Source organism: Streptomyces sp. NPDC051576 (assembly GCF_040681835.1).
GTDB lineage: Bacteria > Actinomycetota > Actinomycetes > Streptomycetales > Streptomycetaceae > Streptomyces.
Map to the genome: position 1 here is coordinate 323,915 of NZ_JBFAZO010000003.1, position 115,343 is coordinate 439,257.

At 67.7% G+C, this 115,343-nt stretch carries 100 protein-coding genes and 3 tRNA genes (1 of these 103 cut by a window edge); 56 read left to right on the forward strand and 47 right to left on the reverse strand.

The genetic code is table 11. The features are described 5' to 3' along the window. Positions 1–78: 78 nt before the first annotated feature. Positions 79–1,464: a serine hydrolase domain-containing protein gene (locus tag AB0M63_RS11290; protein WP_366019191.1), complete on the reverse strand. Its 1,386-nt coding sequence runs from the start codon at positions 1,462–1,464 to the stop codon at positions 79–81. Between the two features lie 213 nt (positions 1,465–1,677). Here AB0M63_RS11290 and AB0M63_RS11295 point away from each other — a divergent pair, with 213 nt between their 5' ends. Beyond that, the gene (locus AB0M63_RS11295; RefSeq protein ID WP_366019192.1) at positions 1,678–2,256 is read left to right on the forward strand and encodes a dihydrofolate reductase family protein; all 579 of its coding nucleotides are present in this window, start codon (positions 1,678–1,680) and stop codon (positions 2,254–2,256) included. A gap of 57 nt (positions 2,257–2,313) precedes the next feature. Here the strand turns inward: AB0M63_RS11295 and dnaB are convergent, their stop codons facing one another. After that, on the reverse strand, positions 2,314–3,792 hold the full coding sequence (gene dnaB, locus AB0M63_RS11300; protein WP_355919993.1) for a replicative DNA helicase: 1,479 nt from the start codon (positions 3,790–3,792) through the stop codon (positions 2,314–2,316). Positions 3,793–4,252: 460 nt separating this feature from the next. Here dnaB and AB0M63_RS11305 point away from each other — a divergent pair, with 460 nt between their 5' ends. Continuing rightward, complete coding sequence (locus AB0M63_RS11305; RefSeq protein ID WP_355919991.1) at positions 4,253–5,590, forward strand: MATE family efflux transporter; 1,338 nt, start codon at positions 4,253–4,255, stop codon at positions 5,588–5,590. 167 nt (positions 5,591–5,757) lie between these two features. On the opposite strand, the gene rplI is transcribed toward AB0M63_RS11305, so the two are convergent. From rplI to rpsF, 4 genes are all read right to left on the reverse strand, one after another. Then, positions 5,758–6,204 (reverse strand): 50S ribosomal protein L9, encoded by a 447-nt coding sequence (rplI, locus tag AB0M63_RS11310; protein WP_355919988.1) that lies wholly within the window; start codon positions 6,202–6,204, stop codon positions 5,758–5,760. 18 nt (positions 6,205–6,222) lie between these two features. After that, positions 6,223–6,459 carry a 30S ribosomal protein S18 gene (gene rpsR / locus AB0M63_RS11315; RefSeq protein ID WP_006381652.1) on the reverse strand — a complete coding sequence of 79 codons (237 nt, stop codon included), beginning with the start codon at positions 6,457–6,459 and terminating at the stop codon, positions 6,223–6,225. Positions 6,460–6,516: 57 nt separating this feature from the next. After that, positions 6,517–7,119 (reverse strand): single-stranded DNA-binding protein, encoded by a 603-nt coding sequence (locus AB0M63_RS11320; RefSeq protein ID WP_366019193.1) that lies wholly within the window; start codon positions 7,117–7,119, stop codon positions 6,517–6,519. A gap of 72 nt (positions 7,120–7,191) precedes the next feature. Next, positions 7,192–7,482 (reverse strand): 30S ribosomal protein S6, encoded by a 291-nt coding sequence (rpsF, locus tag AB0M63_RS11325; RefSeq protein WP_006604399.1) that lies wholly within the window; start codon positions 7,480–7,482, stop codon positions 7,192–7,194. 276 nt (positions 7,483–7,758) lie between these two features. Between rpsF and AB0M63_RS11330 the strand changes: the two genes are divergently transcribed. The 3 genes from AB0M63_RS11330 (at position 7,759) to AB0M63_RS11340 (ending at position 10,489) form a co-directional block, all read left to right on the forward strand. Continuing rightward, positions 7,759–8,073, forward strand: coding sequence for a hypothetical protein (locus AB0M63_RS11330; protein ID WP_355919981.1), 315 nt, complete (start codon positions 7,759–7,761; stop codon positions 8,071–8,073). A gap of 179 nt (positions 8,074–8,252) precedes the next feature. Next, positions 8,253–9,374 (forward strand): peptidoglycan bridge formation glycyltransferase FemX, encoded by a 1,122-nt coding sequence (gene femX, locus AB0M63_RS11335; protein ID WP_355919978.1) that lies wholly within the window; start codon positions 8,253–8,255, stop codon positions 9,372–9,374. A gap of 83 nt (positions 9,375–9,457) precedes the next feature. Continuing rightward, complete coding sequence (locus AB0M63_RS11340) at positions 9,458–10,489, forward strand: alanine racemase (protein ID WP_355919975.1); 1,032 nt, start codon at positions 9,458–9,460, stop codon at positions 10,487–10,489. A gap of 82 nt (positions 10,490–10,571) precedes the next feature. Here AB0M63_RS11340 and AB0M63_RS11345 read toward each other — a convergent pair whose 3' ends face one another. Together AB0M63_RS11345 and AB0M63_RS11350 are read right to left on the reverse strand one after the other, a co-directional pair. Then, the gene (locus AB0M63_RS11345) at positions 10,572–12,071 is read right to left on the reverse strand and encodes a glycosyltransferase 87 family protein (RefSeq protein WP_355919972.1); all 1,500 of its coding nucleotides are present in this window, start codon (positions 12,069–12,071) and stop codon (positions 10,572–10,574) included. A gap of 107 nt (positions 12,072–12,178) precedes the next feature. Further along, positions 12,179–14,422: a transglycosylase domain-containing protein gene (locus AB0M63_RS11350; RefSeq protein WP_366019194.1), complete on the reverse strand. Its 2,244-nt coding sequence runs from the start codon at positions 14,420–14,422 to the stop codon at positions 12,179–12,181. A 741-nt stretch (positions 14,423–15,163) separates the two neighbouring features. Between AB0M63_RS11350 and AB0M63_RS11355 the strand changes: the two genes are divergently transcribed. The 4 genes from AB0M63_RS11355 (at position 15,164) to AB0M63_RS11370 (ending at position 19,015) form a co-directional block, all read left to right on the forward strand. Further along, positions 15,164–15,850 (forward strand): helix-turn-helix transcriptional regulator, encoded by a 687-nt coding sequence (locus AB0M63_RS11355; protein WP_355919967.1) that lies wholly within the window; start codon positions 15,164–15,166, stop codon positions 15,848–15,850. A 44-nt stretch (positions 15,851–15,894) separates the two neighbouring features. Then, entirely contained in the window at positions 15,895–16,977 is a 1,083-nt protein-coding gene (locus AB0M63_RS11360; RefSeq protein WP_366019195.1) for an inositol-3-phosphate synthase, read from the forward strand. Positions 16,978–17,050: 73 nt separating this feature from the next. Then, entirely contained in the window at positions 17,051–18,328 is a 1,278-nt protein-coding gene (locus AB0M63_RS11365) for an MFS transporter (protein WP_355919961.1), read from the forward strand. A gap of 120 nt (positions 18,329–18,448) precedes the next feature. Continuing rightward, positions 18,449–19,015, forward strand: a complete 567-nt coding sequence (locus tag AB0M63_RS11370; protein ID WP_366019196.1) for a hypothetical protein — start codon at positions 18,449–18,451, stop codon at positions 19,013–19,015. A gap of 102 nt (positions 19,016–19,117) precedes the next feature. Here AB0M63_RS11370 and AB0M63_RS11375 read toward each other — a convergent pair whose 3' ends face one another. After that, on the reverse strand, positions 19,118–20,560 hold the full coding sequence (locus tag AB0M63_RS11375; RefSeq protein ID WP_366019197.1) for a CCA tRNA nucleotidyltransferase: 1,443 nt from the start codon (positions 20,558–20,560) through the stop codon (positions 19,118–19,120). Positions 20,561–20,818: 258 nt separating this feature from the next. Here AB0M63_RS11375 and AB0M63_RS11380 point away from each other — a divergent pair, with 258 nt between their 5' ends. From AB0M63_RS11380 to trxA, 7 genes are all read left to right on the forward strand, one after another. Then, complete coding sequence (locus AB0M63_RS11380) at positions 20,819–23,212, forward strand: DUF6049 family protein (protein ID WP_366019198.1); 2,394 nt, start codon at positions 20,819–20,821, stop codon at positions 23,210–23,212. Positions 23,213–23,258: 46 nt separating this feature from the next. Then, on the forward strand, positions 23,259–25,511 hold the full coding sequence (murJ, locus tag AB0M63_RS11385) for a murein biosynthesis integral membrane protein MurJ (protein WP_355919949.1): 2,253 nt from the start codon (positions 23,259–23,261) through the stop codon (positions 25,509–25,511). Between the two features lie 118 nt (positions 25,512–25,629). Further along, positions 25,630–27,345 (forward strand): protein kinase family protein, encoded by a 1,716-nt coding sequence (locus AB0M63_RS11390; RefSeq protein WP_355919946.1) that lies wholly within the window; start codon positions 25,630–25,632, stop codon positions 27,343–27,345. Between the two features lie 27 nt (positions 27,346–27,372). Further along, on the forward strand, positions 27,373–28,098 hold the full coding sequence (sigM, locus tag AB0M63_RS11395) for an RNA polymerase sigma factor SigM (RefSeq protein WP_355919943.1): 726 nt from the start codon (positions 27,373–27,375) through the stop codon (positions 28,096–28,098). Next, entirely contained in the window at positions 28,095–29,057 is a 963-nt protein-coding gene (locus tag AB0M63_RS11400; RefSeq protein WP_366019199.1) for a hypothetical protein, read from the forward strand. Before sigM ends, AB0M63_RS11400 begins: the two co-directional genes overlap by 4 nt. A gap of 171 nt (positions 29,058–29,228) precedes the next feature. Next, positions 29,229–30,197: a thioredoxin-disulfide reductase gene (trxB, locus tag AB0M63_RS11405; protein ID WP_355919937.1), complete on the forward strand. Its 969-nt coding sequence runs from the start codon at positions 29,229–29,231 to the stop codon at positions 30,195–30,197. 42 nt (positions 30,198–30,239) lie between these two features. After that, the gene (gene trxA, locus AB0M63_RS11410; RefSeq protein ID WP_355919935.1) at positions 30,240–30,572 is read left to right on the forward strand and encodes a thioredoxin; all 333 of its coding nucleotides are present in this window, start codon (positions 30,240–30,242) and stop codon (positions 30,570–30,572) included. 53 nt (positions 30,573–30,625) lie between these two features. Here trxA and AB0M63_RS11415 read toward each other — a convergent pair whose 3' ends face one another. From AB0M63_RS11415 to rpmH, 9 genes are all read right to left on the reverse strand, one after another. After that, entirely contained in the window at positions 30,626–31,243 is a 618-nt protein-coding gene (locus AB0M63_RS11415; RefSeq protein ID WP_355919932.1) for a GNAT family N-acetyltransferase, read from the reverse strand. A gap of 328 nt (positions 31,244–31,571) precedes the next feature. Continuing rightward, entirely contained in the window at positions 31,572–32,675 is a 1,104-nt protein-coding gene (locus AB0M63_RS11420) for a ParB/RepB/Spo0J family partition protein (protein WP_355919929.1), read from the reverse strand. Then, on the reverse strand, positions 32,672–33,745 hold the full coding sequence (locus AB0M63_RS11425) for a ParA family protein (protein WP_355920014.1): 1,074 nt from the start codon (positions 33,743–33,745) through the stop codon (positions 32,672–32,674). The genes AB0M63_RS11420 and AB0M63_RS11425 overlap by 4 nt, the downstream gene beginning before the upstream one ends. Positions 33,746–34,041: 296 nt before the next feature. Next, the gene (gene rsmG / locus AB0M63_RS11430; protein WP_355919926.1) at positions 34,042–34,758 is read right to left on the reverse strand and encodes a 16S rRNA (guanine(527)-N(7))-methyltransferase RsmG; all 717 of its coding nucleotides are present in this window, start codon (positions 34,756–34,758) and stop codon (positions 34,042–34,044) included. A gap of 137 nt (positions 34,759–34,895) precedes the next feature. Beyond that, on the reverse strand, positions 34,896–35,408 hold the full coding sequence (locus AB0M63_RS11435; protein ID WP_019055151.1) for a R3H domain-containing nucleic acid-binding protein: 513 nt from the start codon (positions 35,406–35,408) through the stop codon (positions 34,896–34,898). 15 nt (positions 35,409–35,423) lie between these two features. Further along, complete coding sequence (gene yidC, locus AB0M63_RS11440; protein ID WP_355919922.1) at positions 35,424–36,722, reverse strand: membrane protein insertase YidC; 1,299 nt, start codon at positions 36,720–36,722, stop codon at positions 35,424–35,426. Positions 36,723–36,725: 3 nt separating this feature from the next. Beyond that, entirely contained in the window at positions 36,726–37,079 is a 354-nt protein-coding gene (gene yidD / locus AB0M63_RS11445; RefSeq protein ID WP_355919919.1) for a membrane protein insertion efficiency factor YidD, read from the reverse strand. Next, positions 37,076–37,447, reverse strand: a complete 372-nt coding sequence (gene rnpA, locus AB0M63_RS11450; RefSeq protein ID WP_366019200.1) for a ribonuclease P protein component — start codon at positions 37,445–37,447, stop codon at positions 37,076–37,078. The genes yidD and rnpA overlap by 4 nt, the downstream gene beginning before the upstream one ends. 21 nt (positions 37,448–37,468) lie before the next feature. Beyond that, positions 37,469–37,606, reverse strand: coding sequence for a 50S ribosomal protein L34 (gene rpmH / locus AB0M63_RS11455; RefSeq protein ID WP_006381191.1), 138 nt, complete (start codon positions 37,604–37,606; stop codon positions 37,469–37,471). A 399-nt stretch (positions 37,607–38,005) separates the two neighbouring features. Between rpmH and dnaA the strand changes: the two genes are divergently transcribed. The 9 genes from dnaA to AB0M63_RS11500 all read left to right on the forward strand — a co-directional run bounded on the left by dnaA (position 38,006) and on the right by AB0M63_RS11500 (position 50,808). Further along, entirely contained in the window at positions 38,006–39,967 is a 1,962-nt protein-coding gene (gene dnaA, locus AB0M63_RS11460) for a chromosomal replication initiator protein DnaA (protein ID WP_366019201.1), read from the forward strand. Positions 39,968–40,890: 923 nt separating this feature from the next. Next, entirely contained in the window at positions 40,891–42,021 is a 1,131-nt protein-coding gene (gene dnaN, locus AB0M63_RS11465) for a DNA polymerase III subunit beta (RefSeq protein ID WP_366019202.1), read from the forward strand. Between the two features lie 148 nt (positions 42,022–42,169). Further along, positions 42,170–43,045, forward strand: a complete 876-nt coding sequence (gene gnd / locus AB0M63_RS11470; protein WP_366019203.1) for a phosphogluconate dehydrogenase (NAD(+)-dependent, decarboxylating) — start codon at positions 42,170–42,172, stop codon at positions 43,043–43,045. Positions 43,046–43,107: 62 nt separating this feature from the next. After that, the gene (gene recF / locus AB0M63_RS11475) at positions 43,108–44,229 is read left to right on the forward strand and encodes a DNA replication/repair protein RecF (RefSeq protein ID WP_366019204.1); all 1,122 of its coding nucleotides are present in this window, start codon (positions 43,108–43,110) and stop codon (positions 44,227–44,229) included. Next, entirely contained in the window at positions 44,226–44,762 is a 537-nt protein-coding gene (locus AB0M63_RS11480; protein WP_355919901.1) for a DciA family protein, read from the forward strand. The genes recF and AB0M63_RS11480 overlap by 4 nt, the downstream gene beginning before the upstream one ends. 343 nt (positions 44,763–45,105) lie before the next feature. Then, the gene (gene gyrB / locus AB0M63_RS11485; protein ID WP_366019205.1) at positions 45,106–47,175 is read left to right on the forward strand and encodes a DNA topoisomerase (ATP-hydrolyzing) subunit B; all 2,070 of its coding nucleotides are present in this window, start codon (positions 45,106–45,108) and stop codon (positions 47,173–47,175) included. A 42-nt stretch (positions 47,176–47,217) separates the two neighbouring features. Continuing rightward, complete coding sequence (gene gyrA / locus AB0M63_RS11490) at positions 47,218–49,812, forward strand: DNA gyrase subunit A (protein ID WP_366019206.1); 2,595 nt, start codon at positions 47,218–47,220, stop codon at positions 49,810–49,812. 18 nt (positions 49,813–49,830) lie between these two features. Further along, positions 49,831–50,607 carry a DUF3566 domain-containing protein gene (locus tag AB0M63_RS11495; RefSeq protein ID WP_355919892.1) on the forward strand — a complete coding sequence of 259 codons (777 nt, stop codon included), beginning with the start codon at positions 49,831–49,833 and terminating at the stop codon, positions 50,605–50,607. A gap of 124 nt (positions 50,608–50,731) precedes the next feature. Further along, a tRNA-Ile gene (locus AB0M63_RS11500) sits at positions 50,732–50,808 on the forward strand. 350 nt (positions 50,809–51,158) lie between these two features. Here AB0M63_RS11500 and AB0M63_RS11505 read toward each other — a convergent pair. Further along, on the reverse strand, positions 51,159–51,512 hold the full coding sequence (locus AB0M63_RS11505; RefSeq protein WP_366019207.1) for a DUF6344 domain-containing protein: 354 nt from the start codon (positions 51,510–51,512) through the stop codon (positions 51,159–51,161). Between the two features lie 337 nt (positions 51,513–51,849). Here AB0M63_RS11505 and AB0M63_RS11510 point away from each other — a divergent pair, with 337 nt between their 5' ends. Together AB0M63_RS11510 and AB0M63_RS11515 are read left to right on the forward strand one after the other, a co-directional pair. Then, positions 51,850–51,978, forward strand: coding sequence for a DLW-39 family protein (locus tag AB0M63_RS11510; protein ID WP_003999697.1), 129 nt, complete (start codon positions 51,850–51,852; stop codon positions 51,976–51,978). Between the two features lie 152 nt (positions 51,979–52,130). Further along, a complete protein-coding gene (locus AB0M63_RS11515; RefSeq protein ID WP_366019208.1) occupies positions 52,131–53,498 on the forward strand; it encodes a hypothetical protein in 1,368 nt (455 codons plus the stop codon). Positions 53,499–53,511: 13 nt separating this feature from the next. On the opposite strand, the gene AB0M63_RS11520 is transcribed toward AB0M63_RS11515, so the two are convergent. Beyond that, the gene (locus AB0M63_RS11520) at positions 53,512–54,891 is read right to left on the reverse strand and encodes a serine/threonine-protein kinase (RefSeq protein WP_366019209.1); all 1,380 of its coding nucleotides are present in this window, start codon (positions 54,889–54,891) and stop codon (positions 53,512–53,514) included. Positions 54,892–55,082: 191 nt separating this feature from the next. Further along, entirely contained in the window at positions 55,083–55,631 is a 549-nt protein-coding gene (locus tag AB0M63_RS11525) for a DNA-binding protein (protein ID WP_019055167.1), read from the reverse strand. A gap of 180 nt (positions 55,632–55,811) precedes the next feature. On the opposite strand from AB0M63_RS11525, the gene AB0M63_RS11530 reads away from it, so the two are divergent. Further along, positions 55,812–55,884, forward strand: a tRNA-Ala gene (locus AB0M63_RS11530). A gap of 420 nt (positions 55,885–56,304) precedes the next feature. Here the strand turns inward: AB0M63_RS11530 and AB0M63_RS11535 are convergent. Then, positions 56,305–57,024, reverse strand: a complete 720-nt coding sequence (locus AB0M63_RS11535) for a DUF5324 family protein (RefSeq protein WP_366019210.1) — start codon at positions 57,022–57,024, stop codon at positions 56,305–56,307. A 316-nt stretch (positions 57,025–57,340) separates the two neighbouring features. Here AB0M63_RS11535 and AB0M63_RS11540 point away from each other — a divergent pair, with 316 nt between their 5' ends. After that, positions 57,341–57,868, forward strand: coding sequence for a peptidylprolyl isomerase (locus tag AB0M63_RS11540; RefSeq protein ID WP_355919877.1), 528 nt, complete (start codon positions 57,341–57,343; stop codon positions 57,866–57,868). A gap of 104 nt (positions 57,869–57,972) precedes the next feature. Then, a complete protein-coding gene (locus tag AB0M63_RS11545; RefSeq protein WP_366019211.1) occupies positions 57,973–58,884 on the forward strand; it encodes a rhomboid family intramembrane serine protease in 912 nt (303 codons plus the stop codon). Positions 58,885–59,167: 283 nt separating this feature from the next. Here AB0M63_RS11545 and crgA read toward each other — a convergent pair whose 3' ends face one another. Continuing rightward, positions 59,168–59,422, reverse strand: a complete 255-nt coding sequence (gene crgA / locus AB0M63_RS11550) for a cell division protein CrgA (protein WP_033285718.1) — start codon at positions 59,420–59,422, stop codon at positions 59,168–59,170. A gap of 142 nt (positions 59,423–59,564) precedes the next feature. On the opposite strand from crgA, the gene AB0M63_RS11555 reads away from it, so the two are divergent. The 6 genes from AB0M63_RS11555 to AB0M63_RS11580 are packed head-to-tail and all read left to right on the forward strand — an operon-like array spanning position 59,565 to position 63,733. Next, positions 59,565–60,344, forward strand: a complete 780-nt coding sequence (locus AB0M63_RS11555; RefSeq protein ID WP_366019212.1) for a DUF881 domain-containing protein — start codon at positions 59,565–59,567, stop codon at positions 60,342–60,344. A 21-nt stretch (positions 60,345–60,365) separates the two neighbouring features. Beyond that, a complete protein-coding gene (locus tag AB0M63_RS11560) occupies positions 60,366–61,049 on the forward strand; it encodes a class E sortase (RefSeq protein ID WP_366019213.1) in 684 nt (227 codons plus the stop codon). A gap of 16 nt (positions 61,050–61,065) precedes the next feature. After that, the gene (locus AB0M63_RS11565; protein ID WP_199827405.1) at positions 61,066–61,263 is read left to right on the forward strand and encodes a hypothetical protein; all 198 of its coding nucleotides are present in this window, start codon (positions 61,066–61,068) and stop codon (positions 61,261–61,263) included. Beyond that, complete coding sequence (locus AB0M63_RS11570; RefSeq protein WP_366019214.1) at positions 61,260–61,898, forward strand: aminodeoxychorismate/anthranilate synthase component II; 639 nt, start codon at positions 61,260–61,262, stop codon at positions 61,896–61,898. Before AB0M63_RS11565 ends, AB0M63_RS11570 begins: the two co-directional genes overlap by 4 nt. Continuing rightward, a complete protein-coding gene (locus tag AB0M63_RS11575; RefSeq protein WP_366019215.1) occupies positions 61,895–62,968 on the forward strand; it encodes a class E sortase in 1,074 nt (357 codons plus the stop codon). The genes AB0M63_RS11570 and AB0M63_RS11575 overlap by 4 nt, the downstream gene beginning before the upstream one ends. 12 nt (positions 62,969–62,980) lie before the next feature. Further along, positions 62,981–63,733: a class E sortase gene (locus AB0M63_RS11580; RefSeq protein ID WP_355919857.1), complete on the forward strand. Its 753-nt coding sequence runs from the start codon at positions 62,981–62,983 to the stop codon at positions 63,731–63,733. Between the two features lie 63 nt (positions 63,734–63,796). On the opposite strand, the gene AB0M63_RS11585 is transcribed toward AB0M63_RS11580, so the two are convergent. The 7 genes from AB0M63_RS11585 to AB0M63_RS11615 form a co-directional block, all read right to left on the reverse strand. Continuing rightward, entirely contained in the window at positions 63,797–64,231 is a 435-nt protein-coding gene (locus AB0M63_RS11585; protein ID WP_366019216.1) for a hypothetical protein, read from the reverse strand. A gap of 149 nt (positions 64,232–64,380) precedes the next feature. Then, positions 64,381–66,357, reverse strand: a complete 1,977-nt coding sequence (gene pknB / locus AB0M63_RS11590) for a Stk1 family PASTA domain-containing Ser/Thr kinase (RefSeq protein WP_366019217.1) — start codon at positions 66,355–66,357, stop codon at positions 64,381–64,383. A 170-nt stretch (positions 66,358–66,527) separates the two neighbouring features. Then, positions 66,528–68,015: a penicillin-binding protein 2 gene (locus tag AB0M63_RS11595; RefSeq protein ID WP_355919852.1), complete on the reverse strand. Its 1,488-nt coding sequence runs from the start codon at positions 68,013–68,015 to the stop codon at positions 66,528–66,530. Next, positions 68,012–69,448, reverse strand: coding sequence for an FtsW/RodA/SpoVE family cell cycle protein (locus AB0M63_RS11600; RefSeq protein ID WP_355919849.1), 1,437 nt, complete (start codon positions 69,446–69,448; stop codon positions 68,012–68,014). Before AB0M63_RS11600 ends, AB0M63_RS11595 begins: the two co-directional genes overlap by 4 nt. 30 nt (positions 69,449–69,478) lie before the next feature. Continuing rightward, the gene (locus AB0M63_RS11605) at positions 69,479–71,011 is read right to left on the reverse strand and encodes a Stp1/IreP family PP2C-type Ser/Thr phosphatase (protein WP_355920011.1); all 1,533 of its coding nucleotides are present in this window, start codon (positions 71,009–71,011) and stop codon (positions 69,479–69,481) included. Between the two features lie 98 nt (positions 71,012–71,109). Beyond that, positions 71,110–71,631, reverse strand: a complete 522-nt coding sequence (locus AB0M63_RS11610; RefSeq protein WP_043675935.1) for an FHA domain-containing protein — start codon at positions 71,629–71,631, stop codon at positions 71,110–71,112. A 10-nt stretch (positions 71,632–71,641) separates the two neighbouring features. Next, a complete protein-coding gene (locus tag AB0M63_RS11615; RefSeq protein WP_366019218.1) occupies positions 71,642–72,493 on the reverse strand; it encodes a DUF3662 and FHA domain-containing protein in 852 nt (283 codons plus the stop codon). A gap of 420 nt (positions 72,494–72,913) precedes the next feature. Between AB0M63_RS11615 and AB0M63_RS11620 the strand changes: the two genes are divergently transcribed. Then, positions 72,914–72,997, forward strand: a tRNA-Leu gene (locus AB0M63_RS11620). 194 nt (positions 72,998–73,191) lie between these two features. On the opposite strand, the gene AB0M63_RS11625 is transcribed toward AB0M63_RS11620, so the two are convergent. Both AB0M63_RS11625 and AB0M63_RS11630 read right to left on the reverse strand, forming a co-directional pair. After that, positions 73,192–74,514 carry a hypothetical protein gene (locus AB0M63_RS11625; RefSeq protein ID WP_366019219.1) on the reverse strand — a complete coding sequence of 441 codons (1,323 nt, stop codon included), beginning with the start codon at positions 74,512–74,514 and terminating at the stop codon, positions 73,192–73,194. A gap of 472 nt (positions 74,515–74,986) precedes the next feature. Then, entirely contained in the window at positions 74,987–75,910 is a 924-nt protein-coding gene (locus tag AB0M63_RS11630; protein ID WP_366019220.1) for a hypothetical protein, read from the reverse strand. A 183-nt stretch (positions 75,911–76,093) separates the two neighbouring features. On the opposite strand from AB0M63_RS11630, the gene AB0M63_RS11635 reads away from it, so the two are divergent. Further along, positions 76,094–76,318 (forward strand): helix-turn-helix transcriptional regulator, encoded by a 225-nt coding sequence (locus AB0M63_RS11635; protein ID WP_366019221.1) that lies wholly within the window; start codon positions 76,094–76,096, stop codon positions 76,316–76,318. A 258-nt stretch (positions 76,319–76,576) separates the two neighbouring features. On the opposite strand, the gene AB0M63_RS11640 is transcribed toward AB0M63_RS11635, so the two are convergent. Continuing rightward, entirely contained in the window at positions 76,577–76,933 is a 357-nt protein-coding gene (locus AB0M63_RS11640; protein WP_366019222.1) for a hypothetical protein, read from the reverse strand. A 1,236-nt stretch (positions 76,934–78,169) separates the two neighbouring features. On the opposite strand from AB0M63_RS11640, the gene AB0M63_RS11645 reads away from it, so the two are divergent. Next, positions 78,170–78,394: a hypothetical protein gene (locus AB0M63_RS11645; RefSeq protein ID WP_366019223.1), complete on the forward strand. Its 225-nt coding sequence runs from the start codon at positions 78,170–78,172 to the stop codon at positions 78,392–78,394. A 483-nt stretch (positions 78,395–78,877) separates the two neighbouring features. Here the strand turns inward: AB0M63_RS11645 and AB0M63_RS11650 are convergent, their stop codons facing one another. The 3 genes from AB0M63_RS11650 to AB0M63_RS11660 are packed head-to-tail and all read right to left on the reverse strand — an operon-like array spanning position 78,878 to position 82,240. Next, positions 78,878–80,236 carry an MFS transporter gene (locus AB0M63_RS11650; RefSeq protein WP_366019224.1) on the reverse strand — a complete coding sequence of 453 codons (1,359 nt, stop codon included), beginning with the start codon at positions 80,234–80,236 and terminating at the stop codon, positions 78,878–78,880. A 52-nt stretch (positions 80,237–80,288) separates the two neighbouring features. Continuing rightward, positions 80,289–81,209: an amidohydrolase family protein gene (locus AB0M63_RS11655; protein ID WP_366019225.1), complete on the reverse strand. Its 921-nt coding sequence runs from the start codon at positions 81,207–81,209 to the stop codon at positions 80,289–80,291. A gap of 5 nt (positions 81,210–81,214) precedes the next feature. Next, positions 81,215–82,240 carry an amidohydrolase family protein gene (locus AB0M63_RS11660; protein WP_366019226.1) on the reverse strand — a complete coding sequence of 342 codons (1,026 nt, stop codon included), beginning with the start codon at positions 82,238–82,240 and terminating at the stop codon, positions 81,215–81,217. Positions 82,241–82,416: 176 nt separating this feature from the next. Here AB0M63_RS11660 and AB0M63_RS11665 point away from each other — a divergent pair, with 176 nt between their 5' ends. From AB0M63_RS11665 to AB0M63_RS11695, 7 genes are all read left to right on the forward strand, one after another. Next, positions 82,417–83,085, forward strand: a complete 669-nt coding sequence (locus tag AB0M63_RS11665; protein WP_366019227.1) for a response regulator transcription factor — start codon at positions 82,417–82,419, stop codon at positions 83,083–83,085. A gap of 11 nt (positions 83,086–83,096) precedes the next feature. After that, positions 83,097–84,527: a HAMP domain-containing sensor histidine kinase gene (locus AB0M63_RS11670; RefSeq protein WP_366019228.1), complete on the forward strand. Its 1,431-nt coding sequence runs from the start codon at positions 83,097–83,099 to the stop codon at positions 84,525–84,527. Positions 84,528–84,600: 73 nt separating this feature from the next. Then, positions 84,601–85,593 carry a TAXI family TRAP transporter solute-binding subunit gene (locus tag AB0M63_RS11675; RefSeq protein WP_366019229.1) on the forward strand — a complete coding sequence of 331 codons (993 nt, stop codon included), beginning with the start codon at positions 84,601–84,603 and terminating at the stop codon, positions 85,591–85,593. 148 nt (positions 85,594–85,741) lie between these two features. After that, entirely contained in the window at positions 85,742–86,662 is a 921-nt protein-coding gene (locus AB0M63_RS11680) for an ABC transporter ATP-binding protein (RefSeq protein ID WP_366019230.1), read from the forward strand. Continuing rightward, positions 86,662–87,483 (forward strand): ABC transporter permease, encoded by an 822-nt coding sequence (locus tag AB0M63_RS11685; protein WP_366019231.1) that lies wholly within the window; start codon positions 86,662–86,664, stop codon positions 87,481–87,483. The genes AB0M63_RS11680 and AB0M63_RS11685 overlap by 1 nt, the downstream gene beginning before the upstream one ends. A 181-nt stretch (positions 87,484–87,664) precedes the next feature. Continuing rightward, positions 87,665–88,921 (forward strand): histidine kinase, encoded by a 1,257-nt coding sequence (locus AB0M63_RS11690; protein ID WP_366019232.1) that lies wholly within the window; start codon positions 87,665–87,667, stop codon positions 88,919–88,921. Then, the gene (locus AB0M63_RS11695) at positions 88,918–89,583 is read left to right on the forward strand and encodes a response regulator transcription factor (RefSeq protein WP_366019233.1); all 666 of its coding nucleotides are present in this window, start codon (positions 88,918–88,920) and stop codon (positions 89,581–89,583) included. The genes AB0M63_RS11690 and AB0M63_RS11695 overlap by 4 nt, the downstream gene beginning before the upstream one ends. Before the next feature lie 85 nt (positions 89,584–89,668). Here AB0M63_RS11695 and AB0M63_RS11700 read toward each other — a convergent pair whose 3' ends face one another. The 7 genes from AB0M63_RS11700 to AB0M63_RS11730 form a co-directional block, all read right to left on the reverse strand. Continuing rightward, positions 89,669–90,943, reverse strand: coding sequence for a sialidase family protein (locus AB0M63_RS11700; protein ID WP_366019234.1), 1,275 nt, complete (start codon positions 90,941–90,943; stop codon positions 89,669–89,671). A gap of 547 nt (positions 90,944–91,490) precedes the next feature. Next, the gene (locus tag AB0M63_RS11705) at positions 91,491–91,619 is read right to left on the reverse strand and encodes a hypothetical protein (protein ID WP_366019235.1); all 129 of its coding nucleotides are present in this window, start codon (positions 91,617–91,619) and stop codon (positions 91,491–91,493) included. 217 nt (positions 91,620–91,836) lie between these two features. Next, positions 91,837–93,045: a sialidase family protein gene (locus AB0M63_RS11710; RefSeq protein ID WP_355916954.1), complete on the reverse strand. Its 1,209-nt coding sequence runs from the start codon at positions 93,043–93,045 to the stop codon at positions 91,837–91,839. Positions 93,046–93,825: 780 nt separating this feature from the next. Then, positions 93,826–94,713: an MBL fold metallo-hydrolase gene (locus AB0M63_RS11715; RefSeq protein WP_366019236.1), complete on the reverse strand. Its 888-nt coding sequence runs from the start codon at positions 94,711–94,713 to the stop codon at positions 93,826–93,828. Positions 94,714–94,841: 128 nt separating this feature from the next. Beyond that, positions 94,842–95,600, reverse strand: a complete 759-nt coding sequence (locus tag AB0M63_RS11720) for an SDR family oxidoreductase (protein WP_366019237.1) — start codon at positions 95,598–95,600, stop codon at positions 94,842–94,844. A 177-nt stretch (positions 95,601–95,777) separates the two neighbouring features. After that, complete coding sequence (locus AB0M63_RS11725; protein WP_366019238.1) at positions 95,778–96,239, reverse strand: OB-fold domain-containing protein; 462 nt, start codon at positions 96,237–96,239, stop codon at positions 95,778–95,780. Next, positions 96,236–97,306, reverse strand: coding sequence for a lipid-transfer protein (locus AB0M63_RS11730; protein ID WP_366019239.1), 1,071 nt, complete (start codon positions 97,304–97,306; stop codon positions 96,236–96,238). The genes AB0M63_RS11725 and AB0M63_RS11730 overlap by 4 nt, the downstream gene beginning before the upstream one ends. A 265-nt stretch (positions 97,307–97,571) precedes the next feature. On the opposite strand from AB0M63_RS11730, the gene AB0M63_RS11735 reads away from it, so the two are divergent. Further along, entirely contained in the window at positions 97,572–97,991 is a 420-nt protein-coding gene (locus tag AB0M63_RS11735; protein WP_366019240.1) for a hypothetical protein, read from the forward strand. A 157-nt stretch (positions 97,992–98,148) separates the two neighbouring features. On the opposite strand, the gene AB0M63_RS11740 is transcribed toward AB0M63_RS11735, so the two are convergent. Beyond that, a complete protein-coding gene (locus tag AB0M63_RS11740; RefSeq protein ID WP_366019241.1) occupies positions 98,149–100,419 on the reverse strand; it encodes a LuxR C-terminal-related transcriptional regulator in 2,271 nt (756 codons plus the stop codon). Between the two features lie 433 nt (positions 100,420–100,852). Between AB0M63_RS11740 and AB0M63_RS11745 the strand changes: the two genes are divergently transcribed. The 6 genes from AB0M63_RS11745 to AB0M63_RS11770 all read left to right on the forward strand — a co-directional run bounded on the left by AB0M63_RS11745 (position 100,853) and on the right by AB0M63_RS11770 (position 108,909). Next, positions 100,853–103,582, forward strand: a complete 2,730-nt coding sequence (locus AB0M63_RS11745) for an AAA family ATPase (protein ID WP_366019476.1) — start codon at positions 100,853–100,855, stop codon at positions 103,580–103,582. A 432-nt stretch (positions 103,583–104,014) separates the two neighbouring features. Then, positions 104,015–104,896 (forward strand): nuclear transport factor 2 family protein, encoded by an 882-nt coding sequence (locus AB0M63_RS11750; RefSeq protein ID WP_355923744.1) that lies wholly within the window; start codon positions 104,015–104,017, stop codon positions 104,894–104,896. Positions 104,897–105,151: 255 nt separating this feature from the next. Continuing rightward, positions 105,152–105,913, forward strand: coding sequence for an SDR family oxidoreductase (locus tag AB0M63_RS11755; protein ID WP_366019242.1), 762 nt, complete (start codon positions 105,152–105,154; stop codon positions 105,911–105,913). Positions 105,914–105,966: 53 nt separating this feature from the next. Then, positions 105,967–107,010, forward strand: a complete 1,044-nt coding sequence (locus AB0M63_RS11760) for a zinc-binding dehydrogenase (protein WP_366019243.1) — start codon at positions 105,967–105,969, stop codon at positions 107,008–107,010. 86 nt (positions 107,011–107,096) lie between these two features. Continuing rightward, positions 107,097–108,581, forward strand: a complete 1,485-nt coding sequence (locus AB0M63_RS11765; RefSeq protein WP_366019244.1) for an MFS transporter — start codon at positions 107,097–107,099, stop codon at positions 108,579–108,581. 145 nt (positions 108,582–108,726) lie between these two features. Continuing rightward, positions 108,727–108,909: a hypothetical protein gene (locus AB0M63_RS11770; protein WP_355916972.1), complete on the forward strand. Its 183-nt coding sequence runs from the start codon at positions 108,727–108,729 to the stop codon at positions 108,907–108,909. Positions 108,910–109,226: 317 nt separating this feature from the next. On the opposite strand, the gene AB0M63_RS11775 is transcribed toward AB0M63_RS11770, so the two are convergent. Continuing rightward, on the reverse strand, positions 109,227–110,234 hold the full coding sequence (locus tag AB0M63_RS11775) for a TniQ family protein (protein WP_366019477.1): 1,008 nt from the start codon (positions 110,232–110,234) through the stop codon (positions 109,227–109,229). 320 nt (positions 110,235–110,554) lie between these two features. On the opposite strand from AB0M63_RS11775, the gene AB0M63_RS11780 reads away from it, so the two are divergent. The 3 genes from AB0M63_RS11780 (at position 110,555) to AB0M63_RS11790 (ending at position 112,766) form a co-directional block, all read left to right on the forward strand. After that, positions 110,555–110,932: a hypothetical protein gene (locus AB0M63_RS11780; RefSeq protein WP_366019245.1), complete on the forward strand. Its 378-nt coding sequence runs from the start codon at positions 110,555–110,557 to the stop codon at positions 110,930–110,932. A gap of 91 nt (positions 110,933–111,023) precedes the next feature. After that, positions 111,024–111,479, forward strand: a complete 456-nt coding sequence (locus AB0M63_RS11785) for a hypothetical protein (protein ID WP_366019246.1) — start codon at positions 111,024–111,026, stop codon at positions 111,477–111,479. Positions 111,480–111,656: 177 nt separating this feature from the next. Further along, positions 111,657–112,766, forward strand: coding sequence for a hypothetical protein (locus AB0M63_RS11790; RefSeq protein WP_366019247.1), 1,110 nt, complete (start codon positions 111,657–111,659; stop codon positions 112,764–112,766). 270 nt (positions 112,767–113,036) lie between these two features. Here AB0M63_RS11790 and AB0M63_RS11795 read toward each other — a convergent pair whose 3' ends face one another. Both AB0M63_RS11795 and AB0M63_RS11800 read right to left on the reverse strand, forming a co-directional pair. Further along, positions 113,037–114,146 carry a hypothetical protein gene (locus AB0M63_RS11795; RefSeq protein WP_366019248.1) on the reverse strand — a complete coding sequence of 370 codons (1,110 nt, stop codon included), beginning with the start codon at positions 114,144–114,146 and terminating at the stop codon, positions 113,037–113,039. Between the two features lie 214 nt (positions 114,147–114,360). Then, a protein-coding gene (locus AB0M63_RS11800; protein ID WP_366019249.1) for an ImmA/IrrE family metallo-endopeptidase crosses the window boundary here: on the reverse strand, positions 114,361–115,343 show its 3' portion. The gene runs 154 nt beyond the window's last position; 983 of the gene's 1,137 nt are visible here — the last part of the coding sequence; its start codon lies beyond the right edge, outside the window — the gene reads right to left on this strand; its stop codon occupies positions 114,361–114,363.

A 115,343-nucleotide genomic window follows, 5' to 3' on the forward strand; every position in this document is an offset into this window, starting at 1 on the left:
CCCTCTCACCCCCCCCCGCATCGGGGGCCGGGTGGCCTATTGTATCACGTGAAACATGACGCCTCCCGGCCACGACGGCTAACTGATCCCTCGCCACCCCTCCGAGTCCACCCCACCCGGCACAGAAGCGCCCTCCTCGTACGGCTGACGCGTGAAGACAAACGATCCGAGGTCGAGGTGACTCACGGACCCGTCCGACCGCCGTACGGGCCTCAGAAGCTCTCCGGCGTAGTACCCCTCCAGACCGGTCCAGGTGCCGTCACCGTTGGCACGGAACCGCGAACGACGGCCGCTGTCGGCCAGTGGCTCCAGCGAGGCCCCTCCATCGGCCGTCAGCCGCAGGGCGAAGCCGTGCGTCCCCCAGTACCACTGCCCCACCAACTCCAGTACAGCGGCGTCGACTTCGGGCATCGGGCGCCACGGATCGGGAATCCTCGGCTCGGCCTCGGCGACGATACGGACGAGATCGGCACCCACCGATGCCAGCAGCGGTCCGGAGGTGCAGTTGGCCAGCACCACGACCGAGACGTCGTCCGCCAGGCTGATGGTCAGGTTCGCCAGGAAGCCGGGCAGGGATCCGGAATGACCGATGAGCAGTCGGCCGTCGCGGTGCTGGATCTGCAGACCGAGGCCGTAGGCAGCACCGTCCACGACATCGTCAGCCTCGGCCGGCGCCGCGGGCGTCCGCATCTCCCGCACGGACTCCGCGCTCAGCACCCGGTCGTCCCCGTGGGTCAGGAACGCGGCGAACCGCGCCAAGTCGCCCGTGGTGGACCAGAGTTGACCGGCTGGTGCCATCCGGCCGAGGTCCTCGGCAGGTTCCGGCAGCAGCGCGTCGGCCCATGGATGCACCGCCCAGCCACCCGCATGCGGAGCCTGCGGCTGAGCACTCGTCCGGTCGAGACCCAGGGGTTCGAGCACTTCCCGCCGGAGTACGTCCATCCACGGGGCACCGCGCAGCTCCTCTACGAGGGCGCCCAACACGGTGTAGCCGGGGTTCGAATAGTGGAACCGACGGCCGACCGGATGCAGCAGGGGCTGCTCACCCAGCACATCGCGGAGCTCCGGACGCAGGGAGCCCGGTGTCCGTTCCCACCAGGGCGCCGGCGATTCGGCCGCCAACCCGCCGGTGTGAGCGAGGAGTTGGGCGATGGTGGCCTCCCCCGCACCGGTGCCGGGCAGGTGCTTCTCCAGTGGGTCACCGAGGTCGAGGACGCCCTCGTCCCGCAGCCGCAGCACCAGGACGGCGGTGAACGTCTTGGTGATCGAGCCGATCCGGTACTGCACGTTCTCGTCCGGCCCGTGCCCGTCAACCGAGGTCCGCGCTCCGTGCCACACTGCCCGCCCGTCCCGCACGACCGCCGCGACCAACGACGGCGCCCTCCCCTCGGCCTGGGCCACGGCGATCCGGTGCAGCAGCGCCCTGCGCGTACCGGGAAGCAAGTCGTCCTCAGATGTCGTCATGCCCCCAGTCCATCCGGCGCAACGGCCGTACGTCGAGCACATTTCCCAGGACACGGCACCAGGTGGGCCACCTACAGTTGTAGCGTCTCGCCGCTCGCGGCATGTCGATCTTGCGTGAACTGGGCGTTCTCGGCTGTCTCACGGAGCGCACCGATGAGTTTCCCGCGCCGCGCTGGTCCATACACCGGATACCCACGGACGGAAGGCTGGGCCATGCGGAAACTGATCTACGGCATGAACCTGACCCTGGACGGCTACATCGCCGCGGCCGGCGACGACATCGGCTGGGGTGGGCAGCCGAGCGACGAGCTGTTCCAGTGGTGGCTCGACCACGAGCAGAAGAGTGGCCTGTCGCTGTACGGGCGCAAGCTGTGGGAGACGATGAGTTCCTACTGGCCGACCGGCGACCAGCAGCCGGGCGCCACCCCGGCGCAGATCGAGTTCGCGCGGAACTGGCGGGACACGCCGAAGGTGGTGTTCTCCTCGACGATCGACAAGGTCGACTGGAACACCCGCCTGGTCACCGGCGACGCGATCGCCGAGATCACCCGGCTCAAGGCCGAGGACGGCGGCCCGATGAACATCGGCGGCGCAACGCTCGCCGGGGCGGCCATGCGCGCCGGGCTGATCGACGAGTACGCGATCGCCACCCATCCGGTCCTGGTGGGCGGCGGCACACCGTTCTTCACCGCGCTGGACAGCTGGGTGAACCTGAACCTGGTGGAGACGCGGGCGCTTCCCGGCGGCGTGGTCCTGACCAGGTACGAGACGAGGCGTCGACCGTCGCAGTGACGCCGCCCATCGCGCACCCCCTTCCGCGGGCAACGCCCCGTACCCCGCAGCGCCCGATCACGTCTGCGCCATGTCCACGAAGCGGGAGTAGTGCCCCTGGAAGGCGACGGTGATCGTCGCCGTCGGGCCGTTACGGTGCTTGCCCACGATGATGTCCGCCTCGCCCGCGCGCGGCGACTCCTTCTCGTAGGCGTCCTCACGGTGCAGCAGGATGACCATGTCGGCGTCCTGCTCGATGGAACCGGACTCACGCAGGTCGGACACCATCGGCTTCTTGTCCGTGCGCTGCTCGGGACCACGGTTGAGCTGCGAGAGCGCGATCACCGGCACCTCCAGCTCCTTCGCCAGAAGCTTGAGGTTACGGGACATGTCCGAGACCTCCTGCTGACGGCTCTCGGAGCGCTTGGAGCCACCGGCCTGCATCAGTTGCAGATAGTCGATGATCACGAGCTTGATGTCGTTGCGCTGTTTGAGCCGGCGGCACTTCGCCCGGATCTCCATCATCGACAGGTTCGGGGAGTCGTCGATGAAGAGCGGCGCGGACGACACCTCGGGCATCCGACGCGCCAGCCGGGTCCAGTCCTCGTCGGTCATGGTGCCGGACCGCATGTGGTGCAGAGCGACGCGGGCCTCGGCCGACAGCAGACGCATCGCGATCTCGTTGCGCCCCATTTCGAGGGAGAAGATGACGCTCGGCAGATTGTGCTTGATCGACGCCGCACGTGCGAAGTCCAGTGCCAGCGTGGACTTTCCCATGGCGGGACGGGCCGCGATGACGATCATCTGGCCCGGGTGCAGACCGTTGGTGAGCGAGTCGAGGTCCGTGAACCCGGTGGGCACACCCGTCATCTCGCCGCTGCGAGAGCCGATCGCCTCGATCTCGTCGAGCGCGCCCTCCATGATGTCGCCGAGCGGAAGGTAGTCCTCGCTGGTCCGCTGCTCGGTGACCGCGTAGATCTCGGCCTGGGCCCGGTTGACGATCTCGTCGACGTCGTCGTCGGCCGCGTACCCCATCTGGGTGATACGCGTACCGGCTTCGACCAGACGCCGCAGGACGGCCCGCTCATGGACGATCTCCGCGTAGTACTCCGCGTTCGCCGCCGTCGGCACGGTCTGGACGAGCGTGTGCAGATACGATGCGCCGCCGACCTTGTTGATCTCGCCGCGCTTGGTGAGTTCGGCGGCGATGGTGATCGGGTCGGCCGGCTCGCCCTTGGCGTAGACGTCGAGGATCGCCTGGTAGATCGTCTCGTGCGCGGGCTTGTAGAAGTCGTGGCCCTTGAGGACTTCGACGACATCGGCGATGGCGTCCTTGGACAGCAGCATGCCGCCGAGTACGGACTGCTCCGCATCAAGGTCCTGCGGCGGCACACGTTCGAAGGCCGAGCCGGCGCCCTCCCACTCGCTGCCCTCTCTGCCGCGGTCGTGCTGTTCGTCGCGGCCCCGACCTCCGTCACCTCGTCGTCGGGAAGCAGGCAGACGATCACTTGGACCGCTCTCGGCCCACGGGTCGTCCAAGGGCTCGGAAATACTCAACCGAGCCACCTCCTCCCGTCCGCCGAGCGGACCTCGCCGTGCCCCTCATTTCTACGGCACGGCACTGACAAATGAGACGCCCAACTCCGGTACGGGCGCGTCGGTTTTGTGATGGTTCTCAGGCCGACGGACGGAGCGGGCGCCGGTCCACCGTAGGCCTGTGGGCACCGTCAGCCAATCTGGTTATCCACAGGCCATGTGGACGACGGCTCGGATGCTGTGGAGAACCCGCCAAAACCTGTGCACGACCCGGTGGACAGTCCTGTGAACAAGACCCCGCCACTTTGATTACGGCCTATCTGACCTGCACTTTCCCCATCCACCGGCTGTGCAGAAGAAAAACTTCCCCAGCGGGATCAAGATCACTTCGAACAGTGCGCGAGAGGACACGATGTGAGACCAGAGGTAAGGGTCATAGAGTAGTTGCATCTCTTACCTGTGGACGATTAGATTAGTGCTCATGACACAGGCTCCTGCGGCCACCAAGGCCACTCGACGACAGCACGACCGAGAGATCGTCATGCTGGCCGTCCCGGCCTTCGGCGCACTCGTCGCCGAGCCCCTTTTCGTCATGGCCGACAGCGCGATCGTCGGCCATCTCGGCACGGCACAACTCGCCGGACTCGGCGTGGCCTCCGCCCTCCTGACGACAGCCGTGAGTGTCTTCGTCTTCCTTGCCTACGCCACCACGGCAGCCGTCGCCCGACGGGTGGGCGCGGGTGATCTCCAAGCAGCCATACGCCAGGGCATGGACGGCATCTGGCTCGCCCTGCTGATCGGTGCCATCGTCATAGCCGTCGTCCTCCCCTCGGCGCCGGTTCTGGTCGACCTCTTCGGCTCCTCGGCCACCGCGGCCCCCTACGCGACGACCTATCTGCGGATCTCCGCCATCGGTATCCCGGCCATGCTGATCGTCCTCGCCGCCACCGGAGTTCTACGTGGGCTGCAGAACACCAGGACACCGCTGTACGTCGCCATCTCAGGCTTCATCGCCAACGCAGCCCTCAATGTGGGGCTGGTCTACGGTGCCGACCTCGGCATCGCCGGCTCCGCCTGGGGCACCGTCATCGCCCAATGGGGCATGGCTGCCGTCTATCTCTTCGTGGTCGTCCGCGGAGCCCGCCGACACGGAGCTTCTCTCAGACCCGACGCCTCAGGGATCAGAGCCTCTGCACAGGCCGGCGCCCCTCTTCTCGTGCGCACCCTCTCCTTGAGAGCGATTCTTCTGATCGCCACGGCCGTCGCCGCCCGCCTCGGAGACGCCGACATAGCCGCGCACCAGATCATCCTGTCCCTGTGGTCCCTGCTGGCCTTCGCACTCGACGCCATCGCGATCGCAGGCCAGGCCATCATCGGCCGCTACCTCGGTGCGAACGACCCCCAGGGCGCTCGAGCCGCATGCCGTCGCATGGTGCAGTGGGGTATCGCCGTCGGAGTGGTACTCGGCCTCCTGGTGATCCTGACCCGCCCGCTCTTCCTCCCGCTGTTCACCAGCGACCCCACCGTCAAGGACACTGCCCTGCCCGCCTTGATCATGGTGGCGCTCTCGCAACCGATCTGCGGTGTCGTCTTCGTCCTGGACGGAGTACTGATGGGCGCGGGGGACGGCCCCTATCTTGCGGGGGCGATGCTGGTGACCCTGGCGGTCTTCGCCCCCGCGGCCCTGCTCGTACCGACCTTCGGCGCCGGACTGACCGCACTCTGGGGAGCGATGACCCTGATGATGGCGGTGCGCATGCTGACCCTCTTGCTGCGAGCCCGCTCGGGCCGCTGGATCGTCACTGGCGCGACCCGCTGACCGTTTCACGTGAAACACCGCGCGCCGCCACGTTTCACGTGAAACATGCGAGTTGTAGCGCCGACTCCAACCCACCCCGCGGGCCGACATCCTGCGGTCCCAGACACAGCAGAGGGGCCGCACCCCAACGGGTGCGGCCCCTCTCTCAGCTATGCCGAGCGCAGCGGTCAGGCCGCGATGACCTCGATGTTGACCTTGGCGGCAACCTCGGGGTGCAGACGCACGGACGTCTCGTGGGCGCCCAGGGTCTTGATCGGGGTAGACAGCTCGATACGACGCTTGTCGACCTCGGGGCCACCGGAAGCCTTGATCGCGGAAGCGATGTCGGCCGGGGTGACGGAACCGAAGAGACGACCGGCGTCGCCGGAGCGGACTGCCAGACGAACCTTGACGCCTTCGAGCTGGGCCTTCACGGAGTTGGCCTGCTCGATGGTCTGGATCTCGTGGATCTTGCGAGCACGACGGATCTGCTCGACGTCCTTCTCGCCACCCTTGGTCCAGCGGATAGCGAACTTCCGCGGGATCAGGTAGTTGCGAGCGTAACCGTCCTTGACGTCGACGACGTCGCCCGCGGCACCGAGGCCGGAGACCTCGTGGGTGAGGATGATCTTCATTAGTCGGTCACCCTTCCCTTATCGCGCGGTGGAGGTGTAGGGCAGCAGCGCCATCTCACGGCTGTTCTTCACAGCCGTGGCGACGTCACGCTGGTGCTGCGTGCAGTTGCCGGTCACCCGGCGGGCACGGATCTTGCCGCGGTCGGAAATGAACTTCCGCAGCATGTTCGTGTCCTTGTAGTCCACGTACTGGACCTTGTCCTTGCAGAATGCGCAGACCTTCTTCTTCGGCTTGCGCACAGGCGGCTTCGCCATGGTGTATCTCCTGTGTGATCAAGAAGTGTGGGTACGACCCACCCTCGGCCCGAAGGCCTAGAAGGGGGGCTCGTCCGAGTAGCCGCCGCCACCGCCGGAGCCGCCGGAGTTTCCACCCCAGCCGCCACCGCCGCCGCCCTGGTTGCCACCGGCGGGAGCGCCGCTGGCCCACGGGTCATCGGCGGGAGCACCGCCGGCCGGCTGACCGCCACCGGAGTTTCCACCCCAGCCACCGCCACCCTGCTGGCCGCCACCGCCGTAGCCACCGCCACCACCCTGGCCACCGCCACGACCACCGGGGGTCTTGGTGACCTTGGCAGTCGCGTAGCGCAGCGAGGGGCCGATCTCGTCGACCTCGAGCTCCACGACCGTTCGCTTCTCGCCCTGCTGGGTCTCGTACGAACGCTGCCGCAGTCGTCCCTGAGCGACGACGCGCATACCGCGCGTCAGCGATTCGGCGACGTTCTCTGCGGCCTGACGCCAGATCGACGCACGGAGGAACAGCGCGTCGCCGTCCTTCCACTCGTTGGCCTGGCGATCGAACGTCCGGGGCGTCGACGCGATCGTGAAGTTCGCGACGGCGGCGCCGGACGGGGTGAAGCGCAGCTCGGGATCGTCGGTCAGGTTTCCGACGACGGTGATGACGGTCTCGCCTGCCATGGGGGAACCTCTCGGCGGTTTTGCTGCGGGGTTGCTGCTACTCGAATCCCAAGTACCGCTGAACTAGGAAGTTCAGTGGGTCTCGGGGCGGAGGACCTTGGTCCGGAGGACCGACTCGTTCAGGTTCATCTGGCGGTCGAGCTCCTTGACGACCGCAGGCTCGGCCTGCAGGTCGATGACCGAGTAGATGCCCTCGGGCTTCTTCTTGATCTCGTACGAGAGACGACGACGGCCCCAGGTGTCGACCTTCTCGACCTTTCCGTTGCCCTCACGGACGACGGAGAGGAAGTTCTCGATCAGGGGGGAGACAGCGCGCTCCTCCAGATCGGGGTCGAGGATGACCATCACCTCGTAGTGACGCATGTGGAACCCACCTCCTTTGGACTCAGCGGCCACGGTCGATCCGTGGCAGGAGGGTTGTGATGCGTAAGCAACAGTGTGTGCCAGTAAAACAGCCGCCACTGACATCGGGTGCCCCTTGCGGGGATTCCGAGCCGTGGCATGGGCAGACACCGGTGCAGAGGGTACAGAGTACCCGCACACAGCCTTCCGGTTGAAATCCGGTGGCGGAGAGCGTCAATCTGTACACATCGGGTGTGTCCGGCGCAACGAAGCGCCGCCTTCCGCAGGAGGTGCCACATGGCACAGGCATTGCGACCCAATACCGCCGGTTCTCTTTTCGCCACAGACGGCAAGCCCCATCCGCTCCAGGACACGCTGCTCGCGGTGACCCTGGTGCTCGGGCTGACCGCGTTCATCACGGGCTTCTTCCACCACCTGCATCTGCTCAGCTCGTGGACCGGCCTGCTGGGGATCCTCACCGGCGCCTACGGGCAGTGGATCTCCGAGACGACGAGGGAGCGCTTCGGCCTGATCCTGGGTCTCGGTGCCGCAGGTGTCGGATTCTTCCTCGGCATGGCCCACGGCGGTCTGTTCGGCGGCGTCATCAGCTGACGGCCCGGAAGCCGCACTCCGAACACCGCGTAAAACACCACGGAACGCCTCGGCGGCCCACAGGCCGAGGCGAAGGTTGCATACGCCCAGTCGGGGCGCTCGCAAGGCGCAGTAGGCTTCGGCGCGAGAGCCGGAGCCCCTGTACCCATGGGGACACACCAGCCCGAGGAGCGCCCCGAATGAGCCTGACCCTGAGGACCATCAGCCGTGAGCAGCATCTGGCATTCATCCAGAGTCTGCCCTCGGCGAGCCACATGCAGGTCCCGGCATGGGCTGATGTGAAGGCGGAGTGGCGCTCCGAGAGCCTCGGCTGGATCGACGAGAAGACCGGCGAGCTGGTCGGCGCAGGCCTCGTCCTGTACCGGCAACTCCCCAAGATCAAGCGCTACTTGGCCTATCTGCCCGAGGGCCCGGTCATCAACTGGTTCGCGCCGAACCTGGACGACTGGCTCCAGCCGATGCTCGCCCACCTCAAGCAGCAGGGCGCCTTCTCGGTGAAGATGGGCCCGCCGGTCATCATCCGGCGCTGGGAGGCCACTTCCATCAAGGCCGGCATCCAGAACCCGGATGTGAAGCGGCTGCGGGACATCGAGGCCGACTTCATCGAACCGCGCGCCTTCGAGGTGGCGGACAAGCTGCGCCGTATGGGTTGGCAGCAGGGTGAGGACGGCGGCGCCGGCTTCGGCGACGTCCAGCCCCGCTACGTCTACCAGGTGCCGCTCGCGAACCGCTCTCTCGAAGAAGTCCACAAGAACTTCAACCAGTTGTGGCGTCGCAACATCAAGAAGGCCGAGAAGGCCGGTGTCGAGGTCGTCCAGGGGGGCTACCACGACCTTGAGGAATGGCAGCGGCTGTACGAGATCACTGCCGTCCGCGACCACTTCCGGCCCCGCCCGTTGTCGTACTTCCAGCGCATGTGGACGGCCCTCAACACCGAGGACCCCAACCGGATGCGGCTGTACTTCGCCCGGCACAACGGGGTGAACCTGTCGGCGGCGACGATGCTCGTGGTCGGCGGTCACGTCTGGTACTCCTACGGCGCCTCCGACAACATCGGGCGTGAGGTCCGGCCCTCGAACGCGATGCAGTGGCGGATGCTGCGTGACGCCTACGCGCTCGGCGCCACCGTCTACGACTTGCGCGGCATCTCCGACTCGCTGGACGAGACCGACCACCTCTTCGGTCTGATCCAGTTCAAGGTGGGCACCGGCGGGCAGGCCGCCGAGTACCTCGGCGAGTGGGACTTCCCGCTGAACAAGCTGCTCCACAAGGCGCTCGACATCTACATGTCGCGCCGCTGACCTCACGGTCCTCGCTTCGATACCGTCGATAGCTCTCATACCTCTGATACACCGCAGCCACCAGAAAGGTTCCAGGTCCGGCCATGGCGCTCACGCTCTACGTCGACACCGCGCGCTGGCGGGCGCATCACAAGCATGTTGCCGGGCAGTTCCCCGGGCTCGTCCCGGTCTGCAAGGGCAACGGCTACGGCTTCGGGCACGAACGGCTGGCGGAGGAGGCGACGCGCCTGGGCGCGGACGTCCTCGCCGTCGGCACGACGTACGAGGCCGCCCGGATCAAGGACTGGTTCGGTGGTGACCTGCTGGTGCTGACGCCGTACCGCCGCGGCGAGGAGCCCGTACCCCTGCCGGACCGGGTGATCCGCTCGGTGTCGTCCATCGACGGGGTGTACGGCCTCGTGGGTGCCCGTGTGGTGATCGAGGTGATGTCCTCGATGAAGCGTCACGGAGTGAGCGAGCGGGAACTGCCGCAACTGCACACGGCCATAGAGAACGTCCGCCTGGAAGGCTTCGCCATCCACCTCCCGCTGGACCGCACCGACGGCTCGGACGCCGTCGAGGAGGTCATCGGCTGGATGGACCGGCTGCGTGCGGCCCGGCTGCCCTTGCACACGATGTTCGTCAGCCACCTCAAGGCCGAGGAACTCGCCCGGCTGCAGCAGCAGTTCCCGCAGACCCGCTTCCGGGCCCGTATCGGCACCCGACTGTGGCTGGGGGACCACGAGGCCACCGAGTACCGCGGCGCGGTCCTGGACGTCACCCGCGTCTCGAAGGGCGACCGCTTCGGCTACCGGCAGCAGAAGGCGGCCTCGGACGGCTATCTGGTGGTCGTGGCGGGCGGTACCTCGCACGGGGTGGGCCTGGAGGCCCCCAAGGCGCTCCACGGCGTCATGCCGCGCGCCAAGGGCGTCGCCCGCGCCGGCCTGGCCACGGTCAACCGGAACCTTTCTCCGTTCGTCTGGGACGGCAAGCAGCGCTGGTTCGCCGAGCCCCCGCACATGCAGGTCTCGATCCTGTTCGTGCCGGCGGAGGCGGCCGAGCCGAAGGTCGGCGAGGAACTGGTGGCCCATCTGCGGCACACCACCACGCAGTTCGACCGCATCGTGGATCGCTGAGCGGCCCCCGAACAAGCCGAAAGGCCGTACACGGAAGGTTCCGTGTACGGCCTTTCGCGTGGTCTCTCCAGACTTTGTTCGCTCAGAGCGAACGACCGGCCGGCCCTTCGTTGCCCCACTCCACCTGCGGTCCGTCGAAGGGGGCGGCGTGCCGCCCGGGACGGGCCGCGGCCCCGAACACGAACACGTCCTCCGCCCGGTCGAGCACACCACCCGAGGGGTCGTCGTCACCGGCCAGGCGCACCACGTCCCGCTCCGGCATGAGGATGTCGCGCACGATCACGGCGCACAGGTAGAGCGTGCCCAGGAGGTGCAGGCCGATGGCCCAGTGGTAGCCGTCGGTCGGCAGGCCCTTGTGGGCGTCTCCGCTGGTCGTGTAGGCGAGGTACATCCAGATCCCCAGGAAGTACGCCACCTCGCACGCCTGCCAGATCAGGAAGTCCCGCCACTTCGGCCGGGCCAGCACGGCCAGGGGGACCAGCCACAGGACGTACTGCGGCGAGTAGACCTTGTTGGTCAGGATGAACGCCGCGACGATCAGGAAGGCCAGTTGGGCGAAGCGCGGCCGGCGCGGAGCGGTCAGCGTGAGCGCAGCGATGGCTCCGCAGCACAGCAGCATCAGCAAGGTGGCGAGTGTGTTGACGGTGTCGGTGCTGAGCGGGTCGGTGGAGTTCTGAGCCAGGATCAGCCAGAAGGAACCGAAGTCGACGCCCCGTTCCTGGCTGAACGTATAGAACTTCGACCAGCCGTCGAAGGCGAAGAGCATGACCGGCAGGTTCACCGCCAGCCAGGCGACGGCGGTTCCACCGAACGCCTTCCCGAAGTCCCGCCACTTGCCCGCGCGCCAGCACAGCAGGAACAACGGGCCGAGCAGGAAGACGGGATAGAGCTTGGCGGCCGTTGCAAGGCCCAACAGGACGCCGAAAGCGAGCGAACGGCCCCGCGACCACATCAGCATCGCCGCGGCCGTCAGAGCGACCGCCAGCAGGTCCCAGTTGATGGTTGCGGTCAGCGCGAAGGCGGGCGCCAGGGCGACCAGCAGTCCGTCCCAGGGCCGGCGGGCATGCGTGCGGCTGACGCATACGACGATCACGGCCGCGCACACCATCAGCATCCCGGCGTTGACCATCCAGTACCACTGTTCCTGGTGCTGGATGCTGCCGCTGCCCGGCGTGAGCCAGGCGGCCACCTCCATGAACACACCCGTCAGCACCGGGTATTCGAGGTACTGCATGTCGCCGGGCAGCTTGTCGAAGTACGGCACGAGCCCGTCGGCGAAACCGCGCCCCTGATAGAGGTGCGGAATGTCCGAGTAGCACGCGTGCGTGTACTGCGAGCTGGCGCCGAAGAACCACCCGCTGTCGTAGCAGGGCGCCTTCTGGACCAGGCCGAGGGCGAAGATGCCGATCGCCACCAGCGCGACGACCCGCACGGGCGTCCACCAGGACGTCCCGAGGAGGGCGCGTCGGCCGATGGGGCCACCGATCAGTTCACTACCGGCGGCGGCGACCTCGTCATCCTTGGTCGGCCGGACCGGATCCGGCTCGTGCACGCTCGTGGGCGTCAGTTCTGCACTGGGCATGGGCACATCCTGCCGTACGTGCCTAGGAGTACGCCGAGGGCCGTCGCACCCGGTGGATGCGACGGCCCATGTTTCACGTGAAACACCCTTGACGGGCGATATGACGGCTAACCGTTTGAGCCTCCGAAGATGCCCCCATTGCCGTTGCCTCTACTGGTGCCGCTGCTTTCCGTGGCAGTGGCTGTATCCGTCGGCGTGGACGTCGTACCTCCGTCGGTGCCACCGGTGTCGCTGCACTGCCAGCTGAACTGGCAGGACTCGGTCGCCGAAGGTGTCGCGCTCGGCGTCTCACTGGGTGTCGCGCTCGGCGTCGCACTGGGCGTCTCGCTCGGCGTCACCACGATCGTCGGAGTGGGAGACGGGGCACCGGCCTCGTCCTCCACGTTGTCGATCTTGGTCGCGTCCGGGAAGCCGGGGTCGGACTTGCCCTTCAGCGCGGACTCCATGTACTCGGTCCAGATCGACGTCGGAATGTCACCACCGTGGATGGACGCCACTCCCGCCGTGCCGTTCATGGAGAGCAGTTTGGCGTTCTTGGGGTCTTCCCTGAACATCGCGATCGACGTCGAGAGTTGCTGGGTGTATCCGACGAACCACGCTGACTTGTTGCTGTCGGTGGTACCGGTCTTGCCGGCCGCCGTACGGCCCAGAGCCTTCGCGCCCTCCGCCGTACCGTTCTGGATGACGTTCTCCAGGGTGTCCGTGACGTTGTTCGCCACGTTGTCCGGCACCGCCTGCTTCACCGCAGGCTTGGTGAAGCCGGACACCGGCTGGCCGTCGTGCTTGACCGCGGTCACCGAATACGGGTCCGCCTGCTTGCCCGAGGCGGCGAACGTCGCATAGGCGTCGGCCATCCGGATCGCGCTCGGGGTCGACGTACCGATGGCGAACGACGCGTTCAGCGTGGCGAAGCTGTCGTCGAGGATGCCGGAGGCCTTGGCCACGTCCCGCACCTTCGAGTTCCCCACATCCATGCCCAACTGCACGAACGGTGTGTTGATGGACTGCTCCATCGCCTTCCGCAGCGTGATGTAGCCCCAGGCGTGGTCGCTCTCGTTGTTCTGGTAGAAGAGCGAGTTGTCCTTGTTCAGGACATACGAGCCATCCTGGTTTCTGACCTTGAGATGATCGTTGCCGTTGTACTTGCTGAGCGGCGAGATTCCGACGCCGTCGGTCTTGTACGTGCCGTATTCCATGGCCGCGGCGAGCACGAACGGCTTCCAGGTCGAACCCACCGGGACACCCGAGGTGTCGGCGTTGTTGGTGAAGTGGCCGTTCTCGTAGCCGTCGCCGCCGTAGAGGGCGACGATCGCTCCGTCGTTGGGCACCACCGACGCCGCGCCGAACTGGACGTACTTGTCCAGGTTCCGTTTCTTCGGGTCGATGCGTTCCTTCTGGACCTTCTTCACGGCCGCGCTCAGTTCGTTGACCTTGTCCTTCTGGAAGGTCGTGTAGATCTGGAAGCCACCCTGGTCGAACTCGGTCTGCGAGATGTCCGAGTGGTTCAGGACGTACTTCTTGGCCGTGTCGACCAGATAACTGATCTGGCCGGTCATGCCCTTGGTCGCCTTCAGGCCCTGGGGCATGGGGTACTTCTTGATGGCCGTCTGGTACTCGGCGTCCGTGATGCGCTTGTCGTTGTGCATCTGTTCGAGGATCCAGCCCCAGCGGGCCTTGGAACGCGTGAGGTTGGCAGCGGCGGTCGCCGCGGGGTCGATGCTCGTGGCGCCGATCGGGTCGTAGTACGTCGGGCCCTTCAGCAGTGCCGCGAGGAAGGCGCACTGGCTCGGCGTGAGCTTGACCGCGTCCACGCCGTAGTAGGTCTGCGCGGCTGCCTGTATGCCGTAGGCGCCACGGCCGTAGTACGAGGTGTTCAGATAGCCCTGCAAGACCTGCTGCTTGCTGAGCTGCGTGCCCACCTTGATGGAGATGAACATCTCCTTGAACTTACGGGTGATCGTCTGTTCCTGGCTCAGGTAGGTGTTCTTCACGAACTGCTGGGTGATCGTCGAACCACCCTGCGTCTCACCGCCCCGGGCCATGTTGGCCAGGGCTCGGGCGATACCCATGGGGTCGACGCCCGAGTCCGTGTAGAAGCTCTTGTTCTCGGCCGAGATCACCGACCACTGCATGGCCTTGGGGATCTGGTCGATGGTGATGTTCTGGCGGTTCGCCCCGGTGCCCGTGGCGACCATCTGGTCGCCGTTGGACCAGTAGTAGACGTTGTTCTGCGACTTGGCCGCGGTGTTCTCGCTGGGGATGCCGACCATCGCGTAGCCGATACCGACCGCGGCCACGAGGCTGCCGAAGAAGAAGAGGCACAGGCCGGAGACAAGCTTCCAGGACGGCATCCAGCGGCGCCATCCGTACTTGTCGAAGCGCGGATAGTCGATGAACCGCTTCTTGCCGGGCGCGGGAGCGCGTCCTCTGCCGCGACCGGGCCCGTTCGGGCCACCAGGGCCGCGACCGGCGGGCTCGGCCCCTCTGCGACGGCCGCCGCCTCTCTGCGCGGCCCGACGGGCTTCGGCCCGACTGCCGTACTGGCGCTGTTCACCCCGCGACTCGGCGGGGTTCGACCCATAGGAATCGGATGGAGACCCGGTGGTGGCGCCTCGCGGTGCCGCGCGGCGGCCGGAGGTCGGTCCGGACTGACCGCGTCGGTCCGCGGCACGTCCGCCTCCCTGCGGCTGCGGCGGTTTGCGACGGTGCTCGCTCATCGAACGATTACTCCTCGGGCAGGCGCACCCGTGCGCGCCTGGAAACGGCGGCTGGTTTCCGGTCCCCCCGAAGTACGGATGTGGTCGGTGCTGCATTCACCCGTACCGCACCGGGGACGTTGACGCCCCCACGCGTCACTTGGTTCCCGGTGGTGTGCATGCCGCACAGACTACGCACCGTCAAAACCTGCTTAGCCCCGAAGTTCACCCCAAATCAGGCAACTTGATTCCAACGAATCGGTGATGTGATGCCGCTCACCCCCTCCCCACTTGTCGCATCCGGAAGGCCGTTCTATCGTCTGGATGTATCGAGTCGATACATCAGCTCGGCATAAAGGCCGTCACGGTCGGACCACGGACAGGGAGGAGGCGACGATGAGCCGGCGCTCCGGCATCCTTGAGTTCGCCATCCTCGGCCTGCTCCGTGAATCCCCGATGCACGGCTATGAGCTGCGCAAACGACTCAATACGTCACTGGGTGTGTTCCGTGCGTTCAGCTACGGGACGCTCTACCCCTGCCTCAAGACGCTGGTCGCCAACGGCTGGTTGATCGAGGAACCGGGGAACACTCCTGAGGACGCCCTCACCGCCTCACTCGCGGGGCGTCGCGCCAAGATCGTCTACCGGTTGACGGCGGAAGGTAAGGAGCACTTCGAGGAGCTGCTCTCGCAGACGGGTCCCGACGCGTACGAGGACGAACATTTCGCCGCTCGTTTCGCCTTCTTCGGGCAGACGTCACGCGACGTGCGCATGCGCGTCCTGGAAGGCCGCCGCAGCCGGCTGGAGGAGCGTCTGGAGAAGATGCGCGCCTCCCTGGCCCGGACCCGGGAGCGCCTCGACGACTACACCCTTGAGCTCCAGCGCCACGGAATGGAGTCCGTGGAGCGCGAAGTGCGCTGGCTGAACGAGCTCATCGAGAGCGAGCGGGCCGGACGGGACCTCAAGGGTCCCGCTCCGGACGGCACCGCTCAGCAGGACAGCACATCTGGGGAGTCGGGCGGCCTGCCCCGGCTCGGGGGTGCCACCCCCGGGCCGGATCCGTCCGATGACACCACCACATGAGGTCCAGTCAGGGCCTCACCTCGCACACACAGGGAGCAACCGGAATGGGTTCGGTTCGCGTAGCCATCGTCGGCGTGGGCAACTGCGCCGCCTCACTGGTACAGGGCGTCGAGTACTACAAGGACGCCGACCCGACCTCCAAGGTCCCGGGTCTGATGCACGTCCAGTTCGGCGACTACCACGTCGGTGACGTCGAGTTCGTCGCCGCATTCGACGTCGACGCGAAGAAGGTCGGTCTCGACCTCTCCGACGCCATCGGTGCCAGTGAGAACAACACCATCAAGATCTGCGACGTCCCGAACAGGGGCGTCACGGTCCAGCGCGGTCACACCCTTGACGGCCTGGGCAAGTACTACCGCATGACGATCGAGGAGTCCGCCGAGACCCCGGTCGACGTGGTCCAGGTCCTCAAGGACAAGCAGGTCGACGTCCTGATCTGCTACCTGCCCGTCGGTTCCGAGGACGCGGCGAAGTTCTACGCCCAGTGCGCCATCGACGCCAAGGTCGCCTTCGTCAACGCCCTCCCGGTCTTCATCGCCGGCACCAAGGAGTGGGCGGACAAGTTCACCGAGGCCGGTGTCCCGATCGTCGGCGACGACATCAAGTCGCAGGTCGGCGCCACCATCACGCACCGCGTGATGGCGAAGCTGTTCGAGGACCGCGGTGTCCGCCTTGAGCGCACGATGCAGCTCAACGTCGGCGGCAACATGGACTTCAAGAACATGCTGGAGCGCGACCGCCTGGAGTCCAAGAAGATCTCCAAGACGCAGGCCGTCACCTCGCAGATCCCGGACCGCGACCTGGGCGAGAAGAACGTCCACATCGGTCCCTCGGACTACGTCCAGTGGCTCGACGACCGCAAGTGGGCCTACGTGCGCCTCGAAGGCCGCGCCTTCGGCGACGTCCCGCTGAACCTGGAGTACAAGCTGGAGGTCTGGGACTCCCCGAACTCCGCGGGTGTCATCATCGACGCCCTGCGCGCCGCGAAGATCGCCAAGGACCGCGGCATCGGCGGCCCGATCCTCTCCGCGTCGAGCTACTTCATGAAGTCCCCGCCGGTCCAGTACTTCGACGACGAGGCCTTCGCCAATGTCGAGAAGTTCATCAAGGGCGAGGTCGAGCGATAGGACCCGCCGTTCGGCTGTCGAGGGTCCCCGGGGCATCCGCCCGGGGACCCTCGACGTATGTGAGGCTGTGCCCATGGCCGTCGTCCGTGACCTGCGCATCCTCCTGCGCTTCCAGGGTTTCCGGCGCCTGCTCGCCGTACGGCTGCTCTCCCAGGGCGCGGACGGCGTCTACCAGGTCGCACTCGCCGCCTACGTCGTCTTCTCCCCGGAGAAACAGACCTCGGCCGGCGCGATCGCCTCCGCGATGGCGGTACTGCTCCTCCCGTACTCCTTGATCGGCCCTTTCGCCGGCGTCCTCCTGGACCGTTGGCGCCGCCGGCAGGTCTTCCTCTACGGCAACCTGCTGCGCGCCCTGCTGGCCACGGTGACGGCTGTCCTGATCGTGAGCCACGTCCCCGACTGGCTCTTCTACGTGTCCGCCCTGTGCGTGACCGCCGTCAACCGCTTCGTCCTCGCGGGCCTCTCCGCCGCCCTCCCTCGCGTGGTCGACGACGAGCGACTCGTCGTCGCCAACTCCCTTTCCCCCACGGCCGGAACGCTGGCGGCGACTGTGGGCGGCGGTCTCGCCTTTCTCGTACGCCTGCTGGTCGCGGACACCGACGCCGCCGTGGTGCTGCTGGGGGCCGTCCTCTACCTGTGCGCGGCCCTCACCTCGCTGCGCATGGCCCCCGAACTCCTCGGCCCCGACCAGGCGTTGACCCGGCCCCGGCTGGCGACGGCACTCGTCGGCACCGCCCGGGGCCTGACGGCGGCGGTGCGGCACCTCGCCGCGCCGAAGCGCCGGAAGGCGGTCCGAGCCCTCGTCGCGATGACCCTGATGCGGTTCTGCTACGGCGCCCTGACCGTCCTGCTGTTGATGCTCTGCCGGTATGCCCTGTCCTCGACCCCGGACGACGGACTGCGCCTGCTGGGGCTGGCGTTGGGGGTGTCCGGCGCCGGTTTCTTCGTGGCGGCAGTGGTGACGCCCTGGGCCGCGGGACGGCTCGGCCCCAGCCGCTGGATCGCCGTGTGCGCCGCGGGCGCCGCGATCCTGGAACCGGCCCTCGGCCTCCCGTTCGCCACCGCCCCGATACTGGCGGCGGCCTTCGTCCTGGGCCTGACCACACAGGGCGCGAAGATCGCCACGGACACGATCGTGCAGTTCTCGGTCGACGACGGCTTCCGCGGCCGCATCTTCTCCGTCTACGACGTGCTGTTCAACGTCGCTTTCGTGGGCGCGGCAGCGATAGCCGCCCTCATGCTTCCCCCTGACGGCCGCTCAGCGGTGCTGGTGATCACGGTCGCCGTCGTCTACGGAGCAGTTGCTGCGGCTATGGCCCGCTTTGAGCGCCGGAAAGTGTCACATCACTGACACGGAGTCCATCCGGGTCACAGCGGTGTCAGTGGGGCCCGGTAACTTACGTCCGTCTTACTTCGCACCATGCCGCGTGCCATGCCGCGTCATGCGCCCACGTTCCAGGGGGGACCCCGAATGACAACTCCGCCGCCTCAGAGCCCGAACCCATACGCCCAGGGCCAGCAGCCCTACGGCCAGCCCCAGGCGCAGGCTCCGTACCCGCCGCAGGCACAGGCTCCCTACCCGCCGCAGCCCCAGGCCCCGTACCCGCCCCAGGGCGGCTACCCGCAGCAGCCCGGCCAGCCCGGCTTCCCGCCGCAGGGCGGAGTGCCCTTCGCTCCGGTCCCGCAACAGCCGAGGCGCAGGTTCAGCTTCAAGATGATCCGCCTCGTCGTCATCATCGTGATCGCTGCCGGCGCGGCCATCTTCAGCTACATATCGAGCCAGGACGACGCCGACACCGCCAAGGTCGGCGACTGCATGCACCGCGGCAGCATCAGTGACACAAACCCGGACCTTGAGGTCGTGAAGTGCAGCGACTCGAAGGCCCAGTACACGGTGCTGGCCAAGATCAGCGGCAACTACGCCGAGGCCGAGGCCAACACCAAGTGCACGGCGGCGGCCAAGGACTTCCAGTACACGTACACGGAGAGCGGCGACGGCAGTGACTTCCTGCTCTGCCTCAAGGACTACTCGAAGTAGGACAGTCTCGGCGAGGGGCGGCGTTTCATGTTTCACGTGAAACACCGCCCCTGCTGCTGTCCGGGTCATGTTTCACGTGAAACATGACCCCGTTCCACAACCTCAGCTCTCCGAGGCCCACCACTCCTTGAGCGCGGCCACGGCCGCGTCATGCTCCATCGGCCCGTTCTCCAGCCGCAGTTCCAACAAGAACTTGTAGGCACGACCGATGACCGGCCCGGGCGGGACGCCCAGGATCTCCATGATCTGGTTTCCATCGAGGTCGGGGCGGATCGAGTCCAGCTCCTCCCGCTCCTGCAACTGCGCGATGCGCTCTTCCAGACCGTCGTACGCACGGGACAGCGTGGCGGCCCTGCGCTTGTTCCGTGTGGTGCAGTCCGAGCGGGTCAGCTTGTGGAGGCGGTCCAGGAGTGGGCCGGCGTCACGGACGTAGCGGCGGACGGCCGAGTCGGTCCACTCGCCGGTGCCGTAGCCGTGAAAACGCAGGTGGAGTTCGACGAGACGCGAGACGTCCTTCACCAGGTCGTTGGAGTACTTGAGCGCCAGCATGCGCTTCTTGGTCATCTTCGCGCCGACCACTTCGTGGTGGTGGAACGAGACCCGGCCGTCGTTCTCGAAACGGCGGGTCCGCGGCTTGCCGATGTCGTGCAGCAGCGCGGCCAGGCGGAGGGTGAGGTCGGGACCGTTCTCCTCCAGTTCCATCGCCTGCTCCAGAACGATCAGCGTGTGTTCGTAGACATCCTTGTGCCGGTGGTGCTCGTCGCTCTCCAGACGGAGGGCGGGAAGCTCGGGCAGGACGTGGTCCGCGAGCCCGGTGTCGACCAGCAGGGTCAGTCCCTTGCGAGGGTTCGCGGAGAGGATCAGCTTGTTCAGCTCGTCCCGCACCCGCTCGGCCGAGACGATCTCGATCCGCCCCGACATCTCCTTCATCGCGGCGACCACCTCGGGAGCGACCTCGAAGTCGAGCTGAGCGGCGAACCGCGCCGCCCGCATCATCCGCAGAGGATCGTCCGAGAAGGACGCCTCGGGAGTGCCCGGGGTCCGCAGCACCCGGGCCGCGAGGTCGTCAAGGCCGCCGTGCGGGTCGACGAACTCCTTCTCCGGAAGCGCGACAGCCATCGCGTTCACCGTGAAGTCGCGCCGGATGAGGTCCTCCTCGATGGAGTCGCCGTACGACACCTCGGGTTTGCGTGAGGTCCGGTCGTAGGCCTCCGACCTGTACGTGGTCACCTCGATCAGGTAGCCGTCCTTCTGCACCCCCACCGTGCCGAAGGCGATCCCGACCTCCCACACGGCGTCCGCCCACGGCCGGACGATCTTCAGTACGTTCTCGGGCCGTGCGTCCGTCGTGAAGTCCAGATCGTTGTCGAGCCGGCCGAGCAACCTGTCCCGTACCGAGCCGCCGACCAGGGCGAGGGAGAACCCGGCCTCCTGAAAACGGCGGGCGAGTTCGTCGGTGACGGGAGCCATTCGCAGCAGTTCGCTGTCCGCTCGGTACTGCGCCTGGCTCAGGGCACTGGGTTTGTCTTCGTTGGCGTTCGGCACAACAGAAAAGGGTACGTGGCCCAGGCCACCGCGAGCGCCTCCATTAAACGTGCACGGGCACGTCCGCAGATACCCGCACAACCGACGCCCTTACGACGTACACCAGTGCTCCCCTTGATAAGCGCACATACGGGACGGTCCGGCACCGTTCTCCGATCTTGTGGAGCAGACCGCGGCACTTCCCCTCAGCGCGCATCGTTACCATGCGTGGACGCACATTGCGACGACCACTGACGATGACGAGGGACGGGCGAGCGCGTGGCCGAGGCGGCAGACTTCCAGGGGATGAGTCCCTCACCTGCCCGCCGGTGGCTGCGGCGCACCGGCGCACTGCTCGCCGGCGCGCCTCTGCTGGCCGGCCTCCTCCAGTTGTCCGCCGTCGCCACCGCCGGTGCGGCCGAGCAGACGTCCGCGAAGGCCGCCTCCGGCTCGCAGACCGTGTCCGTCTCCGTGGATACGTTCAGCCCCAGCAGCCCCACGGACGGGGACACGCTGACCATCTCCGGGACGGTGACGAACAACGGCAAGCAGGCGGTCACCGGCGCCCATGTGGGCCTGCGCCTGGGACAGGCACTGACCACCCGCTCCGCGATCGACACCGTCGCCAAGCGCACCGACTACGTCCAGGGCGTCGACGGCTCGGAGGTCGGCGACAAGTACACCGAGAAGTTCGCCAAGCTCACTCCGGGCGTCGCCGAGCCCTTCACGCTCTCCGTACCGGTCGACAAGCTGGACCTCGGCGACGACGGCGTCTACCCGCTCGCTGTCTCGCTCTCCGGCCAGACCTCGGCGCAGCCGTGGGAGCAGGTGCTGGGCATCCAGCGGACGTTCCTGCCATGGCAGCCCGACGAGGCGGACACGAGGACGAAGACGACGTATCTGTGGCCGCTCGTCTCCAACGTCCACATGACGGCGCAGACCGGTTCCAACGAGCAGCAGACACCGGTCTTCCTCAATGACGACCTCGCGAAGGAGATCTCCCCGGGCGGTCGGCTCGACCAGATGCTGTCGCTGGGCAAGGATCTCGACGTCACCTGGGTGATCGACCCTGACCTGCTGGCCTCCGTGGACGCGATGACCCGCAGCTACAAGATCCAGGGAGACGGCGACACCACGACGACCGGCACCCACCAGGCGGTCGCCAAGGCATGGCTCGCCGAGTTGCAGTCGGTGGTGGCGGACAAGGAGGTCGTCGCCCTCCCCTTCGCCGACCCGGACCTGGCGTCCCTCGCCCACAACGGCACCAGCGTCACCGGCTCGCTGAGCCACCTCAAGGACGCCACCGACGTCGCCGCCAGCACCGTGGAGACGGTGCTTCACGTGACGCCGAGCACTGACTTCGCCTGGCCGGTGAACGGCGCCGTGGACCCGTCGATCATCAAGGTCGCCACCTCGGCAGGCGCCGACAAGGTGATCGCCCGCAGCGACAGCCTCCAGGAGACCGGCGGGCTGCCGTACACGCCCTCCGCGGCCCGCCCCATCGGCGGCGGCACGACGGCCGTGGTCGCGGACGCACGGCTCTCGACGGCGTTCGAGGGGGATCTGACGAAGGCCGGGTCCGCCACGCTCGCGGAGCAGCAGTTCCTCGCCCAGAGCCTGGCGCTCGACCTGCAGACGGACAAGCAGCGCAGCATCGTCGTCGCCCCGCAGCGCATGCCGACCGCGAGCCAGGCCCAGGCGATGGCCGAGGCGCTGACGACCCTCCAGGGCAGCGAGTGGAGCGAGTCGCAGGATCTCGCCGCGGCGGCCAAGGCCAAGCCGGACCCGAGCGCCACCACCAAGGTCCCGTCGTCCTCCGCGTACCCGTCCTCGCTGCGCAAGCAGGAGCTGCCGAAGTCGGCCTTCGAGGAGATCGCGACCACCCAGGACAAGCTCGACAACTTCCGCGTGATCCTCACCGACGAGTCCCGGGTGGTGACCCCCTTCGGGCGGGCCTTGAACCGTGAGATGTCCACATCGTGGCGCGGGGAGGCCGGCGAGGCCACGAACTTCCGCCAGGGCGTGCTGGACTATCTCGAAGACCTCACCAACCAGGTCAAGCTGATCGACAAGTCCGAGACCAAACTCTCGGGCCGCAGTGCCACGATCCCTGTGACCGTGCAGAACAACCTGGTGCAGGGCGTCGGCCACCTGTTCCTGCGCCTCACCTCGACGAGCCCCACGCGACTGAAGATCGGCGGCAAGGCCTACCAGGAGCAGCGGGTCACGGTGAACGGCGGCCACAGCCAGTCGGTGAAGTTCACCACCTCGGCGAACGCCAACGGCAAGGTGGCCGTGATCGCCCAGCTCTACACAGAGGACGGCCAGGAGTACGGCCAGGCCGTCAGCTTCGACGTCAAGGTCACCGAGGTCACGGCCACCGTCATGTTGGTCATCGGCGGCGGTGTCCTGCTCCTCGTCCTCGCCGGCTTCCGGATGTACACCCACCGCAAGCGGGCCGTCGCCCGCCAAGCGGAGGAGGAGGGCCCCGACGACGGGGCGGCCGAGGATCCCGACGGTCCCGAGAACCCCGAAGGCCCTCAGGACCGTCTCAAGGAGGAGTCCGGCACTCCGTCCCGGGCAGACGACCCGGAGCAGCCGAGTGACCCGACACCGGACACCGCACCGGAAAGCGCCGACCCGTCCGGCACGGGTGAGAGAGTGGACCGTTGAGCGATGTCGTGGCCGGTGGGCCCGGGGACGATGAGGTGGGGTAACCATGAACGCGCCGTACGACGGTGACCGCGGTCAGGGCGCGGGCGGCTCGGGCTACTCCGAGAGCCCGCCGCCCGAACACGGCCAGGTGCCGCCGCAGCCCCCCGCGGACATGTACCTCCAGGACGCCTACGACCAGGACCCCTACCGGGCGCAGGACCTCTCCGCCCAGGACCCGGTCGCCGAGGCGCTCTACGACCGCGCCGCGCACCCTCCGCCGCCTCCGGGCACATACCAGCCGCAGCCCCCGCTCTACGCCCAGCCCCCGCAGTCCCCGTACGCCCCCGACCCCCGTGTGTGGGCGCAGACCCCAGCGCCGGAGCCGGAGGGTCCCACCCAGTACCTGCCGTACGGCGACAACGCCCGGACGACGCAGTTCGTGGGCGTGGACGACCTGGTGACCGGGGCGAGCGAGGAGTACCACGAGCCGGACGCCTTCGCTCATCTCTTCCGGGACCAGGGCCAGGGCGGCGGACGCCCGCCGATGGAACCCCCGGCGGTGCCCGGCCCGTCCCCTGCGCCGTCCTCGGGCCAGGTGCCCCCCGCACCGTCTCCGGAGCCGATGTCCGATGCGACGATGCAGCTCACCCCGACGGCGCCGGCGCCCGCGGCCGCTCCTGCGAAGGGCGGCCGGGCCACGGGTCTCCTGAAGTCGAGCGCCGTGATGGCGGCGGGCACGATGGTCTCCCGCCTGACCGGCTTCGTACGCTCCGCGCTGATCGTCTCGGCACTGGGCGTCGGCCTGCTCGGTGACACCTTCCAGGTCGCCTACCAGTTGCCGACGATGATCTACATCCTGACGGTCGGCGGCGGCCTCAACTCCGTCTTCGTGCCTCAGCTCGTCCGGGCCATGAAAGAGGACGAGGACGGCGGCGAGGCGTTCGCCAACAGGCTGCTGACCCTCGTCATGGTGGCGCTGGGTGCGCTCACCGCGCTCGCGATCCTGGCCGCGCCATATCTGATCCGCCTGCTGTCGGACTCCGTCGCCAGCGACCCGGCGGCCAACGAGGTCGGCGTCACCTTCGTCCGCTACTTCCTGCCCTCGATCTTCTTCATGGGCATCCACGTCGTGATGGGCCAGGTCCTCAACGCTCGCGGCAAGTTCGGCGCGATGATGTGGACGCCGGTCCTGAACAACATCGTCATCATCGTGACGCTCGGCATGTTCATCTGGGTGTACGGCACCTCCGCAGACTCCGGCATGAAGGTCACGAACATCCCTCCGGAGGCCCAGCGGCTCCTCGGCGTCGGTGTGCTGCTCGGCCTCGTCGTCCAGGCGCTCGCGATGATCCCGTACCTGCGGGAGACCGGCTTCCGGATGCGGCTGCGGTTCGACTGGAAGGGCCACGGCCTCGGCAAGGCAGCGACGCTCGCCAAGTGGACCGTCCTCTTCGTCCTCGCCAACCAGGCCGGCGCGCTCGTCGTCACCCAGCTGTCCACCTCGGCCGGCAAGTCCTCGCCCGTCGACGGCACCGGCTTCGCGGCCTACGCCAACGCACAGCTCATCTGGGGCCTGCCCCAGGCGATCATCACCGTCTCCCTGATGGCCGCCCTGCTGCCGCGCATCTCACGCTCGGCGGCGGAGGGCGACCGAGGCGCCGTCCGCGACGATATCTCCCAGGGGCTGCGCACGACCGCCGTGGCGATCGTGCCGATCGCCTTCGGCCTCCTCGCGCTCGGCATCCCGATGTGCACCCTGATCTTCGGCTCCTCGGGGACCAGCGAGGCCACCAACATGGGCTTCATGCTGATGGCCTTCGCCCTCGGCCTGATCCCGTACTCGGTGCAGTACGTCGTCCTGCGCGCGTTCTACGCCTACGAGGACACCCGGACGCCCTTCTACAACACCGTCATCGTGGCCGCGGTCAACGCGGGCGCCTCTGTGGCCTGTTACTACATGCTCCCGGCCCGCTGGGCCGTGGTCGGCATGGCCGCCTCTTACGGTCTCGCCTACGCGATCGGTGTCGGGGTCGCCTGGAACCGGCTGCGCAAGCGGCTGGACGGCGACCTGGACGGCGCTCGTGTGCTGCGGACGTACGCTCGGCTCTGCATCGCCTCCGTGCCGGCCGCACTGCTCAGTGGTGCGGCCGTCTACGGGATCGGTCATACGCTCGGCCAGGGGGTCGTCGGCTCGTTCGCCGCGCTTCTGGTGGGCGGTGCGGTACTGCTCGGAATCTTCTACGTCGCTGCCCGACGCATGCGCATCGAGGAGCTCAACTCCCTCGTCGGCATGGTGCGCGGGCGCTTGGGGCGCTGAGGCGGGGGCACACGCACAACCATCGTCCGCCGCTGTGTGTCGTGCATAGCGGCAGACTGTGGGCACAATTGGTTTCGGCGTCGGACAGCGTGCAACGGATGGGGAGGCAGGAGCGACGGTGGCGGAACGGAGCACGGCTGCCGTCGACGTGGCAGACAACAGCGGCGACGAGCCGCTGACCGCCAAGGCGGACCAGTCCACGGCCGACGGGGTGGCCCAGAACCCGGAGCGGGACACGGAAAGCGACAAGGCACAGGGGAGCGGCGGGATCGAGGGAACCGAGAAGGCCTCACCTCCCGAACTGCACAGCGGTCACAAACTCGCCAGACGCTATCGCCTCGAAGAGTGCGTCACCCGTCTGGACGGCTTCAGCAGTTGGCGCGCGGTGGACGAGAAGCTCCGCCGTGCCGTCGGCGTCCACATCCTGCCGGCGGACCATTCGAGGGCCCGCTCCGTGTTGGCCGCGGCCCGTTCCTCGGCGCTGCTGGGTGATCCCCGCTTCGTCCAGGTCCTGGACGCCGTGGAGGAGAACGACCTCGTCTACGTGGTGCACGAATGGCTGCCCGACGCCACGGAACTGACGGCGCTGCTGGCACCGGGCCCGCTGGAGGTGCACGACGCCTACCAGATGGTCAGTCAGATCGCCTCGGCCATGGCCGCCGCGCACCGCGAGGGCCTCGCCCATCTGCGCCTGAACCCGAACGCCGTGCTGCGCACCTCGTCCGGCCAGTGGCGCATCCGTGGTCTGGCCGTCAACGCGGCGCTGCGCGGCATCAGTTCGGACACCCCGCAGCGCACCGACACGGAGGCGATCGGTGCGCTCCTGTACGCCGCGCTCACCCAGCGCTGGCCGTACGAGGACGACGCCTACGGTCTGTCCGGGCTGCCCAAGGGCGTCGGTCTCATCGCACCGGACCAGGTGCGCGCAGGTGTTCACCGCGGTCTGTCGGAGCTCGCCATGCGCGCGCTCGCCAACGACGGTGCCACGGCCTCCCGGCACGAAGCGGCATGCACCACACCGGAGGAGCTGGTGAAGGCGATCGGCGAGATGCCCCGCATCCGCCCACCGGAGCCGGTGTTCACCGCACCTCCCGAGTACCAGCGCACGACGTACCAACAGGGCACGTACGGCCGCTCCCCATCGCATCCCGGTGGCCCGCAGACCGTGGCGACCCCGCCGCCCCCGCTGCAGAGCCGCACCGGCAAGGCCCTCAAGTGGGCCGTGTCCGCGTTGCTCATCGCCGCGCTGGGCCTGGGCAGTTGGCAGCTCGCGGACGCTCTTATGGACCAGGGCAACAAGTCCGAGGACACGAAGCAGACGCAGACGACGGACGGGAACGACAAGAGCGGCGACAAGACGAAGCCGGTCAAGACGCTCGCGATCCAGGGCGCCGAGGAGTTCGTGGCGAAGGGCGACGCCCAGCATCCGGGCGACGTCGACAAGACGTACGACGGCAACTCGTCGACGTACTGGCGGACCTCCAGCTTCATAGGGGGCCCGGTGCTCGCGCCGTACAAGCCGGGCGTGGGCATCGTCTACGACCTCGGTTCGGCCCAGAACGTCTCCACGGCGACCATAGGGCTCTACTACAGCGGCGATCACACGACGGTGAAGCTCTACGCGGCGGACTCGCTGTCGCCCTCCTCACTGGACTCCATGACGCAGATCGGCAGCGTCACGACGACTGGGACCAGTGCGACGGTGAAGGTCACCAAGCAGGTGAAGAGCCGGTACGTTCTTGTCTGGCTCACCGCTCTGCCCCACGCGGAAAGCGATCAGTACAGCAACGCGGGCTACAAGCAGGCCATCACTGACGTGAAGTTCACGGGCTGACGTCTCACCGGAGGGGGAGGGGGTCCGATGGCGGAAGGCGCCGGATACGACGGAGCGAGCGATCAGGATCTGCTCGCCCGCCATGTTGAAGGCGACCCCGATGCCTTCGGTGAGCTCGTACGGCGGCACCGGGACCGGCTCTGGGCCGTTGCCCTGCGGACGCTGGGAGACCGCGAGGAGGCCGCTGACGCCGTCCAGGACGCCCTCGTCTCCGCCTACCGGGCCGCCCACACCTTCCGCGGCCAGTCGGCCGTCACGACCTGGCTGCACCGGATCACGGTGAACGCCTGCTTGGACCGCGCCCGCAAGGCCGCCTCCAGAAAGACGTCTCCGGTCGACGACACGGAACGCCTGGAACAGCTCCTGGAGCCGCACGAGTCCGCCTCGGCTCCCGCGGAACGCAACGACCTGCATCGCCAACTGCTGGAAGCCCTGGGCACTCTCCCGCCCGATCAGCGCGCCGCCCTCGTTCTCGTGGACATGCAGGGTTACCCCGTCGCGGAGGCCGCCCGCATGCTCGATGTGCCGACCGGCACGGTGAAGAGCCGCTGCGCTCGCGGAAGAGCCAGACTGCTTCCGCTGCTCACCCATCTGCGACCGGAAAGAGCCGGTGACGACAAGGAACCGGGCGCAGGACGGAACCGGGCGCAGGGGACATCCGTCCCACCGGCAGCGGGACCTCGTGACTCGGGTCCCGAGGATGCGGGGCCGAGCGATTCAGCTGCTGTGAAGGGCGGAGGTGGGCGAGCGTGACATCCACGACAGACACGGCCGGGCACCCGGACGTCGCGGAGATCTCCGACCTCACCGAGGGCCTACTCCCTCCGTCCAGGACAGCCGAGGTAGAACGGCATCTGGACGAGTGCGAACTCTGCGCGGATGTCCGCGACTCGCTGGAGGAGATCCGGGGCCTGTTGGGCACGCTGCCGGGTGCACAGCGTATGCCTGCTGAGGTCGCGAGCCGTATCGACGCAGCCCTCGCCGCGGAGGCCCTCCTGGGTGCGACCGCGCCCGAGGCCCTGACCGCTCCGACGTTGGTAAGCGCGTCCCGCTCCATGTCGGGTGAGGGCCCCGAGAACGCCGAGACTCATGTTTCACGTGAAACATCGCTTGCGGCCGACCGACCGTCAGGACGCGCGCACGCGGCGACCGGTCCCGGACGCAAGGGCCGGAGTCGCAGCGGACGTCGCGGGAGGATCGTCCTGGGAGCCGTGTTCACGGCAGCCGTTCTGGGAGCCGGCTCTCTGTTCATCCAGTCGCTGGGCGACCACAAGTCGTCCGACACGGCTCAGGGGAACCCGACAAGCTCCGCTGACACCTTCTCCAAAGGGAAGCTGGAGAGCCAGGTCTCGGATCTCCTCTCCACCAAGACGGCCACGAGCCGAGGCACCACCGGCGGGGAGAAGCCCTGGAAGGCCGAATCCGACCCCGGCAGCGGGGCGTCTTCCACCAAGACTCCCCAGAGTCAGACCTTCATCCAGCCTTCCGACTCCATCCCGGACTGCATTCGGCAGGGCATCGACCGCGGCAACGAGGATGTCCTCGGTGCCAAGGAGGGCACCTACAACGGAAGCGCCGCTTATCTCGTGGTGCTGCCCGACGCTTCCGACAACAGCCTCGTCACGGCATACGTCGTCGACGCGGCCTGCACGACAAGCCAGATGTCCACCCCTGGCAAGGTCCTCCTGACGCGGTCGTACCCGCGTCCCTGACTGCGGACGTCTCATCTCCGGTCGGCGTGGTACCTCCCTACCGTGTGCTGTCTCCGTGTGCCCGGACACACCGGGAATGCGGGCCCCGTAGGATCCGTTGGGTGGGGTGGAAGCTCTGAAAGGGGCGACCACCGGTCGTACTGACGCAGTCCAGAGACGAGGAACCAAGCCGTGAGCGACGTCCGAAACGTGATCATCATCGGCTCCGGGCCCGCCGGCTACACGGCGGCGCTCTACACCGCGCGCGCGTCGCTGAAGCCGCTGGTGTTCGAGGGCGCCGTCACCGCTGGTGGCGCGCTGATGAACACCACCGAGGTGGAGAACTTCCCGGGCTTCCAGGACGGCATCATGGGCCCCGAGCTCATGGACAACATGCGCGCCCAGGCCGAGCGCTTCGGTGCCGAGCTGATTCCGGACGACGTGGTCTCCGTCGACCTGACCGGTGAGATCAAGACGGTCACGGACACCTCGGGCACGGTGCACAAGGCGAAGGCCGTCATCGTCACCACCGGCTCACAGCACCGCAAGCTGGGTCTGCCGAACGAGGACGCGCTCTCCGGCCGGGGTGTCTCCTGGTGTGCCACCTGTGACGGCTTCTTCTTCAAGGACCAGGACATCGCCGTCATCGGCGGTGGCGACACGGCGATGGAGGAGGCGACCTTCCTCTCCCGCTTCGCCAAGTCCGTCACGATCGTGCACCGCCGGGACAGCCTGCGTGCCTCCAAGGCGATGCAGGAACGCGCCTTCGCCGACCCGAAGATCAAGTTCGTCTGGGACAGCGAAGTCGCCGAGATCGAGGGCGACCCGAAGCTCGCCGGCCTCAAGCTGCGCAACCTGAAGACCGGGGAGCTCTCAGACCTCGCGGTGACAGGTCTGTTCATCGCGATCGGCCACGACCCCCGCACGGAGCTCTTCAAGGGCCAACTAGACCTGGACGGAGAGGGCTACCTGAAGGTCGAGGCTCCCTCGACCCGGACCAACCTGACCGGTGTCTTCGGCGCCGGTGACGTAGTCGACCACACCTACCGCCAGGCGATCACCGCCGCCGGCACCGGCTGCTCCGCCGCTCTGGACGCCGAGCGCTTCCTCGCCGCCCTCGCGGACGAGGAGAACGCGGAGCCCGCGAAGACCACCGTCTGACCCCCATCCGCCCCACCGCACGATCAAGTTAAGGAGCCCGCCGTGGCCGGCACTCTGAAGAATGTGACCGACGATTCCTTCGATGAGGACGTCCTCAAGAGCGACAAGCCCGTCCTCGTGGACTTCTGGGCCTCCTGGTGCGGTCCGTGCCGCCAGATCGCTCCGTCCCTTGAAGCCATCGCCGCCGAGTACGGCGACAAGATCGAGGTCGTGAAGCTCAACATCGACGAGAACCCGGGCACGGCCGCCAAGTACGGCGTGATGTCGATCCCGACCCTGAACGTCTACCAGGGCGGCGAGGTCGCCAAGACCATCGTCGGTGCGAAGCCGAAGGCCGCGATCGTTCGCGACCTTGAGGACTTCATCGCCGAGTGATGTTTCACGTGAAACCACGAATGGGCCGACTCCCCGGAGTCGGCCCATTTGCTTCAGAGCGGTCGGAGCGCTGGTTCCTTCTGTACCGCCCCGAGGAGTCGGTCGAGCGCCAGCTCCACGTCCTCCTTCCAGGAGAGCGTCGTGCGCAGCTCCAGCCGCAGTCGCGGATAGGTGGGATGCGGGCGGACCGTCTTGAAGCCCACGGCGAGCAGATGATCGGCAGGCAGGACGCAGGCGGCCTCTTTCGCTCGGGCATCACCGAAGGCCTCGATCGCCTTGAAGCCGCGCCGCAGCAGATCCTTGGCGACTGTCTGGACCATGACCCGGCCCAGGCCCTGCCCCTGGTAGCCCGGCATGATGAACGCCGTCATCAGCTGCACGGCGTCCGGTGAGACAGGGCTCGTGGGAAACGCTGTGGACCGGGGGACGTAGGCAGGCGGCGCGTAGAGGACAAAGCCCACCGGTACGTCATCGACATAGACGACCCGGCCGCAGGAGCCCCAGTCCAGCAGGACCGCGGAGATCCAGGCTTCCTTCTCTCCGGCCGAGGTGCCTGCCTTTACCGCGGCTTGGCCGCTGACGGGGTCCAACTCCCAGAAGACGCAGGATCGACACCGTTGGGGAAGGTCCGGGAGATTGTCCAACGTGAGCGGTACGAGCCGACGCCCCATGAAGGCTGATCCTCGCTTCCTTCGCCCGCGGCATCGCGGGCGGCTGTCAGAGCGCTGCGTTCCCTGAGCAGACTGCCGACGAACCCGCCGACCGCCCCCAGGCCCAGACCCGCGCTCACCAGTCCGGTGCGGCTCACCGTTCGCATGGCCCCTGCCTCCCCTAAGAGGTGCTGCCAGGTGGATGCGCCATACCCGATCGCATCGTATCCATGATGCGATTCCATCGATACCGACAGAAAGCAAAGAGCGGGCCGTGTTCCGGTACACACCGGACACGGCCCGCTCTGCTGGTCGGACGAGCAGGAATCCACTGCCGCAGATGAACGGCTCAGGCTTCGTCCTCCGAGTCGTCGTCCAGAAGACTCCTCTGCAGGACCGGCCCCTCGCCCGGAGCCAGCGAGCCGAGGATCCGCTCAAGGTCCTCCATCGAGGCGAACTCGACGGTGATCTTGCCCTTCTTTTGGCCCAGGTCGACCTTCACCCGGGTCTCGAAGCGGTCCGAGAGGCGCGTAGCGAGGTCGGTCAGCGCCGGGGAGACCAGCGCGCCGGCCCGCGGACCCTTGGAGCGCTGAGCCGTCTGGGGCCGCGAACCCATCAGGGTCACGATCTCCTCGACGGCCCGCACCGAGAGCCCTTCGGCCACGATCCGGTGGGCCAGCCGGTCCTGCTCCTCCGAGTCGTCGACGGAGAGCAGCGCCCGAGCATGACCGGCGGAAAGCACTCCGGCGGCGACCCGACGCTGGACCGACGGCGAGAGCTTCAGCAGACGCAGGGTGTTGGAGACCTGCGGGCGGGAACGGCCGATGCGGTCCGCCAACTGGTCATGCGTGCAGTTGAAGTCCTTGAGCAACTGGTCGTAGGCAGCCGCCTCTTCGAGCGGGTTCAGCTGAGCGCGGTGCAGGTTCTCCAGGAGGGCGTCCAGGAGAAGCTTCTCGTCGTCCGTGGCCCGCACGATCGCCGGGATCGCTTCGAGCCCCGCTTCACGACAGGCCCGCCAGCGCCGCTCGCCCATGATGAGCTCGTAGCGCGTCGGGGCAATCTGCCGTACGACGACGGGCTGGAGGAGACCGACCTCCTTGATGGAGGTGACGAGTTCCTGCAGCGCGTCCTCGTCGAACACCTCGCGCGGCTGGCGCGGGTTCGGTGTGATGTCACCGAGGGGCAGCTCGGCAAAGTAGGCACCTACGGGAGGCGCCGGCGTCTCGACAGTGCCGTACGCCGACGAGTCCTCTGTCTCGTAGGAGACCGGCGGGAGCATGGTGACCTTCGCGGCGGCCACCCCCCGGTCGCCGTTGATGACCGGAACAGCCGTGGGGGACGTGGAAGCAGCGCCACCCCCCGTCGCGGCCGGAGCCATCGTCTTCTCCCCTGTCGGGGCTGCGGGGATCAGTGCGCCGAGCCCACGGCCCAAACCCCTCCGTCGCTCGCTCACTGGATGCCCTCCACCATGCTCTGGTCGCTCTGAGCGCCGATGTGCGCATGCGGTGCGTCGTAGCTGACGCCCACACCCTTCAGTGCGATTTCCCTTGCCGCCTCAAAATAGGAGAGGGCACCGCTCGATCCTGGATCGTAGGTCAGTACCGTCTGCCCATAACTCGGCGCCTCGGAGATACGGACCGAGCGGGGAATGCTCGTCCGCAGCACCTCGTCGCCGAAGTGACTGCGCACCTCGTCCGCGACCTGGGACGCAAGACGTGTCCGGCCGTCGTACATGGTCAGCAGGATGGTCGACACATGCAGGTTGGGGTTGAGGTGCCCCCGTACCAGGTCGACGTTGCGGAGCAACTGCCCGAGGCCTTCCAGTGCGTAGTACTCGCACTGGATCGGGATGAGGACCTCCGCGCCGGCGACCAACGCATTGACCGTCAGCAGGCCGAGCGAGGGCGGACAGTCGATGAGGATGTAGTCCAGCGGCTGCTCATAGGCCTGAATCGCCCGCTGCAGTCTGCTCTCTCGCGCCACCAGGGACACGAGCTCGATCTCCGCACCGGCCAGATCGATGGTGGCAGGGGCACAGAAGAGGCCTTCGACATCGGGGACCGGCTGCACGACCTCGGCGAGAGGTCTGCTGTCGACCAACACGTCGTAGATGGAAGGAACTTCCGCGTGGTGGTCAATCCCCAGTGCTGTGGACGCGTTGCCCTGTGGGTCGAGGTCGACCACCAGAACACGGGCACCGTGCAGGGCCAGCGAGGCGGCAAGATTGACGGTCGTCGTCGTCTTGCCCACCCCACCCTTCTGGTTGGCGACGACCATGATTCGGGTCTGCTCGGGTCGTGGCAGGCCCTCGCCGGCACGGCCCAGAGCTTCCACCGCCAGTTGGGCAGCACGACCGATGGGAGTGTCGTCCATAGGGGGCGGTGTTTCACGTGAAACATCCTCCCCCATCGACTCGGTACGGGGACCGGGGACCGGATCGGTCATCGGTCCCGCGATGTTGGCGTCGGACCGCAAGGATTCACTCTCCTCGACTTCAGGCTCGCAATGAACAGAGCCTCCCATGTCTTCAGGGTCGTGAACCAGTGAGGCCTGTTGTTCTGTGGAGAATTCCACCTCTGTGGACAACTCCGTGCCCTCTCCGAGTGATCCGAGAGGCTTCCGATCGCGGGGTTCGGCCGCGGCGCGGCCACGACTGATGATGCCGTGTAGCAGTGAACGACGTTTCACGTGAAACACGATGCACAGCGGCCGAGGCCGAACTGTCGCGACACTCCGGCATGCATAGGTTTGGCAGCTTGTGTGGAGTAAGTCTCGTCGTCAGGACGGATCAGCGACGCGGTTCAGGCGTCGACGCATCCTCAACGGCGCCGCCGTGTACGTCCCGTACGGGCCGCCTTGGCCCGCTTGGCGGCGAAGCGCACTCCGCCAGGGCTCTCACCGACCTCGACACGGACGACCGTGGACAGCGGATCGACGATCCCTTCGCCAACCTGGAGGATGGACGTCTCCACGGCTCCGAGCTTGCTGAGCCCGGTCGCCGCGCTCTTGAGCTCCTCCTCAGCCGTGTCTCCCTTGAGGGCGAGCATTTCGCCGTACGGACGCAACAACGGGATGCCCCAAGTGGCCAGCCGCTCCAGCGGAGCCACGGCCCGGGCCGTCACCACGTGGACCGGCTGCAGCTTGCCCATGACCTCCTCGGCGCGTCCCCGCACCACGGTGACGTGATCGAGGCCCAGGAGCTCGACGACCTCGTTGAGGAAGTTCGTGCGGCGGAGCAACGGCTCCAGCAGAGTGATCTTGATGTCCTCACGGACCAGTGCCAGGGGAATGCCGGGGAGGCCGGCGCCGGAGCCGACGTCGCACACCGTCACTCCGTCGGGCACGACCTCCGAGAGGACCGCACAGTTCAGCAGGTGCCGCTCCCACAGGCGGGGCACCTCACGTGGGCCGATGAGCCCACGCTGCACTCCCGCGTCGGCGAGCAGCTCGGCGTAGCGGACCGCATCGTCGAAGCGATCGCCGAACACCTCGCGTGCCTGCTCGGGCGCAGGGGGAAGCTCCGCTGCCTCCGTCACGGGGGACCGTCCTTCCGTACCGCACAAGCGCATTGGGCGCTGATCACCAGGACCACCAGAACTACAGGACTATCAGGCTGACAAAGTTCGGCCCCGTCTGCTCAACAGACGGGGCCGGGAGGAACCGTAGGGACCGATCAGGCGGGAAGCACGACGACGAAGCGCTGCGGCTCCTCGCCCTCCGACTCGCTGCGCAGTCCCGCGGCCTTGACCGCGTCGTGCACGACCTTGCGCTCGAACGGGGTCATCGGGTTCAGCTTCACCGGCTCACCGGTGTTCTTCACGTCGGCCGCGGCCTTGGCGCCCAGCTCGGAGAGCTCGGTGCGCTTCTTGGCGCGGTAACCCGCGATGTCCAGCATCAGCCGACTGCGATCCCCGGTCTCCCGGTGCACAGCCAGGCGGGTGAGCTCCTGGAGTGCCTCCAGCACCTCACCGTCACGGCCGACGAGCTTCTGGAGGTCGCGGCCGCTGCTGTCGCTGATGATCGAGACAGCGGCGCGGTCGGCCTCGACATCCATGTCGATATCGCCGTCGAGATCGGCGATGTCGAGCAGACCCTCAAGGTAGTCCGCCGCGATCTCGCCCTCCTGCTCCAGGCGGGACAGGGTGTCTGCACCCTCGGCAGCGGCGGAGGTGGTGCCTTCCGTCACGGGATGGACTCCTTCTTACTTCTTGGACGGGGACTTGGGCCGCTGCGGGCCCTTGCGCTGTCCGGACTGGGCCTTGCTGCGGGTACCGCCGGCGGGCTTCGGGGCGGCCTTCTTCGCAGCGGTGGCGGGCTTGGCGTCCTCGGGTTCGTCCGACTTGCTCAGCGAGGTCTTCGGCTCGACGTCGTCGGCCGTGTCGTCAGCGCTGTCGTCGGTCGCCTTCGCGGCGGCGGAGGACTGGCGCTGGGACTTGGTCTGCCGCTTGGGCTGCTGGCGCTTGGGGGCGGCCGCGGTCGGCGTACCGTCCTCGGACTCCACCGCCGTGCTCTCACCCTTCACCACGGTGCCGTCCGGCTGGGCCACGAGGCCCACCTTGGTAAGGCTGTTGATGAACTTGCGCTCGAACTCGTTGCGCTCACGGCCCTTGGAGACGATCGCCTTGACGATGGCCTTCTCGCCCCGGCTGCGGGTCTTCTCGTGGTGCGTGACGTGCTTGGTGAGGCGCTCCAGGTAAGCGGCCTGGGCCTTGGAACCCGGGGTCGGGTTGTTGCGGATGACGTACATCTGCTGGCCCATGGTCCACACGTTGGTGGTCAGCCAGTAGACGAGGACACCCACGGGGAAGTTGATGCCGAAGATGGCGAACATGACGGGGAAGACGTACATCAGCATCTTCTGCTGCTGCATGAACGGTGTCTTCACCGTGGTGTCGACGTTCTTCGTCATGAGCTGGCGCTGCGTGTAGAACTGCGACGCCGACATCATCACGATCATGATCGCGGTGACGACCCGGACGTCGGTCAGCGTGGCGCCGAGCGCCTCGACCTTGCTGCTGCTGTCCGTGAACTTCGCGGCGAGCGGGGCACCGAAGATGTGCGCCTTACGTGCGCTGGCGAGCAGCGAGTCGTTGATGACGCCGATCGTCGAGCCCGTCGCGATGCCGTTGAGCACGTGGTACAGGGCGAAGAAGAACGGGGACTGCGCCAGGATGGGAAGGCACGAGGAGAGCGGGTTGGTACCCGACTCCTTGTACAGCTTCATCATCTCTTCGGACTGACGCTGCTTGTCGTTCTTGTAGCGTTCCTGGATCTTCTTCATCTCGGGCTGCAGGGTCTGCATGGCCCGGGTCGCCTTGATCTGCTTCACGAAGAGCGGGATCAGGCAGATGCGGATCAGGATCACCAGGGACACGATGGACAGGCCCCAGGCCCAGCCCGTGTCGGGACCGAAAACCTTCCCGTACACCGAGTGGAACTGGACGATGACCCAGGAAACGGGTGTCGTGATGAAGCTGAAAAGACTGGCAATCGTGTCCACTAATCATGCTCCTTGGGCATGGGACGGTGTCTCTGCGGCCGGGCTCGAAGGACTCAGCCCTTCAGTGGCCGTTTCGGCGGCGGAGGTCCCGCCCTTGTGTACGCGCCCCGCGCCCCGCAGCATCTCGTGCCACCGCGGACGCTTGCGCGGCGGGACATGGTCCACACCGCCGAGCGACCACGGATTGCACCGCAGGATGCGCCAGGCCGTGAGCGCGGTGCCCTTGATCGCGCCGTGCCGGTCTATGGCCGTGTAGCCGTAGTGGGAGCACGACGGGTAGTACTTGCACACCGGCCCGAGCAAGGGACTGATCGTCCACTGGTACAGCTTGATCAGCGCCAGTAGCGGGTACTTCATCGCGCGCCCCCTCCCAGCAGCCGCTGAATGGCGGCATCCAGGTCTTGGGCCAGCTGTGCATGGTCGGCGTCGCCCGCTCCGGGCAGCGCTCGTACGACTACCAGGCTACCGGGGGGAAACAGGGTGACTCGCTCGCGCATCAGATGACGGAGTCTGCGCTTCACCTTGTTGCGCACCACGGCGCCGCCCACTGCCTTGCTGACGACGAAACCCGCACGCGTCGGGGGAGCGCTCTCCCCTGGCGCGTGCGGGTCCGTGGCACCGCTACGAAAGTGGACGACGAGAAGCGGGCGGCCGGCCCGGCGACCCCGTCGTACCGCGGTCGCGAAGTCTTCGCGCCGCCTCAGCCGATGCTCGGTAGGCAGCACGACGTCATGACCTGATCGGGATCAGGCGGACAGGCTGGCGCGACCCTTGCCACGACGGTTCGCGAGAATCGCGCGACCGGCACGGGTACGCATCCGCAGGCGGAAGCCGTGGGTCTTGGCCCGACGACGGTTGTTCGGCTGGAAGGTGCGCTTGCTCACGAGGGGGCTCCAGAAATAAATCGGTGGTTGCGGGTGCCGTCCTGGCTGTCACCGTGCGCCCACGAGTAGCTCGCAGTTACGCCCGAGTGCACCGCTGACCGATCACCCACATGCGATCTGTGCCCATCGGAGGCAGGCGGCAGCAGCCATCGACAACTCGACCTGGTCACGGTACGCGGGGCTGCGCCATCCGGTCAAACCAGCGATCGGGAGGAGACACTATCCACAGGCTGGGGACAACAACTTGAACCGCACCCGTCGCCCTGACTACCGTGGCTGGACTCCGATTCGTTCCTTTGTCCCCAGTCCCGACACGCTTTTACCCAGCGCCCCACCCGAAGTACATCCCGTCCCGTCCGCGAACCACACGTTCGTGGGACCCGTGAGAGAGCGTGCCCTGTGGCTGACGTACCTGCCGATCTTGCCGCAGTGTGGCCACGAGTGCTGGAGCAACTTCTCGGTGAGGGGCGCGGGCAGGGTGTCGAGACCAAGGACGAGCACTGGATCCGGCGCTGCCAGCCCCTGGCACTCGTCGCCGACACCGCCCTGCTCGCCGTACCGAACGAGTTTGCGAAGGGCGTGCTCGAAGGGCGCCTCGCCCCGATCGTCAGCGAGACGCTGAGCCGCGAGTGCGGCCGGCCGATCCGGATCGCGATCACCGTGGACGACTCCGCCAACGAGCCCTCCGGCCCGCCGGCGCCCCCCGCCCAGCCCCAGCGTCGCTACGAAGAGCCCGAGCAGAACCGTGACCCGTACGAGGGGGGCTACGGCCGCCATCGCGCCGATCCGCTCCCGGGCGGCCCCGGCGACCAACTGCCCACCGCCCGTCCCGCCTATCCGTCGGAGTACCAGCGCCCCGAGCCCGGCGCCTGGCCGCGGCCGTCGCAGGACGACTACGGCTGGCAGCAGCAGCGGCTCGGTTTCCCGGAGCGGGACCCGTACGCGTCGCCGTCGCAGGACCAGTACGGATCGTCCTCGCAGGACCAGTACGGACCGCCGTCCCAGGACCAGTACGGGTCACCGGCGAAGGACCAGTACGGCCAGCCCCAGGACTCGTACCAGCCGCAGCAGGACAAGTACGCACCGCCGACGCAGGACTACCGCCCGCAGTCGATGGAGCGTCCGTCCTACGAGCAGCAGCGCGCGGAGTACGAACAGTCGCGGGCCGAGTACGAGCAGTCCCGCGCGGACTACAACCAGCGCGACGCGCGCCGCGATCTGTCCGACTCGCGTTCGTCCTCGAACTCCGGTCATGTGCACCGTGGCGGTCCGGGGGCGACCGGGCCGCTGGGCTCGAAGCCCGCACCGGCGGCCGGCCCGGGTGAGCCGACCGCGCGTCTCAACCCGAAGTACCTCTTCGACACGTTCGTCATCGGCGCCTCCAACCGCTTCGCGCACGCGGCCGCGGTCGCCGTCGCCGAGGCGCCCGCGAAGGCGTACAACCCCCTTTTCATCTATGGGGAGTCGGGGCTCGGCAAGACGCACCTGCTGCACGCGATCGGGCACTACGCGCGGAGCCTGTACCCCGGCACGCGCGTGCGGTACGTGAGCTCCGAGGAGTTCACCAACGAGTTCATCAACTCGATCCGCGACGGCAAGGGCGACAGCTTCCGCAAGCGGTACCGCGAGATGGACATCCTTCTTGTCGACGACATCCAGTTCCTCGCGGACAAGGAGTCGACGCAGGAGGAGTTCTTCCACACCTTCAACACGCTCCACAACGCGAACAAGCAGATCGTGCTCTCCAGCGATCGGCCGCCGAAGCAACTGGTCACACTGGAGGACCGGCTGCGGAACCGTTTCGAGTGGGGGCTGATCACCGACGTCCAGCCGCCCGAGCTGGAGACCCGTATCGCCATCCTTCGTAAGAAGGCGGTGCAGGAGCAGCTCAACGCCCCTCCGGAGGTGCTGGAGTTCATCGCCTCCCGCATCTCGCGCAACATCCGCGAGCTGGAGGGGGCGCTGATCCGGGTGACGGCGTTCGCGTCGCTCAACCGGCAGCCGGTGGACCTGGGTCTCACCGAGATCGTCCTCAAGGACCTGATCCCGGGCGGCGAGGACTCGACTCCGGAGATCACCGCCACGGCGATCATGGGAGCGACCGCCGACTACTTCGGCATCACGGTCGAGGACCTGTGCGGCAGTTCGCGCGGCCGCCAACTGGTCACGGCCCGGCAGATCGCCATGTACGTGTGCCGGGAGCTGACCGACCTCTCCCTGCCGAAGATCGGCGCGCAGTTCGGCGGCCGCGACCACACGACCGTCATGCACGCCGACCGGAAGATCCGCGCCCTCATGGCCGAGCGCCGCTCGATCTACAACCAGGTCACCGAGCTGACCAACCGCATCAAGAACGGCTGACAGCCGCGGAGTTACGACACCGAGGGCGCCCAGGGAGAGATGCCTGGGCGCTTTTCGTCATGCCGTACGGCGATTCCAGCGGCTTCCGGAGCCGTTCCGGGACCCGCCCGCCGCCGATCCACACCTGTGCGTCGGCTCGCCGCTGTTCGAATACCCCTCGGGTTACGGCCGTCCTCCACAGATTCGGCGACTTTCTTCCGTCCACATCCTGGGGACTACGAAGTTGTCCAGATCGTGTCCACAGGCGCCGCGGGTGAGAGACCATCAGACCAGGTCAAGTGCTTGTGGATTCGTGGACAAAAGATCTCCACAGGCTGTGGACAAATCCGTGATCCACAGGCTGGGGACGAAGTTGTCCACCGACAACCCACAGGCGGGGGCCTGTTGTCCCCAGCGATCACCAGCTTCTCCACACCGCTGTCCACTGTTCGGCAACGCAACGCGCCACCTCACCGTGTCGAGTGAAAGGCGTCACAGGAAGGTGCCGGGTTGGCCTGTGGGAAAGGTGGGTAAAGCTGGGGACGGCGCTGGGGAGAAGTGGCCCTCGGCTGTGCATGGGGTGTGCAGAACTTTCCGTTCTCCACAGAAACCCGAGGTTGTCCACTGCCGTCGCCCACAGGGTCGGTGGACAAAATTCCCGCCCTGAGCTGCGAAAACGCGGTTATCCACGGTATCCACAGCCCCTACTACTACTAGCAACTAGAGAGAGCTGGGAATCCGTTTCGAAGCGGGGCCTGTGCACAACTCGTGCTTCGCTGCCCGCCCGCCGCTCGTCACGACTTGACCCCGAGAGGCACCTACTGTCAGTGCCGTGCGTCAGACTGTTCCCCGATGTCCTTCCCTTCACAGGGACCGACGACACCGAGACAGACGACGAAGCCAGGCAGGCCGAGAAGCGCCGGCAACAGCAGGAGGCGGCAACAGTGAAGATCCGGGTGGAACGCGACGTACTCGCGGAGGCAGTGGCCTGGGCGGCACGCAGCCTCCCGGCCCGTCCGCCGGCGCCGGTCCTCGCCGGCCTCCTGCTGAAGTCGGAGGAGGGACAGCTCAGCCTGTCCAGCTTCGACTACGAGGTCTCCGCGCGCGTGTCGGTCGACGCGGAGGTCGAGGAGGAGGGCACGGTCCTCGTCTCCGGCCGGCTGCTCGCCGACATCTGCCGCGCCCTGCCCAACCGGCCGGTGGAGATTTCCACAGACGGTGTACGGGCGACGGTGGTCTGCGGTTCCTCCCGCTTCACCCTCCACACACTGCCTGTGGAGGAGTACCCGGCACTGCCGCAGATGCCGACCGCGACCGGCACCGTCCCCGGTGAGGTGTTCGCCTCGGCGGCCGCCCAGGTGGCCATCGCCGCCGGCCGTGACGACACGCTGCCCGTCCTCACCGGTGTGCGCATCGAGATCGAGGGCGACACGGTGACGCTGGCGTCCACCGACCGCTACCGCTTCGCGGTCCGTGAGTTCCTGTGGAAGCCGGAGAACCCCGAGACCTCCGCGGTGGCCCTGGTTCCCGCCAAGACGCTCCTGGACACCGCCAAGGCCCTCACGAGCGGCGACAGCGTCATCCTGGCGCTGTCCGGCTCGGGCGCGGGCGAAGGCCTCATCGGCTTCGAGGGCGCCGGTCGCCGTACGACGACCCGCCTCCTGGAGGGCGACCTCCCGAAGTACCGGTCGCTGTTCCCGACCGAGTTCAACAGCGTCGCCGTGATCGAGACCGCCCCCTTCGTGGAGGCCGTCAAGCGCGTGGCCCTGGTCGCCGAGCGGAACACGCCGGTGCGGCTGAGCTTCGAGCAGGGCGTGCTGATCCTGGAGGCCGGTTCAAGCGACGACGCACAGGCTGTGGAGCGGGTCGACGCGCAGTTGGAGGGTGACGACGTGTCGATCGCCTTCAACCCGACGTTCCTGCTGGACGGCCTGAGCGCGATCGACTCCCCGGTTGCACAGCTGGCGTTCACGACGTCCACCAAGCCCGCGCTCCTCAGCGGCAAGCCGGCCCCGGACGCCGAGGCGGACGACGCCTACAAGTACCTGATCATGCCGGTCCGCCTCAGCGGCTGATCCATACCGACGAGAACACCGCAGGTCGGGGCATACGACTGGGTACTTCTGAGCGCGTATGCCCACAGGTGTGCATGAGCGTCCGGGTTTAGGCTCGGACACAGGTACGCAAGTGCCCTCCTGCCACGTCGCACTTAAGGAACAACTGATGGAGCTCGGTCTCGTCGGCCTCGGCAAGATGGGCGGCAACATGCGCGAGCGCATCCGCCGCGCAGGCCACACCGTCATCGGATACGACCGCAACCCGGACGTCGCCGATGTCCACAGCCTGGGAGAGCTTGTGGACAGGCTCAAGGGTCCCCGCGTCGTGTGGGTGATGGTCCCGGCCGGTGCCGCCACCCAGTCGACCGTCGACGAGCTGGCCGAGCTCCTGGAGCCCGGCGACGTCGTCGTGGACGGTGGCAACTCCCGCTGGACGGACGACGAGAAGCACGCCGCGGAGCTGGCGGCCAAGGGCATCGGTTTCGTCGACTGCGGAGTCTCCGGCGGCGTCTGGGGCCTGCAGAACGGCTATGCGCTGATGTACGGCGGCGACGCCGAGCACATCGCCAAGGTGCTGCCGGTCTTCGACGCGCTCAAGCCCGAGGGCGACTTCGGCGCGGTGCACGCCGGCAAGGTCGGCGCCGGGCACTTCTCGAAGATGGTCCACAACGGCATCGAATACGCCATGATGCAGGCCTACGCCGAGGGCTGGGAGCTGCTGGAGAAGGTCGACTCCGTCACGGACGTGCGCGAAGTCTTCCGGTCCTGGCAGGAGGGCACCGTCATCCGCTCCTGGCTCCTCGACCTGGCCGTCAACGCCTTGGACGACGACGAGCACCTCGACAAGCTCAAGGGCTTCGCGGAGGACTCCGGCGAGGGCCGCTGGACCGTCGAGGCCGCCATCGACAACGCCGTGCCGCTGCCCGCGATCACGGCCTCCCTCTTCGCGCGCTTCGCATCGCGCCAGGAGGACTCGCCGCAGATGAAGATGGTCGCGGCGCTGCGCAACCAGTTCGGCGGCCACGCGGTCGAGACGAAGTAATCCACAGATCCACAGGCCGCGGGCCCGTGGATCCACAACCTGGGGGAGGTCGGCGAACGACCATGCACGTCACGCATCTGTCGCTGGCCGACTTCCGCTCGTACGCCGGGGTCGACGTCCCGCTCGACCCCGGCGTCACCGCGTTCGTGGGCCCCAACGGGCAGGGCAAGACCAACCTCGTCGAGGCGATCGGCTACCTCGCCACCCTGGGCAGCCACCGCGTCTCCTCCGACGCCCCGCTGGTCCGGGTGGGCGCCGAGCGCGCGATCATCCGGGCGCAGGTCAGACAGGGCGAACGGCAGCAACTGGTCGAGCTGGAGCTGAACCCCGGTCGCGCCAACCGGGCCCGCATCAACCGGTCCTCGCAGGTCAGACCCCGTGACGTGCTGGGCATCGTACGGACCGTGCTGTTCGCCCCGGAGGACCTCGCCCTGGTGAAGGGCGACCCCGGGGAGCGGCGCCGTTTTCTCGACGAGCTGATCACCGCGCGCTCCCCGCGCATGGCCGGTGTCCGTTCCGACTACGAGCGGGTCCTCAAGCAGCGCAACACCCTGCTGAAGTCGGCCGCGTTGGCGCGGCGGCACGGCGGACGCTCGATGGACCTGTCCACGCTCGACGTGTGGGACCAGCATCTCGCGCGCGTGGGCGCCGAGTTGCTCGCCCAGCGGCTCGACCTGATCGCCGCCGTCCAGCCCCTCGCGGACAAGGCGTACGAGCAACTGGCCCCCGGGGGCGGCCCGGTCGCCCTGGAGTACAAGCCGTCGGCGCCCGGTGAGGCGCACACCCGCGAGGACCTCTACGAGCAGCTCATGGCGGCGATCGCGGAAGCGCGCAAGCAGGAGATCGAGCGGGGCGTCACCCTGGTAGGGCCTCATCGGGACGATCTGATCCTCAAACTCGGTCAGTTGCCGGCCAAGGGATACGCCTCGCACGGGGAGTCCTGGTCGTACGCGCTGGCATTGCGGCTCGCGTCGTACGACCTGCTCAGGGCCGAGGGCAATGAGCCGGTGCTCGTGCTCGACGACGTGTTCGCCGAGCTGGACACGCGCCGCCGGGAGCGGCTGGCGGAGCTGGTGGCGCCCGGGGAGCAGGTGCTGGTGACGGCCGCGGTCGACGACGACGTACCGCACGTACTGGCGGGGACGCGGTACAGCGTGGCGGACGGGACGGTGGAGCGCGTATGAGCACCGGGGAAGAACCCGCGCCCAAGAAGGCCGCCGAGCCCTCCGGCGTCGACCTCGCGCGCGTGGCGCTGCGCGCCGCGAAGGAACAGGCACGCGCGCGTGGGGACGCTGCGCAGCAGAAGAAGCAGGCGCGGCGCGGCGGCCTGCGCTCCGGCGCACGCGCCGACGGCCGCGACCCGATGGCGCTCGGCGCCGCGATCAACCGGCTGCTGAACGAGCGCGGCTGGGAGACGCCTGCCGCGGTGGGCGGTGTGATGGGCCGCTGGCCGCAGATCGTCGGCGAGAACCTGGCCAAGCACTGCGTTCCGGAGAAGTACGACGAGGACGAGCGGGTGCTGGTCGTGCAGTGCGACTCCACGGCCTGGGCGACCCAGCTGCGTCATCTCACGCCCACGCTGGTGGCCAGGCTCAACGAGGACCTGGGGCATGGCACCGTGCGGATGATCAAGGTGCTCAACCCCGGTGGACCGCCGCGTCGCTACGGCCCTCTGCGGGCTCCGGGCAGCACGGGCCCCGGCGACACCTATGGGTGACTGACATCACAGCGGAGGCTCCGGCGTACGACCGGACGCGGTTGCGAACACCGACCTGACCCCGGAGTAGCAAAGGGTTGACACCCGGAAGCGCTGAGTGCCTCCGTGAGCCTCCTTGGGCCCCGTTCCGCATATGGGGAGTCGGGAGAGACCGGTTGAGGGCGGCACATGAGGACTCAGGTACCGGCAAACCCCCATCACTGTCGGCGCTACCGGTAGACTGGAAGCAATCCCGCCCCACTTGTGGGACACACACCGAGCAACGCTGACTAAGGCTTACCAACGCAACACGCCGCAGCCGCTCCGGCCACCCTCCACCAGGGGTGCCCCCAGAGCCTGGCTTGTGCTGTGCCAGAAAGGGCGCTTCGTGGCCGATTCCGGCAACCCCAACGAGAACATCCCGTCCACAGACGCCTCGGCTGAAGTCGCCGAGGCTATTGGCACGGCGTACGACGCCAGCGCCATCACCGTCCTCGAAGGGCTGGACGCGGTCCGCAAGCGACCCGGTATGTACATCGGCTCGACCGGTGAGCGCGGTCTGCACCACCTGGTGCAGGAGGTCGTCGACAACTCCGTCGACGAGGCGCTGGCCGGCCACGCGGACACGATCGACGTCACGATCCTCCACGACGGCGGCGTGCGCGTGATCGACAACGGCCGAGGCATCCCGGTGGGCATCGTCCCGTCCGAGGGCAAGCCCGCCGTGGAGGTCGTGCTGACCGTGCTGCACGCGGGCGGCAAGTTCGGGGGCGGCGGCTACGCGGTCTCCGGCGGTCTGCACGGCGTGGGCGTCTCCGTGGTGAACGCGCTGTCCAGCAGGGTCGCCGTCGAGGTCAGGACCGACGGCTACCGCTGGACCCAGGACTACAAGCTGGGCGTCCCCACGGCCCCGCTCGCGCGGCACGAGGCCACGGAGGAGACCGGCACGTCGGTCACCTTCTGGGCCGACCCCGACATCTTCGAGACCACCGAGTACTCCTTCGAGACGCTGTCGCGGCGCTTCCAGGAGATGGCGTTCCTCAACAAGGGTTTGACGATCAAACTCACTGACGAGCGCGAGCTGGCGAAGGCCACGGCCGGTGCCGACGAGGCGGGTGCGGACGAGAAGGACGAGGTCAAGACCGTCACGTACCACTACGAGGGCGGCATCGTCGACTACGTGACGTACCTCAACTCCCGCAAGGGAGACGTGGTGCACCCGACCGTCATCGACCTGGAGGCGGAGGACAAGGACAAGAGCCTGTCCCTCGAGGTCGCGATGCAGTGGAACAGCGGTTACAGCGAGGGTGTGTACTCCTTCGCCAACATCATCCACACGCACGAGGGCGGCACGCACGAAGAGGGCTTCCGGGCCGCGCTGACGTCGCTGATCAACAAGTACGCGCGCGACAAGAAGCTGCTCCGCGAGAAGGACGACAACCTCACGGGCGACGACATCCGCGAGGGTCTGACCGCGATCATCTCGGTGAAGCTGGCCGAGCCCCAGTTCGAGGGCCAGACCAAGACCAAGCTCGGCAACACCGAGGCGAAGACCTTCGTGCAGAAGGCGGTCTACGAGCACCTCAACGACTGGCTGGACCGCAACCCGAACGAGGCCTCGGACATCATCCGCAAGGGCATCCAGGCGGCCACCGCGCGCGTGGCGGCCCGCAAGGCCCGCGACCTCACCCGGCGCAAGGGCCTGCTGGAGACCGCGTCCCTGCCGGGCAAGCTGTCCGACTGCCAGTCGAACGACCCCACCAAGTGCGAGATCTTCATCGTCGAGGGTGACTCCGCCGGCGGCTCGGCCAAGTCCGGCCGGAACCCGCAGTACCAGGCGATCCTCCCGATCCGAGGCAAGATCCTCAACGTCGAGAAGGCCAGGATCGACAAGATCCTGCAGAACCAGGAGATCCAGGCGCTGATCTCCGCCTTCGGCACCGGAGTCCACGAGGACTTCGACATCGAGCGGCTGCGCTATCACAAGATCATCCTGATGGCGGACGCCGACGTCGACGGCCAGCACATCAGCACCCTGCTGCTGACCTTCCTGTTCCGCTTCATGCGGCCGCTGGTCGAGGCCGGGCACGTGTTCCTGTCGCGTCCCCCGCTGTACAAGATCAAGTGGGGCCGCGACGACTTCGAGTACGCGTACTCGGACCGCGAGCGCGACGCCCTGATCGAGCTGGGCCGGCAGAACGGCAAGCGGATCAAGGAAGACTCGATCCAGCGCTTCAAGGGTCTCGGCGAGATGAACGCCGAGGAGCTGCGCATCACCACGATGGACCAGGAGCACCGCGTCCTCGGCCAGGTCACCCTGGACGACGCCGCGCAGGCCGACGACCTGTTCTCGGTCCTCATGGGCGAGGACGTCGAGGCGCGCCGCCAGTTCATCCAGCGCAACGCCAAGGACGTCCGCTTCCTCGACATCTGAGTCGGTCTCAGCTGACCGCACCAGGAAGGATCCTCACCAGCAATGGCCGACGAGAACACTTCTAGTACGCCCGAAGAGGGCGCCATCATCGCCCAGCGCGTCGAGCCCGTCGGGCTTGAGACGGAGATGCAGCGCTCGTATCTCGACTACGCGATGTCCGTCATCGTGTCGCGCGCCCTGCCCGACGTCCGGGACGGCCTCAAGCCCGTCCACCGCCGCGTCCTGTACGCCATGTACGACGGCGGCTACCGGCCCGAGAAGGGCTTCTACAAGTGCGCCCGTGTCGTCGGCGACGTCATGGGCAACTACCACCCGCACGGCGACTCCTCGATCTACGACGCGCTGGTCCGCCTCGCGCAGCCGTGGTCGATGCGGATGCCGCTGGTGGACTCCAACGGCAACTTCGGCTCTCCGGGCAACGACCCCGCCGCCGCGATGCGCTACACCGAGTGCAAGCTGGCGCCGCTGTCCATGGAGATGGTCCGTGACATCGACGAGGAGACCGTCGACTTCACGGACAACTACGACGGCCGCTCCCAGGAGCCGACCGTCCTGCCGGCCCGCTTCCCGAACCTGCTGATCAACGGCTCGGCCGGTATCGCGGTCGGCATGGCGACCAACATCCCGCCGCACAACCTCCGTGAGGTCGCGGCGGGCGCCCAGTGGTGCCTGGAGAACCCCGAGGCCTCTCACGAGGAACTGCTCGACGCGCTGATCGAGCGCATCAAGGGCCCCGACTTCCCGACCGGCGCCCTCGTCGTCGGCCGTAAGGGCATCGAAGAGGCGTACCGCACCGGTCGCGGCTCGATCACCATGCGCGCGGTCGTCGAGGTCGAGGAGATCCAGAACCGCCAGTGCCTGGTGGTCACCGAACTCCCCTACCAGACCAACCCCGACAACCTCGCGCAGAAGATCGCCGACCTGGTGAAGGACGGCAAGGTCGGCGGCATCGCCGACGTCCGCGACGAGACGTCGTCCCGTACCGGCCAGCGCCTCGTCATCGTCCTGAAGAGGGACGCGGTCGCCAAGGTCGTACTGAACAACCTCTACAAGCACACGGATCTGCAGTCCAACTTCAGCGCCAACATGCTGGCCCTGGTCGACGGTGTGCCGCGGACGCTGTCCCTGGACGCGTTCATCCGCCACTGGGTGGCGCACCAGATCGAGGTCATCGTCCGGCGGACGAAGTTCCGGCTGCGCAAGGCCGAGGAGCGGGCGCACATCCTGCGCGGCCTCCTGAAGGCCCTGGACGCCATCGACGAGGTCATCGCGCTGATCCGGCGCAGTGACACCGTGGAGATCGCGCGCACGGGCCTGATGGGCCTCCTGGAGATCGACGAGATCCAGGCGAACGCCATCCTGGAGATGCAGCTTCGCCGACTGGCCGCCCTGGAGCGCCAGAAGATCATCCAGGAGCACGACGAACTCCAGGCGAAGATCACCGAGTACAACGAGATCCTCGCCTCCCCGGTCCGCCAGCGCGGCATCGTCAGCGAGGAACTCGCCGCGATCGTCGAGAAGTTCGGCGACGACCGCAAGACGATGCTGGTGCCCTTCGACGGCGACATGTCCATCGAGGACCTCATCGCCGAAGAGGACATCGTCGTCACCATCTCGCGCGGCGGCTACGTCAAGCGCACCAAGGCGGACGACTACCGCTCCCAGAAGCGCGGCGGCAAGGGCGTACGCGGCACGAAGCTCAAGGAAGACGACATCGTCGACCACTTCTTCGTGTCGACCACCCACCACTGGCTGCTGTTCTTCACCAACAAGGGCCGCGTCTACCGCGCCAAGGCGTACGAACTCCCCGACGCCGGCCGGGACGCGCGCGGGCAGCACGTCGCGAACCTGCTCGCCTTCCAGCCGGACGAGGCGATCGCCGAGATCCTCGCGATCCGCGACTACGAAGCGGCGCCCTACCTGGTCCTCGCCACCAAGGGCGGCTTGGTCAAGAAGACGCCTCTTAAGGATTACGATTCCCCCCGCTCGGGAGGTGTCATCGCGATCAACCTCCGTGAGATGGAGGACGGTTCCGACGACGAACTGATCGGCGCCGAACTCGTCTCGTCCGAGGACGATCTGCTGCTGATCAGCAAGAAGGCACAGTCGATCCGGTTCACCGCGACGGACGACGCGCTGCGCCCCATGGGGCGTGCCACCTCCGGTGTCAAGGGCATGAGTTTCCGCGAGGGCGACCAGTTGCTCTCGATGAATGTTGTTCGACCCGGTACGTTCGTGTTCACTGCCACGGACGGCGGGTACGCGAAGCGGACCGCCGTCGACGAGTACCGCGTCCAGGGTCGCGGCGGCCTCGGCATCAAGGCCGCCAAGATCGTCGAGGACCGCGGTTCTCTCGTCGGCGCGCTGGTGGTCGAGGAGACCGACGAGATCCTCGCCATCACGCTGTCCGGCGGTGTGATTCGTACGCGAGTCAACGAGGTCAGGGAGACGGGCCGTGACACCATGGGCGTCCAACTGATCAACCTGGGCAAGCGCGATGCCGTCGTCGGTATCGCTCGTAACGCCGAGGCGGGATCCGAGGCGGCGGAAGTCGACGGCGACGAGGCCGTGGACGAGACCGACGAGGGTGTCGCGACCACCGGCACGGACGAGGGTGACGCACCCTCCGTCGAGTAGCACGAGGAGAGAGTCATCGTGAGCGGAGCCACGGGCGCCGGATCGACCGGTACGGACACGGACGGCGGCGGCCGTGGCTCCGCCGCGAACGCGACAGATCCGCACACGACCCAACTGCGTGCGATCGACGCGAAGAAGGCCGACTCGCACGCGCCCGACACGCATGGATCCCAGGGGGGAACTGTGACGGACACCCGAGGCCCGCAGACCCAGCAGCAGTCGGCTGGCGCGGGCCCGGCCGCGCCGGGAGCCAAGGCCCCGGCCGCGCCCGCCACGCCGCCGCCGGCCTCCCCACTGCCGGGGGAGCGCCAGCCGCAGCAGGCGCAGGGTCCCTACCACCCGCCGCAGGCCTATCCCACGCAGGCGCCGCCCGCCCAGACCGGTGCCGTACGGCGTCCGCGCACGGGCGCGCGCACCGCGCCCCGCACCCGCAAGGCACGGCTGCGGGTGGCCAAGGCCGACCCGTGGTCGGTGATGAAGGTCAGCTTCCTGCTCTCCATCGCGCTGGGTATCTGCACGGTCGTGGCGTCCGCGGTGCTGTGGATGGTCATGGACGCGATGGGGGTCTTCTCCACGGTCGGCGGCACGATCTCGGAGGCGACCGGCTCGAACGAGTCGAACGGCTTCGACCTGCAGTCCTTCCTGTCCCTCCCGCACGTCCTGACGTTCGCGGGGATCATCGCGGTCATCGACGTCGTCCTCGCCACGGCCCTCGCGACGCTCGCCGCGTTCATCTACAACCTCTCCGCCGGCTTCGTCGGCGGCATCGAGCTGACGCTCGCCGAGGACGAGTGAGAACTCGGGTCTACGGGGGTTGAAACCTCCCCGGGCGGTCCCATGACTATCGATTTTGGGACTGCCCATGTCGTGCGCTAATCTTCAGGAGTCAGCGCGCGGGACACACTCCGCACAGCGCGGCGGGGCTATAGCTCAGTTGGTTAGAGCGCATCCCTGATAAGGATGAGGCCACAGGTTCAAATCCTGTTAGCCCCACCAGCACGAAAGGCCCCCGGTCCGGATGGATCGGGGGCCTTCGGCGTTCAATGGCGTCCATGGCCGACACCAACTACTGAGGATGAACCGTTCATGCGTATACGACGAGTGGTCCTCTGGGGGCTGTGGTTCGCATGTCTGGCGTTCTCCATCTGGTTCTTCGGGGCGATGATCGCGCTGTTCCTGGAGGCGGAGTCCTGGTGACTCCGGCGGGGAACAGAACGACCCCCGGCCGCAACAACGGGCCGGGGGTCGTCGGGGTCTTCTCTGGAGCGTTGTACGCAAGTTCGCCGCTGTGTCAGAGATGTTGGGGCGGTGGGTGGGTAACCAGATGAGCCGTCGCGTGCCGGAGGTCAGCGCTGGAGCGGTGCTGCCGGCTCGGCGTGGTCCGGGTCGGCCGGGGCGGCGGCCTCCGTGCTCTCGTCCGTGTCCGTCGGCGGGCGGTGGCGGCAGCTGGGGGACTTGCCGTGGGCCTCGGCGCGGATGCGCTGCTTCATCGTGGGGGGCAGGGACCTGGTGAAGGACCAGGGGGAGATCGCCGGTGTCGTCACCTGCGCGGTGGCGCTGCTGCCCGTCGCCTCGGACCGGGGCAGCGCGGCGGCGGTGGCGGCCGTCGCGGTGATGGTGATGAGTCCGAGCGCTGTGCACAGCGCGAGGAAGGCGGTGACGAAGGCGTTCCACAGCTTCATGACCTTGATCTGGGTCATGGCCCCTCACTTTCGGGTTGGGCGATTTGCGTACTTTCCTCATGATGTGTATGGGGCTCGCGAAGTGGTGGACCGACGCCCGTGGCGCGTCGATGTTCCGATGAACACCACTCGGATGGGTGCAAGTAGCCAGAAAACGGCAGGAAAAGGGAGAAGCGCGGGTGAAGTGACCGTCCGTGGGGGTGTGATCACCCTCCGATCGGAGCGGTTCCGTCCGCTCCTACTGCGTTGCCCCGGGCGGGAGTTGGCCGCGGACACAGGTCACCGATCGGTATCGGTCGGTGTGTATAGTCGGGCGACAGAGGTCCCCAACGTCAAGGAAAGACGAGGTCGCGCGGTGAAGAAGCTTCTCCTGGTCGCACTGGCCGCCATCGGCGGGCTCCTCGTGTACCGCCAGATCCAGGCGGATCGCGCCGAGCAGGATCTGTGGACGGAGGCGACCGACTCCGTGCCCACGGGTTCGTGAGTACCGAGATCCAGTTCTGAGCAAGCCCCGACCGCCTGGCGGTCGGGGCTTTGTGTTGCGCTCCCGCTCCGGTGTGGGTAGGGCCGCCACGACCCGGGCGTTTCGGACGCTCGTACGGATTGCCCGGATGCCACGCGCGCGTGCGGGGCAGGATGGGCCACGTCCGGAGCAACGACGAGGGGTGGCGCGTGATGGGGCGGCGTACGACGTGGTGGCGGACGCGGGCACAGGGCGGCCGTACGCCCGTCGCCGGGGCCCTGCGACGTGTCGGTGTCGTCGCCGCGGTGCTGTGCGCGACGGCCGGCCTCACCGTCCTGCCCGCCACGGCGGCCGGGGCACCGAGCTCCTACGGCTACGACAAGGGCGACCGGACCGTCGACGGAGCGGTCGGCACGGCCGACGCCGAGACACTGAAGCCCGGTGAGACGTACAGAAGTTCCCTGCCGAAGGGCGCCAGCCTCTACTACGGCCTCGATCTCGACGCCACGTCGACAACCTACGTCTCCGTGACCGCCGTGCCTCCGGCGGGCACCACGGTCGCCGCCACCGACGGCATCAAGGTGTCGATGCAGAACGACACAGGCACCGGCTGCACGCACCAGAGCGCCACCTTCGGGGCGGACCGGAGCCCCCACCCCGTCGCCGCCTGGGCCGCGCGGGAGGCGGGCCGGGTCCTGTGCAAGGGCGGCGGAAGGTACTACGTGCTCGTCGAGCGCGTCGACGCGTCGGGTTCCTCGCCGGACACCTGGGGGCTGGAACTCACCGCGGTGTCGGAACCCCCGCCGGCGCAGGCCGGCACGACCGACGCCCCCCAGGACTGGAACTCCGCTTCGCCCGAGGCCGTCACCGGTGAGGCCCGGCGCCGTGCGGGCGGCTCGGGCTTCGGCGGGGCGGTCGCTGTGGGACAGGGTGTCTGGCGGGACGACGTCGAGCCCGGCCGGACCCTCTTCTACAAGGTTCCTGTCGACTGGGGCCAACAGCTCTCCGTCACCGCCGAACTGGGCGCTTCCAGCGGCGGCAGCGGCTATGTGACGCGTGCGCTGGACCTGGAGCTCTACAACCCCGTGCGCGGCTCCGTCGACGAGGCCGGCCTCAGTTACCAAGGCAGCCAGGACTCGGCCGCCCTCCAACCCCTGCCGCCCGTCGAGTACCGCAACCGCTACTCCGTCCTCGACCACGAGAACGGGATGCGCTTCGCCGGGTCGTACTACCTGGTCGTGCACCTCGCTGCGCAGGTGGCCGACAGCTTCGGCCAGGGGCCGTTCCCGGTGACGCTGCGGGTGCGCGTCACCGGCTCGGCGCATGCCGGTCCCGGGTACGCGGGGCAGTCCGAACCCCGGAACATCTTCGAGGTGACCACGCAGGACCGCGAGGCGGCCGTGACGGGAAGTGCCGGGGGAGGCGACACCGCGATGAAGGTGCTCGCGGTGGCCGGGATCGGTGCGGGCAGCGTGCTGCTGGCGACGCTCGGCGTGTGGACGGTGGCCGCCCGGCGGCGGGCTTCGACGGCCGCGCTGTAGCCGCCGGTGCGGGTCAGATGCGGGTCAGCGCCCAGAACCCCACGGCGTAGCAGGCCAGCGCGAGCAGCAGGACCGGGATCGCCACCCTCGCGGGCGGCCCGGGACGGCGTCGGGCGCGCCTGGCCCGGTGCTGCGGAACCGGCGGGGCGGAGGGTGGAACCTGCGGGACCTCTGCGGTGTATGAAGCAGTAGATGGATCAGCACGCGGCCGGGGGGAGGACAGGACGTGCGTGAGGTCATGGGGGGAGGAGTACATGGGCTGGTCCTGGCTGCCCTGGCCACCTTGGTCCGCCTGATCTGTTTGGTGAACGTATGGAGCCTGCGGGGGCGGCGGCAGATGGAAGCTGCCGGTGTCCGACATCGGAGTTGGGGTCGGTGTCGGTGTCGGGGAGGACGGCTGGGAGACGATGCCCTGTCGTGGATCGAGGGGGACGGAGTCCGTGCCGCGCGTACCCGTTTCGGCTCCGGTCACCTGAGACGTCGTCGATCCCGTGTCCACCCCGGAAGCCCGCTTCAGCGGACCCTCGGGCGCGAACCCCGAGGGAAGCGGCCCCAGTTGGTCGAAGATCTCGATCAACTCGTCGTCGGGGCCGGGCTCGGGCAGAAGTTCCGCGGCCGCCGCAAGCGCCTTGCGTGCTCCCGTGGCCGTGCGGAAGCGGGCCTGTGGATCGGGCTGCAGCAGCATCGCCACGACCTGCCACAGCGGTTCGGGAATTCCCTTGGGCGCCCCGGGCGTCCCGTGCTCCGCGAAGTACTGGACGAGCGCCTTGGAGTCCGGCTTGGCACCCTCCAGCAGATACAGCGCCACCAGCCCTACGGCGAACAGGTCGGAGGGGAAGTCCGGCTCCGCGCCCATCATCTGCTCGGGTGCGAGGTAACCCGGCGTGCCCACCACGAGGTTGGTCTCCGTCAGGCGGGCCTCACCCAGCCGCATCGCGATGCCGAAGTCGGACAGGCGCAGCCGCGGGCGGGCCGTGCCGGTGGCTTCGAGGAGCAGGTTCGCGGGCTTGACGTCACGGTGCACGACACCTTCCGCGTGCACCGCGGCGAGACCGGAGAGGAGCTGGTCGAGCAGCGTGCAGACGAACGCGGGCGGCAGCGGGCCGTAGTCCCCGACGAGATGGACGAGCGAACCGCCCGCCACCAGGTCCATGGTGAACAGGACCTTGTCGTCGTCGGCGGCCCAACTGGCCGGTGCGAGCACATGGGGGTGGTCGATCCGCAGTGCCTGTTCCCGTACGAAGCGCAGCAGGGAGTGCGCGTCGCTCTGCTGCAGGACCTTGGCGGCCACATAGCGGCGACGGCGGTGGTCCCAGGCGCGCCAGACGGCGCCGACACCTCCGCGCCCGATCGGGTCGACCAGTTCGTACCGGCCGGCGAAGACCTCACCCATGGCTGTGCGTCGCTCCTCCCCCTTCGGCTACCCCCGTTGCTTCCCCCGAGACGAGCGATACGACTCCCCCTCGGGGCAGTTCCTGGTAGCGGTTCCGCACGTGCTTCCGGTGAGGGACACGACCCCCTCGTGCCGCTCGCCGGAAGCGTGCCCGGCTGCCGAACCCCCGATCGGCTGCCGGGCCGTGAGGATCAGCTCTGGTGGGACTGGTAGTGCGCGACCGCGTCGGAGGTGCGGCCGGCGCCGTAGACCCGGAGGAACTCTGCCAGTTCGGGGTGGGTCGGGGCGAGGGTGTCCGCCGCGTCGATGATGTCGCCCGCGGCGGCCACCGAGCGCAGCAGCGACTGGATCTCGCGGACCACCCGCTTGACCGTGGGCGCCCCCGAACTGCTCGTCGTGGTCGTGGTGTTGCTGAGCACCGAGCCCCCTTGGGACTTCTTGATCTCGTCCATGCGCTCGGTGGCCTCGGCCGCGCTCACGCTCCCGTCCGCGACCTGTCCCGCCAGGTCCTGCAGCAGTTGCACCCGCTGGACCACCGCGGGATTGCCGATCTTCGCCCGCTGACCGCTCATCAGCTGGGACAACATCGGTGCGGAGAGTCCCAACACCCCCGCGAGACGAGCCTGGTTGAGCCCCAGATCGTCGATGAGCTTACGGAAGAGCGCCCCCAGAGGCTCTCCGTACCAGTTCCGCTGCAGCTCCCGCGCTCTGGCGGTGGCTTCCTGCTGTGCGGCGTCCATTGCGTCTCCCCATCGCTTCCCCAAAACCGTGGTTCGCTCTAGCGAACCACGACGAGCATCTTACGGAGAGTGGTCGTTCACCGGGAGCCCCATCTTTTTGCGAGATACCGGGGGTGACCCGGTACGCTGGTCCCCGAAGCTCGCCGGTATGTGGTTCTGCCGGTCGGACGCTTCTCTAGCGGGGCCTTAGCTCAGTTGGTAGAGCGCTGTCTTTGCATGGCAGATGTCAGGGGTTCGACTCCCCTAGGCTCCACATCCCGCACCGGCCGGTCGCCCTCAGTGGCGTCCGGCCGGTGTTCGTTTATGCCCCCGAGGTGACGTGCGTCACGTAAAGGGCGGGTCTTCGTTGCAGTTATTTGCGCAAACTTCCATGTTGAACAAAATTCGCCGGAGCATCCTGCCGATGGGTGACCCGGTGTGGGGATGATGTGTACGCGTGTGCGGGCCGCGTGTGAGCTGGAGTGAATACGGACGCGTAACCAGGAGTGTGCGATCCGTTAAGGGTGTCTGTGCGGTACTTGCACACCTGGGCCGTTGCAAACGTCATCGCGGGCAGCCTGCGTAAATCACGGGTGTTCGTCAGCCACGGCGACTGTTCCACGTGAAACATCGCCGTGGGGCGGGAGACCCTCAAGTCTCCCGCCCCACGGCGATGTTGGAAGCGTGCCGGACGTCAGTGGTGCTCGTCGCGGTCCACGGTCTGTGCGGCGTCGGCGGCCTCGTCCTCGGCCTGCTTGGCCTGAACCTCGGGGTCGAGCACGGACTGGTCGCTTCCGTCCACGGAGGTGAGCCGACCCGACTCGGGCACATCGGTCGCGGCGGGCGGCTCGACCAGCCAGTCGGGGTTGGCCTGCTTGTCCCACCACTTCCAGGCGGCGAAAGCGCCGCCCGCGAGGATGCCCAGCACGGCCAGGCCCTTGGCGAGACGGCCGGCCCTCGCCCGCCGCTCGTGCTTGCGGACCAGCTTCTGGATCTCCTTGGGCGTCACCTGGCCGCGCAGTGCGGCGATGGCCGCCACACCGCGCGCGGCAGCCTCGTCCTTGACCGGGCCTGCGGCGGCGACCGCCTGCTCGATCCTCGGCCGGGAGTACTCGGCGGCCTGCTGGGCGGCCTTGCGGGTACGGACGGCCGCCTCCTGGGCGGCCTGGTCGACCTTCGGTGGCACATGCGTGCGGGCCTGCTCCAGGCGCGGTGCGAGATGAGCGTCGTACTGCACACGGGCCTGGTCGGCGGCCAGGGACACCTTGGGCGCCAGTCGTACACGTGCCTCGTGTGCGTAGTACGAGGCCTTGTCCTTGGCCGTGTCGGCGTAGGGCGCCACCACTTCCGCGGCGTGCAGCACGCTGTCCTTCGCCGAGCCGGTCGCGGAGCGCACGCTGTCGATGCGGGTCACGGGATCCTCCTCCTCGGTGGCGTATGTTTCTTCGTCTATCCACCCAATTAGGGATCATGCCTGCCGACGGACCACGGGGCATGTGAGGGCGGGCATCCGGGTCACGATCACGTGCCATAACGGATGAATGCGGGGCAACAGGAGCTGTTGTCGACAATGCCACGGATCGCCGCTACTTGCCCCTGCCCCGATACCACTCGACTGGTTTTCTGCGAGTGAATCGTGTGGAAACGGGCCCGGAAGACGTCGTCGGGCGACGCGGCGGGTCGCCCGTGCGAGGATCAGGGGGTCACAGAAAGACAACGGAAGGCAGATCGTGGCTGAGCAGCTTTACGCCACCCTGAAGACCAACCTCGGCGACATCGAAGTCCGGCTGCTGCCGAACCACGCGCCCAAGACGGTCCAGAACTTCGTCGAGCTCGCCACGGGCGAGCGTGAGTGGACCAACCCCGAGACCGGGAAGAAGTCCACGGACAAGCTCTACGACGGCACGATCTTCCACCGGGTGATCAGCGGTTTCATGATTCAGGGCGGCGACCCGCTGGGCAACGGCACCGGCGGCCCCGGCTACCAGTTCGAGGACGAGTTCCACCCCGACCTCCGCTTCGACAAGCCCTATCTGCTGGCCATGGCCAACGCCGGTCCGGGTACCAACGGCTCGCAGTTCTTCGTCACCGTCTCCCCGACGGCCTGGCTGACCCGCAAGCACACCATCTTCGGTGAGGTCACCGACGCGGCGAGCCAGAAGGTCGTCGACACCATCGCGGCCACGGCGACCAACCCGCGCACCGACCGCCCGGTCGAGGACGTCATCATTGAGTCGGTCGTCGTCGAGACCCGCTAGGTCACAGGGTCGGCACCAGTACTTACCGGCGGGAACCAAACGCCCCGTTCATCCGTAAGGATGGGCGGGGCGGTGCATTGCGTACGAACGATTGAGGGGACCCCATGGATCAGGCGCCAGGCAGCCCGCAGGGCCCGGAGGAGCAGCGGCCCCAGGATGCCCAGGGCCTGCCGGGCTGTTACCGCCACCCGGACCGTGAGACCGGTATCCGCTGCACCCGTTGCGAGCGCCCGATCTGCCCCGAGTGCATGGTCAGCGCCTCGGTCGGCTTCCAGTGCCCCGAGTGTGTGCGCGACGGTTCCGGCACGGGGCACTCCCCGGCCGCGGCCCAGCCCCGCACGATCGCCGGCGGCACGGTGGCGGCCGACCCGAGGCTGGCCACCAAGATCCTGATCGGCGTCTGTGTCGCCGTGTATGTGGTCCAGCTCGCGGTGGGTGACCGTTTCACCGAGCGCCTCGAACTGCTCGGCCAGGCGTACGTCCCGCTCTTCGGCTCGGTCGAGGGCATCGCCGAAGGCCAGCCGTACCGGCTGCTGACCGCGATGTTCCTGCACGCCAGCCCGATCCACATCATCTTCAACATGCTCAGCCTGTGGTGGATCGGCGGTCCCCTGGAGGCGGCCCTCGGCCGCGCCCGCTATCTCGCCCTGTACTTCGTCTCGGGTCTCGCGGGCAGCGCGCTCACCTATCTCATCGCCGCCCCGAACCAGCCCTCGCTCGGTGCCTCAGGCGCCATCTTCGGGCTCTTCGGCGCGACGGCGGTGCTGATGCGCCGGCTCAGGTACGACATGCGGCCGGTCATCGCCCTGCTGGTGATCAACCTGATCTTCACCTTCGGCTGGGCCAACATCGCCTGGCAGGCCCACATCGGCGGCCTGGTCGCCGGTGTGATCACCGGCTACGCGATGGTCCACGCCCCGCGCGAGCGGCGGGCCCTGATCCAGTACGGCACCTGTGCCGTCGTTCTGGTCGTCGTCGTGGTGTTGACGCTGATCAGGACGGCTCAGCTCAGCTGATACCAAACCGTTGTCCACAGTGCGTGGCGGATCTTGTGCATACCGTGCGGGAACAACTGTGCCCCCTGTCGCTGACCCGTGTTTCTGCAGGTCAGGCAGGGGGCGAACAGGTTTGCGGTTGCCGGTGTGTCAGTCACACCGGCGTCAACACTCAGTGGGTTATCCACAGATCGTCGTTCTTTTTCCCCAGGCCCGCTGTGGATACTTCTCTGGCCTGTGGATAACTCACCGGAAAGCCCTGGGCAGAGCTGCGTTCACCGGGCGGAAGCCGCGGCTTCCGCCGCTACTTCCACTGCGTGGAGACGCCGAATCCGGCGGCGATGAAGCCGAAGCCCACCACGATGTTCCAGTTGTCCAGGCTGTCGATGGGCATGGAGCCGTCGGTGACGTAGAAGACGACGATCCAGGCCAGGCCGATGACGAACATGGCCAGCATCACCGGTGCGACCCAGGCGCGGCTGTTCAACTTGATGGCGGTCGCCGCCTTCGCCGGTGGCGGCGTGTAGTCGGCCTTCTTGCGGATACGTGACTTCGGCACGAGGGTCTCTCCTGTCGATGCGCTGCGTGGCCGCGCAGGGAACTGGGGCGGGCTCCGGGGCAGCGTACAAGGGGACACTGAGTGCTCCCCCGGGCGTCCGTTAGCGTAGTGCTTCCGCGGCGCCGAAGGAGATAAGGGTACGTTGAGCAATTCTGCCGACTCCCCCGGGACGGGTACCAGTCCTGCCCGTATCCGCCGATTCCGTCCGGTGCGGATTCTCACGGTGGCCGTCTTCGCCCTCGCGGGGCTCATCTTCTTCACCAGTTTCAACACGGCCAAGGGCACCAACATCCGCACGGACGCCTCCTTGCTGAAGCTGTCCGACCTCATCCAGACCCGCAGCCAGAAGAACGGTCGGCTGGAGGACGCCAACGGAGTCCTGCGCGACGAGGTCGACTCCCTCCGCAAGGAGGACGACACCGGTACCGGTGCCGACAGCAAGAAGCTCACGGCGCTGGAGCGGACCGCGGGCGCCGAGCAGCTCAAGGGCAAGGCCCTCACCGTCACCCTCAACGACGCCCCGCCCAACGCCACCGCCAAGCTCCCCGGCTACCCCGAGCCGCAGCCCGACTACCTGGTCATCCACCAGCAGGACCTCCAGGCCGTCGTGAACGCCCTGTGGCAGGGCGGCGCCCAGGGCATCAAGGTCATGGACCAGCGGCTGATCTCGACCAGTGCCGTGCGCTGCGTCGGCAACACCCTGATCCTCCAGGGCCGGGTCTACTCACCGCCGTACAAGATCACGGCGGTCGGGGACCCGGGGAAGCTGCGGCAGGCGCTGACGGCGTCCAAGGCGATCCAGAACTACATGGTGTATGTCGACGTCTACGGGCTCGGGTGGAAAGTGACCGACGACGGGACGGTGACTCTTCCCGGGTACTCGGGCACAGTGGATCTGCACTACGCGAAGCCAGTGGAGTAAGCGGCCGTACGGGAGCTGCCGGTGCGCGTGATCGTCAGAAGCTTCAGCGAACTCTGCATCACCGCAGGCACCCTGATCGTCCTCTTCGTGGTCTATGTGTTGTTCTGGACCGGCGTGAAGGCCGACCACACGATGAGCGACCAGATCCACCAGTTGCAGATCCAGTGGTCGCGGCAGACCGTGCAGCCGAAGGCGGCCCCCTCACCCACCGCGCCGGCGAAACCGGCCGCGTACAAGGACGGCAAGCCCTTCGCGATCATGTACATCCCTCGGCTTGGTTTCACGTGGAACAAGCCGGTTCTTGAAGACACCGCCGTGAACACCCTCAAGAAGGGGCTTGGTCACTACGCGGGCACCGCGCGGCTGGGGCAGGTCGGCAACTTCGCGGTGGCCGGGCACCGGCGGACGTACGGGGACCCCTTCGTGGACTTTCCGAAGCTGCGCGAGGGCGACGCGGTGGTGCTCACGGACGGGACGACCTGGTTCACGTATCGGATCGACAAAGGGCCTTACAAAACAGTGCCCACCGACATTGAGGTGATCGATCCTGTGCCACGTAAGTCCGGGTACACGGCCTCGGGCCGCTATCTCACGCTGACCACGTGCGATCCGGAGTGGGGGCACAGCCACCGGCTGATCGTCTGGGCCCATCTCGACTCCACACAGCCTGTGGAGGACGGGAAGCCCGACGCCCTGCGCCGTTAGTCTGGTGGTGTACGGCGTGAGTCTGGTGCCGTGGCGCGACGGAAGGGACGGCATGTACGGCTGGATCTGGCGGCATCTGCCGGGCAACGCGTGGGTCAAGGCGCTGATTTCGCTCGTCCTTGCCCTGGCCGTGGTCTACATCCTCTTCCAGTACGTCTTCCCGTGGGCCGAACCGCTGCTGCCCTTCAACGATGTGACGGTGGACAACCAGTGAGTGCACGGATTCTCGTCGTCGACAACTACGACAGCTTCGTCTTCAACCTGGTCCAGTACCTGTACCAGCTGGGCGCCGAGTGCGAGGTGCTGCGCAACGACGAGGTGTCGACGGCGCACGCCCAGGACGGCTTTGACGGCGTCCTCCTCTCGCCCGGCCCCGGCACCCCCGAGGAGGCCGGGGTCTGCGTCGAGATGGTGCGGCACTGCGCCTCGACCGGAGTGCCCGTCTTCGGCGTCTGCCTCGGCATGCAGTCGATGCAGGTGGCCTATGGCGGGGTCGTGGACCGCGCCCCCGAGCTGCTGCACGGCAAGACCTCGCTCGTCGAGCACGAGGGCAAGGGAGTCTTCGCCGGACTGCCCTCGCCCTTCACGGCGACCCGCTACCACTCGCTGGCGGCCGAGCCGACGACGGTCCCGGCCGAGCTGGAGATCACCGCCCGGACGCACGACGGCATCATCATGGGCCTGCGCCACCGCGAACTGCCCGTCGAGGGCGTCCAGTTCCACCCGGAGTCGGTGCTGACCGAGCACGGGCACCGGATGCTGGCCAACTGGCTGGTGGAGTGCGGCGACCAGGGTGCCGTGGCGAGGTCGGCGGGGCTCGCCCCGGTGGTGGGCAGGGCCACGGCGTGACCGCGCTGCGCCCCGAGCGCGAGTCCGAGGCCTCGTACGGGGAGCAGCCGTACGGGGAGCCGGGCACGTTCGAGGAGTGGTACGACGCGCAGGGCCAGGGCGCGTCCGGGGTGCCGTACGGTCCGATCGACGAAGAGACCGTGGCGCTGCGGATACCGGACCCACCGCCGGAGCGGCGAGGTCACGGTCGGTCCATACCGGCGTCTGACGCCTCATCCGCCTCCTCCGCCACAGGAACCCCGACGGGAGGCCGTGCGGCCCGCAGAAAGGCCGCCAAGGGCCGTCACGGGCGTCACGGGGGCACGGCCGCGCCGGAGGAGAGCGCCGAGTCCCCGGAATCCGGTTCCGGGGCGCCCGTCTCGCGGGTCGAGGCGCGGCGGCGGGCCCGGGCCAACAAGCCGGGTGCCGCGGTTCTCGCGAGCCGTGCGATCGGTGAGGTGTTCATCACCACCGGCGTGCTGATGCTGCTGTTCGTCACCTACCAGTTGTGGTGGACGAACGTGCGCGCGCACGCGCAGGCCGGCAGCGAAGCGAGCCAGCTCCAGAACGACTGGGCGAGCGGGAAGCGCGCCCCGGGGGAGTTCGAGCCGGGGCAGGGTTTCGCCATCCTGCACATCCCCAAGCTGGACGTGGTGGCGCCGATCGCAGAGGGCGTCAGCAACAAGAAGGTGCTCGACAAGGGCATGGTCGGGCACTACAGCGAGGGTGCCCTGAAGACCGCGATGCCGGACGCGAAGACCGGCAACTTCGCGCTCGCCGCGCACCGGAACACACATGGCGAACCGTTCCGGTACATCAACCAGCTCAAGCCCGGCGACGAGGTCGTCGTCGAGACCCAGGACACGTACTACGTCTACAAGATGACGAAGACGCTGCCCGTGACCTCGCCGAGCAACACCAGCGTCATCGACCCCATCCCCAAGGGCTCGGGTTTCACCCAACCCGGCCGCTACATCACGCTGACGACCTGTACGCCGGAGTTCACCAGCAAGTACCGGCTGATCGTCTGGGGCAAGATGGTCGAGGAACGGCCGCGCAGCAAGGGCAAGCCGGATGCGCTCATCGAGTAGGGGCACCTGAACGTGGCAGCGACCACCGACGACACCGCAGAGCAGACCGACATGCCCGCATCCCCGCCGGACCGCCGCCGCGGCACCGGCCGGATCGCCATGGCCGTCAGTGTCTTCGGTGAACTCCTCATCACGGCGGGCCTGATCCTCGGCCTGTTCGTCGTCTACTCCCTGTGGTGGACGAACGTCGTCGCCGACCGCACGGCCGACAAGCAGGGCGACAAGGTCCGCGACAACTGGACCAAGGGCACCACCGACACGGGCCCGGGCGCGCTGGACACTAAGGACGGCATCGGCTTCCTGCACGTGCCCGCGATGAAGAACGGCGAGGTGCTGGTCGAGAAGGGCACCGAGACGAGCGTCCTGAACGACGGCGTCGCCGGCTACTACACCGACCCCGTCAAGGCCGTCCTCCCCACCACCGGCAAGACCGGCAACTTCACCCTCGCCGCCCACCGCGACGGCCACGGCGCCAAGTTCCACAACATCGACAAGATCGAGAAGGGCGACCCGATCGTCTTCGAGACGAAGGACAAGTGGTACGTCTACAAGGTCTACGACATCCTTCCCGAGACCTCGAAGTACAACGTGAAGACCCTCGCCCAGATCCCCACGGAGTCCGGCAAGAAGAAGGCCGGCCACTACATCACGCTGACGACCTGCACGCCGGTGTACACGTCCCGGTACCGGTATGTGGTGTGGGGCGAACTGGTCCGCGTCGACAAGGTGGACAGCGCGCGGACGCCGCCGAAGGAACTGAGGTGAACGCGGGGAGCGGGGTCGCAACCCGCTGTTGCAACCCCGACTCGATTCGGTCAGCGGTGGTTCTCAGCTCTTCGGCGCGTAGTCCGAGCACTGGAACGAAGCCGAGTCCGAGGTGTTGACTTTCGCCTCAAGGAATATGAGTACCAAGCCCTTTGGCTGTTGAAGGGTGGTGTCCCAATAGGACTGAACGTTTCGTCCTTGGTCGCCGGTGTGCCAGGGGTAATTCGTGACCGAGCCGTCCTTGTTGGAGGACTTGAGGTGAATCATCGGGGCTCGGGTGTCGTCGACCTTGTCGAAGACCGAGAGGGTGACTGTGTACTTGGCCGTAGGAGCGCCGCTGCCGTACAAGGTCGCCGTGGCCAGATAGGTGTCGAACGGACCTGTGCAGCTCAACGGGATGCTCACGTTCGCCGCCTGAGCCGGAGTTGCCATTGCCATGGCGGTCGCTGCAGCGGTTAGGCATACGGCTGTGCAGGTGGTCATGCGTCTTTTGCGCATCACAATTCCCCCTTGCGTGAAGTGGTGGTGCGGTCGAGTCTCATTCGAACACATTGACCCATTCATGACAAGGGCGTTATTGATGTTTGAGTAGAACAATGGCTCGGCACCTGTCCTGGTGCCGAGCCATTGTGGGAGCGGGCTCTTGCTTAGCCGAAGAGGCCCCCGTTGTCGTTGCCTCCATTGTTTCCGCTGCCGTTCTTGACGGCGATCAGGTTGACCGCTGTGCCCTGGGTGACCTGGGTGTTGGCCCCAGGATCCTGGCTGAACACAATGGCGTCGTCGTCCTGGGATCCGGTGATGTTTCCTACAGTCAGCCCCGCGTCCTGGAGAGCCTGCTTGGCGTCTTTGAGAGACAGCTGAGTCACGGTCGGCACCGTGACCTGCTGATTCTCCAGCTTGCCGATCTGGATGTTCACCTGGGAGTTCTTGCTCACCTGCGTGCCCGCCGTGGGCGAGGTCGCGACGACCTTGCCGACCAGGTTGGAGTCGCTGGTGTCCACCTCGGTGCAGTTGCCGGTGAGGTTGTTGGCGGTCATCTGCGCCTTGGCCTCGTCACAGGTCTTGCCGCTGACGTCCGGGACCGTGGACTTCTCCTCGGCCTTGGCGACGGTCAGGGTGATGGTGGTGCCCTTCTCCACCTGCGTGCCCAGGACGGGGTTCTGCTCCAGGACCGTGCCGGGGTCCTCGCCGGACACCTTCTCCTTCTTCTCCACCTTGAACTGGTACTTGTCGCCCGTCAGCGTCGAGGAGGCGTCGTCGAAGCTCTGGCCGACGACACTCGGTACGACGACCTTCGGGGCGCCGGTCGAGACCACCAGGTTGATGGTGTCGCCCTTCTTGACGTCGACACCCGCCTTCGGGTCCTGCGAGCAGACCTTGCCCTTGGGCTGGTCCGCGCAGGTCTTCTCGGTGGTGGCGACCTTCAGGTCGACGTTGCCGGCCATCGTCGTGGCGGTGGCCTTCGTCTGACCGACGAGGTTCGGGGCGGCGAAGGCGTCGTTCGCGCTGTCGTTCCCGCTGAACGCCCACTTCCCGATCAGGATCGCGCCCACCAGCACCAGCACCGCCGCCACGACCAGCAGGATCGTCGAGGTGTTCGACTTCTTCTGCTGGCGGCGCCGGTCGGGGCGGTCGTCGTAGCCGTAGCCGCCGTCGTCCGGGTTCATCGGGGGCAGCATCGTGGTGGCGCCGGCACCCGCGTCGGAGCGCAGGGCCGTGGTCGGCTGGTCGTCGGGGTAGCCGCCGTAGCCGACCGAACCCATCGCCGCCGTGGCCGCGACCGGCTGGCCGTCGAGGCAGGCCTCGATGTCCATGCGCATCTCGTCGGCCGACTGATAGCGGTAGTTGGGGTCCTTGACCAGGGCCTTCAGGACGATCGCGTCCATCTCGGGCGTGATCTCCGGGTCGAAGACCGACGGTGGCTGCGGCTCCTCGCGTACGTGCTGGTACGCGACCGCGACCGGGGAGTCGCCCACGAAGGGCGGCCGTACCGTCAGCAGTTCGTAGAGGAGGCAGCCCGTCGAGTAGAGGTCCGAGCGGGCGTCGACCTGCTCGCCCTTCGCCTGCTCCGGCGAGAGGTACTGGGCGGTGCCGATGACAGCGGACGTCTGCGTCATCGTCATGCCGGAGTCGCCCATCGCGCGGGCGATGCCGAAGTCCATCACCTTGACCTGGCCGGTGCGCGTCAGCATGACGTTGGCCGGCTTGATGTCGCGGTGCACGATGCCGCTGCGGTGGGAGTACTCCAGGGCCTGGAGGATCCCGATGGTCATCTCCAGGGTGCGCTCCGGCAGCAGCTTGCGGCCGCTGTGGAGCAGTTCACGGAGGGTGGAACCATCGACGTACTCCATGACGATGTACGGGATCGAGACCCCGTCGACATAGTCCTCGCCCGTGTCGTAGACCGCGACGATCGCGGGATGGTTGAGCGAGGCGGCCGACTGGGCCTCCCGGCGGAACCGGGCCTGGAAGGAAGGGTCGCGCGCAAGGTCGACGCGCAGCGTCTTCACCGCCACCGTGCGGCCGAGGCGTGTGTCATGGGCGAGGTAGACCTCCGCCATGCCACCACGGCCGAGCACGTGGCCCAGCTCGTACCGGCCGCCGAGGCGACGCGGCTCTTCCATAGTTCCCTACCAGCCCTCTCCGTCGGTCCCGACCCGCACGGATGTGCGGTCGGAGGCTAGCCGTCCGGGCCTACCGTACCCGGCTGGCTTTGTGTGACCTGGCCAAGCCCGTCACCCGATACAGGACCGGTATCCCAACGTGCACCGATGTGAAGGGGACGTGAGCGGGGTCACTTCTTGCTGTCGATGACCGCCTCCATCACGCTCTTCGCGATGGGGGCCGCCAGGCCGCCGCCGGAGATGTCGTCACGGTTGGCGCTGGAGTCCTCGATGACGACGGCCACGGCCACCGGCGAGCTGCCGTCGGCGAGCTTGGCGTAGGAGAGGAACCAGGCGTACGGGTTCTCGCTGTTGGCGACACCGTGCTGGGCGGTGCCGGTCTTGCCGCCGACGGTGACGCCGCTGATCTTCGCGTTGGTGCCGGTGCCCTTCTCGACGACCGTCTCCATCATCGACTGGAGGATCTGCGCGTTCTTCGAGGAGAGCGGCTGACTCATCTCCTCCGGCTCGGTCTGCGCGATGGTGTCGAGGTTCGACGACTGGAGCTTGTCCACCATGTACGGCTTCATCAGCTTGCCGTCGTTGGCGACCGCGGAGGCGACCATGGCCATCTGCAGCGGGGTCGCGGCGGTGTTGTACTGGCCGATCGAGGACAGCGCGGTCTGCGACTGGTTCATGTTGTCGGAGAAGACCGAGGCGCTGGAGCGGATCGGGGTGAACTGCTCGGCGTCGAAGCCGAACTTCTTCGCCTCGGCCAGCATCTTGTCGTTGCCGAGGTCGGAGCCGACCTTGCCGAAGACGGTGTTGCAGGAGTACTGCAGCGCGACGCGCAGGGTCGCGTTCTTGCAGGGGATGCTGCCCTCGTTCTTCAACTGGGTGGTGGTGCCCGGCATGACCCACGGCAGCGGCGAGTTCGTCGCCTCGTCGGCCGACGAGTACAGGTTGTTCTCCAGCGCCGCGGACGCGGTGACCACCTTGAAGGTGGAGCCCGGCGGGTAGGTCTCGCGCAGCGCCCGGTTGAGCATCGGGTCGTTCGGGTCGTACTTCTTCTGGAGCTTCTGCCAGGCCTTGGCGTCCGTGGAGGTGGAGTTCCCGGCGAACGACGAGGGGTCGTACGACGGGTAGGAGGCCAGCGCCAGGATCTTGCCGGTGGACGGGTCGAGGGCCACGACCGCGCCCTTGCCGCCCTGCTTCTTCAGGCCCTTCCACGCGGCGTTCTGCGCGGCCGCGTTGAGGGTGGTGACGACGTTGCCGCCCGACTTCTGCTTGCCCGTGATCATGTCGAGGGTGTTGCGGAAGAAGAGCCGGTCGTCGGTGCCCGAGAGGATGCCGTCCTCGATGGACTCCAACTGGTTGGCGCCGAAGGCCTGGGAGGCGTACCCGGTGACCGGCGCCCACATCGCGCCGTTCTTGTAGGTGCGCTTGTACTTCAGGTCGTTGAGCCCCGAGGTGCTGGTCTCGGTGGAACCGGTGACCGGGTTGCCGTCGACGATGATGTCGCCGCGCGGGGTGGAGTAGCGCGCGATGGTCACACGGCGGTTCGACGGGTCGTCCTTGAGGCCGTCGGCCTTGACGTACTGGAGCCAGTTGTCGCGCAGCAGCAGGGTGAGGACCAGGAGGCCGCAGAAGAGCGCGATCCGGCGCAGGGGCTTGTTCATGACGGGCGGACCACCTGGGTCATCTCGGCGTCGGGGTTCGGGGCGGGCGCGGGCGCCGGGCGGCGGGCGGTGTCGCTGATGCGGATCAGGATGCCGATGAGGGCCCAGTTGGCGATGACGGAGGAACCGCCGTACGCCACGAAGGGCATCGTCATACCGGTCAGCGGGATCAGGCCCATCACACCGCCGGCGACGACGAAGACCTGGAGGGCCATGGCGCCGGAGAGGCCCACGGCGAGGAGCTTGCCGAAGGGGTCGCGGGCGGCCAGGGCGGTGCGGACACCGCGCTCCACGATCAGGCCGTAGATGATCAGGATCGCCATGATGCCGGCGAGGCCCAGTTCCTCGCCGAAGGTGGCGAGGATGAAGTCGGAGTTGGCGGCGAACCGGATGAGGTCGGAGTGGCCCTGGCCGAGACCGGTGCCGAGGGTGCCGCCCGAGCCGAAGGCCCACAGGGCCTCCATCGACTGCGCGGAGTGGCCGGCGACGGTCTTGCTGAGCGTGTACTCCTTCATCGGGTTCAGCCAGGCCTGGACGCGCTGCTGGACGTGCGGTTCGAAGCTGGCCACGCCGACCGCGCCGGCCGCGGACATCAGCAGACCGAAGACGATCCAGCTGGTCCGCTCGGTAGCGACGTACAGCATGATGATGAACATTCCGAAGAACAGCAGCGAGGTGCCCAGGTCGGTCTCGAAGACCAGGATCAGGATCGAGATGAACCAGACGACCAGGATCGGGCCGAGGTCGCGGCCGCGCGGCAGATACAGGCCCATGAAGCGGCGGCTGGCCAGCGCGAGCGCGTCGCGCTTCACCATCAGGTAGCCGGCGAAGAAGATCGCCAGGACGATCTTCGCGAACTCACCGGGCTGGATGGAGAATCCGCCGACCGAGATCCAGATCTTCGCGCCGTAGATGTTGGCGCCGAGGCCCGGCACCAGGGGCAGCAGCAGCAGGACGAGCGCGCCGACCATGGAGATGTAGGTGTAGCGCTGCAGGGCGCGGTGGTCCTTGAGGAAGATCAGGACGACGGCGAACAGCCCGATGCCCATCGCGGTGTACAGCAGTTGCCGGGGTGCCGCGTTGCCCGCCTGGTTGATGGACTGGAGCAGCTTCGACTGGTCGAGCCGCCAGATGATGACCAGTCCGAGGCCGTTGAGCAGGGTGGCCAGGGGCAGCAGCAGCGGGTCCGCGTACGGGGCGAACTTCCGTACGACGAGGTGGGCGACGCCGGCCAGCAGGCCGAGGCCCAGGCCGTAGCTCAGCAGCCCGGCCGGCACCTTGTCGTCGATGGCCAGGCCCACGTTGGCGTAGGCGAAGACCGGGATGACGACCGCGAACAGCAGGAGCGCCAACTCGGTGTTGCGTCTGCTCGGCGCGCCGATGGAACCGATCGTGGACGTATGGTGCGCCGGCGTGTTGGTAGAACTGCTCATCGTGTGACGGGGCCTCTCACGGCTTGCCTGTTACTTGCTGCACTGCGAGACGACCTGCTGCTCTTCCTCCGAAAGGCTGGGACCGGGGCTGGGAGTTGCAGACTTGGTCGGGGACGGGGTCGTCGACGCCGAGGGAGTCGGTGACGACGTGGCCTTGGACGTGAGGGAGGTGCTGGTGGTTCCCGTGGTGCTGCTGGGCTTGGCGGCCGCGGCCTCGCGCTCGGACTCCTTCTTGCACGCGGAGGCCTGCACCGCCAGGTCGTCGATCTTCTTCTGGGCGTCCTGGAGACCGCCCTCGGCGATCGTCGCCTTGACCTGCTTCTGCTGGTAGGGCGGCAGGTACTTGAGTTCGATGTCGGGGTGGTCCTTCTCCACCTTCGACAGCGAGACCCAGGCGAGGTCCTGGCTGATGCCGCGGTACAGCGCCACGTGCTCGCCGTTGGCGCCGACGAAGTACTGCGTCTGCGTCCAGCGCCAGCCGCCGTAGAGGCCGCCGCCGATGACGGCGAGCGCGAGCACGCTGTAGAAGGATCTCTTCAGCCACTTGCGGCCCTTGGAGGGCTTCACGAAGTCGTCGTCGGTGTAGTCCCCGAAGCTGCCCGTGGGGACGTAACCGGTGGTGTCGCCGGAGCCGGGCGGGCCGAACTCGCCGCCCCCGCCGTTCTGTCCGGGCACCTGGCGGCCGAGCCCGGAGGCGCGGCCGGCCGGGGTCTGCATGATGCCGTTGTCGTGGTGGTGGAGCTGGTTCTCGGCCACCGCGCCGACGATCACCGGGGTGTCCGACAGCTGTGCGGCGAGGGTGTCACCGGTGTCGAGGTCGAGGACGTCGGCGATGATCACCGTGATGTTGTCGGGGCCGCCGCCGCGCAGGGCGAGCTGGATCAGCTCCTGCACGGTCTCCTGCGGGCCCTGGTAGCTGGCGAGGGTGTCTTCCATCGTCTGGTGGGAGACGACTCCGGACAGCCCGTCGGAGCAGATCAGGTACCGGTCGCCGGCGCGGACCTCACGGATCGACAGGTCGGGCTCGACGTGGTCGCCGCTGCCGAGCGCGCGCATGAGGAGGGCGCGTTGCGGGTGGGTGGTGGCCTCTTCCTCGGTGATCCGGCCCTCGTCGACCAGCCGCTGCACCCAGGTGTGGTCCTGGGTGATCTGGGTCAGCACGCCGTCGCGCAGCAGATAGGCGCGGGAGTCGCCGACATGGACGAGGCCGAGCCGCTGCCCGGTCCACAGCAGGGCGGTGAGCGTGGTGCCCATGCCCTCCAGCTGGGGGTCCTCCTCGACCATCATCCGCAGCTGGTCGTTGGCCCGCTGCACGGCGGTGCCGAGCGAGGTGAGGATGTCGGAGCCGGGCACGTCGTCGTCGAGGGAGACGATGGTGGAGATCACCTCGGAGGAGGCGACCTCGCCGGCGGCCTGGCCGCCCATCCCGTCCGCGATCGCGAGGAGGCGTGGACCGGCGTAGCCGGAGTCCTCGTTGCCCTCGCGGATCATGCCTTTGTGCGATCCGGCGGCGAAGCGCAGTGACAGACTCATGCGCACCTCGCCCGTCGGCTCCGGGTACATCCGCACGGTGCCCACCCTCCGGTCGGGAGCGCGCCGGGGTCCGCCAGGCGGTCCGCCGCTGCGTGCTCGCTCCGCTCGCGCTGATTCATGACGTGGTACTACTTCCGCAGCTCGATGACGGTCTTGCCGATGCGGATCGGCGCGCCCAGCGGAATCGGTGTGGGGGTCGTCAGCCGGGACCGGTCCAGGTACGTGCCGTTGGTGGATCCGAGGTCCTCGACGATCCACTGGCCGTCACGGTCCGGGTAGATCCTGGCATGGCGGCTGGACGCGTAGTCGTCGTCCAGCACGATCGTCGAATCGTGCGCCCGGCCCAGGGTGATGGTCTGCCCCTGGAGCGCGACGGTCGTACCCGTGAGGATCCCCTCACTGACGACGAGTTTGGTGGGGGCGTTACGGCGCTGCCGGCCGCCCCCGCTCGGCTGCTGCTGGCGCTGCTGCGGAGGTGCCGCCTGCCGGGCGGCCTGCTGCTGAGGTCGTCCGGCGTCCCGTCGCGAGCCGCGCTGAGTGACACGCGTTCCGAACAGGTCGCTGCGGATGACCTGCACGGCCACGATCACGAACAGCCACAGTACGGCCAGGAAACCCAGCCGCATGACCGTGAGGGTCAGCTCTGACATTGCCCCCGCTTCACCCTTCGGCTTGCCGGTAAATGATGGTGGTGCTGCCCACGACGATCCGCGAGCCGTCGCGGAGCGTAGCGCGGGTGGTGTGCTGCCCGTCCACCACGATGCCGTTGGTGGACCCGAGATCCTGGATCGTCGAGGGCGTTCCGGTCCGGATCTCACAGTGCCGGCGGGATACGCCGGGGTCGTCGATCCGCACGTCGGCTTCGGTGCTGCGGCCCATCACCAACGTCGCGCGGGAGATCTGATGGCGGGCGCCGTTGATCTCCACCCAGTAGCGCATCCGCGCGCCTGCCGCCGGGGCGGCCGGGGCCGACTGGAGGTAGGGCGCGGAGCCGCGGCCGCCGGGCGGCGGTGCGGCCGGCATGGGCGGCGGGGCGCTCGCGGGGGCGGCGGCGGGCGGATAGCCGTACCCGCCGGGCCGGCCCGCTGCCGACGGGGGTGCCGCCGGAGCGGGGGTCCCGGGAGCCTGCTGGTTGGTGGAGGCGGCGAGCGTACGGCTGCGCACCCGGTACAGACCGGTGTCGAGGTCGTCCGCCTTCTCCAGGTGGACCTTGATGGGTCCCATGAAGGTGTAGCGCTGCTGCTTGGCGTAGTCGCGCACCATGCCGGCGAGCTCGTCGCCGAGCTGGCCGGAGTAGGGGCTGAGCCGCTCGAAGTCCGGCGTGCTCAGCTCCACGATGAAGTCGTTGGGTACGACGGTCCGGTCGCGGTTCCAGATCGTCGCGTTGTTGTCACACTCCCGCTGGAGCGCGCCGGCGATCTCGACTGGCTGGACCTCGGACTTGAACACCTTGGCGAAGGTGCCGTTGACCAGACCTTCGAGGCGTTGCTCGAACTTCTTCAGGACTCCCATGGGGCACCTCCTCCGTCGTTGCCTTCGTACTGCTTACTGATCGTATCCACGCGCCGGTAAATCGGCTGGTTCCCCCTTGTCGGCCCGGTCGAACTCCTTCTGCACCACTACCTGTGCACTACTCCTGCCCAGGATCGTAGAGGGGGCCGCAGACAAGTGTCCCGCACCTGACTGTGGACCTTGCCCGCCTCCTGGGGAGATGGCCGCTACCGGTACGAGGTTGATACGTGAACCGGCCCACGTTGATACGTGGCGAGGGGGGCGGGGCGTTCGGAGGGGCTGGTGGGGCCCGGTGGGGGTCCCGCGCGCGGGGTCCTGCCCAGGGGAAAGCGATGTGAATCCACCCCGGGCACCGTGCTAATCTTCTGCATGTCGGAAGGCGCCAGCCCCTAGCGGGACGGGCCCGAGGACACACCCAATGCGCGGGTGGCGGAATAGGCAGACGCGCTGGATTCAGGTTCCAGTGCCCGAAAGGGCGTGGGGGTTCAACTCCCCCCTCGCGCACAACGAGAAACCGACGAAACGGGCTCTCACCAGTGACGGAAGTCACGGTGAGAGCCCGTTTCTCGTTGGTGTGCGGGGCTACGGCCCGGACGGGGACGTGGCAGGGCCCCGGCCGTGAGATACCTCACCGCCGGGGCCCTGCTTCGTTGCTGCTGGTTGTTTTCCGGGTGGTGCTGGGGTGGTGCCGGCTCGGGTCAGGAGGCCGGCGCCAGATGTCCGGTGGGTGTCCAGACCTTGCGCTCTTTGGTCTTCCGCCTGTGATGCGTGCGACGGCGCGGACGCTCACCGCCGAGTGCGAGCGTCTCCAGCCACTTCTTGATCTTTCGGCGGTTCGCGTGGGCGAGTTGGAAGGCCAGGAGGATCGTCTGGGCCGCGATGCCGCGGATGCGGCGTGAGCCTGCGGCTTCGATGCCTTCGGCGAGGGGGTTCTTGGCGTAGCCGTTGTAGCCCTCGACGCTGTTGCGGAGCCGGAAGTAGACCTTCTGCCATTCCGGGCCGCCGTACTCCAGGACCTGCCACTGCTTGGCGCCGGCTTCCGGGCTGACGGTGACGGCGTTCTGGCGGCAGACCTTGACCGGGCCCGCAGGGCTGGGTTTCGGGTCGATCAGGGGGAGGCGGATGCCGCGCCCCAGGGTGTGGGGCTTGATGAGGCACTGGGCCTTGCCCGCTTCGGCGGGGCACATCATCCGCTGGTAGCCGTCGGCGTCGGCGTTCTGTTTCGGCATGAGGCGGTAGCTGCGGCGGGCGGCGATCAGCCGGACCCAGGTCTCCCGGTCGATGCGCTCGGTGTACAGGTCGATGGTGGCGTTGATGAGGGGCTTTGGCATGGACGGGCAGTACCAGCGGCCTTCGACGAGGATCGCGCCTTCCGTTCCGCCCTGCTTGCCGAGCTGGTCTCCCCGGTAGTCGTAGACGGGTTTGTAGCCCATGGCCCGGACGGGGATCTGCCACTCCGTGGGCTCGGAGTTGTTGTAGGCGCGGTCGCCGGCGAGGTAGCCGGGTTTGTATCCGCGTTCCTGGAGCCGGTTGAGGATCTTCATGCCGTTGTAGGCGGGGCGTTGCCCGGGTTTGTCGAGGGCGACACCGAGGACGAGGGCCGGCAGGACGTCGGGGTTCGGGGTGCCGTCGTCGAGGAGCACGGTGTCGTGTTCGGTGTCACGGGTCACGATGAGGTGGGCGTCGTAGCCGTAGAGGTACTTCTTCTTGAGAGAGGTCTTCTTCTTGCGCTTGGGGGTCCGGGCTTTGCCTTTCTTGGCGGGAGGTGGAGGCGGGCGCATGGAGTCGGAGACCGGGGCGTCGGGGTCGCGGTGGTCGCCGTCGCGTACGTACCAGCCGCCGTCGGGGTCGGTGGCGAGTTCGGGCCCGTTCGTGGCACGGCCGCGGGAGAACGTGCGGATGGGGGTGGCGTCGATGCCCATGGAGACCTCTGCCAGCTCCGCCAGGAGGCTGTGGAGAGGACGTACGGAGGCATCCAGCACGAACTCGGTGAACAGGGCCAGACGCCGTTCGCGCTCCACAGGTCGTCCGTGTCCGCCGCTGCGGTCAGTGCGTGGGCCTCGCCGCGTGAGAGGTGCTTGTTGGGCGGCAACGGGGAGGGGTTCATCGCGTCCTTCATGGAGTGGAAGAGACGCCGGACAACGGCGTAGGCCGCCTCGAATCCCCGGTCGTGGTCTTCGTACTCGGCTATGCCGAGTCGGGCGCGCAGGCGCGGGCTGACGCGGAAGTACAGGATGTCCGTGACCCGTTCCAGCACGATCTTGCCGACGGTGTCCTGGGTGCAGAGGTGCAGGCCGACCAGGAGGCTTCTGGGATGCAGGGTGCGGTGGCGGCCGCGCAGGAGGTGGACGAACTCCTCCAGCAGCGGGACGAGTTGGCTGTTGTCGACTTCCTCGATCGCGGCTCCGACGTCGGCGTCGTCGATGAACCGGCGCTCGGTGCGCATTGCCAGGAGGCGCTCGTGGCGATCGGTGGGCAGGCTGCGCGGCACGGTCATTGGCTGCCTCGCAGCAGGCGGGCGGCTTCTTCCGCGGGGACGGCGCTCAGGAACGGCAGGATGCGGGAGAGGCCGTGGAGGGTGTCGACGCCGGCCGCCGCCACGATGACGGTGATGGGAAGCCGCGCTTCGAAGAGCTCGACCAGCCACGTGGACCTGAGGCGGCCCATGACCAGGCGAGGGACGTTCGGGCTGGGCTGGGTGCGGGCCAGGAAGTTCGTGACGGTGTTGGTGCCACGGCTGTAGGAGTTGGGGCGGAACAGGTACTGCGCGGCGCCCACGGTCTCAAGACGGTCGGCGGCGGAGGCCAGGACTCCTTCCCAGGGGCGGCGGCAGAGGATTTCCCGTTTCCGGGAGCCGCGCGTGACCACGACGACTGGGCCGGCACCTTCCGAGGATCTGCGGACGTCATGGACGCGGACCCGGATGACTTCCGGTGAGTCGAGGCCGACACCGAGACCGAGTGCCATGAGCCTCTTGCAGCCCCATCGAAGCTCCTCGGTGGGCTGCCCACTGGTCCAGCCCCACAGGTCCGCGAGCTCAGTCCGGCTGTACGGGCTGTTGGGAACCGAAGCCGACAGTTTGGCGGGCTTTCCGGTCCGGCATTCGCCGCCCAGGACGATCTCGCTCAGCCGTAGAAGCCTGGTCCGGTAGTTGCCGCGGGTGCTCTCCCTCACGTTGGGGCAGCCGATCGCGATGAATCGCTCGATCACCTCCCGGGCGAGCCACACCTCGGCTTTCCCCGGCAGGCCCTCGCCGTTGCAGAAGAGGGCCAACTGGGCCAGCGCGGTGAGGAGTTCACGGGCTTGGTAGGGCAGAAGGGGATCGGCGAGGCGGACGACACAGCGTACTTCGTCGCCGACGCGGCTCCACCCCGCGGGGGAGCCGGACGGGCCGTAGGCATCAATCCGCTGACTCATCACATGTCGCCAAACCAACACCCCAGCCGGAGGAGTGTTATTCGAATAACATGTAGCCGTGGCAGCAGCCGCGCGCGACCGGGGAGGACCGGATGGGTCAGACTTCACCTCATGCCCCAAGGAGATGCCCGCCGACTGCCGCCGCGCGCGTACTGCGCCGGCGGTACGTGGCCTGAGGCCGTCATGGAGGAGCACCACGGGGCGCGGGTCGCCCAGGCTCTGGCTGCCAGGCTGGAAGCGGCGATTGGGAAGAAGGACTGGTCGGTGGCCGAGCTGTCCCGGCGCAGCGGGGTGGCCCGCTACACGATTGCCAAGGCGCTGGCCGGTGAATCCTGGCCCGACCTGCTCACTATCGCCAATCTCGAAAAGGCGCTGGGCGTGGATCTCTGGCCGGGGCGAGAAGTGTGACGAGAACGGCCACGACGGCCGAAAGAAGGACTGTTCGAGACTGAACACGATGTGGTCATCCCTTCGAGGGAAGGGCGGGACCATATTTCGCAGCGCGCTACCGGAGGCATGAAGGCGTCCGTAAAATACAGCGTGGTGCGAACTGATCCGGCACTGTGGAAGGTCGTCGGGAGGTTCGTCGCTGTGGGCCGCCATCGCGGAAGCAATTCCAGGTGGCGGCCCTCTCCATGCTGGGTGAAGGGGCTGTGCGAGGGTGTTCTACGAGGTCTGCCGGCCGCCGGCCGCGTACTGATAATTCGAACCCGGGTGCTTTACGAGCTCCTCGGCGCGCACGAGTTCGTCCATTGACACGCGTACGCTTTTCGTCTTGGTGGGTACGTTCAGAGCCACGGCCATGGAGCCGGCCTTCCAGAGACGCTGAGGGTCCTGGCGCATGAGTTCGCGGATGCGGTCCTTGCGGGTCTGACCATGTGCATTGGGAGACTCCATCTCGTTCTCCTCATCGTCGTCGTCCGCTGTTGCCTGGCGCTGGTCAGGGATGCCGCTGCGCTTCCACTCCTCGGCGATGTCCTTGTGCTTCTTGAGCTGCCGCACGAGGCGCAGCTCCTGTCGCACCTTGTAGATCCTTCTGCAGACCCTCCTCTTTCTCCTCGAGCCTCTCGAAATAGGTGTCGGGGTCACCGGCGAACTCTTCCCACGGAAGGTCCTCAATCATTGGTGAACCGTATCTATGACAGAGCATTGGCAACCCTCTCCGTAAGGGGTATGTCACTCGAAAAGGCGACATGATCAATTACCCTTGCCGATTAAGTTCGAAGATGCTCGAAAAGGTCGAATTATCCCCTGTCTCGCCTGCCCACCCACAGTCACCTGTGGTCCTTGTCTCGAACTTCCCTATTCCCTGTGCCTGTTTAGGATGCGTGATATTTCCTTGCTTTCCCTGGCGGGTATTACGTACGAGGGAATGTGATGGATCATTGGGTAATCTGGCATAGGGGATTCCTTTCCTTGCCTCCCTGGCTACCTGTGTTGAAGGGGTAGGTGGATAGGTGAAGGGTGTGGAATCCTTGTGGCATGCGAGCGTGCGCAGCGTTGTCCCCGATGGGTAGGAGCACAGGTAAGACGTGCCGTGCCGGATAGGGGAACGGGCAAGTCAAGGATCTGTACGGCTACCCGTGGGAGTCGTGAGTTTCGAGTGCTGTGCGAGACACAGCCAAGGGGTAGGGGCAAAGACTTACATGAACGTGCCTCCGGGCTGCCCTGCGATCGTCCGCCTGAGGCAATCGTTCGGAGACGAGCATGCAGAGGTAGCTCGGACGTACCCAGCCTGTGCACAGGGAACTAGGAGAGGACAGGTAGGTCGACGGGCCAGGAGAGCTGTTGATACGGGTAAGCATCACTGCACATGGCCAGGTATGGACGGCCGGACATCCTCTGAACAGGTCTGCCGCAGGCAGGCGTTTCAGCGACCAGATTGAGCGGATACCCCGGTCTCCTGTCCGCGAGATTATGAACGCGGAACCCGATCACTGACGAATGATCGAAGCCCGAATCGGTGAGGTCCGGCCCAAAGGGAAACGTCCAGTCGATGCATGCCCGGACAGTGGCCGCAACCCGTCGATCCGACAGACCTCCACGAACCGGAGCACCGAGACGAGGGCGAGCCGGTGGGCCGCCGGAAGGCCTGACCGCGTCGTCGACACAGTTCCCCGAAGCCTCCCGTCATGGAACAGCCGCCCGAGCACATCACAGTGCAGGTGCTCTGACACCTCACCGGGGACACCGGGATGCGGCGACGGGGTACTCACCTGATGGCGACGTCCCCGTATCTGGCTCGATCCGCCCATCGACTTGCTCGACTTGTTCCGGGTGGCCAAGCACCCTGAGCGGCTCACGGTCCATCAGCTAGCCAGGCCTTTCGGCGGTGAGACCGGCGACCACATTGACGGCGGCGATCACCTCGTTTTCCTCCTTGCTCCGGAAGCGGCGGAGAGGCTCGCGGGCGGCCGGACCACTCCCCTGTCGCTGAACGCCACGCTTGAGCTTGGCATCATCCCCGGCCACCCCGTGAATTGACCGTCAGAACTCGCGATACGGACGGCGGTCCAGACACCGCACCAGTACGTTCCTGGTAGGACGTAGTCGACATCGAGCTGATCGCGGCCACGTCCACTCATGCGGTCGTGTGGCGAGGCCCGACCCGTGCTGCGAAGGGCGTCGACGGTAGGCCGAGTCGTTGGCCGGCCCGCCGTTTGCACAGCCAGAGGGCGGCATATCTCCTGAAACACAGTGCGGAGGTGATGGCGCTTGACCGGCCCATGTGGCTCTGACCTGTGGAAGGTGTCCTGTCGGTGGAAGGCTGTAAGGGCCGGATCGCCATTCCGTTGCCTGTGGTTGTCCGCCTCTGTGGACCCGCCGTGGGACGGTGCCCCGGGGTGGCGGCCCTTGCCCCGTGCGTGACGCGTCCCCAACCAGGCACGCCGTGTTGTCCTCCCGCCTTCGATTCTCCGTCGAGACTGCGCACGCCGATCGCATGGCCGTCGACCGGGTCGGTCCTGGTCAGGCGGGGACGCTCACTCGTTGTCGTTCCGCCTCCGCGAGGCGCGTCGAGCGTGTCCGGGTACCGAAGGCGGCCAGGGTGATCGCGCCGAGGAGCCAGGTGCCGGCGATGAAGTAGAAGACGCTCTGGTAGCCGTGGCCGTTGTAGAGCGCGGCGACGATCAGGGGGCCGGCGGCGTTGGACAGGCGGCCGAGGCCGTAGGAGACGCTCGTGCCCAGTGAGCGGCTGCGGGTGTCGAAGAGTTCGGGGGAGTAGGCGTAGGCGAGGGCGGTGTAGCCGCGTTCGAAGAGGTTCACCAGGAAGCCGAACACGACGATGATGAGTGGATTGAAGGTGAGGCCGTACAGCAGGCCGCAGACCGCGATCACCGTGCCGAAGGCGACCAGGCACCATTTGCGCTCGAACCGGTCGGTGACCAGGGAGGCCAGGTAGCAGCCGAGAGGTGCGCCGACAGTGGTGAGGGCCACGTAGAAGACGGACTTCTCGACGCTGAAGCCCTCCTTGGCCAGCAGGGTGGGTGCCCAGCTGGAGTATCCGAAGAAGCCGATGGTCTGGGTCATCCACAGTGCGGTGAGCAGGAGCGTCGGGAGCAGGTACTTCCGCTGGAGGAGCAGTCGCAGGGGCGCCTTTGCCGACGGCTTCTCGCCGACCGGGGCAGCAGGCTCCGGCAGGGGTCCCTTCTCCGCGGCGACGCGTGCCTCTATCTCCCGCAGGATCGTGTCCGCCGCGGCGTGGTCACCCCTGCTTTCGAGCCAGCGCGGTGACTCCTTGAGGTGCCGGGTGAACAGGACGAGCAGGATGCCCAGGGAGCCCCAGAGGTAGACCAGCCGCCACGACCAGTCGTTGAGCGGTACGACCGCGCTGGCGATGAGGTTGGTGACGGGGGTGCCGCAGATGCCGATGGCGATGGCGTACGCCTGGTACTTGCCGCGGGTCGCGGACGGGTACATCTCGTTGACGTAGACGACTCCCACGACGGTCATCGCCGACAGGCCGGCCGAGGTCAGGACGCGGAAGACGCCCAGGGACACGAGGTCCCAGGAGAACACGGCGGCGAACGAGGAGAGGCCGAAGAAGAGTGTCGTCCACAGCAGGGCCCGTTTGCGGCCCCATCGGTCGGCGAGGGAGCCGGCGACGATCGCGCCGACGAACATGCCGACGAACGACAGCGAGGTGACGTAGGCGATCTGGTCGACCGTCACGCCCCAGAGCTTGATCAGTTTCGGTGCGGTGGTGGCGAAGCTGTTGATGTCGGCGAACTCGAAGAAGTAGGCGAAGGCGACGGCGAGCAGGGTGACTTTGTGGAAGCGGGAGACGGGAAGCCGGTCCAGCCGGTTCAGCGCGTTGGCGTGTTGCATGAGCGGCCCTTGTCGAGGTCGAAGTCGGTGAGCAGGGTCGGGAGTTGGAGAGTCAGCGATCCTCGTCGGGCCAGTACAGGCGCATCGGGTTGGCGACGAGGAGCTTGTGGCGCTGTTCTTCGGTGACCGCCACCTGAGGGACGTGGTCGGCGAGGAGACCGTCGTCCGGCATGTGGTCGGTGAGGTTGGGGTGCGGCCAGTCGGTGCCCCACAGCACTCGGTCGGGGAACTCCGCCACGACGCGGCGGGCGAAGGGGACGACATCGGTGTAGGCGTGGCGTTCGCCGTTGAGGGCGGCCGGTCCCGTGACGCTGAGGCGCTCGGGGCAGGTCACCTTCACCCAGACGTCGTTGTCCTCGACGAAGCGCAGGAACCGGGTGAACTCCGGTCCCTCCACCGGCCGGGTCACATCCGGGCGGCCCATGTGGTCCACCACCAGCGGCACGGGCAACGACCCGAAGAATCCCTCCAGTTCGGGCAGGTCGGCGCTCTCGAAGTAGAGGACGACGTGCCAGCCCAGTGGGGCGACCTTCTTGGCGATCGTCTGCAGGTCGTCCTCGGGTGCGGTGTCGACCAGACGCCGTACGAAGTTGAAGCGGACCCCGCGCACGCCTGCCGCGTCGAGGGCGAGCAGTTCGCTCTCGTCGATGTCGGGTCGGACGGTCGCGATGCCGCGCGCCCGGCCTCCCGCGGCCCGGACGGCGTCGACCATGGCGCTGTTGTCCGCGCCGTGGCAGGTGGCTTGCACGATGACGTTGCGGGCGACGCCCAAGTGGTCGCGGAGCGCGAACAGTTCGTCCTTGCCGCCGTCGCAGGGCGTGTACTTGCGTTCCGGTGCGAAGGGGAACTCGGCCTGCGGGCCGAAGACATGGCAGTGGGTGTCGACGGTTCCGGGCGGCAGTCGGAAGGCCGGTTCGGACGGGTTCGTGTACCAGTCCAGCCAGCCGGGGGACTTGGGGGCGATGGCGCTCATGCGCGTCACCGGCCCTGGCGCTTCAGCAGCGCGTCGAGGCGGGGGTACACGGCGCGGGCGTTGTGTTCCTGGACCGCCGCCAGGTCGTCCGCGGGCAGCTTCGCCGCCTCCGCGTAGCGGCGGGTGTCGTCGAAGTGGTGGCCGGTGCACGGGTCCACGTCCCGCACCGCGCCGATCATTTCCGAGGCGAAGAGGATGTTGCGGGTGGGGATGACCTCGTGGAGGAGGTCGGAGCCGGGCTGGTGGTAGACGCAGGTGTCGAAGTAGACGTTGTCCAGGACGTGTTCCTCCAGCGGTGGCTTCCCGAGTGCCATCGCGAGGCCCCGGAAGCGGCCCCAGTGGTAGGGGACGGCGCCGCCGCCGTGCGGGATCACCAGGTGCAGGGTCGGGAAGTCGGCGAACAGGTCGCCCTGGACCAACTGCATGAACGCCGTGGTGTCGGCGTTGAGATAGTGCGCGCCGGTGGTGTGGAAGGCCGGGTTGACGCTTGTACTGACGTGGACCATCGCCGGGATGTCGTACTCCACCATCTTCTCGTAGAGCGGATACCACGAGCGGTCGGTGAGCGGTGGTGAGGTCCAGTGGCCGCCCGAGGGGTCGGGGTTGAGATTGACGGCGACGGCGCCCAACTCCTCTACGCAGCGCGTGAGTTCCGGGACGCAGGTGGCCGGATCGACGCCTGGCGATTGCGGCAGCATCGCGGCGGGCACGAAGCGCTCCGGATACAACTGGCTGACGCGGTGGCAGAGTTCGTTGCAGATGGCCGCCCACGCGGCGGAGGTCTCGAAGCCTCCGATGTGGTGTGCCATGAACGACGCGCGCGGCGAGAAGACCGTCACGTCGATGCCGCGCTCGTCCATCAGCCGCAACTGGTTCGGCTCGATGCTCTCGCGCAGTTCGTCGTCGCCGATGCGCAGGTCCGCGCGGGCGGGGGCGGCCGACGGGTCGGTGAGGGAGGCGACCTGCCGCGTGCGCCATGCCTCCAGGGCCGGCGGGGCGGTCGTGTAGTGACCGTGACAGTCGATGATCATTACGGTGTCCTTCTCGGGCTGCTGGGTGCCGTGCAGCCTGGCCCCGCCCCGCACCGGCGGACGAGAGGGCCTAACGCAGAACTAACCTCCCCTTAACACTCCGGCGGGTGCCCGGTCGGTGTGGTCTACATTCGGCTGGACGGGGTCGCCGGAGTGGCCGAAAGGAGGTGGGCGGAGTGCAGATACTGCTGGCCGAGGACGACGACGGGGTCGCCGCGGCGCTCGTGGAGGTCTTCTACGACCATGGCCACGTCACCAGGCGCGTCCGGTACGGCCGGGACGTCCTGACCTACCACCGCAGCTCCGACCTGCTGCTTCTCGACCTGGGCCTGCCCGACACCGGCGGCCTGGACGTGCTGCGCGTGCTGCGCGCGGTCAGTGACATGTCGGTCGTGGTGCTCACCGCCCGCGGCGACGAGCGCTCGGTCGTGCGCGGACTACGGCTCGGGGCCGACGACTACCTCGTCAAGCCGGTACGTCTCGCGGAACTGCTCGCGCGGATCGACGCCGTCACCCGGCGGACAGCGGCGAGGGAGGGCTCGACTGTACGGACGGTCCGTGCCGGTGACGTCGAGGTGGATCTCGACGCGCGCCGGGTCCGGGTCGGCGGGGCCGCCGTCGAGCTGACCACCAAGGAGTTCGACATCCTCGCCGTGCTGGCCGGACGGGCGGGCACCGCGGTCAGCCGTGAACAGCTCCTGGACGAGGTGTGGGGCGATGCCTACCACGCCGTGTCCCGGTCGCTCGACGTCCATCTCACGCAGCTGCGTGCCAAGCTCGCGCGCCCCGAACTGCTCACCACGATCCGGGGCTTCGGCTACCGCTTCGGGGACCTCGGGAACTGAGGAACCGACGCGTGCGCACCCGGGTCCAGGCCGCGCTGCTGCTGTTCGTCGTGATCGCGGTGGCCGCGTTCGCCGTACCGCTGCTGCTGTTCACCGCGTCCGACCGCACGCAGCAGCTTGTCCTCGCCCGCAGTGGGGACCTCGACCGCTTCGCGTCCCTCATGGACCAGGCCGAGCAGACCGGCGACACCTCGGCCGTCACCGCCGAGGCCCGCCGCTACACCCAGCTGTACGGCGAACCGCTCGTCGTCACCGACACCCGCCGCAGACCGATCGTCCAGACCGGCGGTATGCAGGCCGCCGACCCTGCCGTCGGCAGGTTGCTCGACGCGGCGCTCCGCAACCAGACCGCACATCCCACGGGGGCGCTGCGCCCCTGGTCGAAGGGGTCCCGGATGTTCGCCGAGCCCGCGGGCACCGGGACCCGGGTGTCCGGCGCCGTCGTGCTCCGGGCCTCGGTCGACACGGCGGCGGAGGACATCACCCGGCGCTGGGCCGCCGTCATCGCGGGAACCGCTCTGGTGGCCGTCGCCTGTACGGTCCTCGCGCGGGCCGCGACGAGGTGGGTGGTCAGCCCGCTGCGCCGCCTGGACCGCGCGGTCGGACAACTCGCCGCAGGGCTCCCGCCCGAACAGACCCGGACCGGCGGCCCACCGGAACTGCGCCAGCTCGCGACCGGCTTCAACCGCATGGCGCGTACGGTCACGGCTGCCCTGGAACAGCAGCGCCGGCTCGTCGCCGACACCTCCCACCAGATGCGCAATCCCATGGCCGCGCTACGGCTGCGCGTCGACGCCCTGCACCGCCACCTGCCCGCGTCCGCCGACCGCACGTACACCGGCGTGACCACCGAACTCGACCGCCTGGAAACCCTGCTCGACGACATGCTGACCCTCGCCACCGCGGAACACCGCGCCGGGGAACTCGCCGTGACCGACGACCCCGGCGCCCACTGCGACGCCACGGCGGTCGCGACCGCCCAGTACCGGCTGTGGGAGCCGGTCGCCCACCGCGCCGGCACCCGCCTCACACTCCAAACCGACGCGACCCCGGTCATGGCCGCCTGCACCGACCACGAACTCGCCCAGATCACGGACATCCTCCTGGACAACGCCATCAAGTACGCAGGCCCCGACGCCGAGATCTCCCTGCGCTGCACCGTCGAAGGACCGCACGCGGCCCTTACCGTGACGGACGACGGCCCCGGCCTGACCCCGGGGGAAATCGCCCAGGCCACTACGAGATTCTGGCGCTCCGGCCGACAACGACAGGACGGGACAGCCGGTACGGGCCTGGGGCTGGCCATCGTCGAACAGCTGCTGGCGGGCAGGGGAGGCCGACTGGAGCTGGAGCCCGCGCGACCACGAGGACTGCGGGCCACAGCGGTTCTACCGTGTGCCGTGGCCGGCGCGGCCGACCGCGGCAATGTCGGTGCGGGATGAACGGCCACAGCCACGCCCATAGCTCGCCGCGCGGGGCGACCGCGGCCTGCCGTGATCCGCGCGGCGGCACACGATGACCCGCCCTCTCGACCGCCGCACCCTTCTCCACGCCGCACTCGGCGCGACGACCGCCGCCGTCCTCGGGGGCGCGCTCAACGGCGACGCCTCCGGCCAGCGGCCCGGACCGAGCGGTGTCCTGCGCTTCGCGACCGGAGAACCCACGGCGTTCTACGAGGCTTTCGGCCGCCTCCTCGCCGCCGAACTCACGGCTGCGTACCCCCGCCTGAGCTGCCGCGTCCGCACCACCCCGGGCAGCCTCACCAACATCGAACTGCTCCGCGACCGCCGTGCCGACCTCGCGCTCGTCCTCACCGACACCGCGCGGGCGGCCCAGGGAACCGCCCTCTTCCCGAACCCCGTTCCCCTGCGCGCGATCGGCAGGCTGTACGAGACCTACCTCCAGTTCGTCGTCCGCGCCGATTCGAGCGTGCGTACGGTGGCCGACCTGGCCGGACACACCGTGTCGCTCGGCGCTGCCGGTTCGGGCGCGGCCGTGCTCGGCGAACAGCTCTTGCACGCCGCGGGTCTGTCGCCGGGCACCGAGGTCGCCGTACGCCATCTTCCGCTGGCCGACGCGGCCGACGCCCTGCGGACCGGCTCGGCCGATGCTCTGCTGGTGGCGGGCGGCGTACCGCTGCCGGTTCTGTCCGACCTCGACGACCGGTTCGGTCTGCGGTTCCTGCCGCTGGCCGGCCTGCTGCCCCGGCTCGGCGGACCGGGCGGCCAGGCGGCCTCGGGCCTGGAAGAGGTCTCCCTGCCGCAGGGCGCGTACCGGGCGGCGGGTGGAGTCGCCACCATCGGGGTGTCCAACCTGCTGGTGTGCCGCCCCGAGCTGCCCCGCGGCGTGGCCGAGGCGATCACCCGCCTGCTGGTCCAGCGCGCGACCGACCTCGTTCCCCGCAACGCCGTCGGTACCCAGTTCCTCGACGTCCGCAGTCTCATCGGGACGGGTGCCATCCCTCTGCACCCAGGGGCGGTCGCGGCGTACCGCACGCTGCACGGCTGAAGCCCGGACGACCTTGGCGGTGTACCGCGGTACCAGTCACCAACGGTGATTGTGGCCTCCGGGTCCACGGGTCGTGCCGTAGCCGCTCCTAGCCTCGAAGCAGTGACCCGGTCGGATGCCGGGCCGGACGGAAGCGGGGAGCACCACCGTGATCGAAGTTCATGAACTCACCAAGCGGTACGGGGACAGGACGGCGGTGGACGGGCTGAGTTTCACCGCGCCGCCGGGGCGGGTGACCGGGTTCCTGGGGCCGAACGGGGCCGGCAAGTCCACCACCATGCGGATGATCGTCGGCCTGGACGCGCCGACCGGCGGCACGGCCCTGGTCAACGGCAAGCCCTACGCCCAACACCGCGCCCCCTTGCAGGAGTTGGGGGTGCTGCTGGAGGCGAAGGCCGTGCATCCGGGTCGCTCGGCGTTCAACCACCTGATGGCGTTGGCGTACACCCATGGCGTGCCGAAGCGGCGGGTGGAGGAGGTCATCGACCTCGCCGGTCTGCACGCGGTGGCGCACAAGCGGGTGGGGGCGTTCTCGCTGGGGATGGGGCAGCGGCTGGGCATCGCCGCCGCGCTGCTGGGTGACCCGGCGGTGGTGATGCTGGACGAGCCGGTGAACGGGCTTGATCCCGAAGGTGTGCGCTGGGTGAGGGAGTTGCTGCGCGGGCTGGCGGCCGAGGGGCGCACGGTGATGCTGTCCTCGCATCTGATGAGCGAGATGGCGCAGACCGCCGACCGGCTGGTGGTTGTTGGCCGGGGCCGGCTGCTGGCCGAGACGACCGTCGACGCGCTGGTGGAGGCGTCGGCGGACAAGGGGGTGCGGGTGGCCACCGGTGAACCCGCGCGGCTGCGCTCGCTGCTGGCCGCCCCCGGTGTCACGGTGACCTCGACGGGCGCCGAGCGGCTGGTGGTCTCCGGCCTGGACACGCGGCGGATCGGGGAGGTGGCCGCCGAGCACCGGGTGCCGCTCTACGAACTGGCTGCCGAGTCGGTGTCGTTGGAGGAGGCGTTCATGCATCTGACGCAGGACGCGGTCGAGTACCAGAGCAGCGACGTGGGGAGGGCCGCCTGATGAGCACGAGCACTATCACCACCCCACCGGTGCGTCCGGCATATCGTGTGACCGGCCGAGGGGTGGTCCGGTCCGAGTGGTCCAAGTTCTGGTCGCTGCGCTCCAGCTGGATCACGCTGGGGGTCGCCGTGCTCTTCCTGGTCGCGATCGGGGCGATCGCCGCCGCCCTCTACAGTCCGGACGGCCCGCTGGGCGGCAAGGACGCGGACTCCGGTGCGGCACTGACCCTGGCGCTGGCCGGTACCAACCTCGCGGCCCTGGCCGTCGGCGCGCTGGGTGTCCTGCTGTCGGCGGGTGAGTACAGCACGGGCATGGTCCGCTCGACATTCGCTGCGGTGCCGGGCCGGCTGCCCGTGCTGTGGGCGAAGTGCGCGGTCTACGGTCCGATCGCGTTGGTCACGTCCACCGTCGGCGCCCTGGTCTCGTTCCTGGTCGGGAGCGCTGCCCTGCACGGCGAGAAGATCGCCCTGTCCCTTGGGGACGCCGGGGTCTTCCGGTGTCTGCTGGGAGCGGGCGTGTATCTGGGTCTGGTCGGTGTGTACGGCGTGACGGTCGGCCTGCTGGTGCGCAACAACGCCGGGGGTATCGCGATCCTGGCCGGTGTCGTGCTGGTCCTGCCCGGTCTGACCGGGCTACTCCCCAGTTCGCTGGGGGACACCGTCAGCCGGTATCTGCCCAGCAACGCGGGCCAGTCGGTGATGACCCTGCACGAGTCCAGCGACTCGCTGGTCAGTCCGGGGGCGGGTTTCACGGCGCTGCTGGTGTGGGCCCTATTGCTGCTGGCCGGTGCCGCCTACCGGCTGCGCCGCAGTGACGTCTGAGGTCGCGTCCGCGAGGATGGAACCGATGGATCACACAAGGCCGGGTCACTCGGGCCGGGCGGGGGCGGCATCCCGCCCGCCCGGGTCGGTTCCGGCAGCGCAGGCGTCGCCCTCGCCCGGGCTGCCCCCCGGGCGGACACCTGTCGGCCCGGGGGCCGAGGCCGTCTGGGCGCACCCCGTAATGCGACTGCTGATGCGGGTGCTGGGCCGGCTGCGGGCGGCCGACCGGCGGCGTCCGTGGCTCCTCGACACCGCCATGGTGATTTTCGTCATCGCCGCCGCGCCGCCGGATCTGCTGGTGCACAGCCCCGGGCATCCAGTGTCGCGCCCGGTCGGTGGCGGGCTGCCTGTCGGTGTGGTGCTGAGTATCGCCGCTGTGCTGATCGTGCCGCTGTGGTGGCGGCGCCGTCGTCCCGCCGCGGTCTTCGTGGCCTGCCTCTTGGTCTGTCCGGTCATGTGGTCGCTGGGTCTGGGGCCCGCAGCCGCCGCCGTGCTCCTGATCGCCCTGTTCGACCTCGCCCTGCACGCCTCGCCCCGCGCGATCTGCTGGGCGTTGCCGGTCACCGTGACCGGGTGGGTGCTGCTCGTGGTCACCGTGATCCCGACGGACAGTCCGGTGGCCTTCCTCGTCCTGTCCGTCGGTACGGGCGTCGGGGCCGTGGCCCTGGGCCTGACCGTCCGGATCAGCCGGCTGTACCTGTCGGCGCTCCGGGACCGGGCCGCGCGGCTGGAGGTCGAACGCGACCAGCGCGTCCGGCTGACGGCGGCGGCGGAGCGTTCGCGGATCGCCCGGGAGATGCACGACATCGTCGGCCACAACCTGTCGGTCATGGTCAACCTCGCCGACGGCGCCGCCGTGCTCACCACCCGCGAACCCGGCCGCACCGAGCAGGCGCTCCATCTCATCGGAGACACCGGCCGGCAGGCGATGGACGAACTCCGGCGCGTGCTGGGGGTGTTGCGCGACTCCGCAGAGCAGGAGGAGCCCGGGAACACCCCTCGGTCCCCGCAGCCGGGTGTCCGGGACCTGGAAACCCTGCTCGACCGGGTCCGGGCGGCCGGCCTGCCGGTGGCGTACCGCACCGTCGGCCCGGTCGACGCGCTGGGCCGCGGAGTGCAGCTCACGGTGTTCCGCGTGGTGCAGGAAGCCCTGACCAACACCCTCAAACACGTCGGCCCCGGTGCCACGGCCGACGTCACGGTCGCGGTCGAGGACGGGCTGCTGCGCGTCCGGATCGCCGACACCGGTTCGCTCTCACGGAGACCCTCCATGCCTCCCCGCCGGGACAGTGGGCACGGCCTGGTCGGCATCCGCCAGCGGGCCGCGCTCTACGACGGCACCGCGACCATCGGCCCACGCGACGACGGCCAGGGATGGATCGTCGACGTCCTGCTCGATCCGTCCGCCCCGGCCACCTCCGGAGAGACCACGCCATGACCACGATCCTGATCGCCGACGACCAGCCGCTGCCCCGCATGGGCTTCCGGATGCTGCTCGACGGCTCCCCCGGCGTGAGCGTCGTCGGCGAGGCCGACAACGGGGCGCAGGCCGTGCGCATGGCGGCCGAACTGAGCCCCGACGTGGTCCTGATGGACGTACGGATGCCCGGTCTCGACGGCATCGAGGCCACCCGGCGGATCGTGGCGGCCGGCGGCCGTACCCGTGTGCTCATCCTGACCACGTTCGACCTCGACGAGTACGCCTACGCCGGTCTGCGCGCCGGGGCCAGTGGCTTCCTGCTCAAGGACGTCAAGCCGGCGGAACTCCTTGCCGGGATCCAGGCGGTCGCGACCGGCGACGCCGTCGTGTCGTCCCGGCTCACCCGCCGTCTGCTCGACGCCCACGCCCACGACGTCCTGGCGCCCGACGCGGGGCCGCGTGCAGACCCGCGGTTGGCGGCGCTCACCGAACGCGAGCACGAGGTGCTCGTAGCCATCGGTACGGGCTGGACGAACGCCGAGATCGCCGAGCGGTTCGTGCTGACCGAGTCCACGGTGAAGAAGCACGTGGGCCGGGTGCTGGCCAAGCTCGGCGCCCGGGACCGTATCCAGGCAGTGATCATCGCCTACGACGCGGGACTGGTCACGCCCCGGCAGTGAGCACCGCACCCTGCTATGTCGTAGACATGACAGTGTGCCGTCGAGGTGACTCGGCGGCACTCTGCCGTGCGTCAGGCTTCGTGTCTCAGTTGGTCGACGTCGAGGCGGTCTCCTTCTTGTACAGCTTCAGCGGCACCCGGCTGATGATCGAGTCGAGTGAGGAGTTGTTCCGCCCGTCGGCCCAGGTGACGTAGGCGTACTTGTCGGTGAGCGTGATTCCCGACCAGCGGTCACCGGGAGGGCCTGTCTCGCCGACCGGCTCGGTCACGTGGTTGACCTGCACCGGGGCGCTGAACGAGCGTCCGTGGTCGAACGAGACGGCCGAGAACGCGTCGCCCGTGGTGGTCCGCCACATGACTCCCAGGTCACCGTTGGCGCCGAAGTCGATGGCCGGCCGCAGGGCGCCCGTCGCGGAGATGGTCGCCGGTCCGGTCCAGGTCTTGCCGGCGTCCGGGGTGACGTAGACGTCGAGGGTGTTGGAGTCCCGGGGGACCATGACGGCGAACCGGCCGCGGTGGGAGGTGTCGGCGGCGACCCACGGGACGGGGTCGGCAGCCGCGCCCAGTGCCGGAACCGGCACCAGGGATCCGGTGCCCGCCGCGACCGGGTTTCCCTGGCCGTCCTTGAGGGTGGTGTTCGTCCATGTCCTGCCGTCGTCGCGGCTGACGTGGAAGTTCACCGGCTGCCCCGCCTCCTGGGAGGCGGAGACGAGGATCCCGCCGTAGACGGCGATCTCGCGCCCGGGGTAGCCGCAGACGAGGGGGATGCCCGGTGCCACCTCGATGCAGGGCATCGGGCCCGGGATCACCCGTGAGTCGGTGCTGAAGGTCCTGCCGCCGTCGGCGCTGACGGAGACCGCGCTCGGGTACTCCCAGGCCGCGCCGGCGACCGCGTAGACCTTGCCGGTCGCGGCGTCCACCCGCATCTTGGGGGCACCGCCGAGGAGCAGCGGTGTGGACACCGGGTCGGTCCAGGTCCTGCCGCCGTCCGTGGACTTCGCGACCTGGTTGTGGTTCACCAGGTTCGCGTCCAGGCCCGAGCTGACCTGGTTGTTGTCCACGTACACGGTGCCCTTCGCGTCGAACTGCACGCTCGGCTCACCGCACTTGGGCGCCGCCGTGCCCAGCGGCCACGCGACCTGGGTCCAGGTGTCGCCTCTGTCGTTGGAGTAGGCGAGGAAACACCCGCCGTCGATCGGCTCAAGCCCCGGCGAGGGCGGGAAGATCGTCGAGACGAAGACGAGGTTCTTCGGATTCCTGGGGTTGACGGCGACCGTCGGCTGGCCCTCTTTGGTGGCCGGCATGTTGGTGACGTCGACTTCGTGAATGGCTGCATAGCCCGCGCCGGTCGGCGCGGCCACGGCGGTAGATGTTCCAGACAGCAGGAACAGTGCGGAGAATGCCGCCGCGCTTAATGTCGCGGATGAACTTCTGAACAGCACCATGTGATCCTCGATTTCCACGTCCGGTAGAACAGAATTCTTTGCCCTCTGCGGTACGGGACCGATATCGGTCGGACTGATATCGACCCGGTGGCCGCAGGATCGGCCAACTCTCACGAACATCGCTCGGGGACGCCTGTTCCCTGCCCGGTCCGCTGACGTCGGGTTCTCGCCTGTGGTCCCAGAGTCAAGGACTCGTTCCATTACTAAAAGGCAAAATCGACTGCGACAGGCGGTAAACTGGCTTCTCTTCGCTTCGTTGTGATCCGGCCCGCTTAGGCTAGGGAGACCCGGCGCCGTGCCCGTGGGACCACGGGAGACAATTTTTCCGACGGAGTGGTACCGCAGTACCATTCCGTCGAGCGAATCCCTCATTTACGGTTAATTTCCTCGAAACTGGCGGTAGAGTTCAAAGTCGCGGCAAGTGGTGGCCGGATCGGCCATTGCTGCCTGTCGCTCTATGCGGCTAAGGGCCGGCCACGTCCCGCACCTCGTCGCCGAAGCGCACGGCACCGTCCGTCAGGGACAGCTCGCGTGCGGAGGTGTCCAGCGGGCCGGTCGCGCACCGCGGATGCTCGTCGCACCGGGCGGACACGTCCGCGGTCCCGGCAACGCGGTGCCCTCCGGAACGGTTCAGTGGACGGACCGATGCGCGACCGCTCTATCACGGCAGGCGGGCCAGGAGGGTGTCCGGTGACGCACCAAACCGCATCTCCCCGGAAGGAGATGCGGTCCGGTGTCCCGGAGCCGACGGGCTTCGGCTCGCTCAAGTCCCCGTGGTGGTGCTGCGGATCACCACGGATCGGGTGAACTCAGCGATAGGCCGACAGGGGAACCCGGGCGACGATGCCGTCGATGTCCCCACCGTCGCGCGCGTCCGCCCAGGAGACGTAGGCGTACTTGCCGTGGATGAGGATCCGCGACCACTCGTCACCCCCGGTGCCGACGAAGGCGTACGGCTCGCTCGTCCGGTTGACCTTCACGGTGCGGGGGAAGGACCTCCCGCCGTCGAAGGAGACGGTGGAGTAGGTGTCGACAAGCCCGTCGGCCACATGCCGCCACATGATTCCGAGCGATCCCTTGGGTCCGAAGTCGATCCAGGGCTTCGACGCACCCGGTGCCGCTACCACGGTCGGACCGGTCCAGGTGCGGCCCGCGTTGTTGGTGACGTACACCTCCAGGTTGTCACCGCGGGGCAGCATGAGCGCGAACCGGTTGGTCCTGGTGGGATCGGCGGAGACCCAGGGCATCGGGTCCGACGTCAGGAACCTCAGGTCCGGCACCAGGTCGCCCGAGGGAGGTGCCACCACGCTTCCCTGGCTGTCGGTGAGCGGGAAGGACGTGAAGGTCTTCCCGTCGTCGCGGCTCACCTGGAACACGGCGTTTATGGGTGCGACCGAGTTCCCGTTCACGATCGCCTCGGCGGTCGCGGTGGCGAGTACACCGCTGTGGACGGCGATCTGGTTGCCGAAAGGCTGCTGCGGGAGTTCCTCGATCGGGCTCCAGGTCAGACCGTGATCCCTGCTGACCGTGACGACGGTGGGTCCGGGCACCCCCACCGGGCTCGCGCCCACCGCATAGACGGCGTCGGTGACCGTGTCCACCCTCAGCCGGGGAGTGCCGGCGCGTGCTGCCGGCGTGTTGACGGCGTCTGACCAGGTGCGGCCACCGTCGGTCGACCTGGCGACGCCTAATGCGTTGGGGACCCCGTTGCAGGTACCGGTGACCGGTCCGTTCGGGTTGTCGGGGCAAGCCAGCTCGTTCCAGGCGAGGTAGAAGATCCCCTTCGAGTCGACGGCCAGGTACGGGTCGCCGCACTGAGGCCGATCACTGGCCGGCCAGGCCGTGCGGGTCCATGTCCTGCCGCCGTTGGTCGAGAACGCGGCGTAGCAGTCCACCCTCACGAGGGTGCCGCCGCTGGCGATGTCGTCCGTCGACGCGTACACCAGGTTGTCGGGGTTCCTGGGGTTGACCTCGACCACCGGCTGACCGTTCGCCCGGTCCGGCGTGCCGGCGGTCACGTCGACCTCACGGATGGCGCGCGACGAGGCCCCGGGGCCGCCGCCGGCCGGACTTGCCTGCGCGCTGGATACGAGGAGCGGTATCGCGACCACAGCAGCGATCAGGCTGGAGCCGAGAACTCTCGCCCCTCTCCTCACCCGCACGTGGAACGATCTTCCCGACGCCACCGCGCCTGTCCGTCCTGTCTGTCGTATCCGTCCTGTCTTACCGGTCGCCGACGGGCTCTGCGCGCCGACCGCGCGACGCTCTGTTCCGGTTGGTTCGGGTAACTGTGGGCCCGTGCGCAGTGACCGGAACGGCCCGTGCGGTGTTCTCATGCCTGCTCCCTCGAAGGCGGGAAAGCCGCGAATGCGGAAGAGTAGCGACGGGTGTCCTGTCGGGGTGGCGCCTTTCCCGGTGACCGGCACAGTCAGGAAACCCCTGCCTGAGTGGTGCGAGACGCACTCAAGGACCAGACCTCGGCTGTTGACGTGTACCAGCTTCCCGTCGGTGCTGGTGGCAGGGTGCGCACGCTGCGGATCGACGGATCAGGATGGGGCCGGGACGGTGCCGCCCGGAATACGGTGCCACTTTTCTCCGCGACCACGGCTGCGGCTTCAACACGCTCCTGGTGGTGAGCGGACCCGTGAGAGGGACCATGTGGTTCGGCGGACGCGCTGCCCGCGATCGGCTGGACCCGCTCTTGAACGATGCCCGCGAACCCGCAGGTTCCGGTGGTGCCTTGACGCGAGAACCGCCGGACCATCGTCGCGCGGGCCGGCGAAGAGACGGCCCGTCGGTCAGCCGGCCTCGGTGTGGCCCGCACCGCCCGGCACGAAGCAGACCTCGTCGCCGTCGAGGGCGAGTCGGCCGTAGTGCGGTGCAGGGAAGTGGGCGGGAAAGAGGAACGCGTCCTCGTCGAGCGCCCGTCGCACGAGTGCGCGCCGGGTGGCGACGGCCGTCTCCAGGTCGTCGCAGCCACGCAGGTGCAGTTCGGGACGGGTCAACTGGACCGGGTGGTGGAAAGCGTCTCCGGTGAAGTAGGCCCGTACGCCACCGGAGTTGAGCCGCAGCACCGCGTGACCGACCGTGTGGCCCGGTGCGTGTTCGACGGTCAGGCTCGGCGAGATCTTGAACGGCAGCGGAACGACCTTCGCCAGGCCCGCTTCGGCCACCGGCCGCACGCACTCGTCGAACACGTTGGGGTTGAAGTCGTTGGAGTGCGGCGGCCCGGCCGTGTCCCACCGCAGGTACTCCTCCGCTGCGAACACGTACTCCGCGTTGGGGAAGGTCGGCACCCAACTCCCCTCGCTCCACCGGGTGTTCCAGCCGCAGTGGTCGTGGTGAAGGTGGGTGCAGAAGACGATGTCGACCGACTCGGGCGACACACCTGCCGCCGCGAGCCGATCCAGATAGGGCACGTCCAGTCCGTCGAAGTAAGGCCCTCTGCCCGTACGGCCGTTACCGGTGCACGGGTCGACCAGTACCGTGCGACCGTCCACCCGCAGCACCCAACTGTGGTTGGAGAACTGGAAGTTCATCGTCGCACGGTCCAGGAACCCGCTGGGCAGCGGATCCACACGCCGCGCGATGAAAGCCTCGTCGCCGGTCAGGAAGGTGAGGGAGACCGGAAGGGTGTGCTCGTGAACCCGGTCGACCAGGGTGTGGCCCAGGCTGAGTGTCCGCATGTCGTCATCCCCTCGGTGAGTACTGTGCGTGACGGATCCGGGGTCGTAGCGACTCCGGGGTCGTGCTGGACTCGGAGCAGGCGCGTTGACCAGGACAACAGGGAAGCACGGCTGGAGTACTGGACGTACTAGACCGAGAGTCCGAAGCCGCCTGTCACACGCAGCGTCTCCCCTGTGAGAAAGGATGCCTTCGGCGAGGCCAGGTAGAGCAGGGTCCCGACGATGTCCCGCTCCGTGCCCTCGCGTTGGACGATCTGCTGGCCCAGCGCGCGCTCGACCTCAGCACGAGGCAGTTCGGTCCGGATCGTGTCGGTGAAGACGAGCCCGGGCGCTATCGCGTTCACCCGGATTCCGTCGCCCGCGAACTCGCGCGCGAACGACATGGTCAGGCCACGGACGGCCAGCTTGGACACGGCGTAGGCATTACGGTTCGCATAGGCTGCGGACGACGAGATGTTGACGATCGTGGCGTCGGCCCGCCCGCTCATGGCCTCCCTCGCCGCGAGCGAACAGATGACGACGCCCATGACGTTGACGTCGAACAGCCTTCGGACCTTCGCGATCCCGAGCTGCGCGAACGGCTGGTAGTACGCGGCCCCGTGCAGACCGGCGTTGTTGACGAGGAGGTCGATACCACCGTGCTGTTCGACGATCCCGTCCACCATCGCCGCGACGCCTTCCTCGTCGGCCACGTCGCAGGCCGTCCCGGTGGCGCTGCCGCCCCGCGCTCTGAACTCCGCGGCGGCGGACGCCGCTTCGGTGCCGTCGATGTCGGCGAGAACCACGTGCGCGCCCCGCGCCACCAACGCGGCGCCGAACGCGCGGCCCAGCCCCCGGGCGCCCCCAGTGATCACCGCGACCCGGCCCTGGAACTCGCCGTCGGACATCCACCGCTCCTGTTCGTCTGTTCCTCACGCTTCTTCCGAAACGCCACGCGCCGACCGGTGGCTCGCCCCGCCACTCACCTGTCCCAGCGACGCCTCCCTGGCAACTCCGAGAGCCGGGTCGCCGACGCCGATCGGGATCTGTGAACCGCTCCCGCAACCCGCCGCACATCGGCCTCGTCACGCATCGGGCACTGAGGGCTGCTCGCCGTCGTTCACGCGGCGGTAGGTGACGGCTCGCTCTACGGCGCCGGTGAACTGTGTCAACTCCGCGCGTACGCGTTGGCCGACGGCCACCCCTGGCCCCTGCTCGTCGAGCAGGATCCCCGGCAACCGTGGCCCCTCGTCGAACTCCACGAGGGCGAGGACATAGGGAAGCAGAGACGCGAACGCCGGCACGCTGCCGTGACGGACCACGATGAAGCTGTAGATGGTGCCGCTACCGGTGACATCGGTGAACGACGTCGGTCCGCCACAGCGATTGCAGCGTTCGAGTGGTCTGGCCAACCAGACGCCGCAGTCCGAACAGCGACACAATGCGACGCGTCCCTCGCGCGTGGCCTCCCAGAACCCGGCGCTGTCCGTGTCGATCAGCGGTGCCGGCGGTGCCGGGACCGCCGGGGTCGGCTCGGTCCGGCTCATCGCGACGCCTCGTAGACCAGGGCGCCGCCCGCCGGGCCGGCCCCGGCGGTGACGAGAGCGTGACGGGCATCGGGGACCTGCCGGTCGCCGGCGTCGCCGCGTAACTGGAGGACCGCCTCGTAGTGATGGTTTAGGCCGTGCAGATAACCCTCGGAGAGCAGACCACCGTGCGGGTTCACGACGACGTCGCCTCCGTAGGTGGCCCGGCCCTCGCCGAAGAACGCACCGACCTCGCCCTTCGGGCACAGTCCGAAGTCCTCAACCGTGGCCATCACGGTGCCGGTAAAGCAGTCGTACATGCAGGCGATGTCCATGTCCGCGGGACGCAGACCGGTACTCGGCCAGAGACGCTTGGAAGCGTAGGCGGAGTACATCTCGGACAGATCGGGGAAGTTCGTCCAGGAACCACCGTGGGTGTGGGCCTCGCCGAAGCCCACGATCCTGATCGGGTCATGCCGCAGCGACCTGGCGCGCTCCAGCGTCGTGACCACGAGGGCCACCGCGCCGTCGGTCTCCAGACAGCAGTCGTAGAGGCGGAACGGCTCGCATATCCAGCGGGCGGACAGGTAGTCGTCCATGTCGATCAGCTGTCGCTGCATGGCGTGGGGATTGGCCGCGGCGTGCTTGCGGGTGGTGATGGCAATGTGTCCGAAGTCCTCGTCGCGGGTGCCGTACACGTGCTTGTGCCGCTGGGCGAACATGGCGATCCACATCGGCGGCACGACGAACCCGTTCAGGGCGGCGAACTGCATCTCGCCCCTCATCGGCAACGCGGGCCGTTCTCCTCGCCCGTAGCGGTTGCCCGACCTGCCCTGGAGGGAGCGGAAGACGACGGCCACCTCACAGACACCGGCCTGGACCGCGGCGAACGCCTGACCCACGACAGTGACCGCGACGTTGCCCCCACCGTGTACGTCCATCGCGAGCCCGAGGTCGAAGGCGCCAATGGCTCGTGCGACGTCGGCCGCCGATGCGGAGTCGTTGGTGTGGAAGTCGATGACGCCGTCCACCTCGTCCGGCTGCAGCCCGGCATCGTGGAGCGCGGCGCGCGCGGCTTCGGCAGCCATGGCCAAGGGTGTCCGGCCCGAAGCCGTGCTGAACGACGTCCGACCGATTCCCACGAGGGCTGCCTCACGCGTATCCATCCGACCTCCGCGCCCGTACTGCAGGCTCATCAACGAACTGAATAGATGATACTTTTCTATACTTGCTCGGCTCTGCTGGCTAGCCTTTGACGGCAGTGGGAACGGTGCCGCACGTCTTCGGCGGCTGCCTCGTGGCGGGGCTGATCCGTTGCGATGGCGATCGTCGACCTTCCGGAAGGGCGATCTGTTGAGCAGCATCTACCGCAGCGCGGATCTCGACGTGTCGGCCGATACGGCTTGGGACTTCATCGAGCGATACACCAGGTCAGAGGTGCATGTTTTCTCCTTGTGCCGGGCCGAGCGGCAGGAAGGGGAGTATCGCGTCGTCACGCTGGCCGACGGTCAGGAGGTCTGGGAGCGGAATGTGTCGGTCGACCCGGTGCACCGGCGGGCGACGTACACGGTTCCAGGTCTCAACGGGGCTGAGCATCACCAGGCCGAGATGAGGGTCGAGGTGGATCATCGCGCACGGGCACGTCTGATTTGGGTCACTGATTATCTTCCGCACGACATCGCCGAACAACGGGCCGCAAGCTACGACACCCTGTTCGCCGAGCTTGTCGCCGCTGTCAATTCCCACGGTGATGACGCGATGGCGCCGTCCTGACGGGTGGGCAGGATGGAGATGTCGAGGCGCGACCGAGGATCTGCATTGGGGCGATCCGCTGGGAGGCCGACTGCCGTTTGCGGGAGCTCGGGCGAAACAGCACCTCAACCTCCCGTCAAACCCGCCGGTCGGCCAGCGACTACGCCTACTGCGCGTTCTACAGTTGGAGTCGGCCGGCAAGCATCGCCATCGCGAGTTCGACCCGTGAGCCGTGGCCCGTGCGGGAGAACAGTCGCGACAATCGGCCCTCGACGCTCTTCTCACTGGTCCGGAGGACCCTCGCGATCTGCTTGTTCGTCAGCCCCTCGGAGACGAGTACGGCCAGCAGCCGTTCGTTCTCCTCTGCGGTGGCCTGCCGGCCCGGTACCGCCACTCCGCGCGAGCGCATGAGAAGGCGCAGCCAGAACCGGGGCATCAGCGCGTCGAATTCGCCGAGCAGGGTGTAGGTCTCCCGCAGCATCGCCGGATCACCCATGCCGGAGCGGATAAGTTGGTACAGGACGGCGCTCTCTTCCAGAGGCTGCTGCCGTTGCTGGGCCAACTGCCTCGCGGCCCGCCCCGCGCCGTGGTCGGTGTGTACGGCCGCGTGCAGGACGAGCCGGATCATCTCGGCCCGCTCGGTACCCAGTCTGTGAGCGACTCCCGTTGCCTTCGCCAGGCATTCCTTCAGGACCTCGGGTCGTCCTGCGTGCATCGCGGCGTCGGCCACCCGCAGCCACAACAGGTCGGTCCCCGCCACCACGCCGTCCGACTCGGCGCGGTGCACGGCCGTACGCAGCAGGTGCTCCGCACGTTCGGCCTCCCTGCAGACCAGCTCGCACAGAGCCTGGGCGGAGGTGAGCAGATGCGGCAGCATCGGCTGCCTGGCGCGGGCCAGCGCGAGAAGTTCGCCGGCGCGGGTGAACCTGCCGCCGTACACGAGCAGGACCGCCGCGTGGTGATACATCTCGCTCTGAATGGCGTCGCAGGTGTGCACGCCGGTGATGGCACTCCGGCGCGCCAGGTCCATGGCTTCCCGCGGACGCCCCTGGTGGAGGGCGATGAGCATCCGGCTGGGCAGGCCCAGTTGCCGCAGGTTTCTCCCGGTGTCGGAGAGCAGTCGTTCGGCCCGGCGGATCTCGCCCAGCGTCAGCAGTTCGCCGACCCGGCAGTGCACCTCGGCGGCGGTCGCCCCGCCGGCACGGTGACGGGCGGGCAAGGTGGCGATGCTCCGCTCCGCCCCTTCGGTGGTGCCCAGCCACAGCTCCGCCGTCGCGGTGAGGAATTCGGCCTTCCACTCGACCAGTCCGCTCATGTCGCGTCGGCGGACCGCCCCCAGCAGGTCACGGACCTCATGCCAACGGCCGAGCAGCAGCAGGGCACAGCCCCGCGTGACGGCTCGTTCCAGAGGCCCCTCCGGGCCGGGGCGCTGGAGCCAGCCGTCGGCCGCGATCTTTTCCAGGGTGGTGAATTCGCCCGCCCGGTACAGAGCGGTCAGGTGGGCGAAGCAGACGTCGAGGAGTTGGTCCGGACGCAGGTGGTCGCGGTGGGTCCGCTGCACGAGCCGCAGGGAGTTCAGGCCCTCCTCGGGTCTGCCCTGCGCCAAGCAGATCTTCGCGTGCTCCAGCAGCAGGCGGGGCCGCTCCACCGGGTCCGAGGTCAGATCGGCGACCGCCCGCAGCCATTGGGCGCCGCGGTGGTCGTCGTACGCGTTGTCACCGTTGTCGTGTGCCAACCGCTTGGTGGCGGCCATCAGTTCGGTTCTCGCCCGCTCCGGATCCACCAGATTTCCCGCAGCCGCGAGTTGCTCGGGGAGATAGGAGGGATCGGCGCAGCGTGCGGTGCCCTGCCACAGCGCGGACACGGCGATCCGGGCCAGGTTCCGCCGCTCGTAGGGGCCGAGCGAGGCCCGGACCGCGGCCCCGGCCAGCGGTAGCCGGTACTCCCAAACGGAATCCGACCGGCGGTGGCGCAGTACGCCGGCCTCCGCCAGCCGCGCGAGCAGGCCATGGGCCTCCTGCTCGGTGACGGAGACGCCTTCGGCCGTCAGTCTTGGCACAGCCTCGCCCAGCGGGCCGAGGACGGCCACCGCTTTGGCGACCTCCCAGAGAGGCCCGTCCGTGTCACGGACGGGCAGTGTCAGTTGGTCGATGACGAACGGGAGCGTGCAGGAGTCGCCGCCGACGAGATAGGCATGCCGGTCGACCACCCGGACGACTCCCTGCTCCCGGGCGGTTCGCAGCACCGCGCGGGCCGCGGCGGGCCAGCCCCGGGTGAGGCGCCACAGCCAGGAGACCAGCGTCGGTTCTGCCCTGGCCTCGATCTCGGCCGCGATCATGTCACCGAGCCGGCGGAGCGAGAGGGGCCGCAGGTTCACGTGGTGCACCAGCCCGTCCTGCCGCAGTCGGCCGAACACCGCGGCGAACACGGCCCGGGACGTCCGGGACACGGGAAGCGTGACGGTACCCACACATCGTGTGTTCGTCCCGTCCAGTTGTCGGATCAAGCCTTCCAACGAGAACAGTTCATCCGGGGAGAGATGCTGGAGATGTTCGAGTACGAGTACCTGTCCACGCTTTCCGTCTCCGGCCCAATAACCGAGAAGGTGGTCGGAAAGCTGGAATTTAGGTGAAGGATCGGCAAAGTTAATGCGCACTGTCTCCGGGGCGGCGGCGAGGGACTCTGTCCCGTACACCCTGTCGTGCGCCGACAATTCACCGAGAACGGAACCGAGTTCCATACCGGAAGGGCTACTCAGCACGACGAGTCTCGGGGAGCCGGGCGCTCGGATCGCTTCGAGGGTATCGACGGCGACACGTGCGTAAGGCGGGACGCTATGCGCTGTATGCATGGATCCTCGCAGGGTGGCAGGGCTCAACCAGATGTTAACCGGCCGCGTCTGTCCAGCGAAGAGAGCCGATACGAGGGCGAGGAGGGCGGGAGCGGTGGCACCGAGAGGGGGTCGGACCGTGTCCGGCAGGGAAGCCGAACTGTCGGCCCTCGACGAGGCATACGGACGTCCGCTGCTCTTCATCGTCCGCGGACAGGCCGGCATGGGGAAAACGACACTGTTGCGGGAAGTCCACCGAACCTGGCGCAGGCGCGGACCGGGAATCGTACGGATCAAATGTTCTGCCGCCATTCCGCGATGGGACCTGTTCGGCACCCGAGCGGTGGTGAAAGCGTTCAGTGATTCCTTTCCCGACAGCGGGAATTCCGCACTGCCCGACGCGATGGCCGCTGTGAACCGGCTCTGCCTGCCGGAAAGCTACGGCTCGGCCCGCGCGCGATCCGCTCTCTTCTCCGAACTGGTGGGACTTTTCGCGCATCTCACCGAGGACGCTCCCGGCGCCGTACTCATCGACGATCTCCACACCGCCCCCGACCCCGCGCTCGTCGTGGCCGCCGCCCACCGCGTCGGCTGCACGGTCGTGGCGACATACCGCGAGGACGGTTGGGCCATCAGGCCGACCGGTTCGGCCTCGCCGCATACCTTCGCGGATCGTGTCATCGACCTGGGCCCACTGCCGGACGACCAGATCGACGCCCTGGTGACGGTCGCCGCCCGGGAGCCGCTGGACCAGGCCGTGGCACCCGCGCTGCGCGCCGCCCTGGGACCACTGGCCGGAAACCCGGGCACCGTGCTGGACACCTTCGAGGCACTGCGGCGCGAGGGCCACCTCGTACGGTTCCAGGGCCACCTGTGTCTGCGCGAGCCCGCTACCGGGCCGGGACTGCCCGCCGACCATGCCCTGATACGGCAGGTCGCGGAGTGCGGCACAACCGGCAGGCAACTGCTCGCGATCACTGCCTTGTCCGGCCGCTTCGCCATGGATGGTCTGCCGGATTTCGCGGCGGCCACCGGCCGCGCGATCGAGGCGTGCGGCCGGACCGTGGACCGTCTTGTCGCTGTCGGAGCCCTCGTGTGCGACGACCACGGGGTACTGCGCGTCCCCTGTCCCGCGCTGGTCCCCGCCGTACTGCCCGGCCCGGCCCGGGACGAGGCGGCCGAGGTGCACCGCGCCCTTGCCGAACATCACCTGCGCGCCGACGGCACAGCGGCAACGGACCCGGCGGTGACGTCCGACCACATCGTGCTCGCCGGCCGCGCGCTGCCGCCCATCCCCTCCGTCGTGCCGCTTCTGGAGGGCCAGGCCAGCCTGGCCCTCGGGACCTTTCCCGAACGGGCAGCACGCCGATACCGGGCCGCCCTGCGTCACTGCGAGCCCGGTGGCACCCCGTACTCCCGCATCCTGGCCGCCCTGTTGCCGCTGCTGGTGCGGACGGGCGACTACGAGGGCCTCGCCGAGGCCGTGGCCGAAGGAGCGCGCGCCGGTGGAGGTCCTCGGCACGCGAAACTCGCGGCGTACGCGGCGCTCGCCGCAGTCCACACCGGGCGACCGGTGCCGGTCCCGGTACGAGAAGCCCTGGCCAACGGACCGGAGACCCGCAGCGCGCTGGAGTTCGCCGACGGCTGGTTCACCGGCCGGGTGCCGCTCCGGACCAGCCAGGTCCACCTCGCCTTCGCCTGTCTCCATCCCGATGGAGTCGACACGGTCCCTACCGACCTCCCCGACTGCGACCGCTTCGACCCGGTGGCACTCTTTGGGCAGGTGCTCGGGACGGCGACCTACGGCGAACCGGTCACCGGCCCGCTGGCGGCCTACACCCGGATCATGCGGGACTACCGAGACGGAAACTGGGGCGGCATCCCGTCCGGGGCCCGGACACTCGAACTCGCAGGGCCTCCCTGTACCCCCGTCCACCACGCCGTCCGCCTGATCGCCGCAGAGGTGCATTCGACGATGGGCGACTACGAGGGCAGCGCCGCATGGTTGGAGTTGGAGTCGGCAGGACACGACTGTCCTTTCCCCGCGCTGCGGGCCTGGGCCTCCATGGGACTGGCCTACCGGACCGGGGAGTGGGAGCGAGCCCGGAAACTCGGCTGGAGCTTCTGCGACAGGTCTGCGGAACGCAGCGCCGAGGGGAGTGTGGTGGGCGTCGGCCGACTGCTCATCCGGCTCGCGTTCACCGAGTGGGGGGAGGGCGGTCGCCGGGAGCTGCTGCCCCGCCTGCGTAACGAGGCGGAACAGTGGTACTCCCACCTGGGCGGTACGGAGTTGAAGGCCGCCACACTCATCACCCGCGCCTTCGCCGAGCGCGACACCGACAGCGCGATCGAAGCAGTGAACGTCCTGCGCGAGCACGGCGGCCGGAGCGAACTGTTGCGGGCGTGCATGACCGTCGCATTCCTGGCCGACGACCCACGTCCGTGGCATCACGAGGCCCACGACATCGCCCGAGGTCTCGGCGACAGCCTCCATCGAACCCCGATGACGGAGTCGATGGGAGCGTCCGGCCTGGCTCAGACAACCTGCGACGACAGCGCTCGTAGTGGCCCCGCAGCCCTGTCCGGCCTCGAAGGGCCGATCGCCGCCCTGGTCGGGCGGGGGCTGACCAACCGGCAGATCGCGAGGGAAATCCAGGTGAGTGAGAAGACCGTCGAGAACAACCTCACCCAGGTGTTCGCCAAGACGGGATGCCGCTCACGGCTGGACTTGGCGCTGGCCGTCATGGAGGGCCGCCTCACCGCGTTCCTCCCGCGTTCGTGAGGGATTCCCCCCGGGAAGAGGCCGTGCCCTCCGACCAGGAGGTCCAGTCCACCAGGATGTCTCACAGAGGCGCCCTATCCGCCTCACAGCTCTTCCAGCACACCAGCACACCAGCACGGAGGTAAGACCCCCACACACAGCACGGCACGGCGCGACTCCGAAGCGGGCGCCCGTGAAGACTGGAACGGCCCGCGCGGCAGTTCGCTCCTGACGACGACTGCTCCTGCGCTCCCGTGAATCCCCATGCCTGTCGGCCGACCCGTGCCGCTCGGACGAGCCCGTGGCCCCGACTTGGCTGTCAACTTCTCTGCCCCGAAGGGGAGTTGCCCACCCGAGCGAACCTCTGCCCCGTTCCGGTGACGTGCGGCTCCTCGCGCACAGAGTTCCCCCACTCTCACACCTTCGGGCTTCCCGCCCCCAGAAAGGAAGACCATGAAAGACAGGGCCAAGGTCGAGGACCTGCTCGCGGCATCGGATCTGCAGGTGCAGTCCTCGGAGACCGCCTGGAAGCACGTCAGGGCCGAGTACGTCGACATCATCGACGACATCCTGGCGACGCTGGCACCGAGCGGCCCCTACGCGTACACCGTCAGCCCGTCGGTCGAGGAGGGCAAGGAGCTTCCGACGCAGCGCATCGTCACCACGTTCGACGAGATCGCCGCGTCCTACCGTGGCATGCACCGATACGCCGCCGTGGTGGCGATCCGTCCCGTGGCGGAGATCAACACCTCCTGGTACACCTTCGTCAGCGGCCGTGGACGCGGGCGCCTCAAAACGACCGGTGAGGAGAGCGAGCGGCCGGTCATCGTGCTGTTCCCGACGATGGGCTCCGAGGGCATCACCGGGGAGCTGTTCTGGGGCAGGACCCAGCAGGACAGCATGCCGGGAGACCCGGCCGACGGGGTTCTGGCCAGCCGGTACGCGGTGGCCGGGCTGCACGAATCCCTGCTCGACGCGTATCGCAAGGGCGATGTCGACACGATCGTCGAGAAGGCCCACCCCGAGATCCAGGGGGGTGTGCGCGACTACGTGTCCCATTCCGGGACCCTGCCCGAGATGCACACCAGGGACGACCTGCGGGCCCACCTCGAAGCCTTCTACGAGGCGTACTCCGTCCGCTCGATCGAGGTCGTCAACCGGCACTTCGACGACTGGTTCTTCTTCCACGAGCTCCGGTGGACGGTCGAGGCCCACCAGGGCGCCAACGCCGGACAGAGCTTCCGCTACCACACCGCCGAGTACGCCGAGGTGTCGGCCAGCGGGCTAGTCGTCGCGCACATCGGCCACGGCACGGACCAGATCAAGCTCGGCTGATTCGGCGTCCGGCCCGCACCACGGCGGGCAACGCCGTTGCCGACCAGCAGACCGGGGCGCTGTGAGCGGAGGCGTCCCCGGAGCGCCGACCCCGTGGGGACGGAGACCGGCGCTCTCCCCGGACCCGGCGGCGGACGGGCATGTCGTCCGCCGCCGGGTCCGAGATCAACGACGACGCCGAGACCTGACGGAACCGGCCGCCTCTCCCGTGCACGGAACAGCCCAGAACCACTTGGACAAGAAGGAGCACCCGTCATGAGCACCGGTCTTGCAGGGCGCAGCGTGATCGTCACCGGTGCCGGGTCCGGCACCGGCCGGGCCGCGGCCGTGCGGTTCGCGCGGGAGGGCGCGTACGTGCTGGTCGCGGACCTGAGACGGGCGGGGGCTGAAGAGACCGTCAAGGCGGTCGCGGAGGTGGGAGGAACCGCCCTCTCCGTGGTCGGCGACCTCAGCGATCAGCGGGTCGTGGACCAGGTCGTCGACACCGCCGTCGAAGCCTTCGGCGGTGTGGACGTCCTTGTGCACACCGCGGCGATCATGGATCGGTTGTCGGTCGTCAGCGAGACCGACGACGCCGAGTGGTACCGCGTCATCGAGGTCAACCTGACGGCACCGTTCCTGCTGACCCGTGCCGTGTTGCCGCACATGATGGCCGAGGGGCGGGGCGCGATCATCTTCACCGCGGCCGAGGCCGGACTGCGCGGAAGCATCGCCGGAGCCGCCTGCACCGCCTCCAAGCACGGCGTCATCGGCCTGGTCAGGTCACTCGCCGTGACCTACCTCGGGGTCGGCATCCGTACCAACGCCATCGCCCCGGGCGGCACCGGTACCGACTTTCCGAGCGCCGCCGTGTCCAAGGCACACGGTGACAACGTTCTCGCTCCCCGCTTCGGCGGTACCGGCCGCGTCGCCACTGTCGAGGAGCAGGCCGCCGCCATCGTGTTCCTCGCCTCCGACGCGGCTGCCCACATCAACGGCACCGTCCTGCCCGTCGACGAGGGCTGGTCCGCCGCCTGACGAACCGTCTGCCCCTCCCCCGTACCCAGCAAGGTTCAGAAAGAGAGCTCCTCATGGCCACGATGAAGTCCGTGCAGACCGGCGGCATCGGCAAGATCGAGACAGTCGATGTCGAGCGGCCGGTGCCCGGTCCGAAGGACGTGCTGCTGAAGATCCGTGCGTGCGGTATCTGCGGCACCGACGTCACCTTTCTCCACATGGGCGGCATGCCGGCGATGGCGCATCTGGGCGGGGACCTCGTGCCCGTGCCGCTGGGCCACGAGCCGGCCGGTGAGATCGTCGAAGTGGGCACCGAGGTCGCCGACCTCAAGGTGGGCGACCGTGTGGTCGTCAACCCGCAGGACGCCCCGACCGGGCTCATCGGCTGCGGCGGGAAGTTCGGCGGAATGAGCGAGTACCTCCTCATCGAGAACGCCGTCGTCGGCAAAAGTCTCGCGGTCTTCCCCGACACCGTGCCCTTCGACGTCGCCGCCCTCAACGAGCCGATGGCAGTGGCCCGGCACGCCGTCAACCGCTCCCAGGCGGCCCCCGCCGACAAGGTGGTCGTCTTCGGCGCCGGGCCGATCGGCCTGGGCGCGGCGATCTGGCTGAAGCTGCGCGGGGTCGGGCACGTCGTCGTCGCCGACGTCATCCCGTCCCGTCTGGACACCGCGCTCGCCGTCGGCGCGGACGCGGTGATCAACTCGGCCGAGGAGGACGTCACCGCGCGCCTGACGGAACTGCACGGCCAGGCCGCCAACGCCCTCGGCCAGCCGCGCGCAGGGACCGACATCTACATCGACGCGGCCGGTGCTCCTGCCGTCTTCCAGGCCGCCGTCGACTCTGCGAAGTGGGGCGCCAAGCTGGTCATGGTCGCCGTACAGAAGAAGGGCGCCGACATTGATCTGGGCGGCATGCTCCGCAGCGAACTGACCCTTATCGCCTCGCAGGGCTACCCCACGGAGATCTTCGAGGTGACCCCGGAGATCGTGGAGCACCACGAGCGCTTCGAGAAGCTGATCAGCCACCGTGTCCCGTTCGCCGAGGCCGACCGCGCCTTCGAGCTCACGCTGACGCCGGGCGCCGCGGAGAAGGTCGTCGTCGTCTTCGACGAGTAGCCCAGGACGGCAGAAGACGTGCTGGGTTCCGGCAGTCGCATCTCCCTCTGCTCTCTTCCCCTTGTCCTTTCCCTGGAGGCCGTTCCATGTCCGACGCCCCTGCCCGGCCCTCAGCCGTCGGGAGCTCCGCCCCGGTGAGGTCGAACACTGTGGTGGCGGTGCTGGCCTTCGCCGGAATCGTTGTCTCGCTGATGCAGACGCTCGTCATCCCGATCGTCCCCGAGCTGCCACGGCTCCTCGACGCCTCGGCGTCGAACACCGCCTGGGCGGTCACCGCCACCCTGCTTGCCGCCGCCGTCGCCACCCCGGTGATCGGCCGCCTCGGCGACATGTACGGCAAACGCCGCATGCTGCTGGTCAGCATCGTCCTGCTGATAGCCGGCTCGGTCGTCTGCGCGCTGAGCAACTCCGTGATCCCGATGATCGCCGGACGAGCTCTGCAGGGTCTGGCCGCCGGTGTCATTCCGCTCGGCATAAGCATCATGCGCGACGTGCTGCCCGCCGAGCGACTGGCCGGCGCCACCGCACTGATGAGCGCCTCCCTCGGCGTCGGCGGCGCCCTCGGCCTGCCCTCTTCCGCCTTCATCGCCGACAACTTCAACTGGCACGTACTGTTCTGGACCTCGGCCACCCTCGGCGCCGTCGCCCTCGCGCTCGTCCTGGTCCTCGTACCCGAGTCGGAAGTCCGCACCGGCGGACGCTTCGACCTCATCGGCGCCTTCGGCATGGCGGTCGGCCTGATTTCCCTGCTGCTGGCCGTCTCCAAGGGCAGCGACTGGGGTTGGACGAGCGCCTCCACGCTCGGCCTGTTCGCCACCACGATCGTCGTACTGCCGGTCTGGGGCTACTACGAACTGCGCACCGGCGAGCCACTGGTGGACCTGCGGACCACAGCCCGTCGCCAGGTACTGGTCACCAACCTGGCCTCGGTTGCGATCGGCTTCTCGATGTTCGCGATGTCCCTGGTGCTACCGCAGGTGCTCCAGCTGCCCAAGGAGACCGGCTACGGCCTCGGCAAGTCCATGCTGGCCGTGGGTCTGGTCCTGGCGCCGCAGGGCCTGGTGATGATGACGATGTCCGCCGTGTCGGCACGCGTCACCAAGGCCAAGGGCCCGAAGATCACCTTGATGTGCGGTGCCGTCATCGTCGCCGCCGGCTACAGCCTGAGCCTCGTGCTGATGTCCGAGGTCTGGCACATCACACTGATCGCCTGCACCATCGGCGCCGGCATCGGCTTCGCCTACGGCGCCATGCCCGCCCTCATCATGGACGCCGTACCCGCCTCCGAGACCGCCGCCGCCAACAGCCTCAACACCCTGATGCGGTCCATCGGCACCTCCTTCGCCAGCGCCATCGCCGGCGTCATCCTCGCCCAGATGACCACCGACTTCGGCGGCCACCCACTGCCTGCCGAGAACGGCTTCAAGGTGGTCATGGCCATCGGCGCGGGATCAGCCCTCCTCGCCTTCGTCATCGCTTCCTTCATCCCACGTCGGCACACCACCGTCGAGGAGCCATCGGCCGCCGACGGCCCGACGGACGCCGCAGAGGTCACCGAGGCCAGCGTCTAGGTATCGAGAACACCGACTCCAGGCCCTCGCCGCCACCCGCCCTTGGGGCGATCGCCCGACCACTCACCGCCAAATACACGGCTCCAGGGCCGCCAAAACGTTCCGGTACTCAAGCAGACAAGCAGCTTCCCGAAAGGAAAATCCCATGAAGGCACTCCTCTCCTCCCGCCCCGTCCTGTGGTTCCTGTTCCTCTTCAATCTCACCGTCGCCGCAGTTGCGCCCTTCGCCATCGACGGCACCCAGGGCCTCATCACCAGCGCCGCCATGGGTGTCATCGCTCTCGGCGCGGGGAGCGGTCTCCTCCGCAGCCGCGGCCAACGTGCCTGACCCTGGAACGCTGGGCGCCCCGCACCGGTTCACGTATGTCAGGCTCTGTCCGGCGGATCATCTCCGCGTCCGAGTGCATGCAGCATCGCTCCGCTCTCAGGCCAGAGATCTGACGGACGACGAATGGGCTCGGGTGTCAGGCGCCTCGACGTCGAAAGCTTCATCAGACGGGCGGCATCGCCGTGTATCTGGGGCGGTCGGCGGCACACATCTTGCTGCGCGGCTGAGCCTGGGGGTGTTGCCGCGCTGCACTCTGGGCGCAATCGCACGGCCCGAATGAGGTGGTCCCGATTCCCCACCTGAAAAGCAAGTCGCCGTCAGAGCCAGCCGCCCAGAGCGATCAACCCGCGGTGCACCAGCGGTTCGACGAAGGGATTCGGCCGGAGCGAAGGCCCGTACGCCAACTCGGCCACGTCCATGTGCCATGGCCTACGCCGGTGATCGATGTGGCGAAGGTCGACGATCCAGTCTGCGACCTGGTCGGCGGAATACCTGCGGCGTAGAAACGAATCCGCCGCATACACGGCGGCCGCCACCCGAAGTGAGTCGGTCCACGGCCGTCGGCCTTTCCTCTGCTGTTGCGAGGTGCCCCTGGGGGAGCGCACCGCATAGCGCAGGAGCGGGTCACCGCGCCGCACCATCGACGGTGACAGGAGCGGGATCAGCACGGCCGCCAGGGCCACGAGTTGCCTGTCCTCATGCGTGGGAGTCCCATCGAGCCATGCGTTGACACGCGCCTGCAAGGCCAGAACGGAGTCGTCACTCACTGGTACCGGCTGGCACATATTCAGCGAGAAGCCGCATGGTTCTCTGAGGTCGTAAGTCCACCCGCCCTCGTCCGTCCAGTTGTTGCAGGTCCGCTCAGGTGGGGCATCGTGCCGGAAATCGACGGAGCCCCAGCAGGCCTGGCACTCGGTCACCACGTACACGGCGTGGTCAACGCACGCGAACGACCAGGGAAGTTTCCAGCGCAGGAGCCAGCGACTGTCGTTGCCGCGTAGGCACTTGGTGCACCAGCGTGCCTGTGAGTGGTGGAACCACGCACCCTTGTGCCACTGCTGAACCGCCACACCATCAGACGAGAACGGTGGCAGATGCGGTAGCGCGTTGCCGGCGTAGCGCGCCAGGGTCATGGTGCGCAGGCGCTCGGCGTCGATCCCGGTCAGCTTCTCCATCCGCCGAACCACGGGATCGGACAACCGCAGTTCTGCCCCGGAAAGTCCGCCGACTCTGTCGAGGTGAAGTTCCCGAAGGAGCGGCTTCATCTCGAAATCCTGTTGATGGGCGAGTGCGCCGATCCAGCTGGTCAGTGACTCCCCGGGGATTGGCTACACCACGGGTTCGGTCAGGGTGCGGCGTGGTGGGCGACGCTTCTGCGTCGTCTTCTTGGCAGTAGTCACGATGGGGATCCTGTGGCATGTGCACTCTGCCGAACCGTGGCGTGTGAACGGACCACCGATGTGGGTGATCAGGGAAGGGCCGCGTTTACGGGATCTCGGTCGGCCGCGCATCACCCGTTAGGGCGCTTGGGTGTGCTATTCGAATAACATCAAGGAAGAGTTGGGGCATGGACGATGCCCACTCGGATGGCCGCGACGTAGTAAGTCCAGTCCTCATCGATTCCCCGAAACGCCGGCTCCTTCTGATGCCGGCAGAGCCTGACAGCGAACCCTGCTGCTGGACCGTGCCGACACTCCCCATGTGCCCCGGCGAGACCATCCGCCGCGCGGCAACCCGGCATCTGCGTCGAGATGCTCATCTCCCCGCACTTCGCATCCCGCCGCTCATCGGCCGGCTCTCCCGCAAGGACGCACCGCAGGGCGTTGAGTACGTCGTCGTGGTGCGGCCTGCCGCGGAGAGCTGGCCGGCGGCCGTCCGCTTCGCGCTCGCCCCGGAAGCCCGTTGGTGGACGACGGCCGAACTGCGGTCGTCCGGAGAACTGGCCGAGCCCGCTGAATTGCTCGACTTCATGGACGGCTACTGGGACGGGTGGCTGCCGGACGGAGAGATCTCCCTCGAGTAAGGGCCGATGCGGACCTTGCCTCGGGCGCTGCGACCGGTCACGCCCACCGCCTTTTACGCCCGAACCCACACGTGGAGAGCAAGCAGTGTCCGTGTACGCCATCGAGATAATCCTGACCCGCACGATTGAAGTAGCCGAGCTCCAGGCCGCACAGCAGGAAAGTGCCATGCAGATGGCGGCTGATGAGGATCGCAAGCGACTCGTGGTGCTTGTGACCGCCAAAAACGAACGCCGGGCCGTGAGGAAGATCTGGAAACGGTTGGAGGATGCGCTCCCCATCGATGTGCTCTGCAGTCTCTTTCCGGGCCATGACGGCAAGTACCTCATGAGCATCCCCATGAGCGAAGAGGTCCAGGACCGGATCCAGAGGCTCGCCGCAGCTGAGCAGCAAACTCGGGAGGATTACTTGCACCAGGCGATTGCACAGGCACTGGCCCGTGACCGTTCTACGCGCCGAGCGGCGTTGGAGTGTCGGCTCAACGAACTGCTACGCACCTACAGTGCGGTGGAGGTCGCGGGAGCTGCGGCGCAGCGGTTTGAGAGGTGACTCTGCCAAGTGCTGGTTCTGGCTTAACGTCTTTGCCAGCGCCCGGCTCTTGCCTTTGCCGGGGCGGCGTTGAGCGGGACGGTCCGCTCAACTGCCAGGATGCGGACGCACGTCCATGGACGGCGGGTACTTGCTCGTGCTTCGATGCGGCATCGGGTGCGCAACCGGAGGCGCGAGATGAAGCAGTCGACGCGTGTGCTGAAGAAGAAGGCGTTGGCCTCGCTCAAGAGGATGACGACGGCCTTCAACTCCGTTGATGATGACGGGCGCAGCTCTGCCGTCCTCCTCAGCCTCCAGCATTCGTTCGAGATGCTGCTTAAGGCTGCTCTAGTTCATAACGGCGTGCCGGTCTTCGATAAGAGCCTGGGGCGGTCGATCGGGTTCGAGAAGTGTCTTCAACTCGCCCGCCAGGAACCGAAGATTAAGTTGACTGATGCGGAAGCCGGGACGCTCCGAGCGATTGACGCGCTGCGAGACGACGAGCAGCACTGGTTCAACATTGTGAGTGAGCAGATTCTCTTCGTACATGCACGTGCCGGTGTGACCTTGTTCGATGATCTCCTTAAACGAGTCTTCGGCGAGCACCTCGCCGATAGCTTGCCGCTGAGAGTCCTGCCCATATCCACCGACCCACCCGAGGGTCTGGACATCCTTATTGATCGAGAGTTCACGCAGATTCAAGAGCTGTTCCAGCCGGGCCGTCGAGCGCGCAACGAGGCTCGCGCGAGGATCCGGACGCTTCTTGCTATTGAAGGCCATGCCTCCGAGGAAAGTCTTGTCAGTGAGAGGGATGTGGATCGCGTCGAAAAGGGAATCTTGCAGGGTAAGCCCAGAGGATCGGTCTTCCCTGCCCTTGAGAAGATCGCAACTGAATTCTCTGGGGAAGGCCCGACGCTGACCGTCCGTTTCGATAAAAAGGGGCCGCCGGTCAAGTTTGCGGGAGGCGATTCTGACGCTGCGGCAATCCGCGAGATCGACCTGCAGAAGAAGTATCATTGGTCGGCTACCGAACTGGCTAAAAGTCTCGGCCTCTCCAAACCACGGTCATTGGCCTTGCGGCAGCACCTGGGGCTCGATCAGGACACGTCGTGCCTGTATGTATTCGAGATGGGCGCCCAACGGCATCCTAGATTCTCTGACAATGCTTTGAAGAAGATGAGGGACGCTCTGAAAGATCTGGACATGGAAGTGGTTTGGGCGACACATAAGCCGCTGGGTGGGGGGAAAGTACCTCGCGAATGCCCTATAGAAGGATGCGCGCAGATTAGCGCACATCAGCCCGTTTGAATCCACTCTGCCTGAACACGGCGTTGCATTCCGGCGCACCGGGTCAACAGTTGCGCAGGATCAACGGCACGGCGCAAGCATGTTCTTCGAACGACTCGACCTGCCCGATACCTCGCGAACCGCCATGGTGCCTTGGAGTGGAACACCACTGACCGAACTCAAAAAGAAGCTTGACACCCTCAGTGGAGCGGGAAATGTATTTTGGTGGTCGACACTGGTTATCGAACAATACGCTCGGGCTGCTCAAAAAGTTGCTCAGTGTGATGCTGGCTACATGTCGAGCGCCCAGCTATTCAAGGAGCCCGCTGTTTCGCTAATACAGGCATCGACCAACTCGCTCAGCTGCCCGAAGTCATATGCAGGGAAGTACTGAGGCACTAGGCCAAAGATCGGCTGCCTCATATCTACCTTTCCGGCGTCGGCTCCCTTCAGCAAGTTGTAGTGCATCAAGGTGTTCCGAAACTCTCGGGCTGTGCCGTCCGTGATGGCACGCACGGAGTCAGTGTCCAGGATTTTTTCCAGCACTGTGCTAGATGAAGGGGACAGTGGATAACGGGCGTCCTCCTTGAGGAGCTTGAGGCTCAACAGCACTTGATACAGGGTGACGTAGCGAATCTTGAAAACCGTGTACTCAAGATTTCGAATATCGGCGCCAGCAGTGATGATCCTGTCGATGAAGTTCATTCTGACCTGGAAGTCAGTCAAGACGCCGTTGATGGCCGGTGTGGCTGCTCCATTAAAAGCCCGCGCGTAATACATTGAGGCCCGCGCATCCAGAGACTTCAAATGCGTCCCAGAGAGGTAGTGCACAAACGTCTCGCCTCCCTGAGTGTCCATACGGGCGCCAAGCGCTCGGAAACATCGGCCGAACTGCTGCATAATACTGAGCATGTATGCGCCGTTATCCTCCTGAAGGAGCTTCTCCGTCTCAACTCCAAGGTGGAATGTGGCGGCATGCGATGTCGTAACTAGCGCACCCTCGTACGTGAACAGCCCCAGGTCCTTCTCCCACCTCCGTGCGAGCCAGAGCCAGGTATTTCTGAGGAAGTACTCAGAGTGCTTGTCCAAAATTTCATCTCTGAAGAATCGCAACTGTCCATCGATGTATCGCTGCGTGTCTTCGAAGAGCTTCAGACTATGCCTCGCGCGAGCGCATACTTCCTCAGCTTCTGCAGAGAATCCGTCAAACGCTGTAGGAGTGATCGCCTGAGGCTTCCTCTTTGCCTCATGAAGCATCAGCGAAAAGTAAGGCGCCATGCACAGAGGTATGATCGACGATACGCTCGCATCATTCACTGACTGAAAATCGCGAAACAATCGGCCGATGTAGTCGGCATCGCTCGCCACACCGGCCTTGATCACGTCATCGTTTACCGACACCGTCAGCCTCCTTTACGCTGAGCAAAAATTGTCTTCCCGTCTCATGTGATATGCAACGGGTTTTCTGATCGCCCCGACCGCTGTTCGATCCTCTCCCAAGTGAATCCGAGTGTCAGAGATGCATTGCGGTGCCTCTGAAATCGGTTCATTCCTTCGCAGCGGGCTGCGGAAAGGGCGGTCCGAATATGTGGTCGATGCTCGGGCGAGGATGGCGTCAAGAAGACTTGCCGTCGGCAGGGATGATCTGGACGGTGCGCTTGTACTTGTTGCCGTGGGTCCATTCGAGTGCCCCATCGTGCTGGAGGCGTCCTACGACGATTCCGGGAGCGATACCGGCTTGCTGGGCGAAGGCCTCGATCTTGGTGAAGGGCATGGGCCTGCTCACGAGGCGCCGGTAGGACGCCGCGTATTCCGGTGGGATCAGCGTCTCTGCTGCGAAAGCGTCAGCTTCTTCTTCACTGCGGTCGCCTTCCGGTGTTCGCTCATCCTCGCGGTCGGTGTTGTCCAGGAAGGTCAGCCGTTTTCCGTGCAGAAGGATGTGGCCGATCTCGTGGAAAACGGTGAACCAGAAGTGGTCCTCCTTCTTGAACCTGTCGCTGAGGGCGACCCCGACCTTGTCGGGTGCGAGCCAGCGGGTGACACCGGATACGTGCGAGTGGGGCGGGGCGGGGATGAAGACGACGGCCACGCCGGCCTGGGCACACAAGTGGGAGATCTGTCGAGGCCAGGTCTCCGGCTTTTCGATGGTGAGTGCGCGCAGGCGAGGCAGGAGAGCGGTGAGTACCGCGCGATCGAACGGTTCGCAGGGCAGGTCGCGGGCCTGTAGTTCTGCCTGGCGCAGCCAGATCACGGTGGCGTAGTCGTTTACTTCCAGGACGGTGGAGCGGCGGAACGCGGTGCGATAGCCGCGCCATAGATCCGCGGCGACTTCGGGGTCGGCGACGCCGAAGAATGCCAGCAGGCGCTGGAGGTTCTCCGCGGTCTTGTCCTTGTTCGGCAGGATCTTGCGCTTGACGAGTTCGGACATTGAGAAGTTGTTCAGCCAGTCGACGCGCTTGCCCAACTGCTGGAGTTCTTGGTCGCGAGTGATGTGGGTGCGCCAGGCGGCCTCCAACTGGTTCCACATGGAGGCCGGGATGTCCGTGGTGCGCTCAAGCAAGAGTGCGGTTTCCGGGGTGAGGACTGCGGTGCCCTGGA

Bases quoted from the DNA above. Each gene is read 5' to 3' on its own strand.
- AB0M63_RS11305 (WP_355919991.1), top strand. From the start codon at position 4,253: ATGACACAGGCTCCTGCGGCCACCAAGGCCACTCGACGACAGCACGAC.
- gnd (WP_366019203.1), top strand. From the start codon at position 42,170: ATGGAGCTCGGTCTCGTCGGCCTCGGCAAGATGGGCGGCAACATGCGC.
- gyrA (WP_366019206.1), top strand. From the start codon at position 47,218: ATGGCCGACGAGAACACTTCTAGTACGCCCGAAGAGGGCGCCATCATC.
- AB0M63_RS11690 (WP_366019232.1), top strand. From the start codon at position 87,665: ATGCGACTGCTGATGCGGGTGCTGGGCCGGCTGCGGGCGGCCGACCGG.
- AB0M63_RS11730 (WP_366019239.1), bottom strand. From the start codon at position 97,306: ATGGCTGCCGAAGCCGCGCGCGCCGCGCTCCACGATGCCGGGCTGCAG.
- AB0M63_RS11650 (WP_366019224.1), bottom strand. From the start codon at position 80,236: ATGCAACACGCCAACGCGCTGAACCGGCTGGACCGGCTTCCCGTCTCC.
- AB0M63_RS11320 (WP_366019193.1), bottom strand. From the start codon at position 7,119: ATGGCAGGCGAGACCGTCATCACCGTCGTCGGAAACCTGACCGACGAT.
- pknB (WP_366019217.1), bottom strand. From the start codon at position 66,357: ATGGAAGAGCCGCGTCGCCTCGGCGGCCGGTACGAGCTGGGCCACGTG.
- AB0M63_RS11480 (WP_355919901.1), top strand. From the start codon at position 44,226: ATGAGCACCGGGGAAGAACCCGCGCCCAAGAAGGCCGCCGAGCCCTCC.
- AB0M63_RS11355 (WP_355919967.1), top strand. From the start codon at position 15,164: ATGAGCCGGCGCTCCGGCATCCTTGAGTTCGCCATCCTCGGCCTGCTC.
- AB0M63_RS11290 (WP_366019191.1), bottom strand. From the start codon at position 1,464: ATGACGACATCTGAGGACGACTTGCTTCCCGGTACGCGCAGGGCGCTG.
- AB0M63_RS11685 (WP_366019231.1), top strand. From the start codon at position 86,662: ATGAGCACGAGCACTATCACCACCCCACCGGTGCGTCCGGCATATCGT.
- murJ (WP_355919949.1), top strand. From the start codon at position 23,259: ATGAACGCGCCGTACGACGGTGACCGCGGTCAGGGCGCGGGCGGCTCG.
- AB0M63_RS11370 (WP_366019196.1), top strand. From the start codon at position 18,449: ATGACAACTCCGCCGCCTCAGAGCCCGAACCCATACGCCCAGGGCCAG.
- AB0M63_RS11725 (WP_366019238.1), bottom strand. From the start codon at position 96,239: ATGAGCCGGACCGAGCCGACCCCGGCGGTCCCGGCACCGCCGGCACCG.
- AB0M63_RS11770 (WP_355916972.1), top strand. From the start codon at position 108,727: ATGAAGGCACTCCTCTCCTCCCGCCCCGTCCTGTGGTTCCTGTTCCTC.
- rpsR (WP_006381652.1), bottom strand. From the start codon at position 6,459: ATGGCGAAGCCGCCTGTGCGCAAGCCGAAGAAGAAGGTCTGCGCATTC.
- AB0M63_RS11505 (WP_366019207.1), bottom strand. From the start codon at position 51,512: ATGACCCAGATCAAGGTCATGAAGCTGTGGAACGCCTTCGTCACCGCC.
- AB0M63_RS11660 (WP_366019226.1), bottom strand. From the start codon at position 82,240: ATGATCATCGACTGTCACGGTCACTACACGACCGCCCCGCCGGCCCTG.
- AB0M63_RS11330 (WP_355919981.1), top strand. From the start codon at position 7,759: ATGGCACAGGCATTGCGACCCAATACCGCCGGTTCTCTTTTCGCCACA.
- AB0M63_RS11365 (WP_355919961.1), top strand. From the start codon at position 17,051: ATGGCCGTCGTCCGTGACCTGCGCATCCTCCTGCGCTTCCAGGGTTTC.
- recF (WP_366019204.1), top strand. From the start codon at position 43,108: ATGCACGTCACGCATCTGTCGCTGGCCGACTTCCGCTCGTACGCCGGG.
- AB0M63_RS11720 (WP_366019237.1), bottom strand. From the start codon at position 95,600: ATGTCCGACGGCGAGTTCCAGGGCCGGGTCGCGGTGATCACTGGGGGC.
- sigM (WP_355919943.1), top strand. From the start codon at position 27,373: ATGGCGGAAGGCGCCGGATACGACGGAGCGAGCGATCAGGATCTGCTC.
- AB0M63_RS11545 (WP_366019211.1), top strand. From the start codon at position 57,973: ATGGATCAGGCGCCAGGCAGCCCGCAGGGCCCGGAGGAGCAGCGGCCC.
- yidD (WP_355919919.1), bottom strand. From the start codon at position 37,079: ATGAAGTACCCGCTACTGGCGCTGATCAAGCTGTACCAGTGGACGATC.
- rpsF (WP_006604399.1), bottom strand. From the start codon at position 7,482: ATGCGTCACTACGAGGTGATGGTCATCCTCGACCCCGATCTGGAGGAG.
- AB0M63_RS11525 (WP_019055167.1), bottom strand. From the start codon at position 55,631: ATGGACGCCGCACAGCAGGAAGCCACCGCCAGAGCGCGGGAGCTGCAG.
- AB0M63_RS11295 (WP_366019192.1), top strand. From the start codon at position 1,678: ATGCGGAAACTGATCTACGGCATGAACCTGACCCTGGACGGCTACATC.
- femX (WP_355919978.1), top strand. From the start codon at position 8,253: ATGAGCCTGACCCTGAGGACCATCAGCCGTGAGCAGCATCTGGCATTC.
- AB0M63_RS11765 (WP_366019244.1), top strand. From the start codon at position 107,097: ATGTCCGACGCCCCTGCCCGGCCCTCAGCCGTCGGGAGCTCCGCCCCG.
- AB0M63_RS11520 (WP_366019209.1), bottom strand. From the start codon at position 54,891: ATGGGTGAGGTCTTCGCCGGCCGGTACGAACTGGTCGACCCGATCGGG.
- AB0M63_RS11745 (WP_366019476.1), top strand. From the start codon at position 100,853: ATGTTAACCGGCCGCGTCTGTCCAGCGAAGAGAGCCGATACGAGGGCG.
- AB0M63_RS11415 (WP_355919932.1), bottom strand. From the start codon at position 31,243: ATGGGGCGTCGGCTCGTACCGCTCACGTTGGACAATCTCCCGGACCTT.
- AB0M63_RS11695 (WP_366019233.1), top strand. From the start codon at position 88,918: ATGACCACGATCCTGATCGCCGACGACCAGCCGCTGCCCCGCATGGGC.
- AB0M63_RS11760 (WP_366019243.1), top strand. From the start codon at position 105,967: ATGGCCACGATGAAGTCCGTGCAGACCGGCGGCATCGGCAAGATCGAG.
- AB0M63_RS11605 (WP_355920011.1), bottom strand. From the start codon at position 71,011: ATGTACCCGGAGCCGACGGGCGAGGTGCGCATGAGTCTGTCACTGCGC.
- AB0M63_RS11425 (WP_355920014.1), bottom strand. From the start codon at position 33,745: ATGGGAGGCTCTGTTCATTGCGAGCCTGAAGTCGAGGAGAGTGAATCC.
- AB0M63_RS11340 (WP_355919975.1), top strand. From the start codon at position 9,458: ATGGCGCTCACGCTCTACGTCGACACCGCGCGCTGGCGGGCGCATCAC.
- AB0M63_RS11780 (WP_366019245.1), top strand. From the start codon at position 110,555: ATGCCGGCAGAGCCTGACAGCGAACCCTGCTGCTGGACCGTGCCGACA.
- AB0M63_RS11755 (WP_366019242.1), top strand. From the start codon at position 105,152: ATGAGCACCGGTCTTGCAGGGCGCAGCGTGATCGTCACCGGTGCCGGG.
- AB0M63_RS11675 (WP_366019229.1), top strand. From the start codon at position 84,601: ATGACCCGCCCTCTCGACCGCCGCACCCTTCTCCACGCCGCACTCGGC.
- AB0M63_RS11350 (WP_366019194.1), bottom strand. From the start codon at position 14,422: ATGCCGTCCTGGAAGCTTGTCTCCGGCCTGTGCCTCTTCTTCTTCGGC.
- AB0M63_RS11585 (WP_366019216.1), bottom strand. From the start codon at position 64,231: ATGCGCAAAAGACGCATGACCACCTGCACAGCCGTATGCCTAACCGCT.
- AB0M63_RS11750 (WP_355923744.1), top strand. From the start codon at position 104,015: ATGAAAGACAGGGCCAAGGTCGAGGACCTGCTCGCGGCATCGGATCTG.
- rplI (WP_355919988.1), bottom strand. From the start codon at position 6,204: ATGAAGATCATCCTCACCCACGAGGTCTCCGGCCTCGGTGCCGCGGGC.
- AB0M63_RS11790 (WP_366019247.1), top strand. From the start codon at position 111,657: ATGAAGCAGTCGACGCGTGTGCTGAAGAAGAAGGCGTTGGCCTCGCTC.
- AB0M63_RS11715 (WP_366019236.1), bottom strand. From the start codon at position 94,713: ATGCGGACACTCAGCCTGGGCCACACCCTGGTCGACCGGGTTCACGAG.
- AB0M63_RS11610 (WP_043675935.1), bottom strand. From the start codon at position 71,631: ATGTCAGAGCTGACCCTCACGGTCATGCGGCTGGGTTTCCTGGCCGTA.
- AB0M63_RS11600 (WP_355919849.1), bottom strand. From the start codon at position 69,448: ATGAGCAGTTCTACCAACACGCCGGCGCACCATACGTCCACGATCGGT.
- AB0M63_RS11615 (WP_366019218.1), bottom strand. From the start codon at position 72,493: ATGGGAGTCCTGAAGAAGTTCGAGCAACGCCTCGAAGGTCTGGTCAAC.
- AB0M63_RS11630 (WP_366019220.1), bottom strand. From the start codon at position 75,910: ATGAGTCAGCGGATTGATGCCTACGGCCCGTCCGGCTCCCCCGCGGGG.
- AB0M63_RS11655 (WP_366019225.1), bottom strand. From the start codon at position 81,209: ATGAGCGCCATCGCCCCCAAGTCCCCCGGCTGGCTGGACTGGTACACG.
- AB0M63_RS11360 (WP_366019195.1), top strand. From the start codon at position 15,895: ATGGGTTCGGTTCGCGTAGCCATCGTCGGCGTGGGCAACTGCGCCGCC.
- AB0M63_RS11515 (WP_366019208.1), top strand. From the start codon at position 52,131: ATGGGCCACGTCCGGAGCAACGACGAGGGGTGGCGCGTGATGGGGCGG.
- AB0M63_RS11595 (WP_355919852.1), bottom strand. From the start codon at position 68,015: ATGAACAAGCCCCTGCGCCGGATCGCGCTCTTCTGCGGCCTCCTGGTC.
- AB0M63_RS11635 (WP_366019221.1), top strand. From the start codon at position 76,094: ATGGAGGAGCACCACGGGGCGCGGGTCGCCCAGGCTCTGGCTGCCAGG.
- AB0M63_RS11345 (WP_355919972.1), bottom strand. From the start codon at position 12,071: ATGCCCAGTGCAGAACTGACGCCCACGAGCGTGCACGAGCCGGATCCG.